Source organism: Enterobacter sp. SORGH_AS_0287 (genome assembly GCF_031453695.1).
In the GTDB taxonomy this organism is placed as follows: domain Bacteria; phylum Pseudomonadota; class Gammaproteobacteria; order Enterobacterales; family Enterobacteriaceae; genus Enterobacter; species Enterobacter ludwigii.
Map to the genome: position 1 here is coordinate 3,333,457 of NZ_JAVIZW010000001.1, position 115,343 is coordinate 3,448,799.

The following is a 115,343-nucleotide window of genomic DNA, read 5'->3' on the forward strand; positions in this document are numbered from 1 at the left end:
GGAAACGACCCTGTTTACCTTTGATCATATCGGCCAAAGATTTCAGAGGACGTTTGTTAGAACCGGTGATCGCACGACCGCGACGACCGTTATCCAGCAGGGCATCTACCGCTTCCTGCAGCATACGTTTTTCGTTACGTACGATGATGTCCGGCGCAGCCAGATCCAGCAGACGTTTCAGACGGTTGTTACGGTTGATAACGCGACGATACAGATCGTTCAGATCCGACGTTGCGAAACGACCACCATCCAGCGGAACCAGCGGACGCAGATCTGGCGGCAGAACCGGCAGAACGGTCAGGATCATCCACTCTGGTTTGTTACCAGACTGAACGAACGCTTCCAGCAGTTTGATACGCTTGGTCAGCTTTTTACGCTTGGTTTCGGAGTTGGTTTCGTTCAGCTCTTCACGCAGCTGCTCGCACTCTTGCTCCAGGTCCATGCTTTTCAGCAGGGCCTGAATAGCTTCCGCACCCATCTTCGCGTCGAATTCGTCACCGAACTCTTCCAGCGCGTCCAGATACTGTTCTTCGGTCAGAATCTGGTGGCGTTCCAGGTTCGTCATACCGCCTTCGATAACCACATAAGATTCGAAGTACAGAACACGTTCGATATCGCGCAGCGGCATATCCAGCAGCAGGCCGATACGGGACGGCAGAGATTTCAGGAACCAGATGTGCGCAGTTGGAGATGCCAGTTCGATGTGGCCCATGCGCTCACGGCGCACTTTGGTCTGGGTCACTTCAACGCCGCACTTCTCACAGATCACACCACGGTGTTTCAGGCGCTTGTACTTACCGCACAGGCACTCGTAGTCTTTTACTGGCCCGAAAATTCGTGCACAGAAAAGGCCGTCACGCTCAGGCTTGAACGTACGGTAGTTGATGGTTTCCGGCTTTTTAACTTCACCGAAAGACCATGAACGGATCATGTCTGGCGAAGCCAGAGCAATTTTGATCGCATCAAACTCTTCGGTTTTAGTCTGCGCTTTCAGAAACTTTAATAAATCTTTCACGGATTTGCTCCCGTCGGAGTTAGCACAATCTGGTGTCGGGGGTTAGCCCGACACCAGTGACCTGTTTGAGCGAGAATTACTCGTCTTCCAGTTCGATGTTGATACCCAGCGAACGAATCTCTTTCAACAGTACGTTGAAGGACTCTGGCATGCCCGGTTCCATCTGATGATTGCCGTCCACGATGTTTTTATACATCTTGGTACGACCGTTCACGTCATCAGACTTAACGGTGAGCATTTCCTGCAGGGTGTATGCTGCGCCGTATGCTTCCAGCGCCCACACTTCCATCTCCCCGAAGCGCTGACCACCGAACTGCGCCTTACCACCCAGCGGCTGCTGAGTAACCAGGCTGTAAGAACCGGTAGAACGAGCGTGCATCTTGTCGTCGACCAGGTGGTTCAGTTTCAGCATGTACATGTAACCTACGGTTACCGGACGCTCGAACTGTTCACCGGTACGGCCATCAAACAGCGTAATCTGACCAGACGTTGGCAGACCACCCAGTTGCAGCAGCTCTTTGATTTCAGCTTCTTTTGCACCGTCGAATACCGGCGTTGCAATCGGCATACCTTTGCGCAGGTTCTCTGCCAGACGCAGCACTTCTTCATCGCTGAAGGTGCTCAGGTCGACTTTCTGACGAACGTCGGTACCCAGATCGTAGGCACGCTGGATGAATTCGCGCAGTTTCGCGACTTCTTCCTGCTGTTTCAGCATGGCGTTGATCTTATCGCCGATACCTTTCGCAGCCATACCCAGGTGGGTTTCCAGAATCTGACCGATGTTCATACGAGACGGTACGCCCAGTGGGTTCAGTACGATATCTACCGGCGTACCGTTAGCATCGTGCGGCATATCTTCGATCGGGTTGATCTTAGAGATAACACCCTTGTTACCGTGACGACCTGCCATCTTATCACCAGGCTGGATCTGACGTTTAACAGCCAGATACACCTTAACAATCTTCAGCACGCCTGGTGCCAGATCGTCGCCCTGAGTGATTTTACGGCGTTTCGCTTCGAGTTTTTTCTCGAACTCGTGTTTCAGTTCGTCATACTGCTCAGCCAGCTGTTCCAGCTGATTTTGTTTCTCTTCGTCGGTCAGGCCCAGTTCCAGCCAGCGATCGCGTGGCAGTTTGTCGAGCTTCTCAGCTTCAACGCCACCGGCAACCAGCACCGCATAGATACGGCTGAACAGACCCGCTTCGAGGATCTGCAGTTCTTCAGACAGGTCTTTCTTAGCCTGTTTGAGCTGCATCTCTTCGATTTCCAGCGCACGCTTATCTTTCTCAACGCCGTCACGGGTGAAGACCTGAACATCGATAACCGTACCGGAAACACCGTTTGGTACACGCAGAGAAGAGTCTTTAACGTCAGACGCTTTCTCACCGAAGATAGCACGCAGCAGTTTCTCTTCTGGCGTCAGCTGGGTTTCACCTTTCGGCGTTACCTTACCAACCAGAATGTCGCCGCCGGTCACTTCTGCACCGATGTAAACGATACCGGATTCATCCAGTTTGGAGAGCGCAGCTTCACCCACGTTAGGGATGTCAGCGGTGATCTCTTCTGGCCCCAGCTTGGTGTCACGGGACACACATGCCAGTTCCTGAATGTGGATGGTAGTGAAACGATCTTCCTGAACCACACGCTCGGAGACGAGGATGGAGTCTTCGAAGTTGTAACCGTTCCACGGCATGAACGCTACGCGCATGTTCTGACCGAGCGCCAGTTCACCGAGGTCAGTGGACGGACCGTCTGCCAGCACGTCGCCGCGCTCAACGGGCTCACCCAGAGACACACAAGGCATCTGGTTGATACAGGTGTTCTGGTTAGAACGGGTGTATTTGGTCAGGTTATAAATGTCGATACCTGCTTCGCCCGGGTACATCTCGTCTTCGTTAACTTTGATAACGATACGGGAAGCATCCACGTACTGAACAGTACCGCCACGTTTAGCCACCGCAGTAACACCGGAGTCAACGGCAACAGCACGTTCCATACCGGTACCAACCAGCGGCTTATCAGCACGCAGAGTTGGAACGGCCTGACGTTGCATGTTCGCACCCATCAATGCACGGTTGGCGTCATCGTGTTCCAGGAACGGGATCAGGGACGCACCGACGGATACCACCTGCTGGGTGGATACGTCCATGTAGTCAACCTGGTCGCGGCTGAACAAGCTGGATTCGCCTTTGCTACGGCAGGTAACCAGATCTTCTACAAAGTGGCCTTCGTCATCCAGGTTGGAGTTCGCCTGAGCGATAACGTAGTTGCCTTCTTCGATAGCAGACAGGTAGTGAATTTCGTCAGTTACAACACCGTCGGTCACTTTACGGTACGGCGTCTCAAGGAAACCGTATTCGTTAGTCTGTGCGTACACGGACAGGGAGTTGATCAGACCGATGTTTGGACCTTCAGGCGTTTCGATTGGACATACGCGACCGTAGTGAGTCGGGTGTACGTCTCGAACTTCGAAGCCTGCACGTTCACGGGTCAGACCGCCTGGGCCGAGTGCAGAGATACGACGTTTGTGCGTGATCTCAGACAGCGGGTTGTTCTGGTCCATGAACTGAGACAGCTGGCTGGAACCGAAGAACTCTTTCACTGCTGCAGAAATCGGCTTGGCGTTGATCATATCCTGAGGCATCAGGGTATCCAGATCGCCCAGAGACAGACGCTCTTTCACCGCACGCTCAACACGTACCAGGCCAACGCGGAACTGGTTTTCCGCCATTTCGCCTACGGAACGGATACGACGGTTGCCGAGGTGGTCGATATCGTCCACTTCGCCTTTGCCGTTACGGATATCGATGAGCTTCTTCATCACTTCGATGATGTCGTCTTTGCTCAGGATACCGGAACCTTCGATCTCATCACGCAGCAGAGAACGGTTGAACTTCATACGACCAACCGCGGACAGATCGTAGCGGTCTTCGGAGAAGAACAGGTTCTCGAACAGGCTTTCAGCCGCTTCGCGAGTCGGTGGTTCACCAGGGCGCATCATGCGGTAGATTTCTACCAGCGCGCTCAGACGATCGGTCGTTGGATCGACGCGGATAGTCTCAGAGATATAAGGACCGTGGTCCAGATCGTTGGTGAACAGCGTTTCGATGCGTTTGTGGCCAGACTGGCTCAGCTTAGCCAGCAGATCCAGGCTCAGCTCCATGTTCGCCGGGCAGATCAGCTCGCCAGTTGATTCATCAACGTAATCTTTCGCGGCTACTTTTCCAGCAATGTATTCAACCGGAACTTCGATGAGTTTGATATCATCTTTTTCCAGCTGACGGATGTGGCGCGCGGTAATACGGCGGCCTTTTTCCACATACACTTTGCCGTCGGCTTCGATGTCGAACGACGCGGTCTCACCACGCAGACGCTCTGGCACCAGCTCCATCTGCAACTTGTTGTCGCGGATTTCAAAGATTACTTTCTCAAAGAACAGGTCCAGGATCTGTTCAGTGGTGTATTGCAGCGCACGCAAAATGATGGTCGCAGGCAGTTTACGACGACGGTCGATACGGACAAACAGGTTGTCTTTAGGATCGAACTCGAAGTCCAGCCAGGAACCACGGTAAGGAATGATACGCGCGTTATACAGTACTTTACCGGATGAGTGTGTTTTACCTTTATCGCTGTCGAAGAAGACACCCGGGCTACGATGCAGCTGGGAAACGATAACACGCTCAGTACCGTTGATGACGAAAGTACCGTTGTCTGTCATGAGTGGAATTTCACCCATGTAGACTTCTTGTTCTTTAATGTCTTTTACGGTGCCTTCTGGCGCTTCGCGCTCATAGATCACCAGACGCAGTTTTACGCGCAGCGGTGCGGAATAGGTCACGCCACGGATCTGACATTCCTGAACGTCAAACACCGGTTCGCCAAGGCGGTAGCTGACGTACTGCAGCTCGGAGTTACCGCTGTAGCTCTGAATCGGGAACACGGAACGGAAGGCTGCTTCCAGGCCGTACTGCCCTTCAGGATCTTGCTCGATAAACTTCTGGAACGAGTCAAGCTGGATAGAAAGGAGATATGGAATGTCCAGAACTTGTGGACGTTTACCAAAATCCTTACGAATACGTTTTTTCTCGGTATAGGAGTAAACCATAGGGTTCCTCAGCTCGCTGACAAGTCGACCCATCTGTCCGACGAAGGGACAGTTTGTGCAACACCATTTTGTGGACCGGAAAATTGAATACTTTCCGCAATACCTGTTGCTATCACGCTTAAATCATTTCGTCGCGATTTACACAGAGCGCGCACCCTGTCGCAATATATTAAGTCGTCGATAGAAACATGCATTGTCAGGACAACCAGTAGTCAAACAGTGTGAAATGCTACTGATGCCTTACAGCGCAAAAAGGCTGGTGACTAAAAAGTCACCAGCCATCAGCCTAATGACTTAGGCTGCAACCAGAAAAGTTGGCTTATTTAACTTCAACTTCAGCGCCAGCTTCTTCCAGAGATTTTTTCAGTGCTTCTGCGTCGTCTTTGCTCACGCCTTCTTTCAGCGCAGCTGGAGCAGCTTCTACCAGGTCTTTAGCTTCTTTCAGACCCAGGCCAGTTGCGCCACGTACTGCTTTGATAACAGCAACTTTGTTAGCGCCAGCAGCTTTCAGAATTACGTCGAATTCAGTTTTTTCTTCAGCAGCTTCAACCGGGCCAGCAGCTACAGCTACAGCAGCAGCAGCGGAAACACCGAATTTTTCTTCCATTGCAGAGATCAGTTCTACAACGTCCATTACGGACATAGCTGCAACTGCTTCAATGATTTGATCTTTAGTGATAGACATTTAAATTGTTCCTGAAAATCAGAATAAGTTTATACGTAAGCAAATGCTTTATAAAGATAACTGCGATTAAGCAGCTTCTTTTGCATCGCGAACAGCAGCCAGAGTGCGAACCAGTTTGCCAGCCGAAGCTTCTTTCATGGTTGCCATCAGGCGTGCAATTGCTTCTTCGTAGGTCGGCAGGGTTGCCAGGCGATCGATTTGCGATGCCGGGATCAACTCACCTTCAAAGGCTGCAGCTTTGACCTCAAATTTTGCATTCGCTTTCGCGAACTCTTTGAACAGACGAGCAGCAGCGCCCGGGTGTTCCATAGAGTATGCAATAAGGGTCGGACCAACAAACGTGTCTTTCAGGCACTCGAAAGGAGTACCTTCAACTACGCGACGCAGCAGGGTGTTACGAACAACACGCATGTATACGCCAGCTTCACGACCTGCTTTACGCAGTTCAGTCATTTTGTCTACAGTAACGCCACGGGAATCCGCAACTACTGCAGACAGCGCGCCTTTGGCTACTTCGCTGACTTCAGCAACAATCGCTTGTTTGTCTTGAAGATTTAAAGCCATTAGCTTTGCTCCTGGATGTTTGCCGGAACTCATGTTCCGGAACTCACTTCACTCTCCCCAACGGAAAGAGCGTCTTAATACGGTGAGCAGAAACAAGCCAGAGTATCCAAAAATAATCTTAGCGTTCTGTCACCGTCTACGCAGGGCATTAAGTTTCTTGCGAAACACCTGCGGTCTTCGACGGAGGCCTGGATTAGGCCAGGCTCCAACGAACAAATCTTTTAGCCGCTAACTTTTGTTAGCAAACGTGGGGGTAAGATTGTAGACAAAATCACCGCCCACGTAAAGGCATTAGTTTGCAGCAGCGCTCAGGCCAGCCTGGTCAACTGCAACACCTGCACCCATGGTGGTGGAGATGCTAACTTTCTTGATGTACACGCCTTTCGCCTGAGTTGGTTTTGCTTTTTTCAGCGCAACCAGCAGAGCTTCCAGGTTTTCTTTCAGTTTGTCAGCGTCAAAGTCCACTTTACCGATGGTGGTGTGGATGATGCCGTTTTTGTCGTTACGATAACGAACCTGACCTGCTTTAGCGTTCTTAACAGCTTCAGCAACGTTAGGGGTTACAGTACCCACTTTCGGGTTTGGCATCAGGCCGCGTGGACCCAGAACCTGGCCCAGCTGGCCAACAACGCGCATTGCATCTGGAGAAGCAATAACAACGTCAAAGTTCATTTCGCCTTTCTTGATCTGGTCAGCCAGATCTTCCATACCTACCAGTTCAGCGCCGGCAGCTTTAGCCGCTTCAGCGTTTGCACCCTGAGCAAATACAGCTACGCGTACGGAACGGCCAGTACCGTGTGGCAGTACAGTTGCACCACGAACGTTCTGATCAGATTTACGAGCATCGATGCCCAGGTTAACAGCAACGTCAACGCTTTCAACGAACTTAGCGGTAGCCAGTTCTTTCAGCAGAGCGATAGCTTCGTTGATGTCGTACTGTTTGGTCGCATCAACTTTGTCACGGATCACGGACATGCGCTTGGTCAGTTTAGCCATTTCTTAGTCCTCCACTACCAGGCCCATGGAACGTGCAGTACCTTCGATTGAGCGAGTCATCGCTTCAATGTCGGCACCAGTCATGTCGGCAGCTTTGGTCTGCGCGATTTCCTGCAGCTGAGCGCGGGAAATTTTACCCACTTTGTCTTTGTTCGGTTTACCGGAACCAGACTTGATACCCGCCGCTTTCTTCAGCAGAACTGCTGCTGGAGGGGTTTTGGTAACGAAAGTGAAAGAACGGTCAGCGTATACAGTGATAACAACTGGGATTGGCAGACCTTTTTCCATGGATTCGGTTTTGGCGTTGAACGCTTTACAGAATTCCATGATGTTCACACCCTGCTGACCCAGAGCTGGACCAACTGGTGGACTTGGGTTCGCCATACCTGCTGCAACCTGCAGCTTGACGTAGGCTTGTACTTTCTTAGCCATTCTAAAATCCTCTGATTGGGTGATAACGCCTCAAGGAGGCTCCCCGTGAATAAAATCGTTTTACAGGCCGCAGCCCATAAAAACAAAAGGCGCGAAATTGTATTCCAATCTCGCGCCTTGTGCAACGATTAAATCGTCGCTTTTTTGATCGCTGCTTAGGCTTTTTCTACCTGGGCAAAGTCCAGTTCTACCGGGGTCGCACGACCGAAGATAGAAACGGACACTTTCAGGCGGGACTTTTCGTAGTCCACTTCTTCAACCACGCCATTAAAGTCAGCAAACGGACCGTCATTAACACGAACCATTTCACCCGGTTCAAACAGCGTTTTCGGACGCGGCTTATCACCCACCTGCTGCAGGCGGTTCATAATCGCATCAACTTCTTTGTCGCTGATTGGTGCCGGACGGTCAGACGTGCCGCCGATAAAGCCCATCACGCGCGGTACGCTGCGCACCAGGTGCCAGCTCGCGTCGTTCATAACCATCTGAACCAGCACGTAACCCGGGAAGAATTTACGCTCGCTTTTGCGACGTTGGCCGCCACGGATCTCGACCACTTCTTCGGTCGGAACCATAACTTCGCCAAATAACTCTTCCATGTTGTGTAATTTGATATGCTCACGCAGCGACGTTGCTACGCGGCCTTCAAAACCGGAAAACGCCTGAACGACGTACCAGCGCTTTTTAGGGGCTTCAGACATCTCAGAACCTCAGGCCAGTGATAAAGGATACCAGGCGAACCAGAATACCATCCAGTCCCCACAGGATCAGTGACATTACAGCGGTAACCGCCGCTACGATCAGCGTGGTGTGCAATGTTTCCTGGCGAGTCGGCCAAATTACCTTGCGGACTTCGGTACGCGCTTCGCGAGCAAAAGCGACAGTCGCTTTGCCTTTTGTCGTCAACAGCGCGACACCACCCGCTGCAGCAATCAGAATTACCACTGCAAGCGCGCGTAGCGGCAGCATCATGTCACGATAAAGGTAGTTGCCGACAATCGCTACAATCAGCAGCACGGCTACGACTACCCATTTCATCGCTTCCAGGCCGCGCCCGCTCCCTTGAGCTTCGGTATTCGCACTCATAAACCAACCTGTCAGAAGTATTCTACAAACATTTTCACCCCGCGATTGCGAGGCAAACCAAATCGAAATGCTAATTCGCTTTTCGGATTATACGCTCTCTGCAGAGCCTGTCTCAGCAATGATTATGACAAATTTAATCACTGATGAGCCAGGTTCTGATCTGAAAGCGTGCAAAAAGGGCATCAAATGATGCCCTTTTATTGCGCATTGCGTCAAATGTTATCAGCAATTAGCCGAGAACTTTAGCAACCACGCCCGCGCCAACGGTACGGCCACCTTCACGGATTGCGAAACGCAGACCGTCGTCCATCGCGATTGGGTGGATCAGCGTCACAACCATCTTGATGTTGTCGCCTGGCATTACCATCTCAACGCCTTCTGGCAGTTCGATAGTACCGGTCACGTCAGTTGTACGGAAGTAGAACTGTGGACGGTAGCCTTTGAAGAACGGAGTATGACGGCCGCCTTCGTCTTTGGACAGGATGTACACTTCAGATTCGAACTTGGTGTGTGGCTTGATTGAGCCTGGCTTAGCCAGTACCTGACCACGTTCGATTTCTTCACGTTTGATACCACGCAGCAGAACACCTACGTTCTCACCAGCACGGCCTTCGTCCAGCAGTTTGCGGAACATTTCAACGCCAGTACAGGTAGACTTAGCAGTCTCTTTGATACCAACGATTTCAACTTCTTCGCCAACTTTGATGATACCGCGCTCAACACGACCGGTAACAACGGTACCACGACCGGAGATGGAGAATACGTCTTCGATTGGCAGCAGGAACGGCTTGTCAATCGCACGCTCTGGTTCTGGGATGTAAGAATCCAGGAAGCCAGCCAGTTCGATGATTTTCGCTTCCCACTCAGCGTCGCCTTCCAGCGCTTTCAGCGCGGAACCACGAACGATTGGAGTGTCGTCGCCTGGGAAATCGTACTGAGACAGCAGTTCACGAACTTCCATCTCTACCAGTTCCAGCAGCTCTTCGTCATCAACCATGTCACATTTGTTCAGGAACACGATGATGTAAGGAACGCCTACCTGACGACCCAGCAGGATGTGCTCACGAGTCTGAGGCATAGGGCCGTCAGTCGCAGCAACAACCAGGATCGCGCCGTCCATCTGCGCAGCACCGGTGATCATGTTTTTAACATAGTCGGCGTGGCCTGGGCAGTCTACGTGTGCGTAGTGGCGAGTCGGGGTGTCGTACTCAACGTGAGAGGTGTTGATGGTGATACCACGAGCTTTTTCTTCTGGTGCGTTATCGATCTGGTCGAATGCACGAGCAGAACCACCGTAGGTTTTAGCCAGAACGGTAGTGATTGCAGCGGTCAGCGTTGTTTTACCATGGTCAACGTGGCCGATAGTACCGACGTTAACGTGCGGTTTTGTACGTTCAAACTTTTCTTTAGACATCGATTGTCCCTCTAAGACACGGATAAATCGGTGATATCACCACATCAACCAGGCGAAATGCCTGAATTGTTGAATACAGTAAAATTGAAACAGAGAGAAACGGGAAGGAGAAGTGAAGTGGTGCTGATACCCAGAGTCGAACTGGGGACCTCACCCTTACCAAGGGTGCGCTCTACCAACTGAGCCATATCAGCACGTATTGGAGCGGGCAGCGGGAATCGAACCCGCATCATCAGCTTGGAAGGCTGAGGTAATAGCCATTATACGATGCCCGCATCCTGAAACTCGGCTACCCAGTTCTTTCTGTAACAAAAAAAGAGATTTCTCTCTTTTTAGGTTCGAGCTGATTCAATTTTCAAACCAGCTCCGGCGGCTTAACGCTGCCAGAAAGTGGTGGTGGGGGAAGGATTCGAACCTTCGAAGTCTGTGACGGCAGATTTACAGTCTGCTCCCTTTGGCCGCTCGGGAACCCCACCGGACTTGATGGTGCCGACTACCGGAATCGAACTGGTGACCTACTGATTACAAGTCAGTTGCTCTACCTACTGAGCTAAGTCGGCATCAAGTAGCGCGCATTCTATGGAGACATGCGCAGTCATGCAACTAAAAAATTGCATAAAACGTTCTTTCGCTCACATTTTATTCGAAACCAGGGTTAGCCGCTGTAAATTCATCCACTCAAGGTCAAAAATTCAACATCAGCGCCCGATTTACACCACATATACCGTATCGTGATGACTCCCGCGTAAAGCATCGCTTCCCCATATTTTTTCTTATTATTCCTGTCATCTGGTGTTAACCTCCTGCCCATTGTCCAAAATTAACTATGTTGAGCCCGGACGCGCTGTGTTGTGCTGGCTCACTGAAGCATGCTTATGAGCAAAAAAGAGCAAACGTTAATGACACCTTATCTTCAGTTTAACCGTAGCCAGTGGGCTGCACTGCGTGACTCCGTCCCGATGACGCTGACGGAAGGCGAAATCGCACGGTTAAAGGGGATAAACGAAGATCTGTCGCTGGAAGAAGTGGCAGAAATCTATTTACCACTCTCGCGCTTGCTTAACTTCTATATCAGCTCCAACCTGCGCCGTCAGGCGGTGCTGGAGCAGTTCCTCGGGACGAACGGCCAACGCATTCCTTATATCATCAGCATTGCAGGCAGCGTGGCCGTCGGTAAAAGCACCACCGCACGTGTATTGCAGGCGTTACTGAGCCGCTGGCCAGAACACCGCAGCGTGGAGCTCATCACCACTGACGGTTTCCTGCACCCGAATGAGGTGTTAAAGGAACGCGGGCTAATGAAGAAGAAGGGCTTCCCGCTCTCTTATGATATGCACCGTCTGGTGAAATTTGTCTCTGACCTGAAATCGGGCGCGCCTAACGTGACGGCTCCGGTCTATTCGCACCTGATCTACGATCGCATCCCGGGTGGAGACAAAACGGTGGTTCAGCCGGATATCCTGATCCTCGAAGGGTTAAACGTCCTGCAAAGCGGGATGGATTATCCTCACGATCCCCATCATGTGTTTGTCTCTGACTTCGTCGATTTCTCTATTTATGTCGATGCGCCGGAAGACCTGCTGCAGAACTGGTATATCAACCGCTTCCTGAAGTTCCGTGAAGGCGCGTTCACCGATCCTGACTCCTATTTCCACCACTACGCCCAGCTTTCTGAAGAAGAAGCCATTAATGTGGCGCGAGGGCTGTGGAATGAGATCAACTACGTGAACCTGAAAGAGAACATTCTGCCCACACGTGAGCGCGCCAGCCTGATCCTCACCAAGAGTGAGAAACACGCTGTCGACCAGATCCGTCTGCGCAAGTAATCACGCAGACATAAAAAAACCGGCTTAGCGCCGGTTTTTTTATTGATGGATTACGCCATCGGCTTTTCGCCATTCTCATCCTGATCGACCGCGAAGCAGGCAACCAGCTGACCGCCATAATCCTTGAGCTGTGGCTGCAACTGGGTGCACGGGCCAAAGCGGCGACTGCAGCGGGCGTTGAATGCACAGCCTGGAGGCGGATTCAGCGGGCTGGGCAATTCACCCGTCAGCTTGATACGCTCACGACGATCGTCAGGGTTCAGACGCGGGGTCGCAGACAGCAGCGCCTGGGTGTACGGGTGACGAGGATGAGTAAAGATCTGCTCTTTTGTCCCCTTCTCCACGCAGCGCCCCAGATACATCACCATCACTTCGTCGGCAATGTGCTCCACAACCGACAGGTCGTGCGAAATAAACACGTACGACAGCCCCATGTCCTGCTGCAGATCCATCATCAGGTTCAACACCTGCGCACGCACAGAAACGTCGAGGGCTGATACCGGCTCATCGGCGATGACCACGTCAGGGTCGAGCATCAAACCACGCGCAATCGCGATACGCTGGCGCTGGCCGCCAGAGAACATATGCGGATAACGATCGTAATGCTCGGTCTTCAGGCCCACTTTCGCCATCATCGCCAGCGCTTTTTCACGACGCTGCTCTTTGTTCAGATTGCTGTTAATCAGCAGGGGCTCTTCCAGAATCTGTCCCACTTTTTTACGCGGATTCAACGATCCGTACGGGTTCTGGAACACAATCTGGATTTTCTGACGGCGCAGTTTCTGCGCCTGCGGATCGTGCTTGAGCAGGTCCTGTCCCTGATAATAGAGCTCACCGCCGGTGGGGACTTCAATCATCGTCAGCAAACGACCCAGCGTCGATTTGCCACAGCCTGACTCACCGACCACCGCCAGCGTTTTGCCGCGTTCAAGGGTAAAGGATACGCCATCCAGCGCTTTCACCAGGCGTTCAGGCGCAAACAGCCCCTTCTTCACCGGATAGTATTTTTTCAGGTCGATAGCCTGCAACAGCGGTTGTTGCGTGGTGGCCTGTTGCGTACTCATAGTGTTGGCCTCCCGGCATCATCGAGTGGGTAGTGGCATTTCGACTGACGACCGTCAGCAAGCAGGTTGAGCTCTGGCTCTTCTGCACGACATTTGTCTGTGGCATACGGACAACGCGGATTAAGCAGGCAGCCCTGCGGTCGGTCATATTTACCCGGTACGACGCCCGGAAGTGATGCCAGGCGTGCTTTGTCCTGGGCAAACTCCGGCAGCGCACGCAAAAGCGCCTGTGTATACGGGTGACGCGGCGCGCGGAAAATATCGTGCGAATGTCCAGTCTCGACCACCTGACCTGCGTACATCACGATAATTTTGTGCGCCGCTTCAGCCACCAGCGCCAGGTCATGCGTAATCAGCACCAGCGCCATGTTCTCTTTCTGCTGCAGTTCCAGCAGCAGCTCGATGATCTGCGCCTGGATAGTCACGTCCAGTGCCGTTGTCGGTTCATCCGCAATCAGCAGTTTTGGCCGACAGGCAATCGCCATGGCGATCATCACACGCTGGCTCATCCCACCGGAGAGCTGGTGCGGATAAACGTCCAGACGCGATGCCGGGTCAGGGATACCGACCTGATTCAGCAGATCGATCGCACGCTGACGCCGGGTCTTCTTATTCCCCCCCTGGTGCACCTTGATGGCTTCCATAATCTGGAATCCCACGGTGTAACAAGGGTTCAGGCTGGTCATTGGGTCCTGGAAGATCATCGCCACTTCCGCACCGACCAGCTGGCGGCGCTGCTTTTCGGAGATACGCTGCAGGTCCTGACCGTTAAACTCCAGACTTTCGGCCATCACACGGCCGGGATAATCAATCAGCCCCATGATGGCCAGTGAACTGACCGACTTACCGGAACCCGACTCACCCACAATGCCGACCACTTCGCCCTGATTTACGCTGTAGCTGATGCGGTCCACGGCGCGAAACGGAGTGCCTTCGTCACCGAAGTGCACCGATAATTTATCTACATTTAATAACGCCATCTCGTGCCTCTTACTGCTTCAGTTTGGGATCAAGTGCATCACGCAGGCCATCACCCATCAGGTTAAATGCCAGCACCGTCAGCAGGATTGCCAGACCCGGGAAGGTCACAACCCACCAGGCGCTTTGGGCGAACTGCAACACATCGGAGAGCATGGTGCCCCACTCCGGTGTTGGCGGCTGCGCACCCATGCCCAGGAAGCCAAGAGCGGCCATATCAAGAATGGCGTTAGAGAAACCGAGCGACGCCTGAACAATCAGCGGCGCCAGGCAGTTCGGGAAGATGTTGACGAACATTTGACGCATCGCGCCAGCACCCGCCACGCGGGAGGCCGTTACGTAGTCGCGGTTTACTTCCACCAGCACCGCCGCACGTGTGAGTCGCACATAGTGGGGAAGCGCCACGAAGGTTAATGCCAGCGCGGCGTTACTGATAGACGGACCAAAAATCGCTACCAGTACCAGCGCCAACAGCAAGCTGGGCAGCGCCAGCATGATATCGACGATACGCATGATGATGTTATCGATAATGCCGCCGAAGTAGCCGGCAACCAGACCGAGTACGATCCCCATAACCAGCGACAACACGACCACCAGGCAGCCGACCAGCAGCGACAGACGCGCACCGTACATCAGACGCGACAGCACATCGCGGCCCACGTCATCGGTACCCAGCAGGTGCGACAGGCTACCGCCGTCCTGCCATGCTGGCGGTGCCAGCAACGCATCACGGAACTGATCCGCCGGGTTATACGGTGCAAGCACGTTGGCAAACACCGCAATCAGGATCATGACAGAGACATAAACCAGTCCCACCACCGCGCCTTTGTTGCGCTTGAAGTAGTGCCAGAATTCCTGCAGCGGCGTCATGGGAACCGGTGCAGTAACCACTTTATTTTCAGAAACGTGTGACATGATGGCCCCTTACTTCTTATGACGAATACGCGGGTTCACCACGCCGTAGAGCAAATCGACCAGCAGGTTGACGAGAATAATCATCGTCGCGACCAGCAATACCCCGCCCTGCACTACCGGATAATCACGGCGCTGCAGTGCGTCAATCAGCCAGCGTCCGAGGCCCGGCCAGGAGAAGATGGTTTCGGTCAGGATCGCCCCCGCCAGCAACGTCCCCACCTGCAGTCCAATAACGGTCACCACCGGCAGCATGGCGTTACGCAGGGCGTGAACGATAATGACGCGCATACGCGTCAGACCTTTGGCGCGTGCGGTGCGAATGTAATCCTCACCCAACACTTCCAGCATTGAAGAACGGGTCATACGCACGATAACCGCCAGAGGAATGGTACCGAGCACCATCGCAGGCAGGATCATATGTGCCACCGCATCAATGAAGTTACCCTCTTCGCCCCAGATAGCCGTATCGATCAGCATGAAACCGGTCAGAGGATTCGTATCATCCAGGAAGACCATATCGCTGACGCGTCCGGAGACCGGCGTCAGGTTTAGCTGCACCGAGACCAGCATGATCAGCATCATGCCCCACCAGAAGATAGGCATGGAGTAACCTGTCAGCGCCAGGCCAACAGCCGTATGGTCGAAAATAGAGCCACGTTTCACGGCGGCCAGGACCCCAACAGGGATACCCACCGCAGTGGCGAAAATCATGGCGCAGACACCAAGCTCCAGTGTCGCTTTAAAACGCGGCACGAACTCGTCCCACACCGGAAGACGGCTTTTCAGCGAAATCCCTAAATCACCGTGCAACACGCCCCAGATATAGTTGAGGTATTGCTGCCACAGTGGTTTGTTCAGGCCAAGCTCAGCCAGCAGCTGTGCATGGCGTTCAGGTGAAATACCACGCTCGCCCGCCATAATCATTACCGGGTCGCCGGGGATCATATGGACGAAGGCAAAAGTGAGAAGGGTGATACCGATAAACGTGGGGATAACAAGTCCCAGACGTCGGAGGATGAACTGCAACATAACCCGGATTCTCTCTGATGACGTACAACCAGTTGGCGTGACGTCTGTATTGCTCACAAATGTAAATTCCCTCTCTCTTCAGGAGAGGATTAGGGTGAGGGAATGCATGCACGCCCTCACCCCTGCCCTCTCCGTGAAGGAGAGGGTGAACACCCTACTTATTATTCAACAGAGACGTTTTCGAAGTGGTGTTTGCCCAGTGGATCAACCACGTAGCCCTTCACTTCTTTACGCACTGGTTCGTACACGGTGGAGTGAGCCACAATCAGAGCCGGAGCCTGATCGTGCATCACAACCTGAGCCTGTTTGTACAGCTCGATACGTTTGTTGTGATCGTCGGTCGCACGCGCCGGCTGGATCAGGTCTTCAAACGGCTTGTAGCACCAGCGAGAGTAGTTAGAACCGTCTTTCGCGGCTGCACAGCTGAACAGGGTAGCGAAGAAGTTGTCCGGATCCCCATTGTCACCGGTCCAGCCCATCATCACCGCCTGATGCTCACCCGCTTTGGCACGCTTCAGATACTCGCCCCACTCGTAGGTCACAATCTTGGCCTGAACGCCCACTTTAGCCCAGTCAGCCTGAACCATTTCAGCCATACGGCGTGCGTTCGGGTTATACGGACGCTGTACTGGCATCGCCCACAGCTCAACGGTAAAGCCTTTCTCCTGGCCTGCTTCTTTCAGCAGCGCTTTCGCTTTCTCAGGATCGTAGGTGTAGTCTTTAACGTCGTCGTTATAGCCCCACATGGTTGGTGGGATCAGGTTCTTGGCGGCAACACCCGCGCCCTGATAGACCGCTTTAATGATCGCTTCTTTATTCACCGCATAGGTCAACGCCTGACGGACTTTCACGTCATCAAACGGTTTCTTCTCGGTGTTGAAGGAGAGGTAACCCACGTTCAGACCAGCCTGCTCCAGCAGGTTGATGTTTTTATCCTGCTTCATGCGCGCGATGTCAGCCGGGTTCGGGTATGGCATGACCTGGCATTCATTTTTCTGCAGTTTTGCGTAACGCACAGAAGCATCAGGCGTGATGGAGAAGACCAGACGATCGATCTGCGGCTTGGTGCCCCAGAAGCCCGGGAAGGCTTTATACAGAATACGGGAATCTTTCTGGTACTGCAGAAGCTGGAACGGACCGGTACCGATTGGGTTCAGGTCCACTTTCTCCGGGGTGCCGGCTTTCAGCATGTTGTCCGCGTACTCTTTAGACAGAATAGAGGCGAAGTCCATGGCCAGGTCAGCCAGGAATGGTGCTTCCGGACGCGTCAGCACGAACTGAACGGTTTTATCGTCCACTTTTTTCACTTCAGCGATCAGGTCCTGCAGGCCCATCCCTTCGAAGTATTCATAGCTGCCGCCAGACACTTTGTGATACGGGTTCTGAGCGTTTTTCTGACGGTCGAAGGAGAACACAACGTCATCGGCGTTAAAATCGCGCGTTGGTTTGAATTCTTTGTTGTCCTGCCACTTCACGCCCTGGCGCAGGTGGAAGGTATAGGTCTTACCGTCTTCGCTGACGTCCCACTTCTCCGCCAGACCTGGGATCACTTCCGTGGTACCGGTTTTGAATTCAACCAGACGGTTATAGATAGGCACAGAGCTTGCGTCGTAAGTCGTACCAGAGGTAAAGAGCTGTGGGTTAAAGCCTTCCGGCGAGCCTTCAGAACAGTAAACCAGGGTTTTTGCCTGTACGCTTGCTGCCACGGTCATAGCCACCAGGCTCAGACCAAGCTTCAGCATCCCTGACTTCTTCAAGGAAATACTCATTATTCTGCTCCAATGTGATGTTTTGCTTTGTTGTGTTACGCCGCCAGACCTTTATTTATTTTTTACCCGGTCCGGTCGGTGATGCCCGAAGGCGTTTAAGGGATGGAGAATCCTTTCAGAAGAGCGTTTGAGTTGCAGCGCAGATCGTCCCTGAAATGCCCCTCATGCCCTACAATCTGTCAACAGAATGTGAAAACGTCAATACAGGTGACGGGGATTTACGCTGAGTGTGAGAAACCGCAAACAAAGATTAAAAAAACTATGTATGCCAGTTTTCAGCAGGGAAATTTATGCTACTCGCTATGTTGCAGCACAATTATCTTCATATTTCGCAACAATCAGTGATTAACTTTTATTCAGATCGGGTAAATTTTCTTGCAGAACGGTGATTATCTGAGCACTAAATACCGCGAACGTTAAAACGCACAGCGAAAAATGCTGAGGTTATCCATAAGCAACGCGAAAAAAGATCAATCTATATATAAAAAAATACAATGGATTATGTCACAAAATCGTTAACAGACAGGAAGAAGGCGGGATAAGGGGCGTTTTGGTGAATCAGGATGAGTAAGCTGCTAATGCAAAAAGGGCTAACCTTGCGGTTAGCCCTTCTTTAAATGTGGTCGGCGAGAGAGGATTCGAACCTCCGACCCACTGGTCCCAAACCAGTTGCGCTACCAAGCTGCGCTACTCGCCGAATGCGGAGCGCATCTTACTGCTGAGGTGCGCCCCCGTCAATCCCTTAAATTAAAAAAGCCCTTCAACTGGCGATATTCTCGCCAGACGCGTTACTGCGCGGCTTTCGCCTTGCTATCAGGGAGTTTGCACCAGTTGTTATTTTCGTTGATACCGCCGTCAGGAGAGGTATAACCCAGGCAACCCAAAATGGTGTCGTACAGCTCAACATGACGACGCGGCACCTTCATGTCTGCCTCTTTTTTCAGGTGGGCAAACATCTTCGCTTTCTCCGGGTCTTCGAGGTACTTGTCCGACATCCACATGATCATCGGTACACGGAATTGCTCAGGCGGTGCCAGCTTGCGCGGCGTACCGTGCAAATGCTCTTTCTCGTTGATTGACTCTCCGTGGTCAGCAGCATAAATAACAATCGCTTTCTTATCACGAAGCTGGTCAATCACCCGGCTCAGGAACGTATCCACATACAGAACCGAGTTATCATAGGCATTGATCAGTTCCTGCTTGCTGCAGTCTTTATTGATACCTACACACTCCGGCTGCCACTTCGCAAAATCACGCGTGTAACGCTGGTAATAGCTGTAATGGGAGCCTTTAGTATGCAGGATAACCAGATGTTTACCCTGCGGATGGCTCTTCAGGGACTGTGACATCTCCTCAAGGAGCAACATGTCATCCACGTTCTTGCCGCGGTTACGTGGTTCGGCGCCAATCTGCTCGCGATACGAGATGTTGTCCGCCAGCGTGTTGGTGTAGAACCACATCTCACTTTGCATCGCGAATAAATCGGAGCTGAAACCGAGCTGCTTGAGTACCGCAAATACGTTCTGCTCTTTCAGGGTACGCTGTGGGTTATCACTGGCACCGCCTTCACGAACAAACATACAACGCAGCGAGAGCTTGGTTGCGGTATCGCAAGAATACCCCCGGTAAGCCACCAGGTTCTTTTCCTGCGCCAGTTTTGGCGTGGTATCCCGGTCATAACCGAGGATGCCCATATGATCCCAGCGCGTCGTTTCACCAATAACAAAGACAACATAGGTATCATCGAGTTGGTTACCCGGCGCTTCGTAACTGAATTTTTTCATCGGGTTGATGAGCGATTTCACATCACTTGATTCATCCGCCTGCGCCCAGGCATAAAGACCCAGCGCTGAAATCCAGTTTGATGGCAGGTAGGAGTTTGCTACCACGCCGCCATAGCTTGGCATATCCACGCCCGTCGCTTTTTCGATTCGTTTTTGCTGTTTTTCCATCAAGCGGATGGGTGCCCATACCAGCAAGGCCGCCAGCACAACGACGGCGATATTCCTGATTCGCTGCCCACGGGTGCGGAGCTGGCGCAGCAACGTATAGCGGCAGGTATTACTCCAGATAAAGAAGAGCGGGATCAGGCAGGTTAATACCGTCCAGACGATAAACCCTTTTCCGACCACCTCTTTCGAGAGGTCGATATCCGTTGTCATTACCGACGCGACGATGCCGTAGCCAATAACGACATTCATAAAGGTCATGTAATAACTGGCAGCGGCGGAAATAATTACCACCAGTGAGGCCAAAATTTGCCAGGTGCGTCGGCCGAAGAGTGAGAGCAGGCGTAACAGGAAGAATGTGGCGAGAACGGAACCGAACACTTCAATTGCGGCAAAAATTCCATTTCTTACGGTGAGATGTTCTAAATAACCTTCCACTCTTCTGAACAACACCGCGCCATTCAGAAATAAACCGATATAGACAGCCAGCATCAGACACAATCTTTGCTGGGTAAGAGACCTAATGTATTTCATGCAAACAACCCTGGGGAAAGGGGTATAGAGACCCGCTTAATCTCGATGAGAAAGCAGACAGAGTAAGTAAGTGCGTAAGAAACCGTTATCAGAAACGTCTACAAGCGCGTTAAGTAGACCACAGCGGGAGAGAAAAGTGGCAGCAGAGAATGTGATCGGTGCATTTTTTTACAAAATAACACGACCAGGCATACTTTGGACGACCATAAAAAAGAGGCCGTAAAGGCCTCTTAGCGATAATCAGGCATGCGCTTCGTTAAAGACTTCACGCTGCGGCTGCCGAATGGTGGTCGACAAGGCCAGCGAGATTATCAGCAAAGCAAATATCACGCAGAAGGTCACATAGAACCCACCGAACAGCGAAGCGATTAACGAGCCGCAGATACTGCCGATGCCAAAGCCCAGATAGATAACGCCGTAGTTTTTCGCCAGATTGTTCAGGCCGAAGAACTCACTGACCAGCGACGGGAAGACTGTAATCGTGCCGCCGAAATTAAAGGCCACACAGGCAATTGCGGCGAAGAACGTGGCTTCGTTCAGTGGGGCAAACAACAGCGCCGCCATCCCCACCAGCGAAACAACCTGCCCGATAGTAATCACGCGGATACGGGCAATTTTGTCAGACAGAATCCCGAGCACCAGACGGCCAGAGAGATTGGCAATGGAGATGACGGTGACCGCATTCGCCGCTGTTGCCGCATCCAGTTTCACCATTCCCTGAGCAATATCTTTCGCCACCCCAATCACATACAGACCGCTCATGCAGGCTGTCAGAAACATGACCGCCAGCATCCAGTACTGTGGTTGACGCATAGACTGCGCGAGGGTGAAATCATTCTCCACCACACCGTTAACGGTTTTCACTTCCTGCTGCGGCGCATCTTTCATCAGCATGGCGCCGAACAGGATCATGACCAGAACGATAACGCCCCAGATCATGAACGTTTTTTCGAGCCCCACGGAAGCAAGCAGGTGGGAATCAATAAATTTAAAACCAAGGCTCCCCAGGCCATAGGACCCGATGGCAAACGCAGAGATTAAGCCTTTACGTTCCGGGAACCACTTCACACAGTTTGACAGGGTCAGCAGATAACCTGCACCGTCGGCAAGTCCCACCAGCACCCCGGCGCTCAGCCACAGCATCATCAGGTTGCTGGAATGCGCTGTCAGGAAAAAGCCCACGCCCAGCAAGATACCGGATGCCATCGTCACCCGCCTCACGCCGAATCGCTCCTGCAATTTTCCCGCGACGGAAGATGAAAGTGCCAGCCCGAGGCTCAGCAAGCCGAAGGAGAACGCCACCTGGCTGACCGGTGCACCAAGCTTATCGGAAAGTGCACTGTTAAACAGGCTCCAGGTATAGACCGACCCCAGCGCAAACTGGGTCACGATGGTGCCAAAAAGCGTTAGCCAGCGCGTACGGTTGTAAGTTGATGTGTTCATGGCAGTTGTCCTGCAAGAGAAAGTAAGGGAATTCGCTGAGGACAACGATAAACAAAACCTTAATATGCCTGGGGTAAAACGGCATGAAATGCAGGAGGAATGGAATGAAATGCCATAAATCGGGAATGAATGACCTTGCCGGGGAATGAAGCGACAGCGTGTTAGTGACTGCTATCGCTACAACCCCCACGGCTATTGTATTCAGGATGTTATCGGCACGTTTAAAAAAGTAACAACCTTAAAAATTAGCGCTCACGCCAAGGGTGTACATAAACTCCTCACCGGTGGTGGTGTATTCCCCTTGTGCCAGCGACGCATAGGCCGCCATATGCGTGTTAAACGGAATATCCGTTCCGACGGTTACATCCATCCAGTTGCCGCTTTGTGTTGGTGCCGGCGTCTGTGGCATCCCAAACTGGGATTTCCACTGGTTTTCGCCAAACTGCTGGTTATAGCTTATCTGCGCCCACGGGCGAAGCTCGCCGTACTGTGTATCCACGCGCCAGCCGAGCGTGCTAACGCTGGCATGCCAGAGTGGGTCGGTAAGCCCCTGCGTCGTCGCGCTGTCACCAAATTCGTTGATCATCATCGGTGCCGTGCCGTCATAACGCCATGCCATCACCGGACCGGTCGTGATACGCCCTGACACCGGAATGTTCCAGCCCACGCTCATGGCCCCTGCCGGCGTGGAACCCGATGGTAAACTCAGCGCAAGTCCGGGGGCATTTTGTGAGGACTGAATCCGCTCGGCGAGAATATCCTCATAACGCGGTTGGTGATCCGCATCCCATGTATAGCGTTCCGCCGTATTACTTTGGGCGTCTGAAACGATATATTCCTGTTGCCAGGCAAATGCTGTATTACAAAAAAACAGACAGGCTGAAATCCCCGCCAGGCCAGAAACAGCATGGCGACCACTGATTTTTTTTATCATCATCAAAGCGACTCCAGAGAGAGCCGAATTCGGCGATATTTGTCATTGTTTAGGAAGAGTTTTGCGGGCATATGGCCCTGTATTAACTATTGTCTTTATAGTAGACACGTCAAGCCTGACAGAATGAAAATTTTGCGATAACCGTTTCATTAAGGGAGATAACCGATGCAGCGTTGCGGTTGGGTAAGCCAGGATCAGCTTTATATCGACTATCACGATCGGGAATGGGGCGTACCGGAGACAGAAGGGAAAAAGCTTTTTGAGATGATCTGCCTGGAAGGTCAACAGGCGGGCTTGTCATGGATTACGGTGCTTAAGAAACGGGAAAACTATCGTAATGCCTTCCATCAGTTCGATCCGGTCGCCGTCGCTGCCATGACCGAGGACGATGTGGAACGGCTGGTCCAGGATGCAGGCATCATCCGCCATCGCGGTAAGATCCAGGCCATCATTGGTAACGCGCGCGCTTATCTGGCGATGGAGCAAAACGGAGAACCGTTCTCAGAATTTGTCTGGACGTTTGTGAACAACACGCCGCAAATTACCCAGGCCGCCACGCTCGCGGAAATCCCGGCCTCCACCCCGACGTCGGATGCACTCTCTAAAGCGCTGAAAAAACGCGGCTTTAAATTTGTCGGCTCCACCATCTGTTACGCCTTTATGCAGGCCTGTGGCCTGGTCAACGACCACGTTACCGGCTGCGTCTGTCATCCAGGGAGGCACCATGATCCGCAAATGGGAAAGTGATAATGCCGGGCCACTCCTGAGTCTGTGGCTTGAAAGCACCACGGAGGCGCACCCGTTTATCAGCGCGAGCTACTGGAAAGAGAACGAAGGTATGGTGCGGGATGTTTACCTGCCCGCTGCCGAAACCTGGGTATGGGAAGAGGATGGAATGCTGCGCGGCTTTATCAGCGTCATGCAGTCCCAGTTTGTAGGCGCGCTGTTTGTCTCCACTGATTTTATTGGTCAGGGGATTGGGCGTGCGCTGCTGAACCATGTTCAACAGCGCTTCCCGTATTTAAGCCTGGAGGTCTACCAGAAAAATGTCCGGGCGGTGAATTTCTATCATGCGCAGGGTTTTCGCATTGAAGACAGCGCCTGGCAGGATGACACTCAGCACCCAACGTGGATCATGAGCTGGCAGGCGGATCAAACGCCGTGAGCGTAAGCTCGGGTCCCTGATATTTCTCGACCCAGGCCAGCGCCGTGTTCCCCGCGCAGCCATTCCCCAGCTTCGAGCTGGGGAGATCTTTGGTCAGAACGTTTACTGCACCGTTTTTACAAATACCGCCTTCGCTCGGCTCCAGGTCTGGCCATGCCCCCTGGTGAATGCAGATAACGCCAGGTTTAATCCCGTCGCTCACTACCGCCCCTGCCAGCACCTGGCCACGCTGATTCCAGACGCGAACCACGTCACCGTCAACGATCCCACGCGCGCGCGCATCTGCGCTGTTCAGGGTGACGGGCTCCCGTCCGGCAACCGCATACCGCTCGCGCAGTGATGAATAGTTAAGCTGGCTGTGCAGGCGATGGGCAGGATGGGCCGATAACACCTGCAGCTGTTCCGGCTGGGCATTACCGTGCCACTCGTCCGGCTCAAGCCACGTTGGATGCGCCGGACAGTCGGCATACTTAAATTGGGCGATACGCTCGCTGTAGATCACAATCTTCCCGCTCTCGGTTTTCAGCGGATGGTTCTCCGGGTCGCGGCGGAAATCGGCGAAGCGAACAAACTGCGCATTCTGTTCACTCTCCGGCATCTCAATAATCTGGTTCGCTTCCCAGAATTGTGCAAATGGCGGCAGCGTCACGCCCTGCGGGGCCCCGCGCTGACCTGCAATCTGGTAGAACGTCTCCAGCCACTGCAAATCCGTTTTGCCCTCGGTAAAACGCTCGCGCCCCCCCATTTCCCACAACTCGCTCAGCTCAGCAAACACCTCAAAATCATCACGCGCCTCATCACGCGGCGCTACGACGCGTTTCATCGGTACCATATGCTGATTGCTGTAGTCACCGGTCATGGTGAGGTCGTTACGCTCAAACGAGGTGGTCGCCGGCAGCACAATATCGGCATGTTTGGCTGAGGCGGTCCAGAAGCATTCTGAGATAACCACCAGTTCTGGCTTCTGCCAGGCGCGGATCAGGCGATTCGTGTCCTGGTGATGAGTAAAGTTCGCGCCGCCGGCCCACCAGACAAACCGAATATCCGGGAAGTGGCGATCCAGACCGTTATGCTGATAAAACCCGCCCGGGTTTTCCAGGGCTTCAACAATGCGCGCCACCGGGATTTTATCCACGGCATCTACACCGCCCTGAACCGAGCCCTGCAGAGAAGCCAGCACTGCCGCTTTACGGGTCGGGTTGCCGCCATTGGCGAAGTGATAAGAGAGACCAAACCCACCGCCCGGCGTACCAATCTGCCCAAGCATGGCGGCCAGCGTCACGAGCATCCAGTGTTTCTGCTCACCGAACTGCTGGCGCTGCATACCCCATCCGGACATTAACATCGTGGTGTTTTGGTGGAATAACGCTGCCAGTTCACGCAGTTTGGCCGCAGGAACCCCACAAATCTCTGCCGCCCACTCTGCCGTTTTGGCAATACCGTCTGTATTGCCCGTCAGATAGTCGGCAAAGTTGTCAAAACCGGTGGTACAGCGTGCGAGGAACCCGGTATCGTGCCAGCCGTTCTCCACCAGCGTATGGGCAATGCCCAGCATCATCGCCACGTCGGTGCCCATATGCGGGGCAATCCACTCGGCGCTGTCGCCGAAGAAGTCCATGGTTTCCGAGCGCATCGGGTCAATGCAGATGATGCGTTTGCCGCTTTTACGCAACGCATCGAAATACGGGATCCCCTGCTCGTCACTGGCATTCCACGCGATTTTCAGGGTGTTGAGCGGGTTGGCGCTCCACAGCACCACCACATCGGTGTGCTCCAGCACCAGCGGCCAGCTGGTCTGCTGCTGATACACTTCGTTACCGCCCACCACGTAGGGCATGATCGCCTGCGCTGCGCCGGTGGAGTAATCCCCAAGATGGCCGGTATACCCCCCGGCCAGACTCATATAGCGCTGCAGTAACGTCGAAGCCTTATGCAGCACGCCGTTTGAACGCCAGCCGTAAGATCCGGCAAAAATGGACGACGGGCCATACGTGTCGCGAATACGTTTGTGCTGCGCATGGATCAGCGCCAGCGCGTCATCCCAGCTCACCCGAACAAACTCATCCTGACCACGAATACCCTGCGGCTTGTCTGGCGACGCCAGAAATCCTTTACGCACCATCGGCCAGCGCACGCGCGTTTTGCTGTGCACCTGATCGCGAACGACGGTCTGTAAAGAGTTGGGATGTTTTGTTGGCAATGCCCCGCGAGACGACAGAACATTTTCGCCATCGGTTTCGACCAGCATCGGCCCCCAGTGGGCGGCGGTCAGAATCGTTTTTGTTGAGGTGCTCAAGCGTGCGCTCCTGGTTGCGTGCAGGTTTTACGGCCTTCTTAGTGAGGCAGTTTATGGTTTGTCACAAATTTCAGAGTTATACCCGGAATTTTCTCCGTATCTGGACGTCATAATCAACTGCCACGCGCGTAGTGGCAAAGAATAAAAAGGATTAAGGAAATAAGATGAAAAAACGCGTATTCGTTATTGCCGCTCTGGTGAGCGGTGCACTGGCTGTTTCTGGCTGCACAACAAACCCTTACACCGGTGAAAGCGAAGCAGGTAAATCCGGCATCGGCGCGGGTCTCGGCTCGCTGGTAGGGGCTGGTGTGGGCGCACTCTCCTCCTCCAAGAAAGACCGCGGCAAAGGCGCGTTGATTGGCGCAGCGGCAGGTGCAGCCCTGGGCGGCGGCGTGGGTTATTACATGGATGTGCAGGAAGCAAAACTGCGCGACAAAATGAAAGGCACCGGCGTGAGCGTGACGCGCAGCGGCGATAACATCATCCTGAATATGCCAAACAACGTCACCTTCGACAGCAGCAGCGCAACGCTGAAACCTGCAGGGGCGAACACCCTGACCGGCGTGGCAATGGTGCTGAAAGAGTACAACAAGACCGCGGTGAATGTGATCGGTTATACCGACAGCACCGGCAGCCAGGATCTGAATATGCGTCTGTCTCAGCAGCGTGCCGATTCTGTGGCCAGCTCGCTGATCACGCAGGGCGTTGCAGCAAACCGCATCCGTACCAGCGGCATGGGCCCTGCAAACCCTATCGCCAGCAACAGCACGGCGGAAGGCAAAGCGCAGAACCGTCGCGTTGAGATTACCTTAAGCCCAATTCAGTAAGGGCTGCCCCCCTCTTCCAGGGGGAGAGGGGGATAAGGGCATCATGCCGCCACGTCGGCATGAACCGCTTGCCATCGCTAATTTTCCCGCTAAGGTGTTCTCACTCACTTCAGGGAATTCAGCGATGAGCAAACCAACACGGGCCACAATCAGCGACGTGGCGAAAGCCGCAAACACCGGTAAAACCAGCATTTCACGCTACCTCAACGGCGAGAAACACCTGCTGTCCGATGCGCTGCTCGCTCGTATTGAACAGGCCATTGCCGATCTCGACTACCGCCCGAGCCTTATGGCGCGCGGGCTCAAACGGGGTCGTACCCGTCTTATCGGGCTTATCATCGCCGATATCACCAATCCCTACTCCGTTAACGTATTGAGCGGAATTGAAGCCGCCTGTCGCGAAAAGGGCTTTACGCCGCTGGTCTGTAATACCAACAACGAAGTCGATCAGGAGCTGCATTACCTGGATCTGCTGCGCAGCTATCAGGTCGAAGGAATTGTGGTGAATGCCGTGGGCATGCGTGAAGAGGGCTTAAACCGCCTGCAGCAATCCTCCCTGCCGATGGTTCTCATCGACCGCAAAATCCCGGAATTCGCCTGCGATGTCGTCGGGCTGGATAACACTCAGGCGGCGACAACCGCCACTGAGCATCTGATTGAACAGGGCTTTGAAGCCATCCTGTTTCTGAGCGAACCTCTGGGCATGGTCAACACCCGTCGTGAGCGACTGAGCGCGTTTCGTGCCACGCTGGAGCGTTACCCCGGCGTGATTGCCGAGAATGCCGAAACGCCCCTCCACGAAGCCGATCAGCTCGACAATACCCTGCGGCAGTTCCACACCCGCCATCGCGGAATGCGTAAAGCCGTTATCTCTGCCAACGGGGCGCTGACCCTGCAGGTCGCCCGCTCGCTTAAGCGCATTGGCCTGCACTGGGGAAGCGATATCGGTCTGCTGGGGTTCGACGAACTCGAGTGGGCAGAACTGGCTGGCGTCGGGATCACCACCCTCAAACAACCTACCTGGCAGATTGGCTATGCCGCTGTTGAACAAGTGGTTCGTCGTATTGAAGGCACCAGCGATGCCGTTCGCGAGCAGGTATTTTCCGGCGAGTTGATTGTTCGCGGCTCCACCGCCCGTTAATTTCCCCTTGTGATACCGATCATAAATTCAACATCCTGACCTTTCCTTTGGAACCGGTTCCATCTAGCGTAATAGTATTGATGTATTGCGATGGAGTCCGACGATGGGCAGAAAAATCATGGTGGTCACCGCCGCGTATGGCGCGGAACAGGTGCGACAGGCAGGTGGTCAACGGGCAATGCTGCCCGTCATTGCGGGCGCGGGTGCCGACGGCGTCGAGATCCGCCGCGAGCTATTCAACAGCGAAGAGCTGCTGGCGCTGCCCGCGCTGGGTGAATCCATTGAGCTGCTGGGCCTGCTGGCATGCTACTCCGCCCCTGCGGCCCTGTTTATGCCCGATGGCACCCTCAACCCTGACCTGCCCCGTTATCTCAGCGAAGCCAGTACCCTGAATGCGCTGTGGCTCAAGGTCTCACTGGGTCATTTCAGCGACACCCAGCCGCTTCACGCCCTGCGTGCCCTGCTCGATGAAAGCGGTATGGCCCTGGTGGTGGAAAACGACCAGACCGACTGCGGCCAGCTTGCGCCGATGCAGCGCTTCAAAACCGCCTGCCGGGACATGGCGCTGCCCGTCACGCTGACGTTCGACATGGGCAACTGGCTGTGGGTGGGCGACTCCCCGGAAGAAGCCGCGCGCCATCTGGCCTCCGCAGTGAGCTATATCCACGTTAAAGCCGCCGTGCCGCATAAAGAAAATTTCCGCGCCGTGGCGCCGGATCGGGCCGATGCGCGCTGGCTGGATCTGCTTTGTCAGCTGCCCGCCGATGCCCCGCGTGGTATCGAGTTCCCGCTGGAAGGGGCGGATTTAACCGCCGTCACCCGTCATTACGTAAACCTGCTGCGTGAGGAGTAAACCATGCACAAGACGCTGGATGTGATCACTATCGGCGAAGCCATGGCGATGTTTGTCGCCACCGAAACGGGCGACCTGAGTACGGTGGAGCACTTTATCAAACGCGTGGCGGGGGCTGAGCTGAACGTCGCGACCGGCCTGGCGCGCCTGGGTCTGAATGTCGGCTGGGTCAGCCGCGTGGGTGATGACAGCTTTGGCCATTTCGTTCTCGATTCGCTGAAAAAAGAGGGCATTGATGCTTCCGGCGTCACCCTCGATGGACGCTTCCCGACCGGTTTCCAGCTTAAATCGAAAGTCGAAAATGGAACCGATCCCATTGTGGAGTATTTCCGTAAAGGGTCTGCGGCGAGCCACCTCTCAGTCGAGGATTACCACGCCCACTATTTCGCCTCCGCACGCCATCTGCATCTGAGCGGCGTGGCGGCTGCGCTTTCAGCCAGCTCGTATGCATTACTGGATCATGCCGCAACCACCATGAAGGCTCAAGGGAAAACGATCTCATTCGATCCTAACCTGCGCCCGGTGCTGTGGAAAAGCGAAGCGGAAATGGTCGAGAAGCTGAACCGTCTGGCGTTTCAGGCTGACTGGGTTCTGCCGGGCGTGAAAGAAGGCATGATCCTGACCGGTAAAAACACCCCTGAAGGGATTGCCGATTTTTACCTTAACAAAGGGGTAAAAGCGGTGGTGCTGAAAACCGGTGCCGATGGCGCCTGGTTTAAAACGGCTAACGGCGAGCAAGGCGCAGTCGCGGCCGTGAAGGTTGATAACGTGGTTGATACCGTCGGCGCTGGCGATGGTTTTGCCGTGGGAGTCATTAGTGCCCTGCTGGAAGGCAAACCGCTGCAGCAGGCCGTCGCCCGGGGCAATAAAATTGGCTCGCTGGCAATCCAGGTGCAGGGCGACAGTGAAGGATTACCGACCCGTGCGCAGCTGAACGAATAAATTCCGTTTCCCTCCCCCTCTCCTCAGGTAGGTCAGGGGGAAACAAAACAAACCACCGTGTACCCTACATACAACGGCGGTACAAACCTCAACAACAGAGGCAAGCCTATGAACAGTTCGACCAATGCAGTAAAACGCTGGTGGTACATCATGCCAATCGTGTTTATCACGTACAGCCTGGCGTACCTTGATCGTGCCAACTTCAGTTTCGCGTCCGCGGCAGGGATCACCGAAGATCTGGGGATCACCAAAGGTATCTCTTCGTTGCTGGGTGCCCTTTTCTTCCTGGGCTACTTCTTCTTCCAGATCCCCGGCGCTATCTATGCGGAGCGTCGCAGCGTCCGCAAATTGATTTTCGTTTGCCTGATCCTGTGGGGTGCCTGCGCCTCACTGACCGGCGTGGTGAATAATATTCCAGCGCTGGCAGCCATTCGCTTTATTCTTGGGGTCGTTGAGGCAGCGGTAATGCCCGCGATGCTGATTTATATCAGCAACTGGTTTACCAAATCCGAGCGCTCACGAGCCAATACTTTCCTGATCCTCGGTAACCCGGTCACCGTGCTGTGGATGTCGGTGGTTTCTGGCTACCTCATCCAGTCCTTCGGCTGGCGCGAAATGTTCATTATCGAAGGGGTGCCGGCGGTTATCTGGGCATTCTGCTGGTGGATGCTGGTAAAAGATAAACCTGCGCAGGCGAAATGGCTCTCCGAAGATGAAAAAGCCGCTCTGCAGGCGCAGCTGGATAAAGAACAGCAAGGCCTGAAAGCGGTGCGTAACTACGGCGAAGCATTCCGCTCGCGTAATGTGATTCTGCTCTGCGCCCAGTATTTCACCTGGAGCATTGGCGTGTACGGTTTCGTACTGTGGCTGCCATCGATTCTCCGCAATGCCGGTGAAAACCTTGGCATGGTGGAAGTGGGCTGGCTGTCGTCCGTGCCTTACCTCGCAGCCACAATCGCCATGATCATTGCGTCATGGGCATCGGACAAAATGCAGAACCGTAAGCTGTTTGTCTGGCCGCTGCTGCTGATCGCTGCCTTTGCCTTCATTGGTTCCTGGGCCGTCGGCGCGAACCATTTCTGGGTCTCTTACACCCTGCTGGTGATTGCGGGCGCGGCAATGTACGCCCCTTATGGACCGTTCTTTGCGATCATCCCGGAGATGCTGCCGCGTAACGTGGCAGGCGGCGCGATGGCACTGATTAACAGTATGGGGGCGCTGGGCTCGTTCTGCGGCTCCTGGTTTGTGGGTTACCTGAACGGAGCAACCGGCAGCCCATCCGCATCGTACATATTTATGGGGGTAGCGCTTTTCGCCTCCGTGTGGCTTACTCTGATTGTTAAGCCTGCTAATAATCAACAATTACCTGTCGGCGCACGCCACGCCTGAATCCTTAAAAATCAACGGAGATTAGCATGAAGCCGTCCGTCATTTTGTATAAAGCACTGCCGGAAGATCTGCAGAAACGCCTTGAGGAACACTTCACCGTTACCCAGGTGAAGAACCTCAGCCCGGAAACCGTGGCACAGCACGCCGATGCGTTCGCCAGCGCCGAAGGTTTGCTGGGTTCGAGCGAAAAAGTGGATGTCGCCCTGCTGGAGAAAATGCCGAAGCTTCGTGCTACCTCTACCGTTTCCGTGGGCTATGACAACTTCGACGTGGATGCCCTTAACGCCCGCAAGATCCTGTTGATGCATACGCCACATGCGCTGACGGAGACCGTGGCCGACACGCTGATGGCGCTGGTCCTCAGCACGGCGCGTCGTGTGGTCGAAGTGGCCGATCGCGTCAAAGCTGGCGAATGGACAAAAAGCATTGGTCCGGACTGGTTTGGGGTGGATGTTCATGGCAAAACGCTGGGCATCGTTGGCATGGGCCGTATTGGCCTGGCCCTGGCGCAGCGAGCACATTTTGGTTTTAACATGCCGATTCTGTATAACGCGCGTCGTCATCACAGTGAAGCCGAAGAACGTTTTAACGCCCGCTATTGCGAGCTGGATACGCTGGTGCAGGAAGCCGATTTTGTCTGTCTGATCCTGCCGCTGACGGACGAAACCCGTCATCTTATCGGTAAAGAGGCGTTTGAAAAAATGAAGAAAACGGCCATTTTCATCAATGCGGGTCGTGGCCCGGTGGTGGATGAGAAGGCGTTAATTGAGGCTCTGCAACAGGGTGAGATCCACGCTGCCGGTCTTGACGTGTTTGAACAGGAACCGCTGCCGGTGGACTCACCGTTGCTTTCATTGCCCAACGTGGTGGCCCTGCCCCACATCGGCTCAGCAACCCATGAAACACGCTACAATATGGCTGCAACCGCGGTAGACAACCTGATCGCTGCCCTTAGCGGAAAGGTGGAAATCAACTGCGTTAACCCGCAGGTTCAGCGATAGAAATGAAAAAACCCGCCAGAAGGCGGGTTTTTAAAATTTGTGCTACTGGGTTGGAAGCTTACAGGCTTACAACGTTACCAGCTGCTGGGCCTTTAGCGCCGCTTTCGATGGTGAAGGAAACTTTCTGACCTTCATCCAGAGATTTGTAGCCTTCGTTCTGGATAGCAGAGAAGTGTACGAACACGTCTTTAGAGCCATCGTCAGGAGTGATGAAGCCGAAACCTTTATCAGCGTTGAACCATTTTACCAGACCAGTCATTTTAGCAGACATAGAATTACCTTAATTAACAAATATATTGTGCCTTCCGGCTTGATGGATTGTGTTACAGATTTTTAAGCGATGAAGGAAGGGTCACTACGAAGGGTATCTATGGATAACAATCTGGACTGCTTTACTAAACTGCTTTAGGTCTGTGTAACAAACCGACCTGTATAGTTATACCGATGTGGTAGAAGAATAACAAGCGTTATTTTCGCCCGGAATAAAAAACCCCGCCTGAGGCGGGGTTTTCCGATTTATTCTGTGGCAGCGACCGCTGCACTCCACGCCTGACTAAAGGCCTGGTGCTGGGAGGCCAGTGGCCCAATCAGCGCATTATACTGGCTTGCCTGCTGCGAGGTCGGGAACTGAATACCGTTGGCCACAAAGCTCACCTGAGTGCCCTGCTGGGAGATGAAGTCCCCCACCTGAACCAGCTGCTGCGTGAAAATTTGCGCGGCCGGGATCAGCGGTTGCATCGCTTCAGAAGGTTTCGACACTACTTTCTCATACACTTTGTCGAAGACCGGTTTGAGATCGTCGCCCTGCTTCAGCGCGGAACGTGACGCGTCCGCCTGCATTTTCGCATTCTGCAGCTGTTGGCTCAGCACGCCGAGCGCACCGTTGGACTGGCGCAGCGGTTCACGTTGCGTCATGTAATCCTGCGGGACGCGAATAGCGTTCACGCTATCCACAACCGGACGGATACCGGAATCCATCGCCTGGCTCACCTGCTGTGAATAACCATAAAGAATGGCGTAATCAGACACGAAGGGGCCAAACTGTTTTTTCTGATCCGCAGTCAGCGTCGGCAACCGTTCACCGCTGCGCATCACCGTATTCTGTAGAAAATCGATAAACGCTTTGCGCTGATCGCCTTCTTTATCAAAACACCCACTCAGGCTAACAACCATCAACAACGCCGCACTAGGCGCAAACCAGCGAGAGCAGGACTTTCCTGTCGCCATTTCATTACTCCTTTCACCCAAAAAAGCGCACACCGGCACACGCGTGCCCGACGCTGACAAGGATAGTCCAGGTCAGCCCTGCAAGATACTCTTTTCATGCAAAACGGCTATTGCCGTTTTATTTCTTACTATTTACAAAAAAATACCTGGCGAAGCCGACATAAGCGTAATCAGGTAATTAGTCTCACCCTGGCAACGGCTGAAACGCATAAAGCGATCGTTACCGCACGATTAATCACATCCGTGACGATCCGTCGTTTGTATTAGGGACTATTCTTAACAGGCTCTCTGATGTTCTTGATCCCGGTATGTGATTTAAGAGGAGTCCTCAATGGAATATAAAGATCCTGAGCTTGAGCTGCTGAGCAGCCTGGAACAGATTATTTTTAAAGATGTACCGCAGACGTTAACCCTGCAACAAAGATCCAATCCCTTTAAAGAATATGAGCAATTGCGCAAAGGGACTGGATTAAAAACTGAAGAATTCGCCAGAGCGATGGGTGTCAGCGTGGCTATGGTGCAGGAGTGGGAGTCAAAACGCGAAAAACCCACCCCAACCGAGCTAAAGCTGATGCGCCTGATTCAGGCCAACCCTGCACTCAGCAAGCATATAGCATGATGCAGTAAAGTGAGTTACCGCCCCCGCCTTTGCGGGGGCTTGTGTTTTAAAGGGGGGCACACCGCCAACCCGCCTCTTCCCAGACCAGTTCATGCGTCAATGCTAACCCCCGCAAAAAGGCCTCATCGTGAGAAACCACCAGCAATGCCCCGGGGAAACCGGCCAGTGCGGCTTCAATAGCCTCGACCGAGGCCAGATCCAGATGGTTGGTCGGTTCATCCAGCAGTAAAAGCTGCGTAGCGTCTTCACGCCACAAGACACAGGCCAGAGCAGCCTTGAGACGTTCCCCGCCGCTCAGCTCAGCCAGTGGAAGCGCCACTTTGTCAGCGCCCAGTTGAAGCTGCGCTAAACGGGTTCGCAGCACACCCTCTTCCAGAGGTGTATGACTCAGATTGAGTTGCGCCATCACCGACTGCGAAAGATCGAGCTGCGACAGATGTTGATCGAGATAAGCGCAGTTTACCGATACCTTACACGTTCCTGAGAGCGGAGCCACTTCGCCGAGAATGACTTTTAAAAGCGTCGATTTACCGCAGCCGTTTGGTCCTTTTAGCGCCACGCGCATCGGTCCGTCCATTCGCCAGTTGGTCGGCGGGAGAGTGACGTGTGGCAGCACCAGCCCCTCCATCACCAGCACCTGTTTCCCCTCAGCAATCTGGCTTCCAGGCAACGTGAACATCACCGGATTCTCCTCTTCAACTCGCTCCCGGGCCTTGTTCACCGCGGCATTCAGCGCTTCATGTTGATCGCCATGCTGTTTTTTCCAGGTGCCAATGCGCTCTTTGGCGGCCATTTTGTATCTGACCCGCTCGAACGAGGCAATATTAAGGTTATCGACCGTACGTAACGTCTTCGCCGAACGCCGCTGGCTTTCGTCATGCTCTTTTTGCATCCGCGCGCGGGTGCGTTTGCGTTCTGTTGCCGCATGTTCCAGTGCCGCACGGGCTGCCTGCTGTTCGGCGTCCCGCTGATGCGTATAGTCGTCGTAACTGCCACCGTAGTGGCGAAGACCCGAGGCGCTCAGTTCAAGAATACGCGGTACCTTCGCCAGCAGTTCACGGTCGTGGGAGGCCACCAGCACGCCCCCCTGATAACGGGCGAGCTGGTCGTAGAACCACTCACGTCCCTGCCGGTCGAGATGGTTGGTGGGTTCGTCCAGCAGCAGATAATCCGCATCAGCCGTAAACGCGCCACAGAGCAACGCGCGAATGCGCTCGCCGCCGCTGAGTTCCATGGCTGATTTATCCGGGTCAAATGGTGGAAGTTTTGCGTGGAAAAACGCCTCGCTCAGACGTTCTGCTACATCCCAGTGTCCGTCGAGTAACGCCAAATCATCGGGCTGGTAATCACCGCTGTCGATGCGCTTACGCGCCGCAAAAATCGCCTCATACCCCAGCAGCTCAGCAAGTGTGGTTCGCGGGGAGATATCGGGCTGTTGTGCCACATAAGCGTGCGTTGCAAAACGTTCGATATGACCGCTGGCAGGTTCATCACACCCTGCCAGCAAACGTAGCAGACGTGTTTTACCGCTGCCATTGCGGCCAACCAGCGCGCACAGTGACGGCGCCAGAGAAAGATTCAGCGGACCAAAAAGGGTATCGCCCGTCGCAAACTGACAGGTTACCTGATGCAAAATAAAAGAAGGGGATTGCGCAAAATGAGCCATAAGCACTCCTGAATGAAATCAAAACATCCCCTGCCGACGCGGTCGCGTTTAGCAAGGATCGAAATTCATCAGTCGTGTTTGTTCATTTTCGGGATGCGCTCCTGAGGGAGAAATATAACGAGAAACAGGATAACGGTAATTTGCTGACCATTTCAAGGTGAATTTTTAGGCAATTACACTGCGCTTACCTGGCCCACGAAAAAACGAGACATAAAAAAACCCGCCGAAGCGGGTTTTTCTCATCTGCTGGCCCGTCACCAGGCACATGCACGTTACTGCAGCAGCGAAATATCCGCCACGCGCAGGAACAGCTCACGCAGTTTTTCGAGCATAGAGAGACGGTTGATACGCAGCTCTTTATCTTCCACGTTCACCATCACTTTCTCGAAGAAGGCATCGATGACATCACGCAGTTCCGCCAGCTCCACCAGGGCTTCCTGGTAGCGGCCTTCGGCGAAATACGGCTCCAGCTTGTCACGCAGTACCACAACCTGCATCGCCAGGGCGATCTCTTCTGGCTCTTTCAGCGTCGCAGCGTTCACACGCTCGTTCAGCGTTTCGTCGGATTTCGCCAGAATGTTAGAGACACGCTTGTTAGCCGCGGCCAGTGCAGATGCCGCTTCCAGCGTACGGAAGTGGGAAACCGCCTTCATACGCGCATCGAAATCTGCCGGACGGGTTGGACGACGTGCCAGTACCGCCTGAATGGTATCGACGGTGTAACCTTCGTCCTGATACCACGCACGGAAGCGACCAAGCATAAAGTCGATCACATCATCGACCACGTTGGCGTTGGTCAGCTTATCACCGTACAGACGTACCGCTTCTTCAGTCAGGGTCTGCAGATCCAGGTTCAGGTTCTTTTCAACGATGATACGCAGCACGCCCAGGGCAGCACGACGCAGCGCAAACGGGTCTTTGTCGCCTTTTGGATGCTGGCCGATGCCAAAGATACCTGCAAGGGTGTCCATCTTATCGGCAATCGCGACCGCACAGGCCACCGGATTAGACGGCAGCGCGTCACCCGCGAAACGCGGCTGATACTGCTCGTTCAGGGCCACGGCCACATCTTCCGCTTCACCGTCGTGACGCGCGTAGTGCATCCCCATCACACCCTGGGTGTCAGTAAATTCGAACACCATATTGGTCATCAGGTCACACTTGGACAGTAAACCCGCGCGCGTTGCGTGGTTCACATCCGCACCGATTTCACGTGCGATCCAGCCAGACAGCTCCGCAATACGGTCAGTCTTGTCGCGCAGCGTACCCAGCTGTTGCTGGAACAGCACCGTCTGCAGACGTGGCAGGTGATCTTCCAGACGCTTTTTACGGTCGGTGTTGAAGAAGAACTCGGCATCCGCCAGACGTGGACGCACCACTTTCTCGTTACCGGAGATAATCTGGATCGGATCTTTTGATTCAATGTTCGCCACGAAGATGAAGTTTGGCAGCAGCTTGCCGTCGTTGGCGTAAACCGGGAAGTACTTCTGGTCACCCTTCATGGTGTACACCAGCGCTTCAGCCGGCACGGCCAGGAATTTCTCTTCAAACTTCGCGGTCAGTACCACTGGCCATTCAACCAGAGAGGTCACTTCTTCCAGCAGGCTGTCGCTCAGATCCGCTTTACCGCCAATCTTACGCGCCGCGTCTTCCGCATCCGCCTTGATTTTGGCTTTACGCTGTTCGTAGTCAGCAATAACTTTACCGCGCTCCAGCAGGATCTGCGGATACTGGTCAGCATTGTCGATGGTGAACTCAGGCTCGCCCATGAAGCGGTGCCCACGGATCACGCGATCGGACGCCACACCCAGGATGGTGGCCGGAATAACGGTATCGCCCAGCAGCAGCGTCACGGTGTGCACAGGACGCACGAAGTGCACGTCGCTTGCGCCCCAGCGCATCAGTTTTGGAATCGGCAGCCTGGCCAGCGACGTGGCGATCATGTCAGGCAGCAGCGCTTGCGCACTTTCACCTTTCACATGTGCACGGTACAGCAGCCACTCGCCTTTATCGGTGGTCAGACGCTCAGCCTGATCGACGGTGATACCACAACCACGCGCCCAGCCTTCAGCCGCTTTGCTTGGCTTGCCTTCAGCATCAAACGCCTGAGCAATCGCCGGGCCACGTTTTTCAACTTCACGATCCGGCTGAGACGCCGCCAGGTTCGCCACTTTCAGCGCCAGACGACGCGGAGCAGCAAACCATTCAATTTTACCGTGTGCCAGGCCAGCGTTATCCAGCTCAGCAGTCACGTTCGCAGCAAAAGATTCAGCCAGGCTGCGCAGGGCTTTTGGTGGCAGCTCTTCGGTGCCAATTTCCACCAGGAAAGTTTTCTCAGACATGGCCGCCTCTTATTTGTTTCGGTTGCACATCGGGAAGCCAAGGGCTTCACGGGACGCATAGTACGCTTCTGCAACGGCTTTGGTCAGGGTACGAATACGCAGAATGTAGCGCTGACGTTCAGTCACGGAGATGGCTTTGCGGGCGTCCAGCAGGTTGAAGCTGTGGGCGGCCTTCAGAATACGCTCGTAAGCAGGCAGCGGCAGCGGAGACTCCAGCGCCAGCAACTGCTGCGCTTCTTTCTCGTACTGCTCGAAGCAGGTGAACAAGAAGTCCACATCCGCGTATTCGAAGTTATAAGTGGATTGCTCCACTTCGTTCTGATGGAACACGTCGCCGTAGGTGGTTTTACCCAGCGGGCCGTCGCTCCAGACCAGGTCGTAAACGCTGTCTACGCCCTGAATATACATGGCCAGACGTTCCAGACCGTAGGTGATTTCGCCGGTAATCGGTTTACATTCCAGACCGCCAACCTGCTGGAAGTAAGTGAACTGCGTCACTTCCATACCGTTCAGCCACACTTCCCAACCCAGACCCCAGGCACCCAGCGTTGGGTTCTCCCAGTTATCTTCCACGAAACGGATATCGTGAATGGTTGGATCCATACCCAGCTCTTTCAGTGACCCGAGGTACAGTTCCTGAATGTTGTCTGGCGATGGCTTAATCACCACCTGGAACTGATAGTAATGCTGCAGACGGTTCGGGTTTTCGCCGTAACGGCCATCGGTCGGACGACGTGAAGGTTGCACATAAGCAGTCGCCATTGGCTCCGGCCCCAACGCGCGTAAGCTGGTCATTGGGTGTGAAGTGCCTGCGCCTACTTCCATGTCCAAAGGTTGAACAATGGTACAGCCCTGACGAGCCCAGTAATCCTGTAAGGTCAGGATCAGGCCCTGGAAGGTCTTGGTATCAAACTTTTGCATAGTATGTCGTGCTGGATACGTGTGGTTTTAAATGGAAGGGACCAGTATACCCGCTGCCTGCAAGATATACAGTACGAAACGGGTTTGTTTAGGGAAAATTGGGGAAATAAGCCACCACGCCAGGCAGCTGCCGGCGTCTGGCTGTTGATTATGCGAGCGGCTTAGCGCATGGAGAGATGTAAAAACTGACCGTCTGCGTCAAACGAACAGACAAAGCCCTCTTTACGGGACGTATGGCCTTTCAGCTCATAACTCCCCTGGAATCGCTCAAATCCGGTGACATCAATGTTCTGCGCATCCGAGTTATAGCGGCGCGCAGCCTGATCCTTACAGAACTGCTCCATATTCAGGGAGCGTTCCGGGCTGATTTTTCCCTGCTGTGCTTTTTGCACGGGTGCAGAGGGTGGCGTACTGCATCCTGCCAGGATGAACAGCAGAAAGAGTGACGCCGCACGCTTCATCATCATTTTTATTACCGCCCTGTTCAGTGGCTGTTATTTTTAGTAGCAAAGCTTTTATAGATTATGCCCTGGCATTCTGCGAACCTCGCGGCTTTCAAACAAGGCTGCTCAATAAAACTCAGAATTTTCCAGAGAGAGGCTTCAATACAATCGCAGTCACACTGAATTTACAAGGGATGATGAGGAACTGATGTCGTCAAAAATTAGCTGGATTGATAATCTGCGAGGAATAGCGTGTCTGATGGTGGTCATGATCCACACGACGACCTGGTATGTCACCAATGCGCACAGTATCAGCCCTGTTAACTGGGATATAGCCAATATTCTTAACTCCGCGTCGCGGGTCAGTGTGCCGTTGTTCTTTATGATTTCCGGCTTTCTCTTTTTTGGCGAGCGTAGCGCGCAACCGCGGCATTTTATCCGCATCGCCGCCTGCCTGGGCTTCTACAGCGCCGTGGCCTTGCTCTATATCACCCTGTTCACCTCGATTAACGCCGGGCTATCTCTCAAATACCTTCTGCAAAAACCCGTCTTCTACCATCTGTGGTTTTTCTTCGCCATTATCGTTATCTATCTGGTTTCCCCACTGATTCAGGTGAAAACCGTGAGCGGGAAAATGCTGCTGGCGCTGATGGTGGTCATTGGCATCATAGCCAACCCGAATACGGTGTCGCAGAAAATTGATGGTTTTGAATGGTTACCGGTCAATCTCTATATCAACGGCGATACCTTTTACTACGTACTCTACGGCATGCTGGGGCGAGCTATCGGGATGATGGACACCCAAAAACGCGGCATGAACGGGCTGTGTGCAGCGCTGTTTATCATCGGCGTGATCGTGATTTCGCGTGGAACGCTGCATGAACTGCAATGGCGCGGCAATTTTGCCGATACCTGGTACCTGTATTGCGGCCCGATGGTCTTCATCTGTGCCGTATCCCTGCTTACGCTCGTCAAAAACACCCTGAACGCACGCCCCCTTCCGGTGCTGAGCGTTATCTCCCGGCACTCGCTCGGAATATACGGTTTTCACGCGCTGGTGATCCACGCCCTGAGAACGAGAGGGGTCGAGTTCAAAAGCTGGCCGGTGCTGGATATCCTCTGGATTTTCACCGTCACGCTGATGGCGAGCCTGCTGCTGTCAATGCTGCTGCAGAAGGTCGACACCCGCCGCTTCGTCAGTTAACGCTGCGCTGCCGGGCACGATGATACTGGCGCGGGGAGGAAAACCCCGCGGCCAGTGAGGCCTGTTCCACGCCACGCCCTTGCAACAGCCACTGTTCAGCCACCGCCAGACGCAACTGCTCCAGATAGTCGCGAACGCTTATCCCTAAATGCGTCTGAAAAAGCCGCGTTAAATGGCGCGGGCTGACATGCGCCAGAGCGGCAATCTCGGGTAAAACCCAGGCTTTGTGCGGCTCGGTGGTAAGCGCATCCTGCGCACGATGAATGGCCGGGTGAAGATGATTGCGGTAGCGTAACCATGGCGACAGCTGGGGATCGTCCCCGGAGCGACGAAACCAGACCACCATTTCGCGCGCCACGGCCAGCGCTTTTTCTGCGCCACACAGACGGTTAATCATATGCAGCGCCAGGTCGATGCCCGAGGTGATGCCGGCGCTGGTCCAGATATTCTCATCCTGCACGAAGATCCGGTTTTCTTTGATGATTGCCGTCGGAGCCGCCGTACGCAAACGGCTTATAACGTCATGATGCGTTGTGCACTGCCGGTGGTTCAGCAAGCCCGATTTTGCCGCCAGCAACGCCCCTGAACAGACACACATGACGGTGATATCCTGACGATGAATTTTTGGCTGCAGGCGCATTAACCAGTGCTGGATCAGCTGCGCCTGCGGCGTTGAAAACTGAAAGCGGGAGTCGCTTACCCCCGGCAGTACCAGCAAACTGCCCTCAGGCAGGCTTTCCGGCAGCGGCTGAATACCGCCCATCATCAGACCAATCGACGTCGGAACCTCTGCCTGCGGACCAATGTAATGCAGGCGAAACGCGTCCCCGGCCAGCACAAAGGTCTCTGCCGGGCCCGTCATGTCTAATGACAGCACCCCGGGCAACATCACAAACCAGACGTCGATGCTCATTACAGTGACTCCAGCGTCTCCGCAACCGTTTTAATGTCGGCAAACCGCCCGGCCAGTACCGTCTCGGTACGATGACGCAGTTCCTCTGCGCTCAGGGTTATCCCCTTGTGCGTCATTGGAAACGTGAGCGTTGCCTCGCTAACAAAGGTCACAGCATAGCCCAGATCGGATGCCACCCGCGCAGTGGTTTCACAGCATTGTTCCGTGCGAATGCCGCACACGATGAGCTGATTAATGTCTCGCTCACGCAGCCAGCGGTCAAGCCCGGTATCCGTGAACGCATTATGGACGTGTTTCTGGAAGACCACGTCCGGCTGATGACGTAAAAAGGCCATCGGTTTGACATAGCCGCTTTGCAGTGTGAACGGACCGTCTTCATCTACATGGAAAATATCAACGACAGGAATGCCACGCGCCTGGCAGCCCTCAATCAGCCCCAGCATCGCCTGCTGAAAGGCAGGAATTTCGTCCTCCTGCCAGTAATGACGATGATGAAAAGACTGCTGAGTATCGATGTTGATTAATGCAGTACGTGACATGTTGAATCTCCTCGCCAGTGGGTATGACACCATACTGGCAAGGAAATAAAGGCCCGCACAGACCAAAAAAGGACAACCTCGTGCCTCTGACAGACAACCGTATTTACGACATCAGCGGCAGCAGCTGTTGGTAGATTTTGCGAAAGACCTCGCGTCTTTGCGCATAACGCGCATGACGTGCCGCATCAGGCAGATGCGCCTGTTCCAGTTGAAGCTGCGGTAACAGCTGAGAAAGCGGCGTTTCCGGGTTCATGGCAATCTGTGCCAGTCGCGCTGCACCGAGCGCAGGCCCCACATCACCACCGGTACGAAAATCGAGCTGCAGTCCGCTGATATCAGACAGCATCTGGCGCCAGTAGCTGCTACGCGCACCGCCGCCAATCAGGGTGATACTCGCCGGCGTCACACCGCAGTCATGCACCACGTCCATTCCGTCCGCCAGGGCATATCCCACGCCTTCCAGAACGGCACGAGCCAGTTCCGCCGGACCATGCTGATGGGTTAACCCAAAGAATACCCCTTTCGCTTCCGGGTTGTTATGCGGCGTGCGCTCGCCGGAAAGATAGGGTAAAAACCAGACGGTACCCGCACTTTCATCCGCCTGCTGTGCAGCAGCAATCAGTGCCGGAACATCAGCCATCCCGGTCAGTTTCGCGGCCCAGTCAAGGCAAGAGGCGGCGCTCAACATAACCGACATCAGATGCCATTTTCCCGGCAGCGCATGGCAGAAACTGTGAACGGCACTTTCAGGATTACTGCGATAACCATCGCTGACCGCAAAATAGACGCCAGACGTTCCCAGCGAAAGCATCGCCTGCCCGGCTTCCACCATCCCGACCCCCACGGCACCCGCCGCGTTGTCACCGCCACCGGCCACCACCGGGACAGCAGGCATATTCCAGCGTTCTGCGACGGCAGGCTGTAAGGTACCCGTTATCTCACTGCCCTCATAGAGCGCTGGCATATGTTCGCGGGTCAGGTGGCAGGCATCGAGCATGGCCTCACTCCAGTCACGCTTGGCCACGTCGAGCCACATCGTGCCGGCAGCGTCGGACATGTCGCAGGCGAAATCACCCGTCATGCGAAAACGCAGATAATCTTTTGGCAGTAAAACTTTCGCCACCTGACGGAAAATTTCCGGCTCATGGCGGTGTACCCACAGTAACTTTGGTGCGGTAAAACCGGGCATCATCAGGTTGCCGGTAATACTGCGGGAGGTGGGTACTCGCTCTTCAAGGAGTGCGCACTCTTCTGCACAGCGACCATCGTTCCAGAGAATGGCCGGCCGCAGAACGTGATGTTGACTGTCCAGTAACGTCGCGCCGTGCATTTGCCCGGCAATGCCGAGGGCTTTGACGTCACGCAGACTGTGCTGTTCACCTAGCGCTTTGATTGCACGATCCGTTGCCAGCCACCACTGCTCCGGATCCTGTTCCGACCATAGCGGATGCGGACGTGAGACCTGCAGCTTTTCTGTCTGCGTTGCTAACACGTCGCCCTGCTCGCTTAACAGGATGGCTTTCACACCCGATGTGCCAAGATCAATCCCGATATACATTCGGTGACTCCTTTAACAGAAATGCCCGGTGGCGTGACGCTTACCGGGCTTACGTGATTATCTACTCACTGTTATTTATCGAACAGGTAGTGATTAACCAGGTTTTCCAGCAGCTCCTGATGCCCGCTCTGATGCTGCGGTGCCAGTTGATGTTGTTCAGCGTACTTCGCGACGTCCGCAAGCGATAACTGGCCTTTCAAAATTTGCTGACCCAGCTCACTGTTCCAGCCGCTATAACGCTTCGCGACACGTTTATCCAGTTCACCGTCTTCAATCATACGGGCGGCGACTTTGAGCGCCAGCGCCATGGTATCCATTGCGCCAATATGGCCGTAGAACAGGTCGTATTTGTCGGTGCTCTGACGGCGCACTTTGGCATCGAAGTTCAGCCCGCCGGTGGTGAAACCACCCGCTTTGATAATTTCATACATCACCAGCGCATTCTCTTCCACGCTGTTCGGGAACTGGTCGGTATCCCAACCCAGTTGCGCATCGCCGCGGTTAGCATCAACAGAACCGAAGATACCCAGCGCGATAGCAGACGCGATCTCGTGATGGAAAGAGTGGCCGGCCAGCGTGGCATGGTTGGCTTCAATGTTAACTTTGATCTCTTTTTCCAGGCCGAACTGTTTCAGGAAGCCGTACACGGTAGCAACGTCGTAGTCGTACTGGTGCTTCGTAGGTTCCTGAGGCTTCGGTTCGATCAGCAGCGTACCGCGGAAACCGATTTTGTGTTTATGGTCGACCACCATCTGCATAAAGCGGCCAATCTGCTCGCGCTCCTGACGCAGGTCGGTGTTGAGCAGGGTTTCATAGCCTTCACGACCGCCCCACAGCACATAGTTTTCGCCCCCCAGCTGATGCGTGGCGTTCATTGCGGTAACCACCTGCGTTGCCGCCCAGCTAAACACTTCCGGATCCGGATTGGTTGCCGCACCCGCGCCATAGCGTGGGTTGGTAAAGCAGTTGGCCGTGCCCCACAGCAGCTTCACGCCGCTTTGCTGCTGTTTAGCCGCCAGCACATCCACCATCTGCGCGAAATTGTTCAGATACTCTTTCAGTGAGGCGCCTTCCGGCGACACATCTACGTCATGGAAGCAGTAGTACGGCACGTTCAGTTTGTGGAAGAATTCAAAGGCGACATCGGCTTTACGCTTCGCCAGCTCGATGGCCTCACCCGGCTGCTGCCATGGACGGTCAAAGGAACCCACGCCGAACATATCGGCTCCGTTCCAGCAGAAGGTATGCCAGTAACAGGCGGCAAAGCGCAAATGATCTTCCATGCGCTTACCCAGCACCAGCTCATCCGGGTTGTAGTGACGAAATGCTAAAGGATTGGTTGTTTTCGGGCCTTCGTAACGAACACGATCGAGTTGGTCGAAATAAGCTTGCATATTGAGCTCCATAATCAGGGTATGCGGCGAGTCGTTGATACAGGAGTAATAGTGAATAGACATTTTAGCTTGCTCAATTACGTTATTTCACACTGCTATTGAGAGAATGCACAACTGTGCGCTGGCTCGCAAAATAATGTGCAGGCAAACTATTTTTCGGCCCCTCTTCCATAATCAAATGTAATTAAGACGTTACGTATTTTAAAATTCGATCGCGGTCATAAATTCAGAAATAAACCAAATATCATAATGCGAAGATAAAAATCTGTAATTGCCAGCCCGCCTTTCCCCGTTAAAAATTTGCTGCGTCCCAGCAGTGAATGTTTCTTTTATCTCAGCAACACATACCCCTACAAAAAGGCCCTATAATTATGAAGATAAAGAACCTGTCCCTTACTCTCTGCACTACGCTCCTCCTTGCAAGCTTTGCCGGACATGCCAAGGAAGTCAAAATTGGCATGGCGATTGACGATCTGCGCCTTGAACGCTGGCAGAAAGATCGCGATATTTTTGTGAAAAAAGCGGAATCACTTGGCGCGAATGTGTTTGTGCAATCCGCGAACGGCAACGAAGAAACGCAAATGTCGCAAATTGAGAATATGATCAACCGCGGCGTCGATGTGCTGGTCATTATCCCTTATAACGGCCAGGTATTAAGTAACGTCGTTAAAGAAGCCAAACAAGAAGGCATAAAAGTCTTAGCCTATGACCGCATGATTAATAATGCGGATATCGATTATTATATTTCGTTCGACAATGAAAAAGTGGGTGAATTACAGGCTAAAAGCCTGATCGACAAAGTACCTCAGGGCAATTATTTCCTGATGGGCGGCTCGCCGGTTGATAACAACGCCAAGCTGTTCCGCGAAGGGCAAATGAAAGTCCTGAAGCCGTATATCGACAGCGGTAAGATTAAAGTGGTCGGCGATCAGTGGGCGGATGGCTGGCTGCCAGAAAACGCGCTGAAAATCATGGAAAACGCCTTAACCGCCAACAACAACAAAATCGATGCTGTCGTCGCATCCAACGATGCCACCGCAGGGGGCGCAATCCAGGCACTCAGCGCCCAGGGGCTGGCAGGAAAAGTGGCTATTTCGGGTCAGGATGCCGACCTCGCGGGCGTCAAACGCATCATGGCAGGCACACAAACCATGACCGTCTACAAACCGATTACCCAGCTTGCGAATACGGCGGCGGAAATTGCCGTGGAGCTGGGAAATGGTAAGCAACCTAAGGCAGACGCGACGCTGAATAACGGGCTTAAAGATGTTCCGGCTCGTCTACTCACCCCCATTGAAGTCAATAAAGAGAACATTGATGCCACCGTCATTAAAGACGGTTTCCACAAGAAGAGTGAACTGTAATCCAGCGCGCCCCTGCTCTGCGGGGGCGCATCGAGTTGTACTGTTCTTCCCTCGGGTCATGTGGAGCAGTTATGCCTTATTTACTTGAAATGAAAAGCATCACCAAGCGCTTTGGCGCGGTGAAAGCGGTCGACAACGTCAGTCTGCGGCTCAATCCCGGCGAAGTGGTCTCGCTGTGTGGCGAAAACGGATCGGGCAAATCGACGTTGATGAAAGTGTTGTGTGGGATCTACCCGCACGGCAGTTACGAAGGCGAAATTGTCTTTGCCGGTGAAGTGATTCAGGCGACACACATTCGCGATACCGAACGCAAAGGCATCGCCATCATCCACCAGGAGCTGGCGCTGGTGAAGCACCTCACCGTGTTGGAGAACATTTTTCTGGGGGCCGAAATTTCACGTCATGGCGTACTGGATTACGACACCATGACGCTACGCTGTGAAAAACTGCTGGCCCAGGTAAGTCTCGCGATCTCCCCGGATACGCGCGTCGGTGATCTTGGCCTCGGGCAACAACAGCTGGTTGAAATCGCCAAGGCGCTGAACAAACAGGTAAGGCTGCTGATCCTCGATGAGCCAACAGCCTCCCTCACCGAGCAGGAAACGGCCGTCCTGCTCAATATCATTCGCGATCTGCAAAACCACGGCATTGCGTGCATCTACATTTCGCACAAGCTCAATGAGGTAAAAGCCATTTCGGACACCATCTGTGTGATCCGCGACGGTCAGCACATCGGCACACGTGAAGCTGCTGGCATGAGTGAAGATGACATCATCACCATGATGGTGGGGCGCGAGCTCACGGCGCTCTATCCAAACGAACCGCACACCACGGGTGACGAAGTGTTACGCGTGGAAAACCTCACCGCGTGGCATCCCGTTAACCGCCACATCAAGCGCGTTAATGACGTCTCGTTTTCCCTTCACAGCGGCGAAATCCTCGGTATTGCGGGGTTAGTCGGGGCCGGGCGCACTGAAGCCGTCCAGTGCCTGTTTGGCGTGTGGCCGGGCCGCTGGGAAGGCCGTATTTTTATCGACGGACAGCCGGTAAAAATCGAGAACTGCCAGCAGGCGATTGCCCACGGTATCGCCATGGTACCGGAAGATCGCAAGAAAGATGGCATCGTCCCGGTCATGGCGGTGGGTAAAAACATCACGCTTGCCGCGCTCGATAGGTTCTCCGGTGCGCTGAGCAGCCTCGATGATGCTGCTGAGCAGCAGTGCATTCTCCAGTCGCTCGCCAGACTCAAGGTTAAAACATCCTCCCCGGAACTGGCCATTGGACGTCTGAGCGGGGGCAACCAGCAGAAGGCAATCCTGGCGCGCTGCCTGCTTCTCAACCCACGCATATTGATCCTGGACGAGCCGACGCGTGGGATCGATATCGGCGCCAAGTACGAAATCTACAAACTGATTAATCAGCTTGTACAGCAAGGGATTGCCGTCATTGTCATCTCGTCTGAGTTACCCGAAGTGCTCGGCCTGAGCGATCGCGTGCTGGTCATGCACGAGGGAAAACTGAAAGCCAATCTGATTAACCAGAACCTGACGCAGGAGCAGGTGATGGAAGCCGCTTTAAGGAGCGAACGTCATGTCGAAAAGCAATCCGTCTGATATTAAAGTCGCTGTTCCGACGCCCGGCGCGTTTGCCGGGCTAAAAGCGCTGAACCTGCAGGTTTTCGTGATGATCGCGGCGATTATTGCCATCATGTTGTTCTTTACCTGGATGACCGATGGCTCGTATTTAAGCGCGCGTAACGTCTCTAACCTGCTGCGTCAGACCGCCATTACCGGCATCCTCGCGGTGGGCATGGTATTCGTGATTATCTCGGCGGAAATCGACCTGTCGGTGGGGTCGATGATGGGTCTGCTTGGTGGCGTGGCGGCCATTTTTGACGTCTGGCTTGGCTGGCCACTGCCGCTGACCATTGCGGTTACGCTGGTGCTGGGCCTGCTGCTGGGCGCCTGGAACGGCTGGTGGGTTGCCTACCGTAAAGTCCCGTCGTTCATTGTCACGCTGGCGGGGATGCTGGCCTTCCGCGGGATCTTAATTGGCATCACCAACGGCACCACCGTCTCCCCTACCAGCGCAGCCATGTCACAAATTGGTCAGAGCTACCTCGCCGATAGCGTCGGCTTTACGTTCGGTGTGATTGGGTTGCTGGCGTTTGTGGCCTGGCAGTGGCGTGGGCGAATGCGCCGTCAGGCGTTGGGTCTGGCATCGCCAGCGTCAACGTCCACAGTCGGTCGTCAGGCACTCACTGCGGTCATTGTGCTGGGCGCAATCTGGCTTCTGAACGACTATCGCGGTGTCCCGACGCCGGTATTGCTGCTGGCACTGTTGCTGCTGGCCGGGATGTTTATGGCCACGCGTACCGCGTTTGGTCGCCGTATTTATGCCATCGGCGGCAACCTTGAGGCTGCTCGTCTTTCAGGGATCAACGTCGAGCGCACCAAACTCGCCGTCTTCGCCATTAACGGCCTGATGGTTGCTATCGCCGGGTTGATCCTCAGCTCGCGTCTGGGGGCGGGTTCTCCCTCGGCCGGGAACATCGCCGAGCTGGACGCTATCGCCGCCTGTGTCATTGGCGGCACCAGCCTCGCAGGCGGTGTCGGCAGCGTGGCAGGCGCGGTGATGGGGGCATTTATCATGGCTTCGTTGGATAACGGGATGAGTATGATGGACGTCCCGACGTTTTGGCAGTATATCGTCAAGGGGGCCATTCTTTTGCTGGCAGTCTGGATGGACTCTGCAACCAAGCGACGAGCCTGATAACAATATTGTGACTTATTTGGGAAGTTAGCCATGTTTGAAAAGCGTCACCGCATCACGTTGTTATTCAATGCCAACAAAGCCTACGACCGTCAGGTGGTGGAGGGCGTTGGTGAATATTTGCAGGCGTCGCAATCCGAGTGGGATATTTTTATCGAAGAAGATTTCCGAACCCGTCTCGAAAACATCAAAGAGTGGCTGGGCGATGGGGTCATCGCTGACTACGACGACCCCGTCATTGAGCAATTGCTGACTGACGTCGACGTTCCGATTGTCGGCGTCGGCGGCTCTTACCATGCGCCCGAGCACTATCCGCCGGTCCACTATATCGCCACCGATAACCATGCGCTGGTTGAGACCGCCTTCCTGCATTTGAAAGAGAAAGGCGTCCATCGCTTCGCGTTTTATGGTCTACCGTCAACCAGCGGCAAGCGCTGGGCAGTTGAGCGCGAACATGCTTTCTGCCAGCTTGTCGCGCAGGAGAAGTACCGCGGCGTGGTTTATCAGGGGCTGGAGACCGCGCCGGAAAACTGGCAGCACGCGCAAAACCGACTGGCGGACTGGCTGCAAACCCTGCCGCCGCAAACCGGCATCATTGCCGTTACGGATGCTCGTGCCCGCCACGTCTTGCAGGTCTGCGAACATTTACACATTCCGGTGCCGGAAAAACTGTGCGTCATTGGCATCGATAACGAGGAGCTGACGCGTTACCTCTCTCGCGTGGCGCTCTCGTCCGTGGCACAGGGTACGCGTCAGATGGGCTATCAGGCGGCGAAGTTACTGCATCGTCTGCTGGATAAAGAAGCGTTGCCGCTTCAGCGCTTACTGGTTCCCCCTGTCCGTGTAGTCGAACGCCGTTCAACGGATTACCGCTCCTTAAGCGACCCGGCAGTTATTCAGGCCATGCACTACATTCGCAACAACGCCTGCAAAGGGATTAAGGTCGATCAGGTGCTGGACTCGGTGGGCATTTCCCGTTCGAATCTGGAGAAGCGGTTTAAAGAGGAAGTGGGCGAAACCATTCATGCGGTCATCCACGCCGAGAAACTGGAGAAAGCACGCAGCCTGCTGATCTCCACCTCATTGTCGATCAACGAAATCTCACAGATGTGCGGTTACCCGTCGCTGCAATATTTTTATTCGGTGTTCCGAAAGGAGTATGAAAGTACGCCAAAAGAGTACCGGGAGCGTCACAGCGAAGTGATGATGTAGAAAAAAGAGAAAAGAAAACGCCTTCCGATGGAAGGCGTTTTTTTTGAATTACATATGTGCGGCGATTAAGCGCTGGTTATCCTGGTACATCGCGAACAGATAGTTGTTATAGCTCTGTCCCTTGGTCGAATAACCTTTCAGCTTGTGGATCATCGTGCTGGCCGTCACTTCCTGATCCGCTTTACGCAGCTGAGCGCGCGATTTACGGAACGATGAGTAGGCCGGATGCGTGTTCAGATTCACCACGTAGGCATTCACGGAATCTTTCACCGATTCAAACTGAGAATAACCTTTCACCTTACCTGGAGCATTGTTACAACGACCCTTGATACATTTCATACCAAACAGGTTGTTGTTGTTACGCGCCAGTTTCGAGGTGCCCCAGCCACTTTCGGCTGCAGCCATGGTCGCAACCATGCTCCCCGGGATAATGTCGACACGCTCTAAGAGAGAGTTCCACGGCACACGGCGCGTGTTACCGTTCCAGCTCACCTTGTAGCGTTTGGTGATATCTTTCAGACGCGCGCGTTCTGATGGCGACCAACGGCTGTCGTACTGTTTGGCAATCAACCAGTTACGATCCGCAGTAATCGCGGCGTTTTGACTTGTGATGTAAGGCATTACCGTCCGGAGAAACGCTTTTTTCCTTGGTGTTCCGGAAGGGTATTTTCGCAAATCAGGAAGTGAACTACTCTTTGCACTATTGCGAGAATACTCTTGTTTACTGCTAACCTTACTACTTGTCGTCTTTATTACGTGGGCTTTCTTACTCGTTGTATCCGTGTGCGTCTTCGCAAGCACCTCACCCGAAAATGCCATGGTGAGTAACATGAGTATCGCGGCCCCATATCGTCGAATGGGAGTCGATATCATTAGGTCTCCTGGTCGGATATAAACATTCCAACACCTTATTTTTTCACAAATTTGAGAGCGGAATCTCAAATCATAACAAAAATAGACTGCAAGAGCACGTATAGAAATAGTCCAATTCCGAAACTATGTCACCTGAAACCTGCTCACATAAGCATCAATTCTGAAAAATTGTGCGCGAACTCGCAGATAACTTCCTAATTTTGCGCGGGATCACTCATCCTCACGCGTCATCCTTGCAGAAAGCCCCGGGGGATGAGTTTTTACCCCACACCTGATGGCACACTGGTCAAAAATGCCGCGACAGGAAAATGGAATGAAACGCACCGCATTAGCTTTTCTGATGTTACCCGCACTGGCTCATGCTGACTGGTCATCACCGGGTTTCAACGCCTTTAGCGCCGAAGGTACCGGGATATTCACCAGCCAGGCAAAGCTTGCGAAGGGTACTCGCCCTCTTACGCTGAGTTTTGACAACACGTGCTGGCAGCCAACGGATGCAATAAAACTCAATGAGATGCTGTCGCTTAAAAAATGTGACGGCACGCCGCCGCAGTGGCGACTGTTCCGCGACGGCGAGTATCAGATGCGTGTCGATACCCGCTCCGGTACGCCCACACTGATGCTGACTATTCAGAGCGCAACGGAACCGTCGCTTGCAAACGTTACCCGCCAGTGTCCGAAGTGGGACGGTAAACCCCTGACGCTTGAAGTTGGCAACGATTTCCCGGAAGGATCGGTGGTCCGTGATTTCTACAGCAAACAGACTGCAACAGTGCAGAATGGAAAAATCACCCTGCAACCCGCCGCCAACAGCAACGGCCTGCTGCTGCTTGAACGCGCCGAAACCGACAAACCTGCGCCGTTTAGCTGGCAAAACGCCACCGTCTATTTCGTGCTGACTGACCGCTTTGTCAACGGCGATCCCTCTAACGATAACAGCTATGGACGCCACAAAGATGGCATGCAGGAGATCGGCACCTTCCACGGTGGCGATCTCAAGGGGCTTACAACCCGGCTCGATTATTTACAGCAGCTGGGCGTGAATGCGCTCTGGATAAGCTCCCCGCTGGAGCAGATCCACGGCTGGGTTGGCGGTGGCACCAAAGGTGACTTCCCCCACTACGCCTATCATGGCTACTACACCCAGGACTGGACCACGCTTGATGCCAACATGGGCACCGAAGATGATTTACGCCACCTTGTCGATGAAGCGCATAAACGCGGTATCCGCATCCTGTTTGATATCGTCATGAACCACACGGGTTACGCGACGCTCGCAGACATGCAGGCGTTCCAGTTCGGGGCCCTTTATCTGCAGGGTGATGAACTGAAAAAAACGCTGGGCGAGCACTGGACGGACTGGAAGCCGGGAGCAGGCCAAAGCTGGCACAGCTTCAACGATTACATCAACTTCAGCGACAAAGCCGCCTGGGAAAAATGGTGGGGTAAAAAGTGGATCCGCACCGACATTGGCGATTATGACAATCCCGGCTTCGACGATTTAACCCTGTCGCTGGCGTTCCTGCCGGACCTGAAAACGGAGTCGACGACCCCTTCCGGTTTACCTAATTTCTATCAACATAAACCCGATACCCACGCGAAGGCCATTTCGGGCTACACCCCGCGTGATTACCTGACCCACTGGCTCAGCCAGTGGGTACGTGACTATGGCATTGACGGTTTCCGTGTGGATACGGCAAAACACGTGGAACTCGAGGCCTGGCAGCAGTTGAAAGATCAGGCAAGCCAGGCGCTGGCAGCCTGGAAAGGCGCGAACCCCGACAAAAAACTCGACAATACCCCGTTCTGGATGACCGGCGAGTCATGGGGCCATGGCGTGATGCAAAGCGATTATTACCGCCACGGGTTTGACGCGATGATCAACTTTGATTATCAAGAGCAGGCAGCAAAAGCGGTCGGTTGTCTGGCGGACATCGACCTGACCTGGCAGCAGATGGCGGAAAAACTGCAAAGCTTCAATGTCCTGAGCTATCTCTCGTCGCATGACACACGCCTTTTCCGTGAAGGCGGCCAGCGTGCCGCAGAGCTGCTCCTGCTCGCACCGGGCAGCGTACAAATTTACTACGGCGATGAATCCGAGCGGCCATTCGGACCGACAGGGTCCGATCCATTACAGGGCACCCGCTCGGATATGAACTGGCAGGACGTGACGGGCAAGCAGGCCTTAACCGTCGCCCACTGGCAGGTTCTGGGCCAGTTCCGCGCCCGGCATCCCGCAATAGGTGAAGGCAAACAAACCACGCTGTCGCTGAAAGAAGGCTACGGCTTCGTTCGCGAGCACAATGGCGATAAGGTCATGGTGGTGTGGGCGGGTAATCAATAACGACGCAAACCGGTTCCCTCTCCCCCTCCGGGAGAGGGATATTTCACCAGAACAATCCACTACCTAAATACCTTCCCGCCACATAAAACAACAATCCTGACCGCATCTCTCGATTTGCACCAGCACGGTGCTAGCGTTATGGTTACCCACTTTCAAAATAAGCTCGACAGATCACCTGCTATGACGTTTTCACTTTTCGGCGACAAATTCACCCGCCATTCAGGCATTACTCGCCTGATGGAGGACCTCAACGACGGGCTGCGCACACCAGGCGCCATCATGCTCGGCGGCGGAAACCCGGCTCAAATCCCGGAGATGAACACCTATTTTCAGACGCTGCTGGCTCAGATGCTGGAAAGCGGGAAAGCAACCGATGCGCTTTGCAACTACGATGGCCCGCAGGGTAAAACCGAACTGCTGACACTGCTTGCTGAAATGCTGCGCAAAGAGCTGGGTTGGGATATCGAACCACAGAATATTGCACTGACAAACGGCAGTCAGAGCGCATTTTTCTACTTGTTTAATCTGTTCGCAGGCCGTCGCGCCGACGGCACCACCAAAAAAGTGCTGTTTCCGCTGGCGCCAGAATACATCGGCTATGCCGATTCCGGCCTCGAAGAGGATCTGTTCGTCTCGGCGCGCCCGAACATTGAGCTGCTGCCAGAAGGCCAGTTCAAATATCACGTCGACTTTGAACATCTGCATATTGGTGAAGAGACGGGCATGATCTGCGTATCACGTCCAACCAACCCAACGGGCAACGTCATCACCGACGACGAACTGATGAAGCTGGATGCGCTGGCGAATCAGCACGACATCCCGCTGGTGATTGATAACGCTTATGGCGTGCCGTTCCCGGGGATCATCTTCAGCGAAGCACGTCCGCTGTGGAACCCAAACATCGTCCTGTGTATGAGCCTTTCCAAGCTGGGTCTGCCGGGCAGCCGTTGCGGGATCATCATCGCCAATGAAAAAATCATCACCGCCATTACCAACATGAACGGCATTATCAGCCTTTCCCCGGGGGGAATCGGCCCGGCGATGATGTGTGAAATGATCAAACGTAATGACCTGCTGCGCCTGTCGAACGAGGTTATCAAGCCGTTCTATTACCAGCGGGTACAGGAAACGATCGCCATTCTTCGCCGCTACTTACCGGAAGAACGCTGCCTGATCCACAAACCTGAAGGGGCAATTTTCCTGTGGCTGTGGTTTAAGGATCTGCCGATCACCACCGAGCTTCTCTACCAGCGCCTGAAAAAGCGCGGCGTGTTGATGGTACCGGGTGATTACTTCTTCCCGGGTCTGGATAAGCCGTGGCCGCATACGCATCAGTGCATGCGCATGAACTACGTGCCCGATCCGGAGAAAATCGAAGCGGGCGTGAAAATTCTCGCGGAAGAGATTGAGTACGCCTGGCGCGAAGATAGCCAGTAACGCGTTACGCCAGATTATGCAGCCGTTCGGTGCGTAATCTGGCGGGGTCAACGCAGCGCAGCGCGTGGGTTGGGCACGCCTCCACACAGGCAGGTCCAGCCTCGCGATCTGCGCACATATCACATTTCACCGCCTGAACGCGGTTCCCCACTCGCTGAACCTGCATCGCCCCAAACGGGCACGCTACCACACAACTTTTACAGCCAATACAGCGCGCCGGCTCCACCCGCCAGGCACCCGCGGTGTGGCGAATCGCCTGTGTCGGACAAACAGTGGCACAAGGGGCATCTTCACACTGATGGCAGCCCACAGCCGTAGTGAATGCGCCGCCTTTGACCACCCGAATGCGGGGCGCAAACGCGCCTGCAGAAAGCATTCCCTGATGCGACACCACGCAGGCCACTTCGCAGGTACGACAGCCAATGCATTTTTCCGTATCAGCCAGGATAAATCGGTTCATCTGTCACGCTCCGCGCACGTTAAAACCCAGCTCTTTTGAGATAGCCTCTGCCGTTTCCCGCAGCGGTTTCAGCAGGTTTTTTTCACCAATTTGCTTCATGCGGGACGTCGAGAGCGAAATGGAGATCGCGTACGGCACGCGGCCATGAATATCAAACACCGGTACGGCAAGACAGGAGACGCCCAGCTCGTTCTCTTCTTTATCCATCGCCATGCTGTGCTCGCGGATTTCCGCCAGCTCGTCATACATCGCGCTCAGCTCGGTAATCGTGTTGCGGGTGAGCGGCTGGATCTGCTCCTGATGGCTCTGCCAGTAGCTCGCCACATAGTCCTGATGACCAAACGCCATGTAGATTTTGCCCATCGCCGAACAATAAAGCGGCATATGCTGACCGATGTAAGCGCGCGTGCGCAGCATACCGGTGGTGGGCTCCAGCTTATAAATCAGAATCGCGTGATCGTCCTCGCGGCTTGAGAAGTTCACCGTCTCACCGGTGGCGATATTCAGCGTCTCAAGGTGCGGGGCCGCCACGTGAATGATATTCAGCGACGACAGCGCCTTTTGCCCGACGGCGATAAATTTGGTGGTCAGGCGGTAGCTGCCCGCCGCAGGCGCCGGGGTAACGTACCCGCACGACTGTAATCCCTGCAGTAAGCGGTGCACGGTGCTTTTATTCAGCCCTGCCAGTTCCGATAAATGGGCCAACGGACACCCGTTCGGGTAGTTGCTGAGGATCTCAATCAGCATCAGGCCGCGAAACAAGCTCTGGCTACCTGCTGGCCTCTCTTTTTCTTGCGTCATTTCGCTCTCTTTCGTGCTCATCCAATGGCTCCTTTTTATCGCGTCCTGATGGTAGCGCAAAGTGTGGTTCAGTTCACGATCTCAACAGAAAAAACACAACCAGTTGATTTTAATCGATTTTGAAAATCATGAATGTCGTTGATCTGGCAAAATTTGATCGCTATATTTGAAATCAGATTTCGCATAGTGAAATTTAGCGATAAAAAAGCACTCGCACTTGCCCCGACAAAAACAGGAGAACAGGGATGAAAGTGACCTTTGAAGAGTTAAAAGCGGCGTTCAGGCGGGTCCTGGTCGATCGCGGCGTAAAAGCGGACACCGCCGACGCCTGCGCGGAGATGTTTGCCCGCACCACGGAATCGGGCGTCTATTCACACGGGGTTAACCGCTTCCCTCGTTTCATTCAGCAGCTTGATGCCGGCGACATCATTCCTGATGCCCAGCCAACACGGGTGACCTCGCTAGGTGCCATCGAACAGTGGGATGCCCGACGTTCGATTGGCAACCTGACGGCGAAAAAGATGATGGATCGCGCCACCGAACTGGCCGCCGACCACGGTATCGGCCTGGTGGCACTGCGAAACGCCAACCACTGGATGCGCGGCGGCAGCTACGGCTGGCAGGCCGCAGAGAAGGGGTACATCGGGATCTGCTGGACTAACTCCATTGCCGTCATGCCAGCCTGGGGCTCGAAAGCGTGCTGCATCGGCACTAACCCTCTGATCGTGGCGATTCCGTCTACGCCGATCACAATGGTCGATATGTCGATGTCAATGTTCTCCTACGGCATGCTGGAAGTGAATCGCCTGGCCGGACGCACGTTGCCGGTGGATGGGGGGTTTGACGATGAAGGGCACCTCACCAGAGAACCTGGTGTGATCGAGAAAAACCGCCGCATTCTGCCGATGGGCTACTGGAAAGGATCGGGCTTATCCATCGTCCTCGACATGATCGCAACCCTGCTCTCCAACGGATCCTCCGTTGCGGAAGTGACCCAGGACAACAGCGACGAATATGGCGTGTCACAAATCTTTATCGCCATCGAGGTCGATCGTTTGATCGACGGACCCACCCGCGATGCCAAACTGCAGCGCATCATGGACTTTATCATCAACGCCGAGCGGGCTGATGACAACGTCGCGGTTCGACTGCCGGGTCATGAATTCACACGTCTGCTCGAAGAGAACCGCCGCAACGGCATCACCATTGACGACAGCGTGTGGGCGAAAATCCAGTCTCTGTAAGGAGTGGGTCATGATTTTAGGACATATTTCGCAGCCAAATCCGTGTCGCCTGCCGCGGGCGATAGAGAAAGCACTCGATTTTCTGCGCACCACGGATTTCACGGCGCTGGCACCTGGCGTGGTGGACATTGACGGACGTAACATTTTTGCTCAGGTGCTTGACCTCACCACCCGGACGTGGGATGAGAACCGTCCCGAAGTGCACCGTCGCTATCTGGACATACAGTTTCTGGCATGGGGTGAAGAGAAAATCGGTGTCGCCATTGATACCGGCAATAACGAAATAAGCGAATCACTGCTGGAACAGCGGGATATTATTTTTTATCACGGCAGCGAAAATGAATCATTTATAGAAATGACGCCCGGCACGTACGCCATATTTTTTCCGCAGGATGTTCACCGTCCTGCCTGTATTAAAAATAAGGTATCGGCAATTCGTAAAATTGTGGTGAAAGTAGCAATCAGCGAAATAGATTAATTTTCTGAACTCTATTGGGAATGCGAAATGACTAACACCGGTTTTATAATTGGTGCGTACCCCTGCGCACCCTCGTTTCATCAGCAAGGGGAACAAGAAGAGCAGGACTTCTGGCGAGCGCTTTCCGACACGCCAGACATTCGCGGGCTGGAGCAACCGTGTCTTGAGGATCTCCATCCGTTGGGTGACGAATGGCTGTTCCGCCATACGCCGGGGGACTGGCAAATGGTGGTTTACCGCGGTGATGGAAACCATGCGCCGCCGCGGCACAAATGGCGCGTTTGGCCTGGCCTCTGCCGATGAAGAACAGCGCAAAGCCTGCGTTGACTATTACCGCCATCTGCTGCGAAAGATTGATGCCATCAATACTCGCTTTCCAGGCAAAATTATCGCTCTGGAGATGCAAGCCGCGCCGCAGGCGGGAAACCCGTCTGTTGAACAAGCTACCGCTGCGTTTTCCCGTTCTGTACGCGAAATCACCTCATGGGACTGGTCATGCGACCTGGTGCTTGAACACTGCGATGCAATGACCGGCCCCGCGCCACGCAAGGGGTTTTTGCCCTTAGCGCAGGTGCTTGAGGTGGTGAAAGAAACGGATATCAGCGTATGCATCAACTGGGCGCGGTCGGCTATCGAAGGACGCAATACCGCGCTGCCGCCTGAACATGTTAAAGCCGCACTTGAGGCCGGGAAGCTGGGTGCACTGATGTTCTCCGGGACCTCCGTTCGCGGAGCGTACGGCGAATGGCAGGATCTGCATGCGCCATTTTCCCCGTTCTGTGCCGACAGTTTAATGACTACCGAACAGGTAAAAGCACTTTTTACTGCGGCGAGCGCCGCAACATTGAAATTCTCCGGTATTAAATTACTGGAAATAAATGCTAATGCTAACGTCAGCCATCGTATCGCTATTTTGCGCGACGGCATTAGTGAAATGAAAAAAGCAACGCAATAACAATAAAAATCTTATTCCGGTTACATTCACTGAGATATTAAATATGAATATTTCTACTCATGCTCTACAAGCGGATATTCCGCGCCAGCGCTGGTTAAGAATCATTCCGCCTATTCTTATCGCCTGTATTATTTCATATATGGACCGCGTGAATATTGCATTTGCGATGCCAGGCGGTATGGATGAAGAGTTAGGTATCTCTGCCACCATGGCAGGCCTGGCGGGTGGGATCTTCTTTATCGGTTATCTGTTCCTGCAGGTGCCCGGCGGCAAGATCGCCGTGCATGGCAGCGGTAAGAAGTTTATTGGCTGGTCACTGGTTGCCTGGGCGGTGATTTCGGTCCTGACCGGCGTTGTGACCAATCAGTATCAACTGCTGGCACTGCGCTTCTTACTCGGTGTGGCAGAAGGCGGGATGCTGCCTGTGGTGCTCACGATGATCAGTAACTGGTTCCCGGACGCCGAACGCGGCCGCGCCAATGCGATTGTCATCATGTTTGTTCCCATTGCGGGGATCATCACCGCGCCCCTGTCGGGCTGGATTATCACCGCACTCGACTGGCGCTGGCTGTTCATCATTGAAGGGCTGATGTCCATTGTGGTGCTGGTGCTCTGGGTGTTCACCGTCTACGACCGCCCGCAGGAGGCTCGCTGGATCTCCGAGGCCGAGAAAAATTATCTGATACAAACGCTGGCCGCAGAACAGCAGGCTATTGCCGGAAAAGCGGTGAAAAATGCCTCGCTGAGTGCTGTTCTGTCCGACAAAACCATGTGGCAGCTGATTGCCCTGAACTTCTTCTACCAGACCGGGATTTACGGTTACACCCTCTGGCTACCGACCATTCTCAAAGAGCTGACGCATACCAGCATCGGCCAGGTGGGAATGCTCGCCATCCTGCCTTATGTCGGCGCCATTGCGGGCATGTTCCTGTTCTCCTCACTGTCTGACCGTACCGGCAAGCGCAAGCTGTTCGTCTCCCTGCCGCTGATTGGCTTCGCGCTCTGCATGTTCCTCTCCGTGGCGTTGAAAGAGAACATCTGGCTGGCCTATGCCGCGCTGGTGGGCTGTGGCTTCTTCCTGCAGTCCGCTGCGGGTGTGTTCTGGACGATTCCGGCGCGCCTGTTCAGCGCAGAGATGGCCGGTGGCGCTCGCGGCGTGATTAACGCCCTGGGTAACCTCGGTGGGTTCTGCGGCCCTTACGCGGTGGGCGTGCTGATCACCCTCTACAGCAAAGATGCCGGGGTGTACTGCCTCGCGGTTTCGCTGGCGCTGGCTTCGCTGCTCGCCCTGATGCTACCGGCGAAATGCGATGCCGGAGCGGAACCCAACCCCGGCGTGAATCCGCATAAGCACGCAGCCTGATCCCCCCGCCCTCTCCTGAAGAGAGGGCGTAAGACAAGAGAGTCAACGATGAGTGAAAAAGAGCCCTTCTGGCTGGGTATCGATTGTGGCGGAACGTATCTAAAAGCCGGTCTGTACACCAGCCAGGGCCAGGAAGTCTGTATTGAGCGCCGCTCGGTTGCCACACTCAGCCCACACGCAGGCCACGCTGAGCGGGATATGCACCAACTCTGGCAGCAGTGCCACGCCACCGTCGCCCTGCTGCTTAAAAATGCCGACATTGGCGGCGCACAAATCAAAGGCGTCGGGATATCGGCTCAGGGTAAAGGACTGTTTTTACTGGACAAGTATGACCAGCCGCTCGGCAACGCCATGCTCTCCTCTGACCGCCGGGCGCTGGAGATTGTACAGCGCTGGCAGCAGGACGGTATTCCTGAAAAGCTTTATCCGCATACGCGCCAGACGCTATGGACGGGGCATCCCGCCTCCCTCCTGCGCTGGGTGAAAGAGAATGAACCGCACCGTTATCAGCAGATTGGCTGTGTGATGATGGCGCACGACTACCTGCGCTGGTGCCTCACCGGCGTTAAAGGGTGTGAAGAGAGCAACATCTCTGAATCCAATCTCTACAACATGAACACCGGGCAGTACGATCCGCAGCTCACACGCTGGCTCGGCATCGATGAAATTGACGGCGCACTGCCGCCGATCGTCGGTTCAGCAGAAATTTGCGGGGAAATCACCGCTCAGGCCGCCGCCCTGACCGGTCTCGCAGCGGGTACACCCGTTGTGGGGGGGCTGTTTGATGTGGTTTCCACCGCGATCTGCGCCGGGTTACATGACGACAGCACGCTCAACGCCGTGATGGGCACCTGGGCTGTCACCAGCGGGATCGCCAACGGTATAGGCCATAACGAGCCGTATCCCTATGTGTATGGGCGCTACGTTCATCCGCAGCACTACATCGTTCACGAAGCCAGCCCCACCTCGTCCGGTAACCTCGAATGGCTGACCACACAGTGGGGCAACATGTCATTCGATGCGATCAACCAGGCCGTGGCCAGCCTGCCGAAAGCCGGAAGCGATCTGCTCTTCCTGCCGTTCCTCTATGGCAGCAACGCCGGGCTGGAGATGACCTGCGGGTTTTACGGCATGCAGGCCCTGCACACCCGCGCGCATCTGTTGCAGGCGGTCTATGAAGGTGTGGTCTTCAGCCACATGACCCATCTTAACCGCATGCTAGCGCGCTTCACGCACGTGCAGGCATTGCGCGTAACCGGCGGCCCTGCCCATTCGGATGTGTGGATGCAAATGCTCGCGGACGTCAGCGGTCTGGCAATAGAACTGCCGCAGGTCGAAGAGACCGGCTGTTCCGGCGCGGCGCTGGCCGCGCTGGTGGGTACCGGCGTTTATCCCGATTTCCGCACCGCGCAGCAGGCTGTCAGACATCACATTCGCGTCATCACACCCGACAAGCATGCCCATGCGGCCTACCAGCGCAAGTATCAGCGCTACCAGCTACTGATTTCAGCACTACAGGGCTATCACGCCCATGTTAAGGAGCACGACCTATGAGCCGACCATTACTGCAGCTGGCGCTCGACCATACCTCACTTCAGGCCGCACAGCGCGACGTCGAGCGGCTTGCGGATCACGTCGATATTATCGAAGCAGGCACCATTTTGTGTCTCACCGAAGGGCTTAATGCCGTGCGCGCACTGCGCCAGCAGTGTCCGAAAAAAACGATCGTGGCTGACTGGAAAGTGGCCGATGCCGGAGAAACGCTGGCTGAACAGGCGTTTGGCGCAGGCGCGAACTGGATGACCATCATCTGCGCCGCGCCGCTGGCAACCGTCGAGAAGGGTCACGAGGTGGCTCTGCGCTGCGGCGGGGAAATTCAGATGGAGCTGTTTGGTCACTGGACGCTGGATGATGCGCGAGAATGGCACCGTATCGGGGTCACACAGGCCATTTATCACCGTGGGCGCGACGCACAGGCCAGCGGCCAGCAGTGGGGCGAGGCGGATCTCGCCAGCATGAAAGCCCTCTCGGATATCGGCCTGCAGCTCTCGATCACCGGCGGCATTACCCCCGCCGACCTGCCGCTGTTTAAGCAAATCAATGTGAAAGCGTTTATTGCCGGACGGGCACTGACTGGCGCGGCTAACCCACCGCAGGTGGCCCATGCATTCCATTCACACATCCGCGACATCTGGGGGGAGTAACCATGCGTCAGCATCCGTTAGGTATCTACGAAAAAGCGCTGCCGAAAGCGCTCACCTGGCCAGAGCGCCTGGTGCTGGCAAAAAGCTGCGGATTTGATTTTGTCGAGATGTCGATCGATGAAACCGATGAGCGTCTGTCCCGCCTTGAGTGGAACACCGCGCAGCGCGCCTCTCTGGTTGAGGCGATGCTGGAAACCGGGGTCGCGATCCCGTCGATGTGTCTGTCTGCCCACCGCCGTTTCCCGTTTGGTAGCCGGGACGAGACCGTCCGCGAGCGCGCACGCGCCATCATGACCAAAGCCATCCGTCTGGCGCGCGATCTCGGTATTCGCACCATCCAGCTTGCCGGGTATGACGTCTATTACGAAGAACATGACGAAGGTACCCGGCAACGCTTTGCCGAAGGGCTGGCATGGGCCGTGGAGCAGGCCGCCGCCGCGCAGGTCATGCTGGCAGTGGAGATCATGGATACCGCGTTTATGAACTCCATCAGCAAATGGAAAAAGTGGGACGAAATGCTCGCTTCGCCATGGTTCAGCGTTTATCCGGACGTCGGCAACCTGAGCGCGTGGGGTAACGATGTGGCCGCCGAGCTGACGCTGGGCATCGATCGCATCGCCGCCATCCACCTGAAAGATACCCAGCCCGTGACTGAACAAAGCCCCGGACAGTTTCGTGACGTACCGTTCGGTGAGGGGTGCGTCGATTTCGTGGGCATATTTAACACGCTGAATCAGCTCAATTATCGCGGCGCATTTCTGATTGAAATGTGGACCGAAAAAGCCAAAGAGCCGGTACTGGAAATCATCCAGGCACGCCGCTGGATTGAAGCCCGGATGCAGGAAGGAGGGATGACATGTTAGAACAACTCAAAGCCGAGGTCCTGGCGGCAAACCTGGCGCTACCCGCCCACCAGCTGGTGACTTTCACCTGGGGCAACGTCAGTGCGGTGGATCGTGAACGCGGCCTGATGGTGATTAAACCCTCCGGCGTGGAATATGACGTGATGTCCGCAGAGGATATGGTGGTGGTGGACATTGCCACGGGCCAGGTGGTCGAGGGGGTTAAAAAACCCTCTTCCGACACGCCAACCCACCTGGCGCTGTATCGCCGTTACCCTGAAATTGGCGGCATTGTGCATACCCATTCCCGCCACGCCACTGTCTGGGCGCAGGCAGGGCAGGATTTACCGGCATGGGGTACCACGCACGCTGACTATTTTTATGGTGCGATCCCCTGCACGCGGTTGATGACCCCGGCTGAAATTGCGGGTGAATACGAATACCAGACCGGTGAAGTGATCATCAAAACCTTTGAGGAGCGCGACGTAAACCCGATGCAGATCCCGGCGGTGCTGGTCCATTCTCACGGCCCGTTCACCTGGGGGAAAAATGCGGCCGATGCGGTACATAACGCTGTGGTGCTGGAAGAGTGCGCCTTTATGGGGCTGTTTTCACGCCAGCTTGCGCCACAGCTACCGACGATGCAGCAGGAACTGCTCGATAAACATTATCTGCGCAAGCATGGAGCAAATGCCTACTACGGGCAGTGATCACCCGGAATTAATATGCTCCTTACAGTACCGCCGTTTCCAGACGGCGGGCGTTAAGCCGGTATGCTTTGAAAATATCTGCCGGAAATACCCGACATCATTAAAACCGCAGCGGGTTGCCACTTCGGTCAGGGACGCGGAGTCGTTCAGCAACAGCTTTTCTGCCGCCCTGACGCGCTGGCGATGGATCGCCTCCGTCAGGGTTAAGTGAAAGGTCCGGCGAAATACGCGTCCCAGATAATCGGCATTGCAGTGCAAGGCTTTTGCCAGTTGCGATGTGGAAAGCGGCAGATGAAACTGCGTGCGAATAAGCTGTTTTGCCTTCCATGCCATGGCCGCGCCGGCTTCATCGGCTCTGTCTTCATAACCTGAGGAGATCGACACTTGCTGTAAAATCAGCAGCAAAATCATTTCCAGCGCCACGCTTCGCTGTAATTTTTCCTGCTCACTCAGGAATTGCCGGAATAGCGCAATCACATATTGAGCATCGCGCACGCAGCAATGTTGTTCAATGGCCACCGGAAAAGCATGTGGCAAAGGCGACGATTGCCCTTCGACCTCAAAATGCAGCCAGTAGAACCGCAGGTCCGCCGGGAAATCTTCTGTCCCCACGTGTCGACGCGCCGGCCAGAGCAGTAAGCTCTCTCCCGCTTTCACCTCAAAGAGCGTGTTTTCTTCCTGGATCGTTAATGTCCCTTTTTCAACGAAGATAATCTCCCACGAAGTTAATTTGCGCGCCGGATGCCGGCCCACGCCCCGGGAAATAAAGAGCCCACCATTTTGCACTTTAATCGGAAGCGCTATGGATAATTCAAGCATGGATATTCACCATTCCGCTCTGATTGCCATTAATATTCATCTTATGCTTTGATTATTAATGAATATCTTCCTGCCTTCCCGATCGAAATCACAAATTTATCATCAGGTCGGAATCGTCACCTTTTTATACTTTTCCCTTCCCTTGTTGGCCTGAGCGTTCGGTGCAGAATGAATGGGGTACCTTGCATAAATACGATAAAAATCGATTACCGAGGAGTTACCTCATGACTTCCACACCGATTACAGAATCACAGGTCGTACAAGGGGCAATGGATGACCGCCTGTCAGTCCGCGAAAAAATTGGCTACGGCCTGGGTGACGCGGGTGGCACGGTCATTACCTGCCTGATCATGAATTTTCTTACCTTCTTCTACACCGACGTTTTTGGTCTGACGCCTGCGCTCGTTGGCACGCTGTTTATTGCCCTGCGCGTGTTTGACGCCATTTCCGATCCGGTGATGGGGGTGATTGCCGACCGAACACAAAGCCGTTGGGGGCGTTTTCGCCCGTGGCAGCTGTGGGTGGCGCTTCCTGTCGGGGTTATCGGTGTACTGACCTTCACCGTGCCTGACGCCAGCATGGGGGTGAAAATCGCCTGGGCGTTTGGTACCTATCTGCTGTTGTCAGTGGGCTATACCGCCATCAACGTGCCCTACTGCGCGCTGATCAACACCATGACCACCCGCCACAGCGAGGTCATCTCCTGCCAGTCATGGCGCTTTGTGCTGTGCGGTGTGGCGGGCTTTTTGGTCTCTGTTGGCCTGCCGTGGCTGGTCGCAGCGCTGGGCGAGGGCAACGCCGCGCGGGGCTATCAGCTCGGCGTTGGGGTGTTGTGCGCCATCGCCGTGGTGATGTTCCTCTGCTGCTTCTTCTGGGTGCGTGAGCGCGTCCCGCTGGCGCTGATGGGCAAATTCACCTTACGCGAGCACCTGGCCGGCCTGCGCAACAACGATCAGCTCCTGCTGATGCTGGTGATGTCATTCCTGCTGATCAACGTCTTCAACATTCGTGGCGGCGGCTACATGTACTTCATCACCTACGTGCTCCAGGGCAGTACCGCTTATACCTCGCTGTTCTTCACGATGGTGACCTTTGCGGCCATTCTCGGCGCGGTGATCGTGAATCCCCTTTCTCGCCGGATTGATACCGTCAAACTCTATTACTACACCAACCTCGTGCTGGCCGCGCTCGCGGCGGGAATGTGGTTTCTGCCAGGCGGTCCGGCTCATCAGATGCTCTGGCTGATCGTTATTCTGAGTAACGGTGTCATTCTCGGTTTTACCCTGCCCCTGCACTTCTCGCTGATGGCATTTGCAGATGACTATGGTGAGTGGAAAAACGGGGTACGTTCATCTGGCATGAACTTCGCTTTCAATCTGTTTTTCATCAAGCTCGCCTGGGCGTCCAGCGCCGGGATCATCAGCCTGGTGTTTATCGCCGTCGCCTACCAGCCGGGCGCGGGCAACCAGACGCCAGCCTCGTTACAGGGAATTACTGCGATGGAGACGCTGCTCCCCGCCCTTTTCCACCTGCTGCTGGCGGTCTCAATCCGCTGGTGCAGACTCAACAATCCCATGATGTCGCGCATTGCCACCGATCTGCGCCAGCGTCACGTATCGTCCTGAGGAGAATGACATGTCCATAATGGAAGCCGACCTGCACACACTGAACATCAACGACCCGTTTCTCGGCCAGTATCAGCGGCTGGTGCGTGATGTGGTGATCCCCTACCAGTGGGATGCGCTAAACGATCGCGTTACCGAAGCCGAACCGAGTCACGCCATCACCAACTTCCGCATTGCGGCAGGGCTGGAACAGGGGGAGTTCTATGGGATGGTGTTTCAGGACAGCGACGTGGCGAAATGGCTGGAAGCCGTCGCGTGGTCGTTGTGCCAGAAGCCCGACCCGGAACGTGAAAAAACCGCCGATGAGGTGATTGAGCTGATTGCGGCGGCGCAGTGTGACGATGGCTATCTCAACACCTACTTCACGGTGAAAGCACCCGGTGAGCGCTGGACGAACCTTGCCGAATGCCACGAACTGTACTGCGCCGGACATATGATTGAAGCCGGCGTGGCCTATTTTCAGGGGACCGGAAAACGCCGTCTGCTGGAGGTGGTATGCAAACTGGCGGACCATATCGACCGGGTCTTTGGCCCCGGCGAGGAGCAGCTTCACGGTTATCCGGGCCATCCGGAAATTGAGCTGGCGCTGATGCGGCTTTACGACGTCACTCAGGAACCGCGTTACCTGGCCCTTGTGAAATATTTTATCGACACGCGCGGCACGCAGCCTCATTTCTACGATATCGAATATGAGAAACGGGGCCGGACATCGCACTGGAACACGTACGGCCCGGCGTGGATGGTCAAGGACAAAGCCTATAGCCAGGCGCATCAACCGCTTGCCGAACAACACACCGCCATCGGCCACGCGGTTCGTTTTGTCTATCTGATGGCGGGCATGGCGCATCTTGCTCGCCTGAGTCATGACGAGGGTAAACGCCAGGACTGCCTGCGGCTGTGGAATAACATGGCCCAGCGACAGCTCTATATTACCGGCGGGATCGGCTCGCAAAGCAGTGGCGAAGCCTTCAGCAGCGATTACGATTTGCCTAACGATACGGTATATGCCGAAAGCTGCGCCTCCATTGGCCTGATGATGTTTGCCCGCCGGATGCTGGAGATGGAAGCGGACAGCCAGTACGCCGACGTGATGGAGCGTGCCTTATACAACACGGTACTGGGCGGCATGGCGCTGGACGGTAAACATTTCTTCTATGTGAACCCGCTGGAGGTACACCCTAAAACGCTGGCATTTAATCATGTTTACGACCACGTTAAGCCGGTTCGCCAGCGCTGGTTCGGCTGCGCCTGTTGCCCGCCCAATATTGCCCGCGTGCTCACTTCGCTGGGCCACTATCTCTATACCGTTCGCCAGGACGCGCTCTTTATCAACCTCTATGTGGGGAACGACGTCGCCATACCGGTAGATAAGGGCACCTTACAGCTACGGATTAGCGGTAATTATCCATGGCAGGAAGAGGTCAACATCGAGATCACCTCACCTGTCCCGGTGACCCACACGCTGGCGCTACGTTTACCGGACTGGTGCGCAAGCCCGGCCGTGTCACTGAACGGCGAAAGGGTCACGGGTGATGTCTCCCGGGGGTATCTGTACCTCACCCGCCGCTGGCAGGAGGGAGATACCCTTACGCTGACCTTACCCATGCCGGTCCGCCGCGTGTACGGTAACCCGCTGGTACGCCAGCAGGCCGGCAAAGTCGCGCTGCAGCGTGGCCCGCTGGTCTACTGCCTGGAAGAGGCCGACAATGGCGCGAACCTGCATAACCTCTCCCTGCCTGAGCAGAGCGAATTTCGGGTCTTTGAAGGAAAAGGGATCTTTGCGCACAAGATACTGATTCAGGCGGAGGGCATCGCGCGTCACGCTGATGAGGAAGGCACGCAGGCACTGTGGCAGTACGATCGCGCCCCGGTGCAGCGCCAGCCCCGGACGTTGACCTTTATTCCGTGGTTCAGTTGGGCAAACCGGGGAGAAGGGGAAATGCGGATTTGGGTGGATGAGGCCTGAAGACATCTGTCCTGTCAGCCTCACCCCAACCCTCTCCCACAGGCGCGGGAGATAAAAACCGAGGCCGGGTAAGGCAATCGCCACCCGGCTTTAGATCAGAAACGCCAGGACATGCCGGTCATCAGCGCGAAACTGTCTTCGCGGTCGATCATCGGACTGTTCTTCACGTCGTCAGGTAACACGGTATAGACCGCGCTGGCGTTGATGAACAGATTCTGGGTTAACTGATATTTAGCCGCGAGACCCACATACGGCGTCCAGCTATCACCTGCGGTGTATTCATTGAGGCCTGAGCGGCGAGACTCATTGCCGGATACACCGTAGTAGTAATCGTTATAGCTTTCGTCGCTGTAGAAAATACCTACCGATGGCGTCAGCGTCAGACGTTCCATCCGAACCGGACGGAAGTATGAGATTTCACCGATCACGCCGCCGCTCTCATCCATCGCATCACCCGAGACCGCCACTTTCAGCGAGCCCCAGTGTTCATGGCGGTAGTACGCCCCGCCGAGAAACGCTGATGCTTTACGCTCATCGAGGTGTTTCATCTGAGCGTCGTCGTTATCTTCAGGATCAAATCGCAGTGGCATCCACGATGCGGTCATGCTGAATTCATTTTTTTCGTCTTTCCACAGGATCCACCCGCCGGTGGTCTGGCGAATATAAAACCGGTCGCCTTCATAGCTAATTAACGGTACCGCTGTGGTATTTTCGTTATATCCTTTATAAGGCGACTCATTAAATACAGCCCCCGCCCCAAGTGAAAAGTCACCAGCCATTGCAGATGATGTTGCAAATAACGTGGCTGCGATGAGTAAATTGTATTTAATAGTCATTACATGTAATCCATTTAGACGCCAAACAAGCGAGGCGAATAATAATGGTTACAAATTTGCCAATGCAACGCTGCAGTTTATATAATATTATATATAAAAACATATAGATGGGTGCGCATGATGAATAAGTTCCAGCTAAAGCCACGCGAGTTAAAAATTATTTCCGTCATCGCAGCCACCCACAGTATTGGCGATGCCGCAGCCCTGCTGGGCATGGCACAGGCTAACGTCAGTAAATACCTTTCTGATTTTGAAACGCGTGTCGGTCTAAAAGTATTTGAGCGCACGACCCGTCAGCTTGCGCTAACCCAGTTTGGCGAAGCGTTACTCCCCTACATTGACGCCACGCTGGATAAAAATAGCCAGCTCATTAATTTCATTGCTGATTATAAGCATGAGAAGCGTGGAAAAGTGACCATTTACGCCCCAACGGGTATCGTGATGTATCTGGCGCGACATGTGATCCATCAGATTGAGGACATCGGTGATATCCGCATCTCGTTAAAAACATACAACCTGGATCGTAATGAATATTCCGAAGGGGTCTCGTTCCCCGATGATTGCGATATTCTCATTACCTATGCTCAGCCGAAAGATGAAAGTCTGGTCGCCAGTGTGTTAACGAAATATTCCGTCACGGCATTTGCCACAGAAGAATATTTGAAAAACCACCCCTTAACCGGACCTGAAGATTTAATGAATCACTCCTGTATTTTAATAGACTCGATGCTGGTGGATGAGGCGAACATCTGGCGTTTTCGCGTCCACGGTAGTGAGACCGTATATGATTACAGAGTGACCGGAAATTATATTTGCGACAATACGCAGACGGCGCTGGAACTGGCACGAAATAATCTCGGTATTGTTTTTGCGCCGAAAGAAAGCCTGAAAAAAGAGCTTAAGAGTGGTTCTCTGGTTCCCTGCTTCCCCCATCAGGAAGAGTGGTGGCTCGACCTGACGGCGATATTCCGCAAACGTGAATACCAGCCCTGGCGCGTGCAGTACATTCTGGACGGCGTACTGAACTGCCTGCGTCAGCAAATTGCTCAGGCTGCCCAGGGGCAGCCTGAGCTGGAGGGTTAGAACAGCCCCAGTGGTTTATCGGAATAACTCACCAGCAGGCATTTCGTCTGCTGGTAATGCTCCAGCATCATCTTGTGGGTTTCACGCCCAATGCCCGACTGCTTATAGCCCCCAAAAGCCGCGTGCGCCGGATAAGCATGGTAGCAGTTGGTCCACACGCGCCCGGCCTGAATGCCCCGCCCCATTTTATAAGCCAGATTACCGTTGCGGCTCCAGACGCCAGCCCCGAGGCCATACGGCGTATCGTTAGCAATCTCCAGCGCCTCTTCCATCGTTTTGAAGGTGGTGACGGCCAGCACCGGTCCGAAAATTTCCTCCTGGAAGACGCGCATGTTGTTTTTGCCGAACAGGATCGTCGGCTCCAGGTAATACCCGTCCTGCAGATCGCCGCCCAGCATTTTACGCCGACCGCCGGTCAGGACATCCGCCCCTTCTTTCTTGCCGATATCAATGTAGTTGAGGATAGTGTCCATCTGCCCGTGCGAGACCTGCGCGCCCATCTGGGTCACGTTATCAAGCGGGTTACCGCTGCGGATAGACTCGACGCGGCGAATGGCTCGCTCCATAAAGCGCTCATAGATAGACTCCTGCACCAGCGCGCGGCTTGGGCAGGTACAGACTTCACCCTGGTTAAAAGCAAACAGCGCAAAGCCTTCCAGGGCTTTATCGAAGAAGGCATCCTCTTCCTCCATGACGTCGGCGAAGAAAATGTTCGGCGATTTACCGCCCAGCTCCAGGGTCACTGGAATGATGTTCTGGGTCGCGTACTGCATGATCTGCTGACCCACTTCCGTCGACCCGGTAAACGCGACTTTGGCGATCCGTTTTGAGGTCGCCAGATATTCCCCTATCTCACCCCCCGCCCCGTTCACCACGTTAATCACGCCTGGCGGGAGAAGGTCGCCAATGACTTCCATCAGCAGCAGGACTGACAGCGGGGTCAGGCGGGCCGGTTTGAGCACAATGCAGTTACCCGCCGCCAGCGCGGGCGCCATTTTCCAGCTCGCCATCAGCAACGGGAAGTTCCACGGAATGATCTGCCCCACCACGCCCAGCGGTTCGTGGAAGTGGTAGGCCACGGTGTCGCTGTCTACCTCGCTAATTCCGCCCTCCTGAGCGCGAATACAGGAGGCAAAATAGCGGAAGTGGTCAATGGCCAGCGGCACGTCTGCCGCCATCGTTTCACGGATTGGCTTGCCGTTATCCCAGGTTTCCGCCGTTGCCAGCAGCTCCAGATTCTGTTCCATCCGGTCAGCGATTTTGAACAATATCGCCGCTCTGTCCTGAACAGAGGTATGCCCCCATTTGTCTTTGGCTTTGTGCGCGGCGTCCAGCGCCAGATCGATATCCCCCTTGCCGGAGCTGGCTATCTCACACAGCGGCTGGCCGGTAACGGGCGTCAGATTGGAATAGTATTCGCCGCCGACGGGTGCAACCCAGTCGCCGCCAATAAAGTTTTCATAACGGGGCTTCAGCTTGAGGGGAAAACCATACTCGCCAGGCTGGATACGCGATGAGGGAGGATTGTTTGTCATGACCGTCTCCTTGCTGTTGGTGTACAACAAGGGTAGTTCCGGCTGGCGATTTTCTCGCCAGCCGGTAACGGTGTTTACGACGGGGGTCACGGAGTTTCAGGAAATAATAACGAATCCCGCAATAAATGATCGTTGCCACGACGACGGGTAAAGCCGATGCGGTTGAAATATTCCAGGATCTGAATCGCCAGCTTGCGCCCGACGTTCAGCCGATCGCGGAAATCTGCTGCGCAGGTCGTGCCTCGCGCCTGATCCAGCTCGCGGATCAGGTTAGCAAACGCCACAATGCGATCGTTACGGTAATAACGATCTTTCACGATCGCGACGATTAATCCCTGCTGCGCCGCATGGCGCAATACCTGGCGCATCACCTGTTCGTCAGTATTCGTTTCACGTGCGAGATCGCGAACCCACCACGGCTCGTCGCCAAACAGCGGGGCTACTTTCTGCCATATCGCCTCTTGCCCGGCGTTGAACCCGGCTTTGTGATCCGGCAGATGCAGCCAGCCGTGGTGGCTTTTTATCAGCCCACTTTCGCGCATGTTTTCAATCAACAGCAGCACCAGCGCATCGTTTTCCATCGGCAGCGCCATGCGTCGCAGGCGTTCACGTCCCGGGCCGGGTTCATCCTGATGCTGTTCATGGTAAGTGGCGAGCGTGGTCAGTACCTTGCGCTGCCAGCATGCTGCGACCGGGGCATTCAGTAAATTGTTACCCGCCTGAATAAAACCGGGCTCCTGGGTCAGCAGGCGTAATCCTTCCGCGCTGAGCTGACGAGCCCATGCGAAATCGCTCAGATTGACGGCACCGCGCTCAAGATGAACAAGCAACGCGGCTTTATCATCCGCGGCCTGCGCCAGCGCTCCCAGCCATTGCAGATACTCCGGCTTGCGCTTGCCGCGACGCGGCGGGTTGAGCGCTACTACCCGCGCCCCGGCCAGCGTCTCCCGGGCCGAAATGTCACGCAGTACCAGACGGTCATTATCCGCGAGCCACAGTGGCGAATCGAAAACCAGTTCGGCAAGGTCGTTTTCCAGCAGTGACACGCGCCCGGTGATATGGCTGGCCGCGTGGTGGATATGCAGCGGCTGCCATTGGGTCAGCGGCACATGCGTCTGCAGGGCGACGATCGCCCGCTCAGAAGGCTCTGGCGGTACACCGGCCAGCAGCCAGTCGCCACGGTTAAGCTTCTCTTTTTCCGCATCGCCCGCAATATTGAGCGCGATGCGCTGCCCGGCATGGGCATGCTCTACGGGCTGGTTCTGCGCATGCAAACCGCGCACACGCATCGGGGCGTTGGCACCCGTGAGCCATAAGGTATCGCCCACGTTCACTTCACCGCTCAGCGCGGTACCGGTGACCACCAGCCCCGCGCCTTTAACGGTAAAGGCCCGGTCGATCGCCAGACGGAAACGATGATGGCTGGCATGCTCGCGTGAAGTAAGCTGCTGCAAATGGTGGCAAAGTTCGTCAATACCGCGCCCTTCTGTCGCCACGGTGACGAATAATGGCGCATCGGCAAATCCATACTCCCGCAAGGTCGCCTGCACGGTTTCGCGTACCCCGTTGAGTCGCGCCTCATCGACGCGGTCAGCTTTGGTCAGCGCAACGGTCAGCTGCGGGTTGCCCGTCAGCTGTAAAATTGCCAGATGTTCACGCGTTTGCGCCATCACGCCGTCATCACAGGCCACCACCAGCAGAGCATGATCGATGCCACCGACGCCCGCCAGCATGTTAGAAAGAAACTTCTCGTGTCCCGGTACATCAATAAAACCCAGCACCCGGCCATCAGGCTGAGGCCAGTAGGCATAGCCCAGATCGATGGTCATGCCGCGTTTTTTCTCTTCCGGCAGACGATCGGCATTCACCCCGGTCAGGGCCTGTAATAAGGTGGTTTTTCCGTGGTCGACGTGACCGGCGGTGGCAATAATCATTTCAACAGCATCTCCAGAAATCGCGCTTCATCTTCAAGACAGCGTAGATCCAGCCACATTCGGCCATCGTAAATGCGCCCGATAACCGGTGCTGGCAAGGCACGCCAGCGCGCCGACAAAGCGTCAAGCTGGCTGCCGCGCCCGTCACGGGGTGTAAACGTGAGCGCTGCGCTGGGCAGCCTGTCCACCGGCAGTGAACCGCTGCCGATCTGCGACTGACAAGCTTCAAGGCGCACGTCAAAATCGGGGTAGTGCGGCGCAACGTGTGGCAAGAGCAGCTCACCCTGGGCGCGAATTGAGGCGGCATCTCGGGCCAGCAGGCGCAGCGTGGGCAGACGTTCAGCCAGTTTTTCCGGGTGGAGATAAAGGCGCAGCGTCGCTTCCAGCGCGGCAAGCGTCATTTTATCGGCTCGCAGTGCACGCTTGAGCGGGTGCTGCTGCAGCTTCGCAATAAGCGCACGTTTACCCACGATAATCCCCGCCTGCGGGCCGCCAAGCAGTTTGTCGCCGGAGAAACTCACAAGACTGACGCCCGCCGCAATCATCTCCTGCGGCATGGGCTCTTTTGGCAGACCGTACTGGCTCAGATCGACCAGCGAACCGCTACCGAGGTCGGCCACCACTGGCACACCCAGCTCACGGCCCAGCTCCGCCAGCTCCGCCTCTTCAACGGTTTTGGTGAATCCGGCTATCTGGTAATTACTGGTGTGGACCTTCATCAGCAGCCCGGTATTTTCATTCACTGCCGCGCGATAATCTTTTGCATGCGTGCGGTTGGTGGTGCCCACTTCATGCAGGGTACAGCCCGCCTGGCGCATAACATCCGGAATGCGAAACGCACCGCCAATCTCGACCAGCTCGCCACGGGAAACCACCACCTCTTTACCGCTGGCGGTCGCTGCCAGCATTAACAGTACCGCCGCCGCGTTGTTATTCACGATGCAGGCATCTTCTGCGCCGGTCAGCTCGCAGAGCAGGTCCGCCAGCGCCCGATCGCGATGTCCGCGCCCTGCGCCGTCCAGATCGTACTCAAGCGTCACGGGGGAACGCATGGCCTGCACGACCGCAGCGACGGCCTCTTCTGCCTGTTGAGCGCGACCAAGGTTGGTGTGCAGCACGGTTCCCGTCAGGTTGATGACCGGGCGTAACGCGCTTTGTGCTTTCTCCTCGAGCCTCAGTTCCACTTCCAGCCCCCACGCCGCACACCAGTCCGGCAATGCATTTTCTGTCTGAATATGGCTGCGGGCTTCGTCCTGAAGCAGACGTAATATTTCAACCGTCGCGGTATGGCCGAACCGCGCAACGGCAGCATGCACGCGCGGCTCGCGAAGAAGACGGTCGGTTGCAGGGATCTGGCTGTACAGGGAGTGATGAGTTGTCATGAAAGCGCCTGGCGAGTAAATATCATCCCCCCTCCCGACGGGAGAGGGAGTCAACATAAGAAGGGATTGTACCGCCTCCTGCTGCGAAGTGTTATAACCCGCATCAAGCCTTTGGCGGTTCGGTACGGGCAAAGCTCTCGCGCTGAAAGAGCGTTTCTGCAAGCTTCACCAGCAATGGACGGTCGACGCACCAGCCGGGGGAAACGTGCCGGAAATTGAGATAACCGATGGCGCAGGCAATGGCTATCGTTGCCAGGTTCAGGCTATCGGGTTGAATTTTTCCCTCCCGGATAAGCTGTTCGCACCAGTCCAGGCTGCGGCTGATTTTTTCACGCTGGCGTAACAGTTCCGTTTCAGACTGCTGGGCGGCGGGTCTTGCCTGCTCGCGTACGGACGTTAACGCCGCATCCATAATACCGTCGGCCAGCGCTTCAATTTGCTTCATTGCCAGCGCCGCGTTTGGATCGGCCGGTAACATCGCCGGGGCCACGCCGAGCAGCTCGATGTACTCCGCAATAATGGGGGAATCAAACCAGTACTGGCCTTCGTCTGTTACCAGCGCCGGCACTTTTCCCAGCGGGTTGTACTGCGCCACACCGTTTTCAGCGTGATAAGGCTGTTCATTGACGAACTCGAATTCAATCCCTTTCTCCAGCAGGAGAATCGAGATTTTTCGCACGAAGGGACTGGTGTAGCTGCCGATAAGTTTCATTGCCTGATCCTTGATGCCGAAAAAAGTCAGTATGGATCAAGCGATGAAAAAAGGGCAGGTATGCGTGTCGCATTCCTGCCCTGAAGAGGTTAGTGATCGAGATAGAGGTAGTGCATCCAGCTGGTCATACGCAGCAGCACCTTACGCATTACCGAGACGTGAGCAAAGTGATCCGAATAGACCGCCACCTGAGCATAAATGCCGTCGGGCAGCGCATCGACATCAGCATTCGGCTCCAGCTCGATAGTGCCTAATACGCCATCGGTGCCAGGGATCACGGTCAGCGACTGCAACGCACCCTGCGCCTGGTATGACCCCCCCGGCACCACCGGCAGAATACTGGTGAGCTTACCGGAGAAGACCTGGCCCGGCAGCGCGTTGAAGACCACTTCCGCTTCGTCGCCCGGCTTCAGACGCAACAGCGAGTTCTGACGGAACTGGGCCACAATCTGGCGTTTCTGTTCAGGAATAAAGACCATGACCGGGCGCAGCGGCAGCGCGGCAGCATAGGTCCCCGGACGAATCAGCACCTGCGTGATATAGCCATTGCTCGGCGCACGCACCACGGTCTGATCCAGGTTGTATTTCGCTTCAGCAAGCTGAGCACGCAGGGAAGCAACCTGGGATTGCTCACCGTTGACCATACTGTCTAACTGACTTTGTATTTGCGTCTGTTCAGCCACCGAGCCTTTTACCAGCGCATCCTGCGCCAGATAGTTTTGCCGTGCGTTGTCGATATCGCTTTCAGAGAACGGGTTAACCTTTGCGCGGCTGCCTTTCAGGTAGCGCTGGTAATCTTTATACAGGCGGTCACGTTCAGCGGACACGCGCGTGGTATTGGCGACCGCTTCCGCAAGCTGCGCTTTGAGATTGTCGATATTGTGCGTGGCGGTGACCAGGTCGGCCTGCAGTCTGTCGACGCGCGCCTGATAGCGGCCCGGATCAAGTTTAAATAACACTTCGCCTTTTTTAATTAGCTGGTTATTTTTATCGGTAACTTCACTCACTACCCCAGTAACCTGCGGCGTAATCGGAATGGAAATAACCGCTTTTTGCGCCGTAAAGGTATAGGGATGGTTATAGTTCATCAACAGGATAAGTCCGGCGACAATAAACACCCCACCTAATGTTGCGGTCGCGAGGGTCCACTGGTTTACCGGAATACGGAATATTTTAAAAATGGCCCAGGCAAAGGCCACATAGGTCAAAATAATCAGCAGATCCATGATTAGTGCTCCAGCGTATTCTTGTCAGCCGTGGGAGGTACCGCTGCCAGTTTTTGTTCTAATTCGGCCACACGTTTAGTCAGAGCATCCATACCCGGGACCTCATCAGGTTTTGAGATGTGGTTCTGCATCCCCCAGCCGCGATCTTCGCGGTACAACGTGGCCCAAATCCACAGAAACGGCCAAATCGCATGGAGCGTAAACAGGCTAATCCATCCCGCCGTATGAATGGCATCCGCATGGGGATGATTCCGTTTTTTGGCCATATTATAAGGAATATCATGGATGGCGATGATTCCGTAAAAAAGAACCAGAAATACAAAAATCAATACGCCCAGCGCAAAATAGTTGAGAAACATATTCTCCTCACTTAAACAACGTCAACTCATTAAATTAATAAAACGGTACGCAACCTAATTAATTTTTTATAAATACGAGGTGTACTTATATTTCAGAGCCGGGGAGTATCGTTTTTTATAATATCTCCATGCAAGTTTATAAGCGTGTCAAAATATATCCTGAATAATAATAGACTTAACCTTACAATATGAGCGTAACGTACCTTATTGCTTTTCGCCATACCACACATGAAAAGTCATTTTTTAGCTTTATGTGTGACTTCATGACATCCTGGCGTTGAATCGCCAGGCAGAATTTGTCGCCGATCACATCCGGAGAATTCTGCATAAAAATTTTTTGTGAAATTAGTCACAATCCAGAAACAAACTCACGACAACCAAATGTGATTTACATCACATAAGTGGGTGGTTTTTGCTTTATTTATCGCCATCGTATTTTTTTTATCCACCATTTTTGTGACGAAGATCACTTCATTCATGTCTGCACCCCCTACATTTACGTGATTCATATCACACAAATTTCCGTCGTCTGGACAGTTGAACGATTCAGTGCCAGATTTCACAGCATCAGAACAGGGCCCGGCTACCTCTGCCGCCTCATTAACAATAAACCTCGGGCCGCAAGCCTAAGCGTAAACAGAAGAAGGGGTGTTTTATGTCATCCGATTTCAAGATCAAAGTTCAAAGCTTTGGTCGTTTCCTCAGCAATATGGTGATGCCAAATATCGGCGCGTTTATCGCGTGGGGTATCATCACTGCGTTGTTCATTCCGACAGGGTGGTTGCCTAACGAAACGCTGGCGAAACTTGTTGGCCCAATGATTACCTACCTGCTGCCGCTGCTTATCGGATTTACCGGTGGTCGTCTGGTGGGTGGAGACCGTGGTGGCGTTGTGGGTGCCATCACGACGATGGGGGTTATCGTCGGTGCGGATATGCCGATGTTCCTCGGTGCAATGATTGCGGGCCCTCTGGGCGGCTGGGCAATTAAGAAATTCGACGTCTGGGTTGATGGCAAGATCAAATCCGGCTTCGAAATGCTGGTGAACAACTTCTCTGCGGGCATCATCGGTATGATCCTCGCGATTCTGGCGTTCCTCGGCATTGGCCCTGCGGTTGAAGTGCTGTCCAAAGTTCTGGCGGCAGGCGTTAACTTCATGGTTGCGCACGACATGCTGCCGCTGGCGTCTATCTTTGTTGAACCGGCGAAAATCCTGTTCCTCAACAACGCCATTAACCACGGTATCTTCTCGCCGCTGGGTATTCAGCAGTCTCATGACCTCGGCAAGTCCATCTTCTTCCTGATTGAAGCCAACCCGGGCCCGGGCATGGGTGTTCTGCTGGCGTACATGTTCTTTGGTCGCGGCAGTGCGAAACAGTCTGCGGGCGGTGCAGCTATCATCCACTTCCTGGGCGGTATCCACGAAATTTACTTCCCTTACGTGCTGATGAACCCACGTCTGATTCTGGCCGTTATCCTCGGCGGTATGACGGGCGTGTTCACCCTGAGCGTGCTGGGCGGTGGTCTGGTTTCTCCGGCCTCTCCAGGCTCCATCCTGGCGGTCCTGGCGATGACCCCGAAAGGTGCCTATTTCGCTAACATCGCAGCCATCTGTGCGGCAATGGCCGTCTCCTTCGTGGTCTCTTCTATCCTGCTGAAAACCAGCAAAGTGAAAGAAGACGACGATATCGAAGCGGCAACCCGGCGTATGCATGACATGAAAGCCGAATCAAAAGGCGCAACGCCGCTGGCGGCGGGCGATGTCTCTAACGACCTGAGCCACGTACGTAAAATCATCGTGGCCTGTGACGCGGGTATGGGTTCCAGCGCCATGGGTGCCGGCGTGCTGCGTAAGAAAGTGCAGGATGCGGGTCTGACCAACATCTCCGTCACCAACAGCGCCATCAACAGCCTGCCTGCAGATGTTGACCTGGTGATTACGCACCGCGATCTGACCGAACGTGCGATGCGTCAGGTTCCTCAGGCACAGCACATTTCGCTGACCAACTTCCTGGACAGCGGCCTGTACACCAACCTGACCGAACGTCTGGTGGCCGCGCAGCGTCATGAAGATAATGAAGTCAAAGTCCGCGACAGCCTGAAAGACAGCTTTGACGCGAACGACAGCCACCTGTTCCGCCTGGGCGCAGAAAACATCTTCCTGGGCCGCACGGCGTCCCACAAGGAAGAGGCGATTCGCTTTGCCGGTGAACAGCTGGTGAAAGGCGGCTACGTGCAGCCTGAATACGTTGACGCGATGCTGGAGCGTGAAAAGCTGACCCCAACCTATCTGGGTGAATCCATTGCGGTTCCACACGGTACGGTTGAAGCGAAAGACCGCGTACTGAAAACCGGCGTGGTGTTCTGCCAGTATCCGGATGGTGTACGCTTCGGTGAAGAAGAAGACGACATCGCCCGCCTGGTGATTGGTATCGCCGCTCGCAACAACGAGCACATCCAGGTGATTACCAGCCTGACCAACGCGCTGGATGACGACTCTGTCATTGAACGTCTGGCCAACACCACCAGCGTGGAAGAAGTGCTGGCGCTGTTGAACAAGTAACGGAACCTCTTCCCTCTCCCCCTGTGGGGAGAGGGTTAGGGTGAGGGCAAAGCCTCACCCCAGCCCTCTCGGGTAAAAACATTGATTAAGGTTAATACTATGAAAGCATTACATTTTGGCGCAGGTAATATCGGTCGTGGCTTTATCGGTAAACTGCTGGCAGACGCAGGCATTACGCTGACATTCGCCGATGTGAATCAGGTAGTCCTGGATGCCCTGAATGCCCGTCATAGCTATCAGGTACACGTGGTAGGCGAAAACGAGCAGGTTGAGACGGTATCTGGCGTTAATGCGGTAAGCAGCATTGGCGAAGACGTTATCGACCTCATCGCCAGTGTCGATCTGGTGACCACGGCCGTTGGCCCGGTGGTGCTTGAGCGCATTGCCCCTGCGGTGGCGAAAGGCCTGGCAAAACGTAAAGCGCAGGGCATCGACACACCGCTGAACATCATCGCCTGTGAAAACATGGTGCGCGGCACCACGCAGCTGAAAGGCCATGTGCTCGCCGCCGTCGCGGACGAAGATAAAGCCTGGGTGGAAGCGCACGTCGGCTTTGTGGATTCCGCCGTTGACCGTATCGTTCCGCCATCAGAATCCGCCACCCACGATCCGCTGGAAGTGACCGTGGAAACCTTCAGCGAGTGGATCGTCGATAAAACCCAGTTTAAAGGCGCGCTGCCAACCATTCCGGGGATGGAATTAACCGATAACCTGATGGCCTTTGTCGAACGTAAACTCTTCACGCTGAACACCGGGCATGCTATAACCGCGTACCTCGGAAAATTGGCCGGTCATCAGACCATTCGTGACGCGATCCTCGATGAGAGCATCCGTGCGGTGGTTAAAGGGGCAATGGAAGAGAGCGGCGCGGTGCTGATCAAACGCTACGGTTTTGATGCTGAGAAACATGCAGCATACATCCAGAAAATCCTCGGTCGTTTTGAAAACCCGTATCTGAAAGATGACGTTGAGCGCGTAGGCCGTCAGCCACTGCGTAAACTGAGCGCGGGCGATCGCCTGATTAAACCGCTGCTGGGCACGCTGGAGTATGGTCTTGCGCACGCCAACCTGGTGAAAGGGATTGCGGCCGCGATGCATTACCGCAGCGAACAGGATCCACAGGCGCAGGAGCTGGCTCAGCTGATTAACGATAAAGGCCCGCAGGGTGCGCTGGCGCAGATCTCTGGTCTGGATGCCAACAGCGACGTGGTTGTGGAGGCGGTGAACGCTTACAACGCAATCAAATGATGCAGAGTGCGGCGCAGGATAGCCTGCGCCCAAATAACAGATTGTCAGATATGCAGGCAATAATGGAACAAACCCAGGCCTTTGAAAATCGTGTGCTTGAGCGTCTGAATGCTGGCAAAACCGTACGAAGTTTCCTGATTGCCGCCGTCGAGTTGCTAACCGAGGCGGTGAATATTCTGGTACTTCAGGTGTTTCGCAAAGACGACTACGCGGTAAAATATGCTGTAGAACCGTTACTGGACGGAGACGGACCGCTGGGCGATTTATCGGTACGTCTGAAGTTGATTTATGGTCTTGGCGTGTTGAACCGACAAGAGTATGAAGATGCCGAGCTGCTGATGGCGCTGCGCGAAGAGTTAAATCATGACGGTAATGAGTACACCTTTACCGATGATGAGATCCTTGGCCCCTTCGGCGAGCTACACTGCGTCACCGCGCTTCCCCCTGCTCCCCATTTTGATAACAGTGACCCTGAGCTGTACGCGATGCAAAAGCTGCGTTATCAACAGGTTGTCCGTTCCACGATGGTCCTTTCCCTGACTGAGCTGATTTCCCGAATCAGCTTAAAAAAAGCGTTTCAGAAGTAAGCCTGCTCACATTGGTGTATCCTTCCCTGTAAATTCCCCGTTTTCAGAGTTATTTGTCATGAAAGAAGTCGAAAAGAACGAAATTAAACGCCTGAGCGACCGCCTGGATCTGATCCGCCACCAGATGGCTGGTCTCTCACTGGTTGAGTCCGCCGAGAAGTATGCCGAGCTGGAGAAAGAGAGTGAGAAGCTTGAAGCGGAAATCGAGCGTCTGCGCGAAGTCAAAGGCCAGAAGCTGAGCAACGAAGCCCAAAAGCTGTTGAGCATGCCGCACCGTCGCGCCATCACTAAAAAAGAGCAGGCCGACATGGGCAAGCTGAAGAAAAGCGTCCGTGGCCTGGTGGTGGTTCATCCAATGACCGAGCTTGGTCGCGAAATGGGTCTGAAAGAGATGACGGGTTTTTGTAAGACCGCGTTTTGATCGTCCCCCGCCCTCTCTCCCAGGCGAGAGGGCGAAAACCATACCGCGTCGCCCCCCTCACCGCTTAAAATTGGCCCAACCAATCTCCCGGTAATCACTTTCCTGGTTCACAATTCCACTAATTCCCCTCACAAAATCATTGCTGACTCATAACAACTGGTTAACCATTTATTGTCATTCACCCTACAACACAATATTGGCAGGACCACTTTTACACAGTTTGTGACGCAGAGATGAGCGGAGACTCACCCGCTACGCAGACTGTCTGGTCCTCAGGAGACCTGCATGAGCCTCTGGCAACAAAACTACGATCCGGCTGGCAATATCTGGCTGTCGAGCCTGATCGCATCGCTTCCGATCCTGTTCTTCTTCTTTGCGCTGATTAAGCTCAAGCTGAAGGGATACCTGGCCGCGACGTACACCGTTGCCATTGCGCTGATGGTGGCACTGTTCTTCTATAAAATGCCGGTCGATCGCGCGCTGGCCTCCGTCGTCTATGGTTTCTTCTACGGCCTGTGGCCGATTGCGTGGATCATCATCGCGGCGGTCTTTGTCTACAAAATCTCGGTGAAAACCGGGCAGTTCGACATTATCCGCTCATCGATCCTCTCCATTACCCCGGACCAGCGTCTGCAGATGCTGATTGTCGGTTTCTCCTTCGGGGCTTTTCTGGAAGGGGCGGCCGGGTTTGGCGCACCGGTTGCCATCACCGCGGCGCTGTTAGTCGGGCTGGGGTTCAACCCGCTTTACGCTGCAGGTCTTTGTCTGATCGTTAACACCGCGCCGGTGGCGTTTGGTGCGATGGGGATCCCGATTCTGGTCGCCGGGCAGGTCACCGGTCTGGACAGCTTTGAAATTGGCCAGATGGTTGGCCGTCAGCTGCCGTTCCTGACCATCATCGTGCTGTTCTGGATCATGGCGATTATGGATGGCTGGCGCGGCGTGAAAGAGACATGGCCTGCGGTGGTCGTCGCTGGCGGCTCGTTTGCTATTGCCCAGTATCTCAGCTCGAATTTCCTCGGTCCCGAATTGCCGGACATTATCTCTTCACTGGTGTCGCTGGTCTGCCTGACGCTGTTCCTGAAACGCTGGCAGCCGGTACGCATCTTCCGTTTCGCCGATATGGGTGCTTCACACGTCGATCAAACCCTGGCACGTACGGGTTATACCGCGGGACAAATCATTCGCGCATGGTCTCCGTTCCTGTTCCTGACCGCCACGGTTACGCTCTGGAGTATTCCACCGTTTAAGGCCCTGTTCGCACCGGGTGGCGCACTGTATGAGATGGTCATTAACATCTCCGTGCCGTTCCTCGACAAGATGGTCGCCCGTATGCCGCCCGTGGTGCACACCGCCACGCCGTATGCCGCGGTGTATAAATTTGACTGGTTCTCGGCAACCGGCACCGCAATCCTGTTTGCCGCTATCCTGTCTGTGGTGTGGTTACGCATGAAGCCAGCGGCTGCAGTACAGACTTTTGCGGCTACCATTAAGGAGCTGATGCTGCCGATCTACTCCATCGGCATGGTGCTGGCGTTCGCGTTTATCTCGAACTATTCCGGCCTGTCATCGACACTGGCGCTTGCGCTGGCGCATACCGGCCACGCCTTCACGTTCTTCTCGCCGTTCCTCGGCTGGCTGGGGGTGTTCCTGACCGGTTCAGATACCTCATCTAACGCCCTGTTTGCGGCCCTGCAGGCGACGGCAGCCCAGCAGATTGGCGTATCGGACATCCTTCTGGTGGCCGCCAATACTACCGGCGGCGTGACCGGCAAGATGATCTCACCGCAATCCATCGCCATTGCCTGTGCGGCGGTGGGACTGGTCGGTAAAGAGTCGGACCTGTTCCGCTTTACCGTGAAACACAGCCTGATATTCACCTGTATGGTCGGGGTGATCACGACCCTGCAGGCCTATGTCTTAACCTGGATGATCCCATGATAGTCATGCCCAGACGCCTGTCCGACGAGATTGCCTCTCGCGTACGGGCGCTGATTGAAGAACAACAGCTGGAAGCGGGCATGAAATTGCCCGCCGAGCGCCAGCTCGCCGCCCAACTGGGTGTATCTCGTAACTCACTGCGTGAGGCGCTGGCGACGCTGGTCAGCGAAGGGGTACTGGTAAGCCGTCGGGGCGGCGGCACCTTTGTCCGCTGGCAGCACGATGACTGGTCCGAACAAAACATCGTGCAGCCGCTTAAAACACTGATGGAAAACGACCCGGACTACAGCTTCGACATCATTGAAGCGCGGCACGCCATCGAAACCAGTACCGCCTGGCATGCGGCCATGCGGGCCACTGAAGCCGACAAAGAGAAGCTCAAAGCCTGCTTTGACGCCACCCAAAGCAGCGACCCGGACATTGCCTCGCAGGCGGACGTGCGGTTTCATCTGGCGATTGCCGAAGCGTCGCACAACGTCGTTCTGCTCCAGACCATGCGCGGTTTCTTCGACCTGCTGCAATCCTCCGTGAAGCAGAGCCGCCAGCGTATGTATCTGGTCCCCCCGGTATTTGCCCAACTGACCGAACAGCACGAGGCGGTACTCAACGCCATTCTGGCCGGGGATGCAGAGGCCGCGCGCAAAGCGATGATGGCGCATCTGGGGTTCGTGCACACCACCATTAAACGATTCGATGAAGATCAGGCCCGACAGGCGCGTATTACCCGTCTGCCTGGCGACAGTGATATTTCCAGGGAGAACAAAGCATGATTATTTCAGCAGCCAGTGACTATCGCGCCGCGGCGCAGCGCATTTTGCCGCCGTTCCTGTTCCACTATATCGACGGTGGGGCATATGCCGAATACACTCTGCGCCGCAACGTGGAAGATCTGTCGGAAGTGGCGCTGCGCCAGCGCGTGCTGAAAGATATGTCTGAGCTGAGCCTTGAGACAACGCTGTTTAACGAAACGCTTTCCATGCCGGTGGCCCTTGCACCAGTCGGTTTGTGCGGCATGTACGCCCGCCGGGGTGAAGTCCAGGCGGCAGCGGCGGCGGATGCCAAAGGTATTCCGTTTACCCTCTCCACCGTCTCCGTCTGCCCGATTGAAGAAGTGGCCCCGACCCTCCAGCGTCCGATGTGGTTCCAGCTGTACGTCCTGCGCGATCGCGGCTTTATGCGCAATGCGCTGGAGCGTGCCAAAGCCGCGGGCTGTTCAACGCTGGTCTTTACCGTTGATATGCCGACGCCTGGCGCCCGTTACCGTGATGCCCACTCCGGGATGAGCGGCCCAAATGCTGCCCTGCGTCGCTACTGGCAGGCGGTAACGCACCCGCAATGGGCCTGGGATGTCGGTGTGAATGGTCGCCCGCACGATCTGGGGAATATCTCGGCCTATCTCGGTAAACCCACCGGGCTGGAAGATTACATCGGCTGGCTGGCGAATAATTTCGATCCGTCCATCTCGTGGAAAGACCTGGAGTGGATCCGCGAATTCTGGGACGGCCCGATGGTGATCAAAGGGATCCTCGACCCGGAAGATGCCCGCGATGCCGTGCGCTTTGGCGCTGACGGTATTGTGGTCTCTAACCACGGCGGACGTCAGCTTGACGGGGTACTCTCTTCCGCACGCGCACTGCCGGCGATTGCCGATGCGGTGAAAGGTGAAATCGCTATCCTCGCCGACAGCGGTATCCGCAACGGGCTTGACGTGGTGCGTATGATTGCCCTTGGCGCAGACAGCGTATTGCTCGGACGCGCATATCTTTATGCACTGGCTACGGCTGGTCAGGCAGGGGTGGCGAATCTGCTCAACCTGATCGAAAAAGAGATGAAAGTGGCGATGACGTTGACCGGCGCAAAAACGATTCGCGAAATCAGCAAGGACTCTCTGGTGCAGGAGTTGGGTAAATTACCCGCCGCACTGGCACCGCTTGCCCAGGGTGACGCAGCCTGACACCCGTCTGATCCCCCTTCCCCCTCTCCTCGCGTCCGAACTCCCTTCGGGCGCTTTTTTTTGTCAAAAATAACATCCAGGTAACATATTGGATAAGAAAATTTGACATACCTGTGCCGCACGCAATTGTATAGACAAGCAAATACAAGAACACAAAAACACCATCACATCAGAGGGGAGCGTATGAGATATTCAGGTCAGGTGGATATTCAGCAGGTGATCGACGACAGTCCCTTTTCCGGGTTTCACTGGGAGCTCATCGTGCTGGGCTTTTTGGTGCTGGCGATCGATGGTTTCGATACCGCAGCAATGGGCTACATTGCGCCCACGCTGTCGGCGGAATGGGGCATACACAAACAGGATCTGGGACCGGTACTGAGCGCAGCACTGCTCGGGCTGTCGCTGGGAGCGCTGGTCGCAGGCCCGGTATCGGACCGGATAGGCCGCAAGCGCGTACTGGTCTTTTCTTGTCTGTTCTTCGGCCTTTCAAGCCTGGGGACGGCCTGGGCACAAAGCCTTAACACCCTGACGCTATGGCGGTTTCTGACGGGCCTGGGGCTGGGTGCCGCCATGCCGAACGCCATCACCCTCATCTCAGAGTTTGCCCCTCAGCGCTGTCGCGCCATGGCGATTAATACCATGTACTGCGGCTTCCCGCTGGGCGCGGCCGGCGGTGGGGCGATATCGTCCTGGCTTATCCCGCATCATGGCTGGCGAAGCGTACTGCTGACCGGCGCGATAGCACCGCTGATATTAACGCTGCTGCTGATGCTGTTTTTACCGGAATCGGTGAAATACCTGGTGCAGCGCGGGAAAGACATGATGCAGATCCGCCGTATCGCCAGCCGTTTCGCCCGCACGACCCTCGATGGCGTCACCGGTTTCTTCCTCGCAGAGGATCGGGTCGCCGCCAAAAAAGGGAGCGTAGCACAGCTGTTTTCACAGCCCTGGCTGCCCGGCACCCTGATGCTATGGGTAACCTATTTTATGGGGCTGGTGATTTATTACGTCCTGCTTAGCTGGATGCCGACGCTGATGCTGGGGATGGGCTATCCCCTCGCGGAATCCGCATGGCTCACCTCGCTGTTCACCTTCGGCGGTACCGCAGGCATCCTTCTCGCGGGCTGGATGATGGATCGCTGGGAGGCACACAAAGTGGTCGCAGGTGGCTTTGTCCTGACCATGCTGCTCATTCTGGCGCTCGGCATTGAACATAACCATATCGCCCTGTTTGGCGGCCTGATTTTCCTGATGGGGATCGCGATGAACGGCGCGCAATCGGGAATGCAGACGCTGGCAGCCACCTTTTATCCTACCGAGTGTCGCGCAACGGGCATTGCCTGGATGCAGGGCATTGGCCGCTTTGGTGGCGTGGCGGGCACCATGACCAGCGCGCAGCTTCTCTCCATGCAGTGGCAGGCAGACAGCATTTTGATGATCCTTAGCCTGCCCGCCCTGCTGGCGGCCGCGGCAACCTTCTACAAAATGCTCCGTTGCCGCTCGCAGGATCTCGGCGTCGCATAAGCGGCCCGGTTTCTGCTATTCTGCCCCCGCAATTAAGGGGGCAGCATGCTTAACATCGTTTTATTCGAACCAGAAATTCCGCCGAATACCGGCAATATTATCCGCCTGTGCGCCAACACCGGTTTTCGTCTGCATATCATCGAGCCGATGGGTTTTACGTGGGACGACAAACGTCTGCGCCGCGCGGGGCTGGATTATCATGAATTTACGGCCGTGGTTCGCCATCATGATTACGCCGCGTTTCTGGAAAGCGAAAACCCACAGCGCATGTTCGCCCTGACCACCAAAGGCACGCCGGCACATAGCGCCGTGCGCTATCAGGACGGTGATTATCTGATGTTTGGCCCGGAAACGCGCGGCCTGCCGGCCACCATTCTTGATGCCCTGCCCGCTGAGCAGAAGATTCGTATTCCGATGATGCCGGACAGCCGCAGCATGAACCTGTCAAATGCGGTGTCGGTGGTGGTGTATGAAGCATGGCGCCAGCTGGGATACCCGGGCGCCATTCTCAGGAGTTAAATACCGTCACCATACTCAAACGTATGGTGAATACCGTTGAAGTGCTGATCCATATCCATCGACGGTTTGTCGCTGTCTGGTTTACCGACAATACGAGCCGGTACGCCAGCGGCGGTCGTGTGCGGCGGAACAGGCTGCAGAACAACCGAACCGGCGCCAATCTTCGCACCACGACCCACTTCGATGTTGCCGAGGATCTTGGCGCCCGCGCCAATCATCACCCCTTCACGGATTTTCGGATGGCGATCGCCGCTGGTTTTACCGGTACCGCCTAACGTGACCGACTGCAGAATCGAAACGTCATCTTCAATCACCGCGGTTTCACCGACGACAATGCCGGTGGCGTGGTCAAGCATGATCCCGCGGCCAATTTTCGCGGCCGGGTGAATATCCACCTGGAAGGTCACGGAAACCTGGTTTTGCAGGAAGATAGCCAGCGCGCGGCGGCCTTCATTCCACAGCCAGTGGCCGATGCGATACGCCTGCAAGGCATGAAAGCCCTTCAGATACAGCAACGGCGTAGAGTATTTGTCCACCGCCGGGTCACGCGTGCGCACGGCCTGGATATCACAGGCGGCAGAAGCGATCATTTCAGGGTCAGCGGCATAGGCCTCTTCCACCACTTCACGAATGGCGATAGCGGGCATAATCGAGGAAGCCAGTTTATTGGCGAGCATATAGCTCAGGGCGCTGCCGAGGTTTTCGTGCTTGAGTAGCGTCGCATGATAGAAACTGGCCAGCATTGGCTCGCAGTCAGCCAAAGCCCGGGCTTCAGCTTTAATATTGTTCCAGACGATATCCAGTTCTTCACACGGCATTGCTTACTCCAGACGACATGTTAATGACCGGCCAGTTCTGTGCTGGCCGGGTCATAGTGCTAACAAGAATCCCTGCGACTAGTTACTGCTGCGCTCATCCTTGCGCGAACGACCTAATAAGGTCAATGCTGCCTCGCGCGCATTTTTTCCGCAATACAATACCTGATAAATTTCCTCGGTTATTGGCATTTCGACACCAAAACGGTGCGCCAATTCGCGAACTTCTTTGGTATTGCGATAGCCTTCAACCACCTGACCAATCTTCTCCTGCGCGCCTTTCACATCCATGCCCTCACCGAGCATCATGCCAAAGCGGCGGTTACGGGACTGGTTGTCGGTACAGGTCAGCACCAGATCGCCCAGGCCCGCCATGCCCATGAAGGTGGTCGGATCGGCACCCAGTGCTGCGCCAAGGCGGGACATCTCGGTTAAGCCGCGCGTAATCAGTGCGGTACGTGCGTTGGCACCAAAGCCAATCCCGTCGGACATTCCGGCGCCGATCGCAATCACGTTCTTCACCGCACCGCCCAGCTGTACGCCGATAAAATCGGGATTGCTGTAAACGCGGAAGCTTTTGCCGCAGTGCAGCAAATGCTGAAGATCGTCGGAGAAAGCCTGATCGGTTGATGCCAGCGAGATCGCCGTCGGCAGGCCAGCGGCCAGCTCTTTAGCAAACGTCGGCCCCGAGATAACCGCCAGCGGGATGTCATCACCCAGCGCTTCGCGGGCGACATCCTGCAACAGGCGTCCGGTTTCGGCTTCCAGCCCTTTGGTGGCCCATACAATGCGCGCATCAGGGCGCATCAGCGGCTTGATCTGACGCAGCACTTCGCCAAACACATGGCTCGGCACCACAATCAGAATGTTGCGGCTGGCCGCCAGCGCGGTCGCAAGGTCACTTTCAAGGTGCAGGGAGTCTGGGAACGGAACGTCCGGGAGGAACGCCACGTTGCAACGGTCGCGTTGCAGCGTCGCGATATGTTTTGGGTCGTGGCCCCAGAGAACCACTTCGTGACCATTTCTTGCCAGCGTGATGGCAAGAGCGGTGCCGTATGAGCCGGCACCGATCACAGTCATTGACGCATTAAGAGTGCTCATCAGGCATCCTGATGTTGTTCAGTACCTTCGCCAGCTTGCTGCTGCAGATAGTTCATGAACAGCGCATCAAAGTTAACTGGCGCAAGGTTCAGTTGCGGGAATGTACCGCGAGAAACCAGGCTGGTGATGCATTCGCGAGCATACGGGAACAGAATGTTCGGGCAGTATGCACCCAGGCAGTGCGCCATCTGGTTGCCTTCGATGCCGCCGATGGAGAAGATGCCGCCCTGCTGAACTTCACACAGGAATGCAGTCTCTTCGCCCAGAGAGGCAGTAACAGTCACACGCAGTACGACTTCATACACGTCATCCGCCAGTTGGGTAGATGCGGTATCAAGATCAAGTTTAACCTCTGGCTGCCAATCTTTCTGGAAAACGTGTGGCGCATTTGGCGCTTCGAAAGAGACATCCTTGGTGTAGATACGCTGGATCTGGAAAGTCATTTCGGTGTTGTTTTGTTCTGACATGGAAAAACCCTTTTTAATTGTCCTAAAGTCTCTTAGCTCAGCAGCGGATCGAGTCCACCACGGGCATCGAGCGCATACAAGTCATCACAGCCGCCAATGTGCTGCGCATCAATAAAAATCTGCGGAACCGTCGTACGACCACTACGTTGGATCATCTCTTCGCGTTTAATCGCGTCACCGTCAATCGGCAGTTCTTTGAACGCTACGCCTTTGCTGTTCAGAAGCGCTTTTGCACGGTGGCAGAACGGGCACGTTGCTTTGGTATAGATCTCGATATTGGCCATTACTGAACTCCTTATTTACCGCGAACCAAAGGAAGATTTTCCCCGCTCCAGCCGGAAATACCTTCTTTCAGAACCGTTACGTTTTCGAAGCCTGCTTTATGCAGCGCGCTGGCAGATTCCTGCGCCTGCATACCGGTCGCGTCAACAACGATAATCGGCTGGGCTTTATGTTTCTCAAGCTCGCCAACGTTGTTCGCTTTGATTTCAGCAGGTAACAGGTTGATAGCACCAGCAATGTGACCTTTACGGAAATCGTCACGCTGACGCAGATCGACCACGACGGCATCTTCTTTGTTAATCAGACGCGTCGCTTCACCACGGGTGATAACCTTAATCTTAGACGTCAGGCCTTTAAATGTGGTGAACAGCACAGCAGCCAGCAGGCCAATCCACGCGATGCTCAGAACCGGATGGCGGCTAACGAATTGCATAATTTCTTGCATGGAGGGTAACTACTCCGACTTAGTGATTAAAAAAACCAGGACAGGAGTATACCTGTGCGTTGTGGCAAATACAGCCAGCGACCATAACCTAATCCATTTTCTGAGGCCTGCCACCTAAAAAATTGCCTCAAAAGCGTCCGCTAAGCACCTTGCCCCTGCGCTTTCTTTGATCTTCTGCGGCTATTTGATCGATTCAGCTGTAGTAAAATTACGCAAATTTTGACTCTTGAGCATGAGGTTGTCGCAATGTCGGTTTCTAAAAAACCTATGGTACTGGTGATTCTGGATGGCTATGGCTACCGTGAAGATCAACAGGATAACGCCATTTTCAACGCCAAAACGCCGGTGATGGACGCGCTGTGGGCAAAACGTCCCCACACCCTGATTGATGCGTCCGGGCTGGAAGTGGGTCTGCCAGATCGTCAGATGGGCAACTCCGAAGTTGGACACGTAAACCTGGGTGCAGGTCGTATCGTGTATCAGGACCTGACGCGTCTGGACGTTGAAATCAAAGAACGTACCTTCTTCAACAACCCAGTGCTTTGCGGCGCGGTGGACAGAGCCGTGGCGGCCGGTAAAGCAGTTCATATCATGGGTCTGCTCTCCGCCGGTGGCGTACACAGCCACGAAGATCACATCATGGCGATGGTTGAACTGGCGGCTGAGCGCGGCGCAGAAAAAATCTATCTGCACGCTTTCCTGGACGGTCGTGATACGCCACCACGCAGCGCAAAAGGTTCACTGGCCTCCTTCGAAAACAAATTCGCCGCGCTTGGCAAAGGACGTGTGGCCTCCATCATCGGGCGCTACTACGCAATGGACCGCGACAACCGTTGGGATCGCGTTGAACAGGCCTATGACCTGATGACGCTGGCAAAAGGTGAATTCCAGTTCGCGACCGCGGTGGAAGGTCTGGAAGCCGCTTACGCGCGTGATGAAAACGATGAATTCGTGAAAGCAACCGTCATTCGTGCTGAAGGCCAGGCTGATGCCGCCATGGAAGACGGCGACGCGCTGATCTTCATGAACTTCCGTGCTGACCGCGCGCGTGAAATCACCCGTGCGTTCGTGAACAGTGATTTCGACGGTTTCACCCGTAAGAAAGTGGTGAAGATCGACTTTATTCAGCTGACCGAATACGCCGCTGACATCAATGCGCCATGCGCTTATCCACCCGCTTCACTGGCCAATACCTTCGGCGAGTGGATGGCGAAGAACGACAAGACACAGCTGCGTATCTCCGAAACCGAGAAATATGCCCACGTCACCTTCTTCTTTAACGGCGGTGTTGAAGAGCCGTTCAAAGGCGAAGATCGCATTCTGATTAACTCACCCAAAGTGGCCACCTACGATCTGCAGCCAGAAATGAGCTCTGCCGAGCTGACTGAAAAACTGGTTGCGGCAATCGAAAGCGGCAAATACGACACCATCATCTGTAACTACCCGAACGGCGACATGGTGGGTCATACCGGCGTGATGGAAGCCGCCGTAAAAGCGGTTGAAGCGCTGGATCACTGTGTTGAGCAGGTCGCGAAAGCGGTTGAATCCGTTGGTGGTCAGCTGCTGATCACCGCTGACCACGGTAACGCAGAACAGATGCGCGACCCGGCAACCGGCCAGGCGCACACCGCTCACACCAACCTGCCTGTTCCGCTGATTTATGTGGGTGATAAATCACTGAAAGCGGTGGAAGGCGGCAAGCTTTCCGACATCGCGCCAACCATGTTGTCGCTGATGGGCATGGAGATCCCTGAAGAGATGACTGGTAAGCCGCTGTTCATCGTGGAATAATCGCTCCCCATGAGGGGAAAGGCGATTTTTTCAATCACATGGGTCGTGAAGCCGCTTAGGTTATCAGTCAGACCTCTGCTTTGCGCCAGCGCACTCAGCGCTGGCGTATTGCTGTGCGCCGCATCCGCCCACGCGGATGACCGTGACCAGCTGAAATCCATACAGGCCGATATCGCCGCGAAAGAGCGTGCGGTACGCCAGCAACAGCAGCAACGCTCTGCTCTGCTCGCTCAGCTTAAGCAGCAGGAAGAAGCCATCTCCGCTGCCGCACGTAAATTACGTGAAACGCAAAACACCCTCGCCCAGTTGAATAAACAGATCGACGAAATGAACGCGTCGATTGCCAAACTGGAACGCCAGCGTGATGCCCAGGAACGCAACCTTGCCGCACAGCTTGATGCTGCTTTCCGCCAGGGTGAGCACACGGGCCTTCAGTTGATCCTCAGCGGTGAAGAGAGCCAGCGCGGTCAGCGTCTGCAGGCCTACTTTGGTTATCTGAACCAGGCGCGTCAGGAGACTATCGCGCAGCTGAAACAGACGCGCGAAGAGGTCACCACGCAAAAAGCCGAGCTCGAAGAGAAGCAGAGCCAGCAACAGACGCTGCTCTACGAACAGCAGGCGCAACAAGCGAAGCTCGAGCAGGCCCGCAACGAGCGCAAGAAAACCCTTTCCGGTCTCGAGTCCTCTATTCAGCAAGGCCAAAGCCAGCTGAGCGAAATGCGCGCCAACGAATCGAAACTGCGTAACAGTATCGCCCGCGCGGAAGCGGCGGCGAAAGCGCGCGCCGAAAAAGAGGCCCGCGAAGCACAGGCCGTACGCGACAAACAGCAGGAAGCCTCACGCAAAGGTACGACCTACAAGCCAAGCGAAAGCGAACGCTCCCTGATGTCACGTACCGGCGGTTTAGGCTCCCCTCGTGGTCAGGCTTACTGGCCCGTGCGCGGTACAATTCTGCATCGCTATGGCGAACAGCTGCAGGGTGAACTACGTTGGAAAGGGATAGTTATCGGTGCGTCTGAAGGTAGCGAAGTAAAAGCCATCGCCGATGGCCGTGTGATTCTGGCCGACTGGCTGCAGGGTTACGGGCTTGTGGTAGTGGTGGAACACGGTAAAGGCGATATGAGCCTTTACGGCTACAACCAAAGCGCACTGGTCAGCGTTGGTACTCAGGTGCGCGCCGGCCAACCCATCGCCCTCGTGGGCAGCAGTGGCGGTCAGGGCCGCCCGTCACTCTATTTCGAAATTCGTCGCCAGGGTCAGGCGGTCAATCCACAGCCGTGGTTGGGAAGATAAGTTTTGCTTCAATTTCGTCGAATTGTTCTCTCCTTCGCCAGTGCACTGGCGCTGGCAGCACCGGTCTACGCTGGCAAACTCGCGATAGTGATTGATGACTTCGGTTATCGTCCGCACACCGAGAATCAGGTACTGGCGATGCCGGCCGCCATCTCTGTCGCCGTCCTCCCGAATGCGCCGCACGCGCGTGAAATGGCGATCAAAGCGCATAACAGCGGTCATCAGGTTCTCATCCATCTGCCGATGGCACCGCTCAGCAAGCAGCCGCTGGAAAAAGATACTTTGCGCCCTGATATGAGCAGCGATGAGATCGATCGCATCATTCGCGATGCTTACAATAAAGTGCCGTACGCCGTCGGGCTGAACAACCACATGGGCAGCGCGATGACCTCCAGCCTGTACGGGATGCTCAAAGTGATGCAGTCGCTGGAGCGCTATAACCTCTATTTCCTCGACAGCATGACCATCGGCAACAGCCAGGCGATGCGTGCCGCGCAGGGTACAGGCGTGAAGGTAATAAAGCGCAAGGTGTTCCTCGATGACACCCAGAACGACGCGGATATCCGCGGGCAGTTCAATCGCGCCGTACAGCTAGCCCGACGCAATGGCTCAGCTATTGCTATCGGCCACCCGCACCCGTCTACCGTTCGCGTTCTGCAGCAGATGCTGCCGACATTGCCCTCTGATATTACGCTGGTTCGTCCTGGCGATCTGCTGAATGAGCCACAGGTTGATACGTCGCGTCCTGGCAATGCACAGCCTCCGATAACGCAGCCGCGCAATCCATTCAGGGGTGTGACGCTGTGTAAAACGAAACGCCCGCCGGAACCCGTCTACGCGACACGGTTCTTTGCCGTGCTTAGTGAGAGCGTGAGCCAGAGTACACTGGTGCAATATTTCCAGCACCAGTGGCAGGGCTGGAATATTACCCGGCAACAGACTGTGAGAGGCGATTAAGGTAGAACGATGCTGCAACGACACAAAATACTGCTCCTCGATACCGGCAAAGAGTGGGGCGGTGGCACCAACAGCATGCTCGAACTTCTGAAGCGGATTGACCGCAAGAAGTTCGATATCACCTGCTGTTTTTACAGTGATTACAGCCGTGCCGAAGGGCAAACAATCGGCCAGGTGCTGGACAGTATCGGCATTCCCTTAATTGTGATCCCTCAGCCACGGCAGCCCGTATGGGCGAAACTTGCGAAAGAGCTGGGCCGCAGTCTCCTTTTCTTCTCGCGCCGGGGGCGTAAGGCCTTTACGCGCCATATCGATACGCTCTGGCGTATTCGGCCCAATGTTCGCAGAATTGCAACGCTGCTCAGTGAAGGCGGATTCGATACGCTGTATATGAACAATCAGCCTGGCTCAAATGAAGAAGGGTATTTAGCCGGTGCAAAACAGCATGTGCGGTTAATTCAGCACTGCCGCATCGAACCTGTCATGACGCCGCCGCTGGTCAGGCTGGTTAATGACCATGCCACAAAAATCATTGCAGTCTCCCACGGCGTTGAGCGTGTTTTACTTCAGAATGGGGTTCGCCCTGAACTCTGCATAACTGTAAACAATGCAATCGACATCCACCAGCCCCTGCCAGACCGACGTGCAATGCGCCAGCGGCTGAACATTGATGACGATACTTTCGTTTTCGGTAGCGTGGGGTCACTGATCCCCCGCAAAGCAAACCATCATACTCTGGAGGCGCTGGCGCAGTTCAGTCAGAAGAACCCTGACGCAAAATGGAAGATGGTGTTAGTCGGTGAAGGTGGCGAACGCGACGCATTAATTGCCCAGGCCACCGCATTGGGTATTGAGAAGCAGGTCGTCTTCACGGGGTTCCAGAATACCCCCTTTGATTACCTTGCGACATTTGACGCTTTTATTTTAGCCTCACAGAGCGAAGGATTACCTCGCGTCGTGCTGGAAGCCATGTTGCTTAATATCCCTGTCATTGGCTCGCAGGTGACCGGGACAGCGGAATTAATTGACCCAGGGTCGACGGGACTCTTGTTCCCCTGGGGCGACGTTTCACAGCTTGCCGCGCATCTTGAGAGCATCTGGAAAGATGCCGATCTGCGCGCACACCTGGCTTTGGCTGCCCGTCAGAATGTCTGTCGAACCTATGCCATTGAACAGTATGTTAGCGGCGTCGAAGCGGTACTTGGCGCAAAATAATCACACGAGATGAACATGTTTAAATTCCTTAACGCTCGCTATCGTCATATTACCGGACGACATAACATTCCGTACCGTTCCCTGCCGGTAACAGGCAATCTTGTTGCCGTTGACTCCATCGTCATTCCTTGCACCGGCGCTGATTTTGTTGAAGAGGCATTGCTGTCGGCAACCTTTGCTGAGCGTTATGCCACCGGCGTCAGCGAGATCGTGATTGTAAGCGATCAGCCAGAATCTGCTTTCGGGGTGCTTCCCCCTAAAACTCGCGTAGTGACACTCACGCTTCCTAAACGAGAAGAGAGTTACCGCTACAAGCAGATCTATCTTAGCCGTCTGGTGAAGCTCAATGCGCCGCTACAGGCCCGGGGTGAAGGCGTTTTGATGATCGACTCCGATCTCAATCTGCTCAAAATGCCTGAGATCAACATGGCCGATATGCACATCTACTCCAGCTTCCGTCAGGGTAAGATGATCGCCAAACTCGATGGCGCTCCCGCGGAGAAAGTGCCCGCCTATTACAAAGAGACGGTGCGCCCTTATCTTGTCGATCACGTTAACGGCGCTTTCCTCGCAGCAACCCAAAAGACGTGGCGACGCATTTGCCCGCTGTGGTTGACCCTGTTCCAGGATACCTGGGAGCTAATGGAAGATAATCAGCCCCCAACCGATCAGCTTCCGCTCGCCGCACTTCTGGATATGCTGGATGTGAAAACGGTCAATCTGGGTGACTGGATGAACTGGCCGGTCTCTAAGAAAATTGGCGGACAAGAGGCTGTGGTACCGAAAGAGGTCATTGGCGCACACGGCGGTTTCCCGCTGTCCGAATGGCAGAAGTATCTTGAGTCACCAGACAATAAGCTGCAGTTCAAAGGTCAGGATTACACGCGAAAGGTGCGTTACCTGACAGACGAAGAGAAGAAAAACCAGTAAAAAAGGGGCCTGAGGCCCCTTTTTTTATGACTAATCCCAGCTCAGGATAACCTTTCCGGACTGGCCAGAGCGCATCGCGTCAAAGCCTTCCTGGAACTCATCGATAGAGAAGCGATGGGTGATAATCGGAGACAGGTCCAGACCAGACTGGATCAGTGCCGCCATCTTGTACCAGGTTTCGAACATCTCGCGGCCGTAGATACCTTTGATGAACAGCCCCTTGAAGATAACCTTATTCCAGTCGATAGACATATCAGACGGTGGAATGCCCAGCATCGCAATACGTCCGCCGTGGTTCATGGTGTCCAGCATGGTGCGAAACGCCGGTGGTGCGCCGGACATCTCAAGACCCACGTCAAAACCTTCGGTCATGCCCAGCTCTTCCATCACGTCGCTCAGGCTCTCTTTAGAGACATCCACCGCGCGGGTCACGCCCATTTTGCGCGCCAGGGACAGGCGATACTCGTTCACATCGGTAATCACCACATTGCGGGCACCAACGTGCTTCGCCACCGCGGCAGCCATAATCCCGATGGGACCCGCGCCGGAAACCAGCACATCTTCGCCGACCAGGTCGAAAGAGAGCGCCGTGTGTACCGCGTTGCCGAAGGGATCAAAGATAGAGGCCAGATCGTCAGAAATGTTGTCCGGGATTTTGAACGCGTTAAACGCCGGGATCACCAGGTATTCTGCGAAGCAGCCCGGACGGTTCACGCCCACGCCGATTGTGTTGCGGCACAGGTGCGTGCGTCCACCACGGCAGTTACGGCAGTGACCACAGGTAATATGACCTTCACCCGAGACGCGGTCGCCAATGTTGAAGCCTTTTACTTCCTGACCCATGCCCACCACTTCGCCGACATATTCGTGGCCCACGACCATCGGTACCGGAATGGTTTTCTGCGACCACTGGTCCCAGTTATAGATATGAACGTCAGTGCCGCAAATGGCGGTTTTACGAATTTTGATCAGCAGATCGTTATGACCGACTTCCGGCTCCGGCACGTCGGTCATCCAAATCCCTTCTTCCGCTTTCAGTTTGGATAACGCTTTCATCACACGTCCTCAGGCAATTACGCCCAGCTGTTTGCCGATGCGGGTAAAGGCTTCCACCGCACGTTCAATTTGTTCAGGCGAATGCGCCGCAGACATCTGGGTGCGGATACGCGCCTGGCCTTTTGGTACCACCGGGAAGAAGAACCCGGTAACGTAAATTCCTTCTTTCTGCAGCTCGCGGGCAAAATTCTGCGCCACAACCGCATCGCCCAGCATCACCGGAATAATGGCGTGATCGGCACCGGCGAGCGTAAACCCTGCGGCACCCATTTTTTCACGGAACAGGCGGGCGTTTGACCACAGACGGTCGCGCAGCTCAGCGCCAGACTCCACCATTTCCAGGACTTTAATGGATGCGGCAACGATCGCCGGCGCCAGCGAGTTGGAGAACAGGTACGGACGGGAACGCTGGCGCAGCCACTCAACCACCTCTTTACGCGCAGCAGTATAACCCCCTGACGCGCCGCCGAGCGCTTTACCCAGCGTACCGGTGATAATGTCCACGCGACCCATTACGTCACAGTATTCGTGAGATCCACGGCCGTTCTCACCAACAAAACCGACGGCGTGTGAATCATCAACCATCACCAGCGCATCGTATTTGTCTGCCAGGTCGCACACGCCCTTCAGGTTGGCAATCACGCCATCCATAGAGAACACGCCGTCTGTGGCAATCAGCACATGGCGGGCGCCTGCTTCACGCGCTTCTTTCAGGCGCGCTTCCAGTTCAACCATGTCGTTGTTGGCGTAGCGGAAGCGCTTCGCTTTACACAGGCGCACACCGTCAATGATAGAAGCGTGGTTCAGGGCGTCGGAAATAATGGCATCTTCTGCGCCGAGCAGCGTCTCAAACAGACCACCGTTGGCGTCGAAGCACGAGGAGTACAGGATCGCATCTTCCATCCCCAGGAAGTCCGCCAGCTTTTTCTCAAGCTGCTTATGGCTGTCCTGCGTACCGCAGATAAAGCGTACGGAGGCCATACCGAAACCGTGGGTGTCCATGCCTTGTTTTGCCGCGGCAATCAGCTCAGGGTGATTCGCAAGACCTAAGTAGTTGTTCGCACAAAAGTTGATCACATGGCTGCCATCGGCAACGGTGATGTCCGCCTGCTGAGCAGACGTGATAATACGCTCTTCTTTGAACAACCCTTCCGCACGTGCGGTGTCGAGGTCGCTGTTTAACTGTTTGTAAAAATCACCACGCATTGCAATTCTCCAGACTCGGCAAATTTTGGCACATATTACCCAACCCTGGCCGCCATGACGAGATGACACATTATCTCTTCTCGTTTTTGCAGCATAAATCACGTGTACCCTTGCGCTATGTCGGTGAATGGCTGAAGGGCAGCCATACTAATGATATGATAAGAACATTAGCGTCCGGGATTGTCCCCGGACTCCACACTTCAAAGGTTACAGTTATGATCATCGTTACCGGCGGCGCGGGCTTTATCGGCAGCAACATTGTTAAGGCCCTCAATGACAAAGGCATCACCGACATTCTGGTGGTGGACAACCTGAAAGACGGCACCAAGTTTGTAAACCTGGTGGATCTGAACATCGCTGACTATATGGATAAAGAAGACTTCCTTATCCAGATTATGGCAGGTGAAGAGTTCGGCGAGATCGAAGCCATCTTCCACGAAGGCGCATGCTCTTCCACCACCGAGTGGGACGGCAAGTACATGATGGACAATAACTATCAGTACTCCAAAGAGATCCTGCATTACTGCCTGGAGCGTGAAATTCCGTTCCTGTACGCCTCTTCTGCAGCAACCTACGGCGGCCGTACGTCAGACTTCATCGAATCCCGCGAATATGAGCAGCCGCTGAACGTCTATGGCTACTCCAAATTTCTGTTCGATGAATACGTGCGTCAGGTTCTGCCTGAAGCCAATTCCCAGATTGTGGGTTTCCGTTACTTCAACGTGTACGGACCGCGCGAAGGCCACAAAGGGAGCATGGCGAGCGTCGCGTTCCACCTGAACACGCAGCTGAACAATGGCGAAAGCCCGAAACTGTTTGAAGGCAGTGACGGCTTCAAGCGTGATTTCGTCTACGTAGGCGACGTGGCGGCAGTGAACCTGTGGTTCTGGGAAAACGGCGTCTCAGGTATCTTTAACCTGGGGACAGGCCGTGCGGAATCCTTCCAGGCCGTGGCGGACGCCACCCTGGCGTACCACAAAAAAGGCAGCATTGAATACATTCCGTTCCCGGACAAACTGAAAGGTCGTTACCAGGCCTTCACGCAGGCGGATTTGACCAACCTGCGTGCGGCGGGTTACGACAAACCGTTCAAGACCGTTGCCGAAGGCGTAACGGAATATATGGCCTGGCTGAACCGCGACGCGTAAGTATGAAAATTCTGGTGATCGGCCCGTCATGGGTGGGCGACATGATGATGTCGCAAAGTCTCTATCGCACGCTCAAGGCGCGTTATCCCCAGGCGATAATTGACGTGATGGCACCTGCCTGGTGCCGTCCGTTGTTATCGCGTATGCCGGAAGTTAACGAGGCGATCCCAATGCCGCTCGGCCACGGCGCGCTGGAAATTGGTGAACGTCGCAAGCTCGGCCATAGCCTGCGCGAAAAGCGCTATGACCGCGCCTATGTCTTGCCTAACTCCTTTAAATCCGCCCTGGTACCCTTCTTTGCGGGCGTCCCCCATCGCACCGGCTGGCGTGGAGAAATGCGCTACGGTCTGCTGAACGACGCGCGCGTGCTTGATAAAGACGCCTGGCCACTTATGGTCGAGCGCTACGTCGCGCTGGCCTATGACAAAGGCGTGATGCGCAGCGCAAAAGATCTGCCGCAACCGCTGCTCTGGCCCCAGCTCCAGGTCAACGACGGTGAGAAATCCCACACCTGCAACGCGTTTGGAATTTCATCAGAACGCCCCATGATCGGTTTCTGCCCAGGAGCAGAGTTCGGCCCGGCAAAACGCTGGCCGCATTATCATTACGCTGAGCTGGCAAAACAGCTGATCGATGAAGGTAATCAGGTCGTGTTGTTTGGCTCGGCGAAAGACCACGAGGCGGGTAACGAAATTCTGGCTTCGCTGAATACAGAACAGCAGGCATGGTGCCGTAATCTGGCAGGGGAAACCCAGCTGGAACAGGCGGTAGTTTTACTTGCCGCCTGTAAAGCCGTCGTCACCAACGACTCTGGCCTGATGCACGTCGCCGCTGCGCTCAACCGGCCGCTGGTTGCTCTGTATGGCCCCAGCAGCCCTGACTTTACGCCACCGCTTTCTCATAAAGCGCGCGTCATACGTCTGATCAGCGGTTATCACAAGGTGCGAAAAGGCGATGCGGCTGAAGGCTATCACCAGAGCCTGATCGACATCACGCCCGAGCGTGTCCTTGAAGAGCTCAACGAGCTGCTGTTGAGTGAAGAAGGATAACGGATGCGGGTATTGATCGTTAAAACCTCTTCCATGGGCGATGTGCTGCATACTCTGCCGTCGCTCACCGACGCCATGCAGGCCATTCCCGACATTCGTTTTGACTGGGTGGTGGAGGAGGGCTTCGTACAGATCCCCACCTGGCATGAAGCAGTAGACCGCGTGATCCCGGTTGCTATCCGCCGCTGGCGTAAAGCGTGGTTCTCGGCACCGATTAAGGCTGAACGTCAAGCCTTCCGTGATGCGGTGCAAGCGCAGCGTTACGATGCCATTATTGACGCACAGGGTCTGGTCAAAAGCGCCGCGCTGGTCACGCGTCTGGCGCACGGCGTTAAGCACGGTATGGACTGGCAAACCGCCCGCGAGCCGCTGGCGAGCCTGTTCTATAATCGCCGCCACCATATCGCGAAACAGCAGCACGCCGTGGAGCGCACCCGTGAGCTGTTTGCGAAAAGCCTCGGCTATGCAAAACCGGACACGCAGGGTGATTACGCTATTGCGCAGCATTTTTTGCGCGATGCGAAGACGCACACACCGCCCTATCTGGTCTTTCTGCATGCCACAACGCGCGATGATAAGCACTGGCCGGAATCACACTGGCGAAGACTCATTGAGCTAATGCAACCGACCGGCATCCATATTAAACTCCCGTGGGGCGCAGAACACGAAAGGCAACGCGCAGAGCGTTTGGCCGCGGGTTTTTCAAATGTGGAAGTGTTACCTAAACTCACGCTGGCTCAGGTTGCCGCGCAACTGGCAGGCGCCAACGCCGTCGTATCCGTGGATACCGGATTAAGCCACTTAACCGCAGCGCTGGACCGCCCCAATATCACCCTCTTCGGTCCGACCGACCCGGGACTGATCGGGGGGTACGGTAAAAACCAGCATCAAATGGTCAGTCCGACGCAGCAGATGAGAGACATTACCGCAGATGCGATTTTTTCGTTTTTACAGGGCAGCCATCGGCTTTCTAACAGGGATATTTAACCCATGAGTTATGTATTTCTGCTGATTTTACTTTTTCCGGTGAAACTCATCCGGAAGCTGTTTCGCAAAGACACGGGCAGAAACCTTGTCATTCAGACAGCCAAAATCGGTGACTTTATCAATGCAACGCCTCTACTGGCGTATCTGCAAAAAAGCGATGTGCTGATCAGCCGCAGCGTTAACGCATTGGCTCAGCATGACGACAGTATCGAAGAGATCTTTTTTGTGGAGCAGCAAAAGCGCAACCTGTGGCGTAAGCTCTGCTTCGCCTGCCGGATCATGAATCGCTACGACAATGTCTATCTGCTGCAGCCCAACAGTGTGAATCTCTTTTTCGCCTCAGCCTGTAATGCAAAAAACAAACAATTTTTAAGCACTTATACACGCAGGTGGTATCACGGAATTTTTTATGCCACGGCTGATGGTACCGTTGAGCATGGCAAAAAGACGCTGTCCGTCACTAACTATCTCAAGCTCGCCGATCGCGCGCTCACCTGGCAGGACTCACCCAAGCACGCCACAAAGCCCCTGTTCAAGCCTGCGGTTTACCCGCAAATTCTCGATAAACCCGGGGTTATCCGAATTGGTATCAGCATTTCTGCCGGTAACAAAGCAAAGACGGTTCCCCCGGCAATCTGGAAACGTATTGTCGATCATCTTGCCGACCTGCCCTGCGAGTTTTATGTTTTTGGCGCACCAAACGAACAGCCGTGGATGGATGACATCACCCGCGCTTACGGTGAAATTCCCAATTTTATCAACCTCATTGGCAAAATATCGCTCGAAGAACTGCCGTGGGCGATATCCAAAATGGATTGTTATATTGCGTCAGATTCAGGGAATATCTACATTGCCGATGCGGTGGGCGTCCCGGTGGTGTTGCTGTTTGGCCCTTGCTGCCATTATGAACAACGTCCGCTTGGCAAAGTATTGCTGATTGGGAATGATGCGCATATTTGTTCGTATGTATTTGAAACACGCTACTATTTCTCCCAAGATCGGGAAGAACTTTTCGCTGTGACAGACGAATCACTACGTGAGCTTAAAGATTTTATTCGCGAATTACCAAAAGCTAACACAATCACATCTCTCACTGATGCCCAGGGAAACTAATTTTTATGGCTTTTCTAAGCATCATTATTGCCGCGCATAATGCCGAAGATACCCTTCATGCCACTTTAGAAAGCCTGCAGAATGCGATTGGCAGTGCAGGCGATGCTGTTGAGATCATCATCTTTAATGACAGCTCAGATGATGGCACACAGGATATTATTGAAGCGTGGTTACCAAAATTACCTCATGCAACAACGCGATGTGTGGATTACCGTAACGTGGGTCGGGTCCGAAACAGTGCTGTTACGCTGGCATCAGGGGACTATATTACGATGCTGGACAGCGATGACCGGCTAAAACCGGGCAGCATTCAGGATGCCGTGGATTTTCTGCAAGCACAGCGTCCAGATATGCTACTGACGCGCTTACGTGAAATTCGTGATATCAAAAAGATCACCTCAACCTGGCAGGGTTTCGACCCTGTGGCAATCTCGCAACAAGACGCGATCTCCCGTTTTTTGCGACATAAAGACTTTCAGGCACATCTGATCGGCCAATTTATTCACAAAAACCTGTATAAAGCTAACCCTATACCTTCGATGGTCTGTTACGAAGATTTCGCTGTGTTCCCCGGAATGATTATGCAAGCGCAAAAAATATTTTATCAGCGTCAGGGGCATTATTATTACATCAAACGTCATGGAAGCTTATCCAGCGAACTTGACGCCAGCAAAGTCTCTTCACTTGTTGATTGCACGCTTCGCATGGAAGAAACCTTCCCGCGCAGTTTTAAACATCTCATCAATTGTCACTGGTTTGATATATACAGTAACCATAAAAAGTATCTCTCGACACCACACTTACATTTAGTAAAAGATCGGGTGAGCCAGCTTTATTCGCTTTCGTTCTTTATGGACACTCATATTCGGTTTAGTTATAAGAAAAGGGTTATTGAGGCATTATGGAAAAAATAAAACTTCGACTTTATCAACTGACACTTTTTCTGAGCTTCATCTCTTTGATGCTTGCATTAGTCAATTCAGGGAAGCAACGTGAGTTTTTCTATATCGCAATTTATATCGCTATTCTCGGTTTAGCGTTTGAATATAAAAAAATTACGCTAAAACCATTCTCAATAGCACTACCCATACTTCTTATTGGATTACTGAATTTTGTCTGGTATATGGTCTACGAGTACCATAGCGAAGGCTTAAACATGTACAGCGATTATCTCGGTGCAAGTAAAAAATTACTTTTGGCGAGTATTCTCGTTTTCTATATTGACCGTTTTAAAGATTATATCGACAAAGAAAACTTTAAAAAATATTTTCTTTTAGCGACTGCGACAGGATTTGCTCTCGCAACCGGTTATGGATTGTGGCAGGCATCGCAAGGTATGGCTCGTGTTGAAATGGCAATCAATCGAGCCACGGTCTCTGCCTATGTTTACTCCGTGCTGTCACTTGCCTTTGTGTACAGCCTTTATCTTCAGAAAAATGTAAAGCTCTATGTTCTGGCCGGTTTTACCATTTTGGTATCGTTCTTTGTTATTCTTTTAACCGGAACGCGTGCTGCAATGGGGCTCTATTTACTTCTTGCTATCGTCATGACGCTTTATCATTTCAGAAGAATTCATCTGAAATCGACTCTGATCTTTTTATGTATTGTGGCGGGTATTGTAGTCGTAAGCTACAAGCCTTTGATTTCACCTAAGATTATGCAAACGCAAATCGAAGTCGATAAATATCAGAAAGGTTACGATCGCACTTCTCTCGGCGCACGTTTTTCCATGTGGACTATCGGTATTCAAAATGGTCTGGCGCATCCGTTAGGTCAGTCAGTCGAAGAGAGAGAAACATGGACAAAAAAATATATTCAAAATGGGCATCCGCATCTCGCAACGGCTCTCGTTTACATCAAAGTGCATCTACACAATGAATTCATTGAAAAGTATTCATTACAAGGAATACCTGGCCTGGCAATACTGCTCTTTTTCTTCGTGTCGATGATTGGCTACGCCATCAGAAACAAAAATGGTCTGCTATTGACTGCCATGCTTCTATTATTGCTCTATGGCCTGACAGACGTCATATTATTGAGTTCAGAGGCATTGATATTCTTTATGATCCTGTTTGCTCTGAGTACACCTTTCTCTCAGACAAAACAACGATGATAAATAATGCCCGCCTGGCGGGCATTATTATTTCTGGTGTTGATAAAACTCCGCCAGCGTCATCCCCACCGTCTTGTCCGACAGCCATGTAAACAACTGTTCCAAATCCTGGTACAACCCTTCAATGGCCGCATCATCTTTGAACGTAGGACTTCCGCCGGGCATAAATTCTGAAGAATGGAGCATAAACTCCACATAATCATTGCCCTGCGACAAGCACTGTTGTGCGACCTTAATCATCTCAGACGCGTTTCCACCTGACGGACGCAGCCAGTTAACTGACGGGGAACGGTATTTCCCACGCAGCCGATCGTAGCCCTGTTTAACGGTGTTCAGCCAGGCCGGGTGTTTATACTGAATACTCATCGGCACTTCGAGCAGAGGGCTATTTCCCGGGCGGGAAATATCCTCTGTATCGATAAAGTAGGCATGGTCAGGGAAATGCTGATAATTCGTTCCTCCGTGACCCTGCGGCGCCCCTTTGGCATTTCGCCAGTTCACCCGTGGGGTGACGGAACAGTCAACCTGATAACCCAGCTCTATCAGCAAGTTTGCGTAGCGACGATCAAACGCCCAACGCCCGGCACGGTGGCTCAGCATTTTGGTCTGGAAGGTCTCTTCCAGTAAGTGCGTCATAAAAAGCACTTTCTCGCGCATAATTTCATCTGAAAACTCAATCAGATAAGGTTGCCAGCGCCAGTCATCACCGGTGAGGTCATGTTCAGGTGGGCTGTTCCACGCATGAAGATGCATGCCAACCTCGCCCTGGCCGCGGGCAATCACATCTTTTGCGAACTCAATGAAAACCGGTTCGATCGCCATCTCATAGTTGGTCAGCCAGACCGGCTTAAAACCAAAACGCTCGCATAGCCCCTGAAATCGCGCCAGGTAACGTGCGTTTTCCGTTTTGATAACACGGTGGTTTTGCCAGAGATTATCGCCTTCTGTATCAATGGTGATGATAAACGCTGGTTTTTTCATAATGAGTCCGTAAGACGTAAGAGTGAGGGCTATGTTACGCACTCTGCGAAGGAGGAGTAAACCCTTCCAGGGAAATTCCTGACATTATGGAGAAAGAGTGCAAGTCGCCATCAGGTCTATTAGAATTGCTGACAGTATACCGCTGATAAGATGATGATGATTAACCTACTCGACACGCCTGATTTACGTATTTTACTTATCAAACTTCGACATCATGGCGACATGTTACTCACAACTCCGGTCATTAATTCGTTACGTCAAAAATGGCCAACGGCGCAAATCGATGTTCTTCTTTATGAAGAGACACGCGATATGCTCGCCGCGCATCCGGCGATCGGCACCATCTACGGTATAGATCGTAAATGGAAGCAGCTCGGCACCCTGAAACATCTGCAAAAAGAGTGGCAGTTACTCTGTGCCTTAAGAGCGCAGCGTTATCATCTGGTGATTAACCTTGCCGATCAGTGGCGCAGCGCCATTGTCACCCGTTTCACCGGCGCGCCAGTACGCCTCGGGTTCGCGTTTAACAAGCGAAAAAACGCGTTCTGGCGTTTTTGCCATACCGATTTGGTTTCCGTCGCCAATCACCCGTCTCTCCATACCGTTGAACAAAATCTTTCTATTCTTTCACCGTTGCCCGTCCCGGCTCAGCCAGACGTCACTATGGCCTACCGCGCAGAGGACTGGGATCGTGCGCGCCAGCTACTGACGCAACAGGGTGTGGCTGATAACTACGTGGTGATCCAGCCAACGTCACGCTGGTTCTTTAAATGCTGGGACGAAGGCAAGATGGCGCAAACCATCTCGGCACTCCAGCAGGATGGCCACACTGTGGTTCTCACCGCAGGCCCGGATAAAAAAGAGCTGGCAATGATAGACCGCATTCTCGCCGCGGCGCCAAAAACGGGCGTAGTCTCACTGGCCGGTCAACTCACGTTGCGCCAGCTGGCATCACTTATCGATCATGCGCGCCTCTTTATTGGCGTCGATTCCGTTCCGATGCACATGGCCGCCGCGCTTCAGACGCCGTGCATTGCTCTCTTCGGCCCGTCAAAACGGGTGTTCTGGTCGCCATGGCAGGTCAACGGTGAAGTCATCTGGGCTGGCGATTTTGGCCCACTTCCCGACCCGGACGCCATTGATACCAAAACAACTGAACGCTATCTCGACGCCATTCCCGTTGATGTCGTGGTCTCCGCCGCCAGGAGATACCTGTAATGAAACACCATCGTCTGGCGATTGTTCGCCAAAAATACCGCCCTGATGGCGGGGCGGAACGCTTCGTTTCCCGGGCACTTACCGCACTGAGCAACCAAAACCTGGAGCTCAACGTCATCACGCGTGAGTGGCAGGGGGAGAAGCAGGACGACTGGCATATCCATATTTGCGACCCACGTAAATGGGGCCGAATCAGTCGCGAACGCGGGTTTGCACATGCCGCGCGTGCGCTGTGGGAACAGCAGCAGTTTGACATTGTGCAGAGCCACGAGCGTATTCCTGGCTGCGATATTTACCGCGCAGGGGATGGCGTGCACCGGCGTTGGCTGCTGCAGCGTGCGCGCATTCTGCCTGCCTGGCGTGCACAACTTCTGATGCACGATCGCTACCATCGCTACGTCATGCACGCCGAACGTGAAATGTATCAGGCTCCTGAATTGAAAGCCGTTATCTGCAACGCGGAGATGATCAAACGCGAAATCATCGAAGACTTTGATATTGACGCAAAAAAGATACATGTGATTTATAATTCAATTGATTCCAGCCGCTTCGTTCCAGCAACCGAAGGACAGCGCGCTGCACTGCGTCAGCAACTCGGATTGCCTGTCGATGCCGTGGTGTTGTGTTTCGTCGGGTCAGGTTTTGAACGTAAGGGGCTGGCCAGCGCTATCCGCGCTATTGCGGGCACACCCGCGTGGCTGATTGTGGTTGGACAGGATAAAGCAGAAAGTCGTTACCGTGACCTCGCCCGTTCATTGGGCTGTGAGGGGCAAATTCGCTTCCTGGGGATGCAAAAAGAGACACTACCATTTTACCAGGTATCCGATGGATTACTGCTGCCAACGCTGTATGATCCTTTTCCAAACGTCATTCTTGAAGCGATGGCCTGCGGTTTGCCCGTCATTACTTCAGTGAGTTGCGGTGGTGCAGAGTTTATTGAGCAAGGTCAGAATGGCTTTTACTGTGATGCACTTGATATCAGCAGATTGAAGGAGGCAGTCATGACCCTTCCATCTTTGGATAAGAATAACGATATGGGGCGGGCAGCGCGTGAGCGCGTAAAAGAAGCGACCCCAGAAAAATTATCAAGTCAGCTTATTTCGCTTTATCAAAAATTACTGGATTAAAAATGCGCATCCTAATGATTATTGATGGTTTGCCCGGTGGAGGAGCCGAAAAAACGGTTCTCACCCTCTCCAGCGGATTGATAGAAATGGGGCATCAGGTCTCCCTTTTCTCCCTGCGAAAGGTGTGCGACTACGCCATCCCGGCAGGCATTGATTATCAGGTCATTCAGGATACGTGTAAAAAACCCTGGAGAAAGCTCACCGAGATCCCGCGCCGGGCGCAACTGCTGGACGATGCCATTGAGCAGGCTGAGCGCAGCAGGAAGTTCGACGTCATATTCTCGCACCTGCATAAAACCGATCGTATCGTGGCGCACAGTCGTGTGCTGGATCGCGATAAGGTCTGGTTCTGCGTGCATGGCATGTTCTCATTCTCCTACCTGCGTCATCGCCACGGCCTTTCACGCTGGTTTAAGCATTACAAAATTCGTCATACCTACGAAAACCGAAACGTTGTCGCCGTCTCCGCCGCCGTGCTGAAAGATCTCTCAGAGACGCTGTCCATCGACCTTCGTCGCAAAGCGGTTATCCATAATCCCTTTGATATTCCTGAAATCCAGCGTCTGGCGGATGCGCCTTTTGAGATGCAGGGGCAGGATTACATTATTCACGTGGGTCGTTTTCATGAACATAAACGCCACGACCGCCTTCTGCGTGCCTATGCACAGAGCAAAATAGACGCATCGCTGGTGATGATGGGCAACGGTTCTGACACCAAAATTCAACAGCTTAAACAGTTAGCGAAAGAACTCGGGATCGAAGACAAGGTTATTTTCCGCCCCTTCGAGTCCAACCCTTATCCGTGGATTAAAGGCGCACGGCTTTTAGTGTTAAGTTCTGACTGTGAAGGTTTTGGTAACGTACTGGTAGAATCCATCATCTGCCAGACGCCGCCTGTCAGTACGAACTGTCCTGGCGGGCCCGCTGAAATCCTCACGGGTACGCTGGCGCGCGGGCTGTCGGAGATGAATGACGAATCACTGGCGAAAACACTGGCCGATCTCTATGCCTCCCCGCCTGTCGTTGATAGCGCAACGATCGCGTCGTTCGGGATAAATGCTATTTGCCAGCAATATGTTGCGTTGGTAGACAATCAATAATAATCAGGTTTCTTATGCAAAATTCAGCGCCATTATTAAGCGTGGTGGTTGCCGTTTATAACGGCGAAGCTTTCCTGGATCAGTTCTTTACCTGCCTTGCGAATCAACAGATCGACAGTATGGAAGTCATCATCGTCAATGATGGCTCCACGGACAGTTCGATGCAGATAGTCGAAACCTGGCGTGAAAAACTGCCGCAAATGCAGGTTATCGAACAGGAAAATCAGGGTGTATCCATTGCGCGCAATACCGGTCTGGCCGTCGCTACCGGTCAATATCTCTCTTTCCCGGATATTGATGATGTCTTTAAGCCCGGCATGTATCAGCGCTTGCTTGATATGGCCGTCACGCAGAATCTGGATGTCGCCACCTGCAACGGAAACTACGTCTGGGAAAACAATAAGAAGCCTTCACGGCCGATTTTCCCGGAAGACAAGCTGGCCTCAACAGGCGTCATGACCGGTGCGGCCTGGTTAAAAAAAGCGCTCGACTCACGCAAGTTTCTGCATGTGACCTGGCTGAATATCTATCGCCACGACTTTATTCGTCAGAACGGTTTTCGTTTTGAGCCCGGCCTGCGCCATCAGGATATCCCGTGGACTACCGAAGTCTTGCTCGCAGCTGACCGCGTGCAGTACACCAGTGAACGTTTTTACGACTATTACATTCACTCCGCATCGGTTTCCCATATGCCGGACAATGATGACACGCTGATTCGCTCGGCGCGCCATTACATGAAAATTCTGCAGATGCTGGATGCCATCAACCAGCGTTACCCGGAAAAAGTGAAAGATATCCCCGCCTGCCACTGGCAAATCGCCAAAGAGGGGCTTGGGATCATTCATACCTTCGACAATATGAAGGATGTGCAGAAGAAGTCGATGATAATAAAAGAGTTCTTCGACACGGGTATCTGGAGGCTTATCTGGAAAAGTGCCAAAAGCCCCCGTTTGCGCTGGCGCCTGGGCCGACGCTACTTCCGTTTAAAACGGTATCTGGCATAAGAGATAGCTTTACCCGGCTTAAATGCTTAGAATTTCCCCGCCGAAACTAAAAAACGGATAATCGCTTGGAATTGTTGTATACCGCCCTGCTCTACATCATCCAGCCACTGGTGTGGCTGCGACTGTTGCTTCGTAGCCGTAAAGCGCCTGCGTATCGTAAACGCTGGGCTGAACGCTATGGTTACTGCCGCAATAAAGTCGTGCCGGACGGTATTTTGCTGCATTCCGTTTCTGTGGGCGAAACGCTGGCGGCGATCCCGCTGGTTCGCGCCCTTCGTCACCGCTATCCGTCACTGCCGATCACGGTCACGACCATGACGCCGACGGGATCTGAACGCGCATTATCGGCGTTCGGTAAAGACGTTCAACACGTCTATTTGCCTTATGACCTGCCTTGCGCCATGAACCGCTTCCTGAATACCGTTCGCCCGAAACTGGTGATCGTCATGGAAACCGAGCTGTGGCCAAATATGATTTCCGCCCTGCATGCCCGTAAAATTCCGCTGGTGATTGCCAACGCGCGCCTTTCAGAGCGCTCGGCGAAAGGTTACGGCAAGTTAGGTAAATTTATGCGCCGCCTGCTCAGCCGAATTACGCTGATTGCCGCGCAGAACGAAGAAGACGCGGCGCGCTTTCTCGCTCTGGGCCTGAAACGCAACCAGCTTGCGGTGACGGGTAGCCTGAAGTTCGATATCTCCGTCACGCCTGAACTCGCCGCCCGTGCGATTACGCTACGTCGCCAGTGGGCACCGCGCCGCCAGGTATGGATTGCAACCAGCACCCATGACGGCGAAGAAGCCATTATCCTGCAGGCCCATCGTAAGCTGCTGGAAAAATTCCCCGATTTGCTGCTGATTCTGGTCCCCCGTCACCCCGAACGTTTTAAAGATGCGCGTGAGATGGTGCAGAAAGGCGGCTTCAGCTTTACCCTGCGCAGCAGCGGTGAGATCCCCTCCGGCAGCACTCAGGTGGTGATTGGCGATACAATGGGCGAGCTGATGCTGCTTTACGGCATTGCCGATCTGGCTTTTGTCGGCGGCAGCCTTGTGGAGCGCGGCGGCCATAATCCGCTTGAGCCGGCCGCACACGCCATTCCGGTGCTGATGGGTCCACACACGTTTAACTTCAAAGATATCTGCGCTAAATTGCAGCAAGCCGACGGGTTAATTACCGTGACCGACGCGGACTCGGTGGTCAAAGAGGTCTCAACCCTTCTGACCGACGAAGACTACCGCCTCTGGTATGGTCGCCATGCTGTCGAAGTGCTGCATCAGAACCAGGGCGCACTCACTCGTCTGCTGCAACTTCTGCAACCTTATCTGCCTCAGCGGAGCCACTAATGTCAACGCGTCTGTCGGTCGTGATGATCGCCAAAAACGCCGCCGACCTGCTTCCGGACTGCCTGGCCTCCGTCGCCTGGGCTGACGAAATTGTCCTTCTCGACTCCGGCAGCGAGGACAACACGGTGGATGTCGCCCGTGCCGCGGGTGCAAAGGTCTTTATCGATACCGACTGGCAAGGCTACGGCATCCAGCGACAGCGCGCGCAGCGCTATGCTACTGGCAATTACGTGCTGATGCTGGACACTGACGAGCGCATCACACCTGAGCTCCGCCAGGCCATTCAGGCGGTGCTGACAGCACCTCAGCCTGGCGCGGTATACAGCATTGCACGTCGCAACTATTTCCTTGGCCGTTTTATGCGCCACAGCGGCTGGTATCCAGACCGCGTAATGCGCCTCTACGAGCGTGAGCGATATCAGTACAACGATAATCTGGTCCATGAATCCCTGGCATGCGACAGTGCCCCCGTCATTCCTCTGACGGGCGATCTGCTGCATCTGACCTGCCGGGATTTCGCCAGCTTCCAGCGCAAACAGCTTAACTATGCCACCGCATGGGCACAGGAGCGCCACCTGCGCGGCAAGAAGGCCACGCTGACCGGAATTTTCACCCACACGCTGGGGGCATTTCTGAAAACACTGCTGCTGCGAGGCGGCGTGCTGGACGGTAAACAGGGGTGGTTACTGGCGGTGGTGAATGCCCAGTATACTTTCAACAAATACACCGAGCTGTGGGCGCTCTGCCGCGGCTACTCAGAGAAAACGTGAGCCATGAGCACAAAAGCGATTTATCCGGGTACCTTTGATCCCATCACCAACGGTCATCTTGACATCATCACCCGTGCGGCATGCATGTTTGATAAGGTGATTCTGGCGATCGCCGCCAGCCCCAGTAAGAAACCCATGTTCGATCTCAATGAGCGCGTTGCACTTGCCACTGACGCTATCTCACCTCTGCCAAACGTCGAGGTGGTGGGATTCAGCGATCTGATGGCCAACTTCGCCCGTGCCCGGCAGGCTAACATTTTGATCCGTGGGTTACGCGCGGTGGCTGACTTCGAATACGAAATGCAGCTGGCGCACATGAACCGCCACCTGATGCCAGAGCTGGAGAGCGTGTTCCTGATGCCCTCAAAAGAGTGGTCGTTTATCTCTTCCTCGCTGGTCAAAGAGGTGGCGCGTCATCACGGTGACGTGACCCATTTCCTGCCGGCTAACGTCCATCAGGCGTTGATGGAAAAATTAAAGTAGCCCTATTTCTGGCACTGACGGCAATAGAACGTGGCGCGCTGAGCGTGCTTCGTTGCAATAATCGGTGTCCCACAGACTCTGCACGGCTCACCCTTACGGCCATATACCTGCAGCTCCTGAGCAAAATAGCCGGGTTTACCGTCGCTCTGCAGGAAGTCCTTCAGGGTGGTCCCCCCTTGCTCAATAGAACGCAACAGCACCGCTTTAATCACCCGGACCAGCAGTTCACACTCCTGGGATGACAGCGACGAGGCCAGCCGATCGGGATGGATCCCGGCGGCAAACAGCGATTCGCTGGCATAAATATTCCCTACTCCCACCACCAGCTTATTGTCCATCAGCCACGTTTTGATCGGGGTTTTCTTCTTTGCACACTTCGTTTTCAGGTATTCCGCGTTAAACGCCTCAGCAAGCGGCTCTGGCCCCAGATGCGCCAGAACGCTGTGTCCTTCAAGCTCTTTGGTCCACAGCCATGCGCCAAAGCGTCGTGGGTCGGTGTAACGCAGCACTTTACCGTTGCTCATCACCAGATCGACATGGTCATGCTTTTCCGCGGGCAGTTCTTCGGTAAGGATGCGCAGACTACCAGACATACCGAGATGGATGATAATCCAGCCGTCGGGCAGCTCCAGCAGCAGATATTTGGCGCGACGCTGGACGCTGAGAATCGGTTTATCGCTTAACGCATGGATTTCATCGGACACCGGCCAACGCAGGCGACCGTTGCGAACGATAGCATGAAGAATAGTCGCGCCGACCAGATGCGGCTCAATACCGCGGCGGCTGGTCTCTACCTCAGGTAATTCAGGCATGGTTCCTCCGGAGTAAGATGCAGAATGCAAAAAACCCCGCAGTTGCGGGGTTTTTCAATACAAGGAGGC

Annotated in this window: 102 protein-coding genes, 5 tRNA genes and 1 pseudogene (1 of these 108 running past the window's edge); 55 read left to right on the forward strand and 53 right to left on the reverse strand. The window is 54.5% G+C overall.

The window, feature by feature from the left end:
- The 13 genes from rpoC to QE396_RS15865 form a co-directional block, all read right to left on the reverse strand.
- Positions 1-1,015, reverse strand: partial view of a DNA-directed RNA polymerase subunit beta' gene (gene rpoC, locus QE396_RS15805; protein WP_014168156.1) — the beginning only. The gene continues 3,209 nt to the left of window position 1, outside the view; only the first 1,015 of its 4,224 coding nucleotides appear in the window; it begins with the start codon at positions 1,013-1,015; its stop codon lies off the left edge, out of view.
- 76 nt (positions 1,016-1,091) lie between these two features.
- On the reverse strand, positions 1,092-5,120 hold the full coding sequence (gene rpoB / locus QE396_RS15810) for a DNA-directed RNA polymerase subunit beta (RefSeq protein ID WP_020882980.1): 4,029 nt from the start codon (positions 5,118-5,120) through the stop codon (positions 1,092-1,094).
- A gap of 319 nt (positions 5,121-5,439) precedes the next feature.
- On the reverse strand, positions 5,440-5,805 hold the full coding sequence (gene rplL, locus QE396_RS15815) for a 50S ribosomal protein L7/L12 (RefSeq protein WP_014168154.1): 366 nt from the start codon (positions 5,803-5,805) through the stop codon (positions 5,440-5,442).
- Between the two features lie 66 nt (positions 5,806-5,871).
- Positions 5,872-6,369: a 50S ribosomal protein L10 gene (gene rplJ / locus QE396_RS15820; RefSeq protein WP_004097644.1), complete on the reverse strand. Its 498-nt coding sequence runs from the start codon at positions 6,367-6,369 to the stop codon at positions 5,872-5,874.
- A gap of 291 nt (positions 6,370-6,660) precedes the next feature.
- A complete protein-coding gene (gene rplA / locus QE396_RS15825; protein ID WP_006810530.1) occupies positions 6,661-7,365 on the reverse strand; it encodes a 50S ribosomal protein L1 in 705 nt (234 codons plus the stop codon).
- A gap of 3 nt (positions 7,366-7,368) precedes the next feature.
- Positions 7,369-7,797: a 50S ribosomal protein L11 gene (rplK, locus tag QE396_RS15830; RefSeq protein WP_008808007.1), complete on the reverse strand. Its 429-nt coding sequence runs from the start codon at positions 7,795-7,797 to the stop codon at positions 7,369-7,371.
- 155 nt (positions 7,798-7,952) lie between these two features.
- Positions 7,953-8,498, reverse strand: a complete 546-nt coding sequence (nusG, locus tag QE396_RS15835; RefSeq protein WP_003862341.1) for a transcription termination/antitermination protein NusG — start codon at positions 8,496-8,498, stop codon at positions 7,953-7,955.
- A 1-nt stretch (position 8,499) separates the two neighbouring features.
- Entirely contained in the window at positions 8,500-8,883 is a 384-nt protein-coding gene (gene secE / locus QE396_RS15840) for a preprotein translocase subunit SecE (protein WP_003862342.1), read from the reverse strand.
- 229 nt (positions 8,884-9,112) lie between these two features.
- The gene (gene tuf / locus QE396_RS15845) at positions 9,113-10,297 is read right to left on the reverse strand and encodes an elongation factor Tu (RefSeq protein WP_014830236.1); all 1,185 of its coding nucleotides are present in this window, start codon (positions 10,295-10,297) and stop codon (positions 9,113-9,115) included.
- Between the two features lie 118 nt (positions 10,298-10,415).
- Positions 10,416-10,491 (reverse strand) — tRNA-Thr (locus QE396_RS15850).
- A 6-nt stretch (positions 10,492-10,497) separates the two neighbouring features.
- A tRNA-Gly gene (locus tag QE396_RS15855) sits at positions 10,498-10,572 on the reverse strand.
- A 116-nt stretch (positions 10,573-10,688) separates the two neighbouring features.
- Positions 10,689-10,773 (reverse strand) — tRNA-Tyr (locus QE396_RS15860).
- Between the two features lie 8 nt (positions 10,774-10,781).
- Positions 10,782-10,857 (reverse strand) — tRNA-Thr (locus QE396_RS15865).
- A gap of 315 nt (positions 10,858-11,172) precedes the next feature.
- On the opposite strand from QE396_RS15865, the gene coaA reads away from it, so the two are divergent.
- A complete protein-coding gene (gene coaA, locus QE396_RS15870) occupies positions 11,173-12,123 on the forward strand; it encodes a type I pantothenate kinase (RefSeq protein WP_025206418.1) in 951 nt (316 codons plus the stop codon).
- Between the two features lie 50 nt (positions 12,124-12,173).
- Here coaA and dppF read toward each other — a convergent pair whose 3' ends face one another.
- From dppF to QE396_RS15915, 9 genes are all read right to left on the reverse strand, one after another.
- Positions 12,174-13,187, reverse strand: coding sequence for a dipeptide ABC transporter ATP-binding subunit DppF (gene dppF, locus QE396_RS15875; RefSeq protein WP_020882631.1), 1,014 nt, complete (start codon positions 13,185-13,187; stop codon positions 12,174-12,176).
- Positions 13,184-14,167, reverse strand: a complete 984-nt coding sequence (dppD, locus tag QE396_RS15880) for a dipeptide ABC transporter ATP-binding protein (RefSeq protein ID WP_014168148.1) — start codon at positions 14,165-14,167, stop codon at positions 13,184-13,186. The genes dppF and dppD overlap by 4 nt, the downstream gene beginning before the upstream one ends.
- A 10-nt stretch (positions 14,168-14,177) precedes the next feature.
- Entirely contained in the window at positions 14,178-15,080 is a 903-nt protein-coding gene (gene dppC, locus QE396_RS15885; protein WP_014168147.1) for a dipeptide ABC transporter permease DppC, read from the reverse strand.
- 9 nt (positions 15,081-15,089) lie between these two features.
- On the reverse strand, positions 15,090-16,109 hold the full coding sequence (gene dppB, locus QE396_RS15890) for a dipeptide ABC transporter permease DppB (RefSeq protein ID WP_020882632.1): 1,020 nt from the start codon (positions 16,107-16,109) through the stop codon (positions 15,090-15,092).
- A 161-nt stretch (positions 16,110-16,270) separates the two neighbouring features.
- Complete coding sequence (gene dppA / locus QE396_RS15895; protein WP_014168145.1) at positions 16,271-17,878, reverse strand: dipeptide ABC transporter periplasmic-binding protein DppA; 1,608 nt, start codon at positions 17,876-17,878, stop codon at positions 16,271-16,273.
- A 620-nt stretch (positions 17,879-18,498) separates the two neighbouring features.
- A tRNA-Pro gene (locus tag QE396_RS15900) sits at positions 18,499-18,575 on the reverse strand.
- 91 nt (positions 18,576-18,666) lie between these two features.
- Complete coding sequence (gene eptB / locus QE396_RS15905; RefSeq protein ID WP_020882633.1) at positions 18,667-20,361, reverse strand: kdo(2)-lipid A phosphoethanolamine 7''-transferase; 1,695 nt, start codon at positions 20,359-20,361, stop codon at positions 18,667-18,669.
- A gap of 240 nt (positions 20,362-20,601) precedes the next feature.
- Positions 20,602-21,804, reverse strand: coding sequence for an MFS transporter (locus tag QE396_RS15910; protein WP_020882634.1), 1,203 nt, complete (start codon positions 21,802-21,804; stop codon positions 20,602-20,604).
- Between the two features lie 238 nt (positions 21,805-22,042).
- A complete protein-coding gene (locus QE396_RS15915; RefSeq protein WP_020882635.1) occupies positions 22,043-22,741 on the reverse strand; it encodes an autotransporter domain-containing protein in 699 nt (232 codons plus the stop codon).
- Positions 22,742-22,903: 162 nt separating this feature from the next.
- Between QE396_RS15915 and tag the strand changes: the two genes are divergently transcribed.
- Positions 22,904-23,485, forward strand: coding sequence for a DNA-3-methyladenine glycosylase I (tag, locus tag QE396_RS15920; protein WP_020882636.1), 582 nt, complete (start codon positions 22,904-22,906; stop codon positions 23,483-23,485).
- Complete coding sequence (locus tag QE396_RS15925) at positions 23,463-23,903, forward strand: N-acetyltransferase (protein ID WP_020882637.1); 441 nt, start codon at positions 23,463-23,465, stop codon at positions 23,901-23,903. Before tag ends, QE396_RS15925 begins: the two co-directional genes overlap by 23 nt.
- On the opposite strand, the gene QE396_RS15930 is transcribed toward QE396_RS15925, so the two are convergent.
- A complete protein-coding gene (locus tag QE396_RS15930; protein ID WP_047366262.1) occupies positions 23,872-26,151 on the reverse strand; it encodes a molybdopterin guanine dinucleotide-containing S/N-oxide reductase in 2,280 nt (759 codons plus the stop codon). The genes QE396_RS15925 and QE396_RS15930 overlap by 32 nt on opposite strands.
- A 212-nt stretch (positions 26,152-26,363) precedes the next feature.
- Between QE396_RS15930 and QE396_RS15935 the strand changes: the two genes are divergently transcribed.
- The 6 genes from QE396_RS15935 to ghrB all read left to right on the forward strand — a co-directional run bounded on the left by QE396_RS15935 (position 26,364) and on the right by ghrB (position 32,352).
- Positions 26,364-27,026, forward strand: a complete 663-nt coding sequence (locus QE396_RS15935; RefSeq protein ID WP_014168137.1) for an OmpA family lipoprotein — start codon at positions 26,364-26,366, stop codon at positions 27,024-27,026.
- Positions 27,027-27,150: 124 nt separating this feature from the next.
- Positions 27,151-28,167, forward strand: a complete 1,017-nt coding sequence (locus QE396_RS15940; protein WP_014168136.1) for a LacI family DNA-binding transcriptional regulator — start codon at positions 27,151-27,153, stop codon at positions 28,165-28,167.
- A gap of 103 nt (positions 28,168-28,270) precedes the next feature.
- Positions 28,271-29,020, forward strand: coding sequence for a sugar phosphate isomerase/epimerase (locus QE396_RS15945; protein WP_020882639.1), 750 nt, complete (start codon positions 28,271-28,273; stop codon positions 29,018-29,020).
- Positions 29,021-29,023: 3 nt separating this feature from the next.
- Positions 29,024-29,962 carry a sugar kinase gene (locus QE396_RS15950; protein ID WP_014168134.1) on the forward strand — a complete coding sequence of 313 codons (939 nt, stop codon included), beginning with the start codon at positions 29,024-29,026 and terminating at the stop codon, positions 29,960-29,962.
- A 108-nt stretch (positions 29,963-30,070) separates the two neighbouring features.
- Complete coding sequence (locus tag QE396_RS15955; protein ID WP_020882640.1) at positions 30,071-31,351, forward strand: MFS transporter; 1,281 nt, start codon at positions 30,071-30,073, stop codon at positions 31,349-31,351.
- A 26-nt stretch (positions 31,352-31,377) separates the two neighbouring features.
- Positions 31,378-32,352, forward strand: coding sequence for a glyoxylate/hydroxypyruvate reductase GhrB (ghrB, locus tag QE396_RS15960; protein WP_309951721.1), 975 nt, complete (start codon positions 31,378-31,380; stop codon positions 32,350-32,352).
- Positions 32,353-32,410: 58 nt separating this feature from the next.
- Here ghrB and cspA read toward each other — a convergent pair whose 3' ends face one another.
- Positions 32,411-32,623 carry an RNA chaperone/antiterminator CspA gene (gene cspA, locus QE396_RS15965; RefSeq protein ID WP_014168131.1) on the reverse strand — a complete coding sequence of 71 codons (213 nt, stop codon included), beginning with the start codon at positions 32,621-32,623 and terminating at the stop codon, positions 32,411-32,413.
- 245 nt (positions 32,624-32,868) lie between these two features.
- Positions 32,869-33,579, reverse strand: coding sequence for a DUF3053 domain-containing protein (locus QE396_RS15970; protein WP_309951723.1), 711 nt, complete (start codon positions 33,577-33,579; stop codon positions 32,869-32,871).
- Positions 33,580-33,910: 331 nt separating this feature from the next.
- On the opposite strand from QE396_RS15970, the gene QE396_RS15975 reads away from it, so the two are divergent.
- Positions 33,911-34,198, forward strand: coding sequence for an HTH-type transcriptional regulator (locus tag QE396_RS15975; RefSeq protein ID WP_014168128.1), 288 nt, complete (start codon positions 33,911-33,913; stop codon positions 34,196-34,198).
- Positions 34,199-34,244: 46 nt separating this feature from the next.
- Here the strand turns inward: QE396_RS15975 and QE396_RS15980 are convergent, their stop codons facing one another.
- From QE396_RS15980 to QE396_RS15995, 4 genes are all read right to left on the reverse strand, one after another.
- The gene (locus QE396_RS15980) at positions 34,245-35,864 is read right to left on the reverse strand and encodes an ABC-F family ATP-binding cassette domain-containing protein (RefSeq protein WP_020882642.1); all 1,620 of its coding nucleotides are present in this window, start codon (positions 35,862-35,864) and stop codon (positions 34,245-34,247) included.
- 272 nt (positions 35,865-36,136) lie between these two features.
- Entirely contained in the window at positions 36,137-38,206 is a 2,070-nt protein-coding gene (gene glyS / locus QE396_RS15985) for a glycine--tRNA ligase subunit beta (protein WP_014168126.1), read from the reverse strand.
- A gap of 9 nt (positions 38,207-38,215) precedes the next feature.
- Complete coding sequence (glyQ, locus tag QE396_RS15990) at positions 38,216-39,127, reverse strand: glycine--tRNA ligase subunit alpha (RefSeq protein ID WP_014168125.1); 912 nt, start codon at positions 39,125-39,127, stop codon at positions 38,216-38,218.
- 161 nt (positions 39,128-39,288) lie between these two features.
- Positions 39,289-39,594, reverse strand: coding sequence for a YsaB family lipoprotein (locus QE396_RS15995; RefSeq protein WP_014168124.1), 306 nt, complete (start codon positions 39,592-39,594; stop codon positions 39,289-39,291).
- A 184-nt stretch (positions 39,595-39,778) separates the two neighbouring features.
- Here QE396_RS15995 and QE396_RS16000 point away from each other — a divergent pair, with 184 nt between their 5' ends.
- On the forward strand, positions 39,779-40,774 hold the full coding sequence (locus QE396_RS16000) for an acyltransferase (protein WP_020882643.1): 996 nt from the start codon (positions 39,779-39,781) through the stop codon (positions 40,772-40,774).
- On the opposite strand, the gene QE396_RS16005 is transcribed toward QE396_RS16000, so the two are convergent.
- From QE396_RS16005 to xylA, 4 genes are all read right to left on the reverse strand, one after another.
- On the reverse strand, positions 40,767-41,687 hold the full coding sequence (locus tag QE396_RS16005) for a GlxA family transcriptional regulator (protein ID WP_020882644.1): 921 nt from the start codon (positions 41,685-41,687) through the stop codon (positions 40,767-40,769). The genes QE396_RS16000 and QE396_RS16005 overlap by 8 nt on opposite strands.
- Entirely contained in the window at positions 41,687-42,226 is a 540-nt protein-coding gene (locus QE396_RS16010) for an isochorismatase family protein (protein WP_020882645.1), read from the reverse strand. Before QE396_RS16010 ends, QE396_RS16005 begins: the two co-directional genes overlap by 1 nt.
- 103 nt (positions 42,227-42,329) lie before the next feature.
- A complete protein-coding gene (gene xylB, locus QE396_RS16015; RefSeq protein ID WP_020882646.1) occupies positions 42,330-43,784 on the reverse strand; it encodes a xylulokinase in 1,455 nt (484 codons plus the stop codon).
- A gap of 71 nt (positions 43,785-43,855) precedes the next feature.
- Positions 43,856-45,178, reverse strand: a complete 1,323-nt coding sequence (xylA, locus tag QE396_RS16020) for a xylose isomerase (protein WP_086462926.1) — start codon at positions 45,176-45,178, stop codon at positions 43,856-43,858.
- 371 nt (positions 45,179-45,549) lie between these two features.
- On the opposite strand from xylA, the gene xylF reads away from it, so the two are divergent.
- From xylF to xylR, 4 genes are all read left to right on the forward strand, one after another.
- Complete coding sequence (gene xylF / locus QE396_RS16025) at positions 45,550-46,542, forward strand: D-xylose ABC transporter substrate-binding protein (RefSeq protein ID WP_020882647.1); 993 nt, start codon at positions 45,550-45,552, stop codon at positions 46,540-46,542.
- 71 nt (positions 46,543-46,613) lie between these two features.
- On the forward strand, positions 46,614-48,155 hold the full coding sequence (locus QE396_RS16030) for a xylose ABC transporter ATP-binding protein (RefSeq protein WP_020882648.1): 1,542 nt from the start codon (positions 46,614-46,616) through the stop codon (positions 48,153-48,155).
- Positions 48,133-49,314: a xylose ABC transporter permease XylH gene (gene xylH / locus QE396_RS16035; protein WP_014168116.1), complete on the forward strand. Its 1,182-nt coding sequence runs from the start codon at positions 48,133-48,135 to the stop codon at positions 49,312-49,314. The genes QE396_RS16030 and xylH overlap by 23 nt, the downstream gene beginning before the upstream one ends.
- Positions 49,315-49,347: 33 nt before the next feature.
- The gene (gene xylR / locus QE396_RS16040) at positions 49,348-50,526 is read left to right on the forward strand and encodes a D-xylose utilization transcriptional activator XylR (protein ID WP_020882649.1); all 1,179 of its coding nucleotides are present in this window, start codon (positions 49,348-49,350) and stop codon (positions 50,524-50,526) included.
- A 48-nt stretch (positions 50,527-50,574) separates the two neighbouring features.
- Here xylR and QE396_RS16045 read toward each other — a convergent pair whose 3' ends face one another.
- Positions 50,575-51,399, reverse strand: a complete 825-nt coding sequence (locus QE396_RS16045; protein WP_020882650.1) for a protein bax — start codon at positions 51,397-51,399, stop codon at positions 50,575-50,577.
- Positions 51,400-51,712: 313 nt separating this feature from the next.
- Here QE396_RS16045 and QE396_RS16050 point away from each other — a divergent pair, with 313 nt between their 5' ends.
- Both QE396_RS16050 and avtA read left to right on the forward strand, forming a co-directional pair.
- Positions 51,713-53,743, forward strand: a complete 2,031-nt coding sequence (locus QE396_RS16050) for an alpha-amylase (protein WP_020882651.1) — start codon at positions 51,713-51,715, stop codon at positions 53,741-53,743.
- 180 nt (positions 53,744-53,923) lie between these two features.
- Complete coding sequence (avtA, locus tag QE396_RS16055; protein WP_020882652.1) at positions 53,924-55,180, forward strand: valine--pyruvate transaminase; 1,257 nt, start codon at positions 53,924-53,926, stop codon at positions 55,178-55,180.
- Between the two features lie 4 nt (positions 55,181-55,184).
- Here the strand turns inward: avtA and QE396_RS16060 are convergent, their stop codons facing one another.
- Both QE396_RS16060 and yiaJ read right to left on the reverse strand, forming a co-directional pair.
- A complete protein-coding gene (locus tag QE396_RS16060; RefSeq protein WP_020882653.1) occupies positions 55,185-55,640 on the reverse strand; it encodes a 4Fe-4S binding protein in 456 nt (151 codons plus the stop codon).
- 3 nt (positions 55,641-55,643) lie between these two features.
- A complete protein-coding gene (gene yiaJ / locus QE396_RS16065; RefSeq protein WP_020882654.1) occupies positions 55,644-56,462 on the reverse strand; it encodes an IclR family transcriptional regulator YiaJ in 819 nt (272 codons plus the stop codon).
- 224 nt (positions 56,463-56,686) lie between these two features.
- Here yiaJ and yiaK point away from each other — a divergent pair, with 224 nt between their 5' ends.
- From yiaK to araD, 8 genes and pseudogenes are all read left to right on the forward strand, one after another.
- A complete protein-coding gene (yiaK, locus tag QE396_RS16070) occupies positions 56,687-57,685 on the forward strand; it encodes a 3-dehydro-L-gulonate 2-dehydrogenase (RefSeq protein ID WP_014168108.1) in 999 nt (332 codons plus the stop codon).
- 10 nt (positions 57,686-57,695) lie between these two features.
- Positions 57,696-58,163 (forward strand): YhcH/YjgK/YiaL family protein, encoded by a 468-nt coding sequence (locus QE396_RS16075; RefSeq protein WP_020882655.1) that lies wholly within the window; start codon positions 57,696-57,698, stop codon positions 58,161-58,163.
- Between the two features lie 27 nt (positions 58,164-58,190).
- Positions 58,191-59,118, forward strand: a pseudogene (locus tag QE396_RS16080) (DUF4862 family protein).
- A gap of 43 nt (positions 59,119-59,161) precedes the next feature.
- A complete protein-coding gene (locus tag QE396_RS16085; protein WP_014168105.1) occupies positions 59,162-60,481 on the forward strand; it encodes an MFS transporter in 1,320 nt (439 codons plus the stop codon).
- Between the two features lie 48 nt (positions 60,482-60,529).
- Positions 60,530-62,035 carry an FGGY-family carbohydrate kinase gene (locus QE396_RS16090; protein WP_020882657.1) on the forward strand — a complete coding sequence of 502 codons (1,506 nt, stop codon included), beginning with the start codon at positions 60,530-60,532 and terminating at the stop codon, positions 62,033-62,035.
- The gene (gene ulaD / locus QE396_RS16095) at positions 62,032-62,685 is read left to right on the forward strand and encodes a 3-keto-L-gulonate-6-phosphate decarboxylase UlaD (protein WP_020882658.1); all 654 of its coding nucleotides are present in this window, start codon (positions 62,032-62,034) and stop codon (positions 62,683-62,685) included. Before QE396_RS16090 ends, ulaD begins: the two co-directional genes overlap by 4 nt.
- Positions 62,686-62,687: 2 nt before the next feature.
- Positions 62,688-63,548 carry an L-ribulose-5-phosphate 3-epimerase gene (locus tag QE396_RS16100; RefSeq protein WP_014168102.1) on the forward strand — a complete coding sequence of 287 codons (861 nt, stop codon included), beginning with the start codon at positions 62,688-62,690 and terminating at the stop codon, positions 63,546-63,548.
- Entirely contained in the window at positions 63,542-64,237 is a 696-nt protein-coding gene (gene araD / locus QE396_RS16105; protein WP_014168101.1) for an L-ribulose-5-phosphate 4-epimerase, read from the forward strand. Before QE396_RS16100 ends, araD begins: the two co-directional genes overlap by 7 nt.
- On the opposite strand, the gene QE396_RS16110 is transcribed toward araD, so the two are convergent.
- Positions 64,238-65,056 carry a helix-turn-helix domain-containing protein gene (locus tag QE396_RS16110; protein WP_020882659.1) on the reverse strand — a complete coding sequence of 273 codons (819 nt, stop codon included), beginning with the start codon at positions 65,054-65,056 and terminating at the stop codon, positions 64,238-64,240.
- 224 nt (positions 65,057-65,280) lie between these two features.
- On the opposite strand from QE396_RS16110, the gene QE396_RS16115 reads away from it, so the two are divergent.
- On the forward strand, positions 65,281-66,681 hold the full coding sequence (locus tag QE396_RS16115) for an MFS transporter (protein WP_020882660.1): 1,401 nt from the start codon (positions 65,281-65,283) through the stop codon (positions 66,679-66,681).
- Positions 66,682-66,691: 10 nt separating this feature from the next.
- Positions 66,692-68,647, forward strand: a complete 1,956-nt coding sequence (locus tag QE396_RS16120) for a glycoside hydrolase family 127 protein (protein ID WP_020882661.1) — start codon at positions 66,692-66,694, stop codon at positions 68,645-68,647.
- Positions 68,648-68,742: 95 nt separating this feature from the next.
- Here QE396_RS16120 and QE396_RS16125 read toward each other — a convergent pair whose 3' ends face one another.
- Complete coding sequence (locus QE396_RS16125) at positions 68,743-69,483, reverse strand: MipA/OmpV family protein (RefSeq protein WP_014168097.1); 741 nt, start codon at positions 69,481-69,483, stop codon at positions 68,743-68,745.
- A gap of 117 nt (positions 69,484-69,600) precedes the next feature.
- Between QE396_RS16125 and QE396_RS16130 the strand changes: the two genes are divergently transcribed.
- Positions 69,601-70,566, forward strand: a complete 966-nt coding sequence (locus QE396_RS16130) for a LysR family transcriptional regulator (protein WP_059305611.1) — start codon at positions 69,601-69,603, stop codon at positions 70,564-70,566.
- On the opposite strand, the gene QE396_RS16135 is transcribed toward QE396_RS16130, so the two are convergent.
- The 6 genes from QE396_RS16135 to QE396_RS16160 form a co-directional block, all read right to left on the reverse strand.
- The gene (locus QE396_RS16135) at positions 70,563-72,101 is read right to left on the reverse strand and encodes an aldehyde dehydrogenase family protein (RefSeq protein WP_020882663.1); all 1,539 of its coding nucleotides are present in this window, start codon (positions 72,099-72,101) and stop codon (positions 70,563-70,565) included. The genes QE396_RS16130 and QE396_RS16135 overlap by 4 nt on opposite strands.
- A gap of 86 nt (positions 72,102-72,187) precedes the next feature.
- Entirely contained in the window at positions 72,188-74,035 is a 1,848-nt protein-coding gene (gene selB / locus QE396_RS16140) for a selenocysteine-specific translation elongation factor (RefSeq protein WP_020882664.1), read from the reverse strand.
- A complete protein-coding gene (gene selA / locus QE396_RS16145) occupies positions 74,032-75,417 on the reverse strand; it encodes an L-seryl-tRNA(Sec) selenium transferase (RefSeq protein ID WP_020882665.1) in 1,386 nt (461 codons plus the stop codon). The genes selB and selA overlap by 4 nt, the downstream gene beginning before the upstream one ends.
- A 103-nt stretch (positions 75,418-75,520) precedes the next feature.
- Positions 75,521-76,129: a glutathione S-transferase gene (locus QE396_RS16150; RefSeq protein ID WP_014168092.1), complete on the reverse strand. Its 609-nt coding sequence runs from the start codon at positions 76,127-76,129 to the stop codon at positions 75,521-75,523.
- Between the two features lie 89 nt (positions 76,130-76,218).
- Complete coding sequence (locus QE396_RS16155; RefSeq protein ID WP_014168091.1) at positions 76,219-77,355, reverse strand: HlyD family secretion protein; 1,137 nt, start codon at positions 77,353-77,355, stop codon at positions 76,219-76,221.
- Between the two features lie 2 nt (positions 77,356-77,357).
- Complete coding sequence (locus QE396_RS16160; RefSeq protein WP_014168090.1) at positions 77,358-77,714, reverse strand: DUF3302 domain-containing protein; 357 nt, start codon at positions 77,712-77,714, stop codon at positions 77,358-77,360.
- Between the two features lie 655 nt (positions 77,715-78,369).
- On the opposite strand from QE396_RS16160, the gene QE396_RS16165 reads away from it, so the two are divergent.
- The 9 genes from QE396_RS16165 to trmL all read left to right on the forward strand — a co-directional run bounded on the left by QE396_RS16165 (position 78,370) and on the right by trmL (position 88,471).
- Entirely contained in the window at positions 78,370-80,277 is a 1,908-nt protein-coding gene (locus QE396_RS16165) for a PTS mannitol transporter subunit IICBA (RefSeq protein ID WP_014168089.1), read from the forward strand.
- 99 nt (positions 80,278-80,376) lie between these two features.
- Positions 80,377-81,525, forward strand: a complete 1,149-nt coding sequence (mtlD, locus tag QE396_RS16170) for a mannitol-1-phosphate 5-dehydrogenase (RefSeq protein ID WP_020882667.1) — start codon at positions 80,377-80,379, stop codon at positions 81,523-81,525.
- Positions 81,525-82,112: a mannitol operon repressor MtlR gene (gene mtlR, locus QE396_RS16175; protein ID WP_025206446.1), complete on the forward strand. Its 588-nt coding sequence runs from the start codon at positions 81,525-81,527 to the stop codon at positions 82,110-82,112. Before mtlD ends, mtlR begins: the two co-directional genes overlap by 1 nt.
- Positions 82,113-82,170: 58 nt before the next feature.
- The gene (locus QE396_RS16180) at positions 82,171-82,533 is read left to right on the forward strand and encodes a YibL family ribosome-associated protein (protein WP_014168086.1); all 363 of its coding nucleotides are present in this window, start codon (positions 82,171-82,173) and stop codon (positions 82,531-82,533) included.
- Between the two features lie 285 nt (positions 82,534-82,818).
- Positions 82,819-84,474, forward strand: coding sequence for an L-lactate permease (gene lldP / locus QE396_RS16185; RefSeq protein ID WP_020882668.1), 1,656 nt, complete (start codon positions 82,819-82,821; stop codon positions 84,472-84,474).
- A complete protein-coding gene (lldR, locus tag QE396_RS16190) occupies positions 84,471-85,244 on the forward strand; it encodes a transcriptional regulator LldR (protein ID WP_014168084.1) in 774 nt (257 codons plus the stop codon). The genes lldP and lldR overlap by 4 nt, the downstream gene beginning before the upstream one ends.
- Positions 85,241-86,428, forward strand: coding sequence for an FMN-dependent L-lactate dehydrogenase LldD (gene lldD, locus QE396_RS16195; protein WP_020882669.1), 1,188 nt, complete (start codon positions 85,241-85,243; stop codon positions 86,426-86,428). Before lldR ends, lldD begins: the two co-directional genes overlap by 4 nt.
- Positions 86,429-86,611: 183 nt before the next feature.
- A complete protein-coding gene (locus QE396_RS16200; protein WP_020882670.1) occupies positions 86,612-87,952 on the forward strand; it encodes an aromatic acid/H+ symport family MFS transporter in 1,341 nt (446 codons plus the stop codon).
- A gap of 45 nt (positions 87,953-87,997) precedes the next feature.
- Positions 87,998-88,471: a tRNA (uridine(34)/cytosine(34)/5-carboxymethylaminomethyluridine(34)-2'-O)-methyltransferase TrmL gene (trmL, locus tag QE396_RS16205; protein ID WP_014168081.1), complete on the forward strand. Its 474-nt coding sequence runs from the start codon at positions 87,998-88,000 to the stop codon at positions 88,469-88,471.
- Here the strand turns inward: trmL and cysE are convergent.
- The 5 genes from cysE to QE396_RS16230 form a co-directional block, all read right to left on the reverse strand.
- Complete coding sequence (gene cysE / locus QE396_RS16210; protein ID WP_008502718.1) at positions 88,468-89,289, reverse strand: serine O-acetyltransferase; 822 nt, start codon at positions 89,287-89,289, stop codon at positions 88,468-88,470. The two genes, trmL and cysE, sit on opposite strands and share 4 nt — an antisense overlap.
- A 78-nt stretch (positions 89,290-89,367) precedes the next feature.
- Entirely contained in the window at positions 89,368-90,387 is a 1,020-nt protein-coding gene (gene gpsA, locus QE396_RS16215) for an NAD(P)H-dependent glycerol-3-phosphate dehydrogenase (RefSeq protein WP_014168080.1), read from the reverse strand.
- Entirely contained in the window at positions 90,387-90,854 is a 468-nt protein-coding gene (gene secB, locus QE396_RS16220; RefSeq protein ID WP_014168079.1) for a protein-export chaperone SecB, read from the reverse strand. Before secB ends, gpsA begins: the two co-directional genes overlap by 1 nt.
- A 32-nt stretch (positions 90,855-90,886) precedes the next feature.
- Entirely contained in the window at positions 90,887-91,138 is a 252-nt protein-coding gene (gene grxC, locus QE396_RS16225) for a glutaredoxin 3 (protein WP_014168078.1), read from the reverse strand.
- Between the two features lie 11 nt (positions 91,139-91,149).
- Positions 91,150-91,581 (reverse strand): rhodanese-like domain-containing protein, encoded by a 432-nt coding sequence (locus QE396_RS16230; protein ID WP_014168077.1) that lies wholly within the window; start codon positions 91,579-91,581, stop codon positions 91,150-91,152.
- A 246-nt stretch (positions 91,582-91,827) separates the two neighbouring features.
- Here QE396_RS16230 and gpmM point away from each other — a divergent pair, with 246 nt between their 5' ends.
- Genes gpmM through QE396_RS16255 form a run of 5 tightly spaced genes read left to right on the forward strand, consistent with a single transcriptional unit; the run spans position 91,828 to position 97,767 of the window.
- Complete coding sequence (gene gpmM / locus QE396_RS16235; RefSeq protein WP_020882671.1) at positions 91,828-93,372, forward strand: 2,3-bisphosphoglycerate-independent phosphoglycerate mutase; 1,545 nt, start codon at positions 91,828-91,830, stop codon at positions 93,370-93,372.
- A gap of 33 nt (positions 93,373-93,405) precedes the next feature.
- On the forward strand, positions 93,406-94,665 hold the full coding sequence (envC, locus tag QE396_RS16240) for a murein hydrolase activator EnvC (RefSeq protein WP_025206449.1): 1,260 nt from the start codon (positions 93,406-93,408) through the stop codon (positions 94,663-94,665).
- 3 nt (positions 94,666-94,668) lie between these two features.
- The gene (locus QE396_RS16245; protein ID WP_020882672.1) at positions 94,669-95,622 is read left to right on the forward strand and encodes a divergent polysaccharide deacetylase family protein; all 954 of its coding nucleotides are present in this window, start codon (positions 94,669-94,671) and stop codon (positions 95,620-95,622) included.
- Between the two features lie 9 nt (positions 95,623-95,631).
- Positions 95,632-96,837, forward strand: a complete 1,206-nt coding sequence (locus tag QE396_RS16250) for a glycosyltransferase (protein ID WP_020882673.1) — start codon at positions 95,632-95,634, stop codon at positions 96,835-96,837.
- A gap of 15 nt (positions 96,838-96,852) precedes the next feature.
- Positions 96,853-97,767 (forward strand): hypothetical protein, encoded by a 915-nt coding sequence (locus QE396_RS16255; protein ID WP_020882674.1) that lies wholly within the window; start codon positions 96,853-96,855, stop codon positions 97,765-97,767.
- Positions 97,768-97,797: 30 nt separating this feature from the next.
- Here QE396_RS16255 and tdh read toward each other — a convergent pair whose 3' ends face one another.
- Positions 97,798-98,823 (reverse strand): L-threonine 3-dehydrogenase, encoded by a 1,026-nt coding sequence (gene tdh, locus QE396_RS16260; RefSeq protein WP_020882675.1) that lies wholly within the window; start codon positions 98,821-98,823, stop codon positions 97,798-97,800.
- Between the two features lie 9 nt (positions 98,824-98,832).
- A complete protein-coding gene (gene kbl, locus QE396_RS16265; RefSeq protein WP_020882676.1) occupies positions 98,833-100,029 on the reverse strand; it encodes a glycine C-acetyltransferase in 1,197 nt (398 codons plus the stop codon).
- A gap of 215 nt (positions 100,030-100,244) precedes the next feature.
- Between kbl and rfaD the strand changes: the two genes are divergently transcribed.
- From rfaD to QE396_RS16295, 6 genes are read left to right on the forward strand one after another with little or no spacing between them, the layout of a single operon-like run.
- A complete protein-coding gene (gene rfaD, locus QE396_RS16270; protein ID WP_008502707.1) occupies positions 100,245-101,177 on the forward strand; it encodes an ADP-glyceromanno-heptose 6-epimerase in 933 nt (310 codons plus the stop codon).
- Between the two features lie 2 nt (positions 101,178-101,179).
- Entirely contained in the window at positions 101,180-102,226 is a 1,047-nt protein-coding gene (rfaF, locus tag QE396_RS16275) for an ADP-heptose--LPS heptosyltransferase RfaF (protein WP_020882677.1), read from the forward strand.
- A gap of 3 nt (positions 102,227-102,229) precedes the next feature.
- On the forward strand, positions 102,230-103,213 hold the full coding sequence (gene rfaC, locus QE396_RS16280) for a lipopolysaccharide heptosyltransferase RfaC (protein WP_020882678.1): 984 nt from the start codon (positions 102,230-102,232) through the stop codon (positions 103,211-103,213).
- A gap of 3 nt (positions 103,214-103,216) precedes the next feature.
- Complete coding sequence (locus tag QE396_RS16285; protein ID WP_020882679.1) at positions 103,217-104,326, forward strand: glycosyltransferase family 9 protein; 1,110 nt, start codon at positions 103,217-103,219, stop codon at positions 104,324-104,326.
- Positions 104,327-104,331: 5 nt separating this feature from the next.
- Positions 104,332-105,240 (forward strand): glycosyltransferase family 2 protein, encoded by a 909-nt coding sequence (locus QE396_RS16290; protein WP_020882680.1) that lies wholly within the window; start codon positions 104,332-104,334, stop codon positions 105,238-105,240.
- Positions 105,228-106,439: an O-antigen ligase gene (locus QE396_RS16295; RefSeq protein WP_020882681.1), complete on the forward strand. Its 1,212-nt coding sequence runs from the start codon at positions 105,228-105,230 to the stop codon at positions 106,437-106,439. The genes QE396_RS16290 and QE396_RS16295 overlap by 13 nt, the downstream gene beginning before the upstream one ends.
- A gap of 27 nt (positions 106,440-106,466) precedes the next feature.
- On the opposite strand, the gene QE396_RS16300 is transcribed toward QE396_RS16295, so the two are convergent.
- Positions 106,467-107,420: a polysaccharide deacetylase family protein gene (locus tag QE396_RS16300; protein WP_020882682.1), complete on the reverse strand. Its 954-nt coding sequence runs from the start codon at positions 107,418-107,420 to the stop codon at positions 106,467-106,469.
- 150 nt (positions 107,421-107,570) lie between these two features.
- Here QE396_RS16300 and rfaQ point away from each other — a divergent pair, with 150 nt between their 5' ends.
- The 7 genes from rfaQ to coaD all read left to right on the forward strand — a co-directional run bounded on the left by rfaQ (position 107,571) and on the right by coaD (position 114,462).
- Positions 107,571-108,638, forward strand: a complete 1,068-nt coding sequence (gene rfaQ, locus QE396_RS16305; protein ID WP_080127464.1) for a putative lipopolysaccharide heptosyltransferase III — start codon at positions 107,571-107,573, stop codon at positions 108,636-108,638.
- Positions 108,638-109,765, forward strand: coding sequence for a glycosyltransferase family 4 protein (locus QE396_RS16310; RefSeq protein WP_020882684.1), 1,128 nt, complete (start codon positions 108,638-108,640; stop codon positions 109,763-109,765). Before rfaQ ends, QE396_RS16310 begins: the two co-directional genes overlap by 1 nt.
- Positions 109,766-109,767: 2 nt before the next feature.
- Complete coding sequence (locus tag QE396_RS16315; RefSeq protein WP_020882685.1) at positions 109,768-110,865, forward strand: glycosyltransferase; 1,098 nt, start codon at positions 109,768-109,770, stop codon at positions 110,863-110,865.
- Between the two features lie 14 nt (positions 110,866-110,879).
- Positions 110,880-111,869 carry a glycosyltransferase gene (locus tag QE396_RS16320; RefSeq protein ID WP_020882686.1) on the forward strand — a complete coding sequence of 330 codons (990 nt, stop codon included), beginning with the start codon at positions 110,880-110,882 and terminating at the stop codon, positions 111,867-111,869.
- 65 nt (positions 111,870-111,934) lie between these two features.
- A complete protein-coding gene (waaA, locus tag QE396_RS16325; RefSeq protein WP_014168058.1) occupies positions 111,935-113,209 on the forward strand; it encodes a lipid IV(A) 3-deoxy-D-manno-octulosonic acid transferase in 1,275 nt (424 codons plus the stop codon).
- Positions 113,209-113,979, forward strand: coding sequence for a glycosyltransferase family 2 protein (locus QE396_RS16330; protein WP_020882687.1), 771 nt, complete (start codon positions 113,209-113,211; stop codon positions 113,977-113,979). Before waaA ends, QE396_RS16330 begins: the two co-directional genes overlap by 1 nt.
- A gap of 3 nt (positions 113,980-113,982) precedes the next feature.
- Entirely contained in the window at positions 113,983-114,462 is a 480-nt protein-coding gene (gene coaD / locus QE396_RS16335; RefSeq protein ID WP_020882688.1) for a pantetheine-phosphate adenylyltransferase, read from the forward strand.
- A gap of 2 nt (positions 114,463-114,464) precedes the next feature.
- Here the strand turns inward: coaD and mutM are convergent, their stop codons facing one another.
- Entirely contained in the window at positions 114,465-115,274 is an 810-nt protein-coding gene (mutM, locus tag QE396_RS16340; protein WP_020882689.1) for a bifunctional DNA-formamidopyrimidine glycosylase/DNA-(apurinic or apyrimidinic site) lyase, read from the reverse strand.
- Positions 115,275-115,343 lie beyond the last annotated feature (69 nt).

Coding starts and splice junctions, on each gene's coding strand:
- mtlD (WP_020882667.1), top strand. CDS start 80,377: ATGAAAGCATTACATTTTGGCGCAGGTAATATCGGTCGTGGCTTTATC.
- QE396_RS16115 (WP_020882660.1), top strand. CDS start 65,281: ATGACTTCCACACCGATTACAGAATCACAGGTCGTACAAGGGGCAATG.
- QE396_RS16200 (WP_020882670.1), top strand. CDS start 86,612: ATGAGATATTCAGGTCAGGTGGATATTCAGCAGGTGATCGACGACAGT.
- araD (WP_014168101.1), top strand. CDS start 63,542: ATGTTAGAACAACTCAAAGCCGAGGTCCTGGCGGCAAACCTGGCGCTA.
- rplA (WP_006810530.1), bottom strand. CDS start 7,365: ATGGCTAAACTGACCAAGCGCATGTCCGTGATCCGTGACAAAGTTGAT.
- rplK (WP_008808007.1), bottom strand. CDS start 7,797: ATGGCTAAGAAAGTACAAGCCTACGTCAAGCTGCAGGTTGCAGCAGGT.
- QE396_RS15915 (WP_020882635.1), bottom strand. CDS start 22,741: ATGATGATAAAAAAAATCAGTGGTCGCCATGCTGTTTCTGGCCTGGCG.
- grxC (WP_014168078.1), bottom strand. CDS start 91,138: ATGGCCAATATCGAGATCTATACCAAAGCAACGTGCCCGTTCTGCCAC.
- QE396_RS16230 (WP_014168077.1), bottom strand. CDS start 91,581: ATGCAAGAAATTATGCAATTCGTTAGCCGCCATCCGGTTCTGAGCATC.
- dppD (WP_014168148.1), bottom strand. CDS start 14,167: ATGGCGTTATTAAATGTAGATAAATTATCGGTGCACTTCGGTGACGAA.
- kbl (WP_020882676.1), bottom strand. CDS start 100,029: ATGCGTGGTGATTTTTACAAACAGTTAAACAGCGACCTCGACACCGCA.
- cspA (WP_014168131.1), bottom strand. CDS start 32,623: ATGTCTGCTAAAATGACTGGTCTGGTAAAATGGTTCAACGCTGATAAA.
- dppC (WP_014168147.1), bottom strand. CDS start 15,080: ATGTCACACGTTTCTGAAAATAAAGTGGTTACTGCACCGGTTCCCATG.
- QE396_RS16005 (WP_020882644.1), bottom strand. CDS start 41,687: ATGAGCATCGACGTCTGGTTTGTGATGTTGCCCGGGGTGCTGTCATTA.
- QE396_RS16320 (WP_020882686.1), top strand. CDS start 110,880: ATGCAAAATTCAGCGCCATTATTAAGCGTGGTGGTTGCCGTTTATAAC.
- QE396_RS16290 (WP_020882680.1), top strand. CDS start 104,332: ATGGCTTTTCTAAGCATCATTATTGCCGCGCATAATGCCGAAGATACC.
- lldR (WP_014168084.1), top strand. CDS start 84,471: ATGATAGTCATGCCCAGACGCCTGTCCGACGAGATTGCCTCTCGCGTA.
- yiaJ (WP_020882654.1), bottom strand. CDS start 56,462: ATGAGCACGAAAGAGAGCGAAATGACGCAAGAAAAAGAGAGGCCAGCA.
- dppF (WP_020882631.1), bottom strand. CDS start 13,187: ATGAGTACGCAACAGGCCACCACGCAACAACCGCTGTTGCAGGCTATC.
- dppB (WP_020882632.1), bottom strand. CDS start 16,109: ATGTTGCAGTTCATCCTCCGACGTCTGGGACTTGTTATCCCCACGTTT.
- QE396_RS16045 (WP_020882650.1), bottom strand. CDS start 51,399: ATGATATCGACTCCCATTCGACGATATGGGGCCGCGATACTCATGTTA.
- QE396_RS16010 (WP_020882645.1), bottom strand. CDS start 42,226: ATGTCACGTACTGCATTAATCAACATCGATACTCAGCAGTCTTTTCAT.
- trmL (WP_014168081.1), top strand. CDS start 87,998: ATGCTTAACATCGTTTTATTCGAACCAGAAATTCCGCCGAATACCGGC.
- QE396_RS15935 (WP_014168137.1), top strand. CDS start 26,364: ATGAAAAAACGCGTATTCGTTATTGCCGCTCTGGTGAGCGGTGCACTG.
- gpmM (WP_020882671.1), top strand. CDS start 91,828: ATGTCGGTTTCTAAAAAACCTATGGTACTGGTGATTCTGGATGGCTAT.
- secB (WP_014168079.1), bottom strand. CDS start 90,854: ATGTCAGAACAAAACAACACCGAAATGACTTTCCAGATCCAGCGTATC.
- QE396_RS16100 (WP_014168102.1), top strand. CDS start 62,688: ATGCGTCAGCATCCGTTAGGTATCTACGAAAAAGCGCTGCCGAAAGCG.
- QE396_RS16300 (WP_020882682.1), bottom strand. CDS start 107,420: ATGAAAAAACCAGCGTTTATCATCACCATTGATACAGAAGGCGATAAT.
- avtA (WP_020882652.1), top strand. CDS start 53,924: ATGACGTTTTCACTTTTCGGCGACAAATTCACCCGCCATTCAGGCATT.
- rplJ (WP_004097644.1), bottom strand. CDS start 6,369: ATGGCTTTAAATCTTCAAGACAAACAAGCGATTGTTGCTGAAGTCAGC.
- QE396_RS16090 (WP_020882657.1), top strand. CDS start 60,530: ATGAGTGAAAAAGAGCCCTTCTGGCTGGGTATCGATTGTGGCGGAACG.
- tdh (WP_020882675.1), bottom strand. CDS start 98,823: ATGAAAGCGTTATCCAAACTGAAAGCGGAAGAAGGGATTTGGATGACC.
- QE396_RS16125 (WP_014168097.1), bottom strand. CDS start 69,483: ATGACTATTAAATACAATTTACTCATCGCAGCCACGTTATTTGCAACA.
- lldD (WP_020882669.1), top strand. CDS start 85,241: ATGATTATTTCAGCAGCCAGTGACTATCGCGCCGCGGCGCAGCGCATT.
- QE396_RS16330 (WP_020882687.1), top strand. CDS start 113,209: ATGTCAACGCGTCTGTCGGTCGTGATGATCGCCAAAAACGCCGCCGAC.
- QE396_RS16120 (WP_020882661.1), top strand. CDS start 66,692: ATGTCCATAATGGAAGCCGACCTGCACACACTGAACATCAACGACCCG.
- QE396_RS16150 (WP_014168092.1), bottom strand. CDS start 76,129: ATGAAACTTATCGGCAGCTACACCAGTCCCTTCGTGCGAAAAATCTCG.
- QE396_RS15940 (WP_014168136.1), top strand. CDS start 27,151: ATGAGCAAACCAACACGGGCCACAATCAGCGACGTGGCGAAAGCCGCA.
- QE396_RS16135 (WP_020882663.1), bottom strand. CDS start 72,101: ATGACAAACAATCCTCCCTCATCGCGTATCCAGCCTGGCGAGTATGGT.
- rfaC (WP_020882678.1), top strand. CDS start 102,230: ATGCGGGTATTGATCGTTAAAACCTCTTCCATGGGCGATGTGCTGCAT.
- selA (WP_020882665.1), bottom strand. CDS start 75,417: ATGACAACTCATCACTCCCTGTACAGCCAGATCCCTGCAACCGACCGT.
- rfaD (WP_008502707.1), top strand. CDS start 100,245: ATGATCATCGTTACCGGCGGCGCGGGCTTTATCGGCAGCAACATTGTT.
- xylR (WP_020882649.1), top strand. CDS start 49,348: ATGTTTGAAAAGCGTCACCGCATCACGTTGTTATTCAATGCCAACAAA.
- QE396_RS15970 (WP_309951723.1), bottom strand. CDS start 33,579: ATGGCGACAGGAAAGTCCTGCTCTCGCTGGTTTGCGCCTAGTGCGGCG.
- glyS (WP_014168126.1), bottom strand. CDS start 38,206: ATGTCTGAGAAAACTTTCCTGGTGGAAATTGGCACCGAAGAGCTGCCA.
- QE396_RS15975 (WP_014168128.1), top strand. CDS start 33,911: ATGGAATATAAAGATCCTGAGCTTGAGCTGCTGAGCAGCCTGGAACAG.
- QE396_RS16180 (WP_014168086.1), top strand. CDS start 82,171: ATGAAAGAAGTCGAAAAGAACGAAATTAAACGCCTGAGCGACCGCCTG.
- QE396_RS16155 (WP_014168091.1), bottom strand. CDS start 77,355: ATGGATCTGCTGATTATTTTGACCTATGTGGCCTTTGCCTGGGCCATT.
- yiaK (WP_014168108.1), top strand. CDS start 56,687: ATGAAAGTGACCTTTGAAGAGTTAAAAGCGGCGTTCAGGCGGGTCCTG.
- mutM (WP_020882689.1), bottom strand. CDS start 115,274: ATGCCTGAATTACCTGAGGTAGAGACCAGCCGCCGCGGTATTGAGCCG.
- QE396_RS16110 (WP_020882659.1), bottom strand. CDS start 65,056: ATGCTTGAATTATCCATAGCGCTTCCGATTAAAGTGCAAAATGGTGGG.
- QE396_RS15955 (WP_020882640.1), top strand. CDS start 30,071: ATGAACAGTTCGACCAATGCAGTAAAACGCTGGTGGTACATCATGCCA.
- cysE (WP_008502718.1), bottom strand. CDS start 89,289: ATGCCGTGTGAAGAACTGGATATCGTCTGGAACAATATTAAAGCTGAA.
- eptB (WP_020882633.1), bottom strand. CDS start 20,361: ATGAAATACATTAGGTCTCTTACCCAGCAAAGATTGTGTCTGATGCTG.
- coaD (WP_020882688.1), top strand. CDS start 113,983: ATGAGCACAAAAGCGATTTATCCGGGTACCTTTGATCCCATCACCAAC.
- QE396_RS15980 (WP_020882642.1), bottom strand. CDS start 35,864: ATGGCTCATTTTGCGCAATCCCCTTCTTTTATTTTGCATCAGGTAACC.
- QE396_RS15945 (WP_020882639.1), top strand. CDS start 28,271: ATGGGCAGAAAAATCATGGTGGTCACCGCCGCGTATGGCGCGGAACAG.
- QE396_RS16310 (WP_020882684.1), top strand. CDS start 108,638: ATGAAACACCATCGTCTGGCGATTGTTCGCCAAAAATACCGCCCTGAT.
- tuf (WP_014830236.1), bottom strand. CDS start 10,297: ATGTCTAAAGAAAAGTTTGAACGTACAAAACCGCACGTTAACGTCGGT.
- selB (WP_020882664.1), bottom strand. CDS start 74,035: ATGATTATTGCCACCGCCGGTCACGTCGACCACGGAAAAACCACCTTA.
- ulaD (WP_020882658.1), top strand. CDS start 62,032: ATGAGCCGACCATTACTGCAGCTGGCGCTCGACCATACCTCACTTCAG.
- gpsA (WP_014168080.1), bottom strand. CDS start 90,387: ATGAGCACTCTTAATGCGTCAATGACTGTGATCGGTGCCGGCTCATAC.
- dppA (WP_014168145.1), bottom strand. CDS start 17,878: ATGAGTATTTCCTTGAAGAAGTCAGGGATGCTGAAGCTTGGTCTGAGC.
- QE396_RS16000 (WP_020882643.1), top strand. CDS start 39,779: ATGTCGTCAAAAATTAGCTGGATTGATAATCTGCGAGGAATAGCGTGT.
- QE396_RS16250 (WP_020882673.1), top strand. CDS start 95,632: ATGCTGCAACGACACAAAATACTGCTCCTCGATACCGGCAAAGAGTGG.
- mtlR (WP_025206446.1), top strand. CDS start 81,525: ATGCAGAGTGCGGCGCAGGATAGCCTGCGCCCAAATAACAGATTGTCA.
- rfaF (WP_020882677.1), top strand. CDS start 101,180: ATGAAAATTCTGGTGATCGGCCCGTCATGGGTGGGCGACATGATGATG.
- QE396_RS16030 (WP_020882648.1), top strand. CDS start 46,614: ATGCCTTATTTACTTGAAATGAAAAGCATCACCAAGCGCTTTGGCGCG.
- QE396_RS15910 (WP_020882634.1), bottom strand. CDS start 21,804: ATGAACACATCAACTTACAACCGTACGCGCTGGCTAACGCTTTTTGGC.
- QE396_RS16050 (WP_020882651.1), top strand. CDS start 51,713: ATGAAACGCACCGCATTAGCTTTTCTGATGTTACCCGCACTGGCTCAT.
- glyQ (WP_014168125.1), bottom strand. CDS start 39,127: ATGCAAAAGTTTGATACCAAGACCTTCCAGGGCCTGATCCTGACCTTA.
- nusG (WP_003862341.1), bottom strand. CDS start 8,498: ATGTCTGAAGCCCCTAAAAAGCGCTGGTACGTCGTTCAGGCGTTTTCC.
- secE (WP_003862342.1), bottom strand. CDS start 8,883: ATGAGTGCGAATACCGAAGCTCAAGGGAGCGGGCGCGGCCTGGAAGCG.
- QE396_RS16130 (WP_059305611.1), top strand. CDS start 69,601: ATGATGAATAAGTTCCAGCTAAAGCCACGCGAGTTAAAAATTATTTCC.
- QE396_RS16075 (WP_020882655.1), top strand. CDS start 57,696: ATGATTTTAGGACATATTTCGCAGCCAAATCCGTGTCGCCTGCCGCGG.
- QE396_RS15930 (WP_047366262.1), bottom strand. CDS start 26,151: ATGCTGGTCGAAACCGATGGCGAAAATGTTCTGTCGTCTCGCGGGGCA.
- QE396_RS16165 (WP_014168089.1), top strand. CDS start 78,370: ATGTCATCCGATTTCAAGATCAAAGTTCAAAGCTTTGGTCGTTTCCTC.
- rpoB (WP_020882980.1), bottom strand. CDS start 5,120: ATGGTTTACTCCTATACCGAGAAAAAACGTATTCGTAAGGATTTTGGT.
- rfaQ (WP_080127464.1), top strand. CDS start 107,571: ATGATGATGATTAACCTACTCGACACGCCTGATTTACGTATTTTACTT.
- QE396_RS16160 (WP_014168090.1), bottom strand. CDS start 77,714: ATGTTTCTCAACTATTTTGCGCTGGGCGTATTGATTTTTGTATTTCTG.
- xylH (WP_014168116.1), top strand. CDS start 48,133: ATGTCGAAAAGCAATCCGTCTGATATTAAAGTCGCTGTTCCGACGCCC.
- rplL (WP_014168154.1), bottom strand. CDS start 5,805: ATGTCTATCACTAAAGATCAAATCATTGAAGCAGTTGCAGCTATGTCC.
- QE396_RS16315 (WP_020882685.1), top strand. CDS start 109,768: ATGCGCATCCTAATGATTATTGATGGTTTGCCCGGTGGAGGAGCCGAA.
- QE396_RS15925 (WP_020882637.1), top strand. CDS start 23,463: ATGATCCGCAAATGGGAAAGTGATAATGCCGGGCCACTCCTGAGTCTG.
- tag (WP_020882636.1), top strand. CDS start 22,904: ATGCAGCGTTGCGGTTGGGTAAGCCAGGATCAGCTTTATATCGACTAT.
- QE396_RS16060 (WP_020882653.1), bottom strand. CDS start 55,640: ATGAACCGATTTATCCTGGCTGATACGGAAAAATGCATTGGCTGTCGT.
- lldP (WP_020882668.1), top strand. CDS start 82,819: ATGAGCCTCTGGCAACAAAACTACGATCCGGCTGGCAATATCTGGCTG.
- QE396_RS16295 (WP_020882681.1), top strand. CDS start 105,228: ATGGAAAAAATAAAACTTCGACTTTATCAACTGACACTTTTTCTGAGC.
- QE396_RS16285 (WP_020882679.1), top strand. CDS start 103,217: ATGAGTTATGTATTTCTGCTGATTTTACTTTTTCCGGTGAAACTCATC.
- QE396_RS16085 (WP_014168105.1), top strand. CDS start 59,162: ATGAATATTTCTACTCATGCTCTACAAGCGGATATTCCGCGCCAGCGC.
- coaA (WP_025206418.1), top strand. CDS start 11,173: ATGAGCAAAAAAGAGCAAACGTTAATGACACCTTATCTTCAGTTTAAC.
- QE396_RS16255 (WP_020882674.1), top strand. CDS start 96,853: ATGTTTAAATTCCTTAACGCTCGCTATCGTCATATTACCGGACGACAT.
- QE396_RS15950 (WP_014168134.1), top strand. CDS start 29,024: ATGCACAAGACGCTGGATGTGATCACTATCGGCGAAGCCATGGCGATG.
- QE396_RS15995 (WP_014168124.1), bottom strand. CDS start 39,594: ATGATGATGAAGCGTGCGGCGTCACTCTTTCTGCTGTTCATCCTGGCA.
- xylF (WP_020882647.1), top strand. CDS start 45,550: ATGAAGATAAAGAACCTGTCCCTTACTCTCTGCACTACGCTCCTCCTT.
- ghrB (WP_309951721.1), top strand. CDS start 31,378: ATGAAGCCGTCCGTCATTTTGTATAAAGCACTGCCGGAAGATCTGCAG.
- xylB (WP_020882646.1), bottom strand. CDS start 43,784: ATGTATATCGGGATTGATCTTGGCACATCGGGTGTGAAAGCCATCCTG.
- xylA (WP_086462926.1), bottom strand. CDS start 45,178: ATGCAAGCTTATTTCGACCAACTCGATCGTGTTCGTTACGAAGGCCCG.